Below are 112,598 nucleotides of genomic sequence, written 5' to 3' on the forward strand. Positions count from 1 at the left end.
TCCATCCGGAAAGGTTCGAAACTGTCCAAAGCCTCGATACGGCCATCAAGGGTTACATCGATTATTACAACCACCGCCGCATCAAACTGAAACTGAAAGGGCTGGCCCCCGTGCAATACAGGACCCAGCCCTTAAATCCACCAGCTCAATGAACCGTCCAACTTTACGGGGTCAGTTCAGAAGCCGGGCGTTTCAAGTGTCGAGAAGGCGGATCTTCGATCAGGCGATGGTCTTGCCGAAAGCGACAGCGGTGTCGCCCATACGGTTGGAGAAGCCCCATTCATTGTCGTACCACGACAGCACCGAAACGAAGTTGCCGTCCATCACCTTGGTCTGGTCGAGCGCCATGATCGAGGAGCGCGGATCGTGGTTGAAGTCGATCGACACGTTCGGGTGATGGGTGACGCCGAGGATACCCTTCAGCTTGCCGTTGGAGGCGGCGATGACCGCCTCGTTGATTTCCTGCACTGTGGTCGAACGCTTGGCGATGAACTTGAAGTCGACGACCGAGACATTCGGCGTCGGCACGCGGATCGAGATGCCGTCGAGCTTGCCCTTGAGGTCGGGCAGGACGAGGCCGATCGCCTTGGCGGCGCCGGTCGAGGTCGGGATCTGCGACAGGGCGGCGGCGCGGGCGCGGTAGAGATCCTTGTGCATGGTGTCCAGCGTCGGCTGGTCGCCAGTGTAGGAATGGATCGTCGTCATCATGCCCTTTTCGATGCCGACCGTCTCATGCAGGACGGCCGCAAGCGGCGCCAGGCAGTTGGTGGTACAGGACGCATTCGAGATGACGATATGATCCTTGGTCAGCTTGTCGTGGTTGATGCCGTAGACGACGGTCAAGTCAGCGCCGTCGGCGGGTGCCGAGACCAGCACGCGCTTGGCGCCGGCGGTCAGGTGCGCGGCGGCCTTGTCGCGGGCGGTGAAGATGCCGGTGCATTCGAGCGCGATGTCGACGCCGAGTTCCTTCCACGGCAACTGTGTCGGGTCCTTGATCGCGGTGACCTTGAACTTCTCCTTGCCGACGGTGATCTGGTCGCCGTCGACCGACACTTCATGCGGGAAGCGGCCGTGCACACTGTCGTATCGCAGCAGGTGGGCGTTGGTCTCGACCGGGCCGAGATCGTTGACGGCGACGACATCGATGTCCCTGCGGCCGGACTCATGGATGGCACGCAGGATGTTGCGGCCGATGCGGCCAAATCCGTTGATGGCAACTCTGACAGTCATTTTTCTCTCCCGGGGAGCTGGAGGGCAGACGATTGGTCCGCAGCTTCATAGCGGCGGACGGGCAAAGAATCCAGCCGCAGCGGGCTGCATTTAAATCGATTAGGTTGGGCCAGTCCGGCGAAACCGCTTTTAAAGCCACTTCGCCGGGGATTTTGTTTCGTGCATGTCGTTATCCCGAAACCGCGATACACTTTTGGGCGACATACCCGGGCTCACTTGCCGTGCAGACGGGCTTCCGCTGCCTTGGCGGCTGCATCGGCGGTGATGCCGAAATGCGGATAGAGCTGCTCGATGGTGCCCGAGGCGCCGAAGCCGGTCATGCCGATGAAGATGCCGTCGGAGCCGATGAACTGATCCCAGCCCTGGCGGATGCCGGCTTCGATCGCCATCTTGATCGGCGCGTTGCCAATCGTCTTCTTGCGGTAATCGTCGCTCTGCTTGTCGAACAGTTCGAAGCAAGGCACCGAGACAACGCGGGTTGGGTGACCATGCTTCTCCAGGAGGTCGCGGGCGCCGAGCGCAATCTCGACCTCGGAGCCGGTGGCGAAGATCGTCACCGCCGCCTCACCGCTGGCTGCGGCGAGCTCATAGGCGCCCTGGCTGCTCAAGTTCTTTTCGGTGAACTCGGTGCGAACGGTCGGCAGGTTCTGACGGGTCAGCGCCAGGGTCGACGGCGTTTTTTCGGATTCGAGCGCGATCTGCCAGCATTCGGCGGTTTCCACGGCATCGGCCGGACGGAACACATTGTGGTTGGGAATGGCGCGCAGGGCCGCCATGTGCTCGACCGGCTGGTGGGTCGGGCCGTCTTCGCCCAGACCAATGGAATCATGGGTCATGACGAAGATCGAGCGGATGCCCATCAGCGAGGCAAGCCGCATCGAGGGGCGGGCGTAATCGGAGAAGCACAGGAAGGTGCCGCCATAGGCGATGAGGCCGCCATGCAGCGTCAGGCCGTTGATGGCCGCGGCCATGCCATGCTCGCGGATGCCGTAATGGACATAGCGCTGGCCGTAATCGTCCGGCGTGATGTTCTTGGTCTGGCTGGTCTTGGTGTTGTTGGAGCCGGTCAGATCGGCTGAGCCGCCGATGGTTTCCGGCACCGCGCCGTTGATGACTTCCAGCGCCATTTCCGACGATTTGCGGGTGGCGACCTTCGGCTTGTCAGCCGTAAGCTTTTTCTTGTAGTCGGCGATGACGGCGTCGAAGTTCGCCGGCAGCTTGCCCGCGGTACGGCGCTCGAACTCGGCCTTCAGCTTCGGATCGGCCTTGGCGAGGCGGCCTTCCCAGTCGGTACGCGGCTTGGCGCCGGCCTTGCCGGCGGTGCGCCATGCGTCGAGGATGTCGGCCGGGATTTCGAAGGGCGGCGAGTCCCAGTTGAAGAACTTGCGCGCGCCGGCGATCTCGTCGGCGCCGAGCGGCGAGCCGTGCGCCTTGTTGGTGCCGGCCTTGGTCGGGGCGCCGAAGCCAATGGTCGTCTTGCAGGCGATCATCGTCGGCTTGTCGGAATGGCGGGCGGCTTCGATGGCATAGGCGATCGCTTCCGGATCGGTGCCGTCGATATGGCTGGCATTCCAGCCGGAGGCCTGGAAGCGGGCGACCTGATCGGTGTTGTCGGCGAGCGAGACCGGACCGTCGATCGAGATGTTGTTGTTGTCCCAGAAGACGATCAGCTTGTTGAGCTTGAGATGCCCGGCAAGCGCGATGGCTTCCTGGGAAACGCCTTCCATCAGACAGCCGTCACCGGCCAGCACGTATGTATAGTGGTCGACGAGGTCGTTGCCGAAGGCGGCGTTCATGATGCGCTCGCCCAGCGCGAAGCCGACCGAATTGGCGAGGCCCTGGCCGAGCGGGCCGGTCGTCGTCTCGATGCCGGTGGCATGGCCGTATTCGGGATGGCCCGCCGTTTTCGAACCCAGCTGGCGGAAGTGCTTGATCTGGTCGATGGTCATGTCTTCGTAGCCGGTCAGATGCAGCAACGAGTAGAGCAGCATCGAGCCATGGCCGGCCGACAGGATGAAGCGGTCGCGGTCGGCCCAGTGCGGGGCCTTGGGGTCGTATTTCAGAAAGCGGGTGAACAGCACCGTGGCGATGTCGGCGCAGCCCATGGGCAGGCCGGGATGGCCGGAATTCGCCTTTTCGACGGCGTCCATGGAGAGAAAGCGGATCGCATTGGCCATCCGGTCATGTTGTTCACGCGACGTCATGGTACCTCCAGGGTGGGGGTTTGGGGGCTTGGGAGAGCCCTTGAAAAGGGTGCGCGACACATAGCAGGCGCGGGCTTTTAGTCAACAAATCGGGTGCACATTTGCCGGTCTTGTGATGCCGGAGGCAGGTCTACTTTAGCGTTAGCGGGGGACAGTCGCGAGAGCTTTGTTGACGTTGCCTTCACCCGGTGCCTAATGTTTCCGGGATAACGCGTTCTGAACGCGAACGATTCGGTGATGGGCAGGGCAGGACGAAGGCCATGACCGGGGAAAGCACGCTCAAGGAAGTAATCGCCAGGCTGGGCAGGGCCATCGAAGGGCTGGAAAACGCCGTCGCGGCCAAGCTCGAGCATGAACGGGACTATTCGGAAGCCGAGGCCGAAGTGCAACGGATGAATGCCGATCGCTCCCGGCTGGCGCAGGAGCTCGACAATTCCGAAGCGCGCGCCGAACGGCTGGAAGATGCCAACAAGGAAGTATCGCGACGGCTGGTGACCGCGATGGAAACCATCCGCGCCGTGTTGGACAGATAGGAGCTGGCCCGATGGCACAGGTCACGGTTTCAATCGACGGCAAGCAGTACCGCATGGCCTGCGACGAGGGCCAGGAAGAGCATCTGATCGATCTCGCCGAACGCTTCGACCGTTATGTCTCGCATCTGAAGGATTCTTTTGGCGAGATCGGCGACCAGCGGCTGACCGTCATGGCTGGCATCATGGTCATGGACGAGCTTTCCGAGCTGCAGAAGCGCGTCAAGGGCATGGAGAGCGAAGTGCTGACCTTGCGCAAGACGCGCGACGAGGCGCTGACCAAGGCCGACAAGAGCGACAGCGTGCTGACCAACGCGCTCGGCGCCTTGGCGCAGCGCATGGAAGATCTGGCGACGTCACTGGCGATCAACAAGGCCTGAGGGGCCTCGCCGATCCTGGCGTTTGTCTCATGCCCGATGTCACGCTTAATTTTTCGCCCCGATCCGGGGGCGCGGAAAAATTTTTGCGCGTCGGGTGACTAGCCGTCATCTCCAGCGTTTAATCAGTCACGTAGCGGTGCTACGACTAGGTGCCTGCGCCGGCCGCCGAAAAGAATGCCGGCTGCATTTCACAAGGGGTAGGGATAGGTCATGAGTCTTCGTATCAACGATATCGCGCCGGACTTCACCGCCGAGACCACGCAAGGGACCATCAAATTCCATGACTGGATCGGCGACGGTTGGGCGATCCTGTTCAGCCATCCGAAGAACTTCACGCCGGTCTGCACGACCGAGCTTGGCACGATGGCGGGGCTCGAGGGCGAGTTCAAGAAGCGCAACGTCAAGATCATCGGCATTTCGGTCGACCCGGTCGAAAGCCACGGCAAATGGCAGGACGACATCAAGACCGCGACCGGCCATTCGGTGCATTACCCGCTGATCGGCGACAAGGACCTCAAGGTTGCCAAACTCTATGACATGCTGCCAGGCGGCGCCGGCGAAACCTCGGAAGGCCGCACACCCGCCGACAATGCCACCGTGCGCTCGGTCTACGTCATTGGACCGGACAAGAAGATCAAGCTGGTGCTGACCTACCCGATGACGACGGGGCGCAACTTCGACGAGATCCTGCGCGCGGTCGATTCCATGCAGCTTACCGCCAAGCACCAGGTGGCGACGCCGGCGAACTGGAAGCAGGGCGAGGACGTCATCATCACGGCTGCCGTTTCCAACGAGGATGCGATCAAGCGCTTCGGCGCCTACGAGACCATCCTGCCCTATCTCAGGAAGACCAAGCAGCCTTCCGCCTGAAGCCAGCGCGTCAGAACCGTTTTTGGCTTTTCCGCTTCCGCGAGCCAAGTCATGCTTGACTGGTCCGCGGGAGCGGACAACCATGCTCGCAATGAGTTCCGGTGGAGAAAATCCTTCCTGCCGGTCGTGGGTGAGGGAGCCGGAAGTGGATGTAGCTTTGGCAAGGCCTTCGGTCCGCGGCTTCTATGACAAGCCGACCGGGGCCATCCAGTATGTCGTCGCGGACCCGGCGACGAAGCGATGCGCCATCATCGATCCAATCCTGGATTTCGACGAGAAATCCGGCGCGACCGGCACGAGGAGCGCGGATGCCCTGCTCGATTTCGTCAGAGAAAACGGGCTGGAACTGGAGTGGATCCTCGACACCCACCCGCACGCCGACCATTTCTCGGCGGCGCATTACCTGAAACAGAAGATCGGAGCGCTGACGGCGATCGGCGACAGGGTCGTCGACGTCCAGGCACTTTGGAAGGTCATCTACAACTGGCCGGATTTTTCCGCCGACGGCACGCAGTGGGACAGGCTGTTCGCCGAGGGGGAGACGTTCCGGGTCGGAACCCTTCCGGTCAGGGTGCTGTTCTCACCCGGACATACGCTGGCGTCGATCACCTATGTGGTGGGGGATGCGGCCTTCGTGCATGATACGGTGTTCATGCCCGACAGCGGCACGGCGAGGACGGATTTCCCCGGCGGCAGCGCCGCGCGGCTCTGGCGCTCGATCCAGGACATCCTGGCGTTGCCCAACGAGACGCGCGTCTTCGTCGGCCATGATTATCAGGCCGGTGGCCGCGAGCCCCGGTGGGAAAGCACAGTGGCGATACAGAAATCCACCAACATCCATCTTGTCGCCGCACGCACAGAGGCTGAGTTCGTTGCTTTGCGCGAGGCGCGTGACAAGACATTGCCGATGCCACGGCTGATCCTGCATGCGCTGCAGGTCAACATGAATGGCGGGCGGCTGCCGGAACCGGAAGCCAATGGCCGGCGGTACCTCAAATTCCCGCTGGACGGGCTTTGAGGCAACCATGGCTCCGGCTGCTTGTGTACAAAAAAGCGGCGCCAGTTTCCCGGCGCCGCTTGTATCTCCTGACCGATCCCGGCTTTAAGCCGCCGGCTGTGCCTCGATGGTGCGCAGCGCCTGCATCTGGCGCTTGGCGGCGGCCTTGACGGCATCCTGCACCTTCTCGAAGGCGCGCACCTCGATCTGGCGAACACGCTCGCGGCTGATATCGAACTCGGCCGACAGCTCTTCCAGGGTGAGCGGCTCTTCCGCGAGGCGACGCGCCTCGAAGATGCGCCGCTCGCGATCGTTGAGCACGGCCAGAGCGCCCGACAGCATGCCGCGCCGATTTTCCAGCTCGTCCTGCTCGATCAGCATCTCTTCCTGGCTTTCGTGGTCATCGACCAGCCAGTCCTGCCATTCGCCGGACTCGCCTTCCGTCGCCCGGATCGGCGCGTTGAGCGACGCGTCGCCGGACAGGCGGCGATTCATCGACACCACCTCGGCCTCGGAAACGTTCAGCCGCGTGGCGATTTCGGCGATCTGGTCGGGCTTGAGGTCGCCGTCGTCCAGCGCCTGGATCTTGCCCTTCACCTTGCGGAGATTGAAGAACAGGCGCTTCTGGTTGGCGGTCGTGCCCATCTTGACCAGGCTCCACGAGCGCAGGATGTATTCCTGGATCGAGGCCTTGATCCACCACATGGCGTAGGTGGCGAGGCGGAAGCCCCGCTCGGGTTCGAATTTCTTGACGGCCTGCATCAGGCCGACATTGCCTTCCGAGATCACTTCGCCGATCGGCAGGCCGTAGCCGCGATAGCCCATGGCGATCTTGGCGACGAGCCTCAAGTGACTGGTGACGAGCTTGTGCGCGGCCGTGGTGTCTTCATGCTCGGCATAACGCTTGGCGAGCATGTACTCTTCCTGCGGCTGAAGCATGGGAAAGCGGCGGATTTCTTCCAGGTAGCGGCTGAGGCCGCCTTCGCCGGAAACGATACTGGGTAATGACTGGGCCATGATAGCGCCCCCTCTCTATTGGAGTGATGCCCCCGAAACGCGGCGGGCATGTGACGCGAGCACCAAAAGGCTCGCCCGCGACAACAGATCTTATACAGGAACAAAACCAGAAAAGACAGGCATTTGTTCAACACGAAACAGTGTGTCACGTTGAAGTGAACAATGCCACTCAGGTTTTTTGATGGCAGGTTCAGAGTTTGCGAAAGCCACCGACGAGTTCCTCCACGTCCCTTGGTATCGGCGCCTCGAACCTCATCGTTAGATGGGTAGTGGGATGCCGAAATGCAAGGAGCCAGGCATGCAAGGCTTGCCGGGAAAATGCCTTGACCTGACTTTTCAGGGGCTCCGGCAGTCGATTGGCCTTGGTGCGGAAGGCCTGGCCGTAGTCCGGGTCGCCAATGACGGGATGGCCGATATGGGCCATGTGGACGCGGATCTGGTGGGTGCGGCCGGTCTCCAGCCGGCATTCGACGAGGCTTGCGGTGGCGAATTCCCGCTGGTCCTCGCCGAAACGCTCCTGAACGGCAAAGCGGGTGACGGCGTGGCGTGCGTCGTCGCGGCCTTCCGGCACGACAGCGCGGCGCACCCGGTCGGCGGCGCGGCCAAGCGGCGCATCGACCGTTCCAGTCGGCCTCTGCGGTATGCCCCAGACCAGCGCCAGGTAGGCGCGTTCGAGGTCGCCCGTCAGGCCGTGGTCGGCGAAGGCCTCCGACAGCGCCTTGTGGGCGCGATCGGTCTTGGCGACCACCATGACGCCGCTGGTCTCCTTGTCGAGGCGGTGGACGATGCCCGGCCGGCGCACCCCGCCAATGCCAGACAGGCTGTCGCCGCAATGATGAATCAGCGCATTGACCAGCGTGCCGGTCCAGTTGCCGGCGCCGGGGTGCACGACAAGCCCCGCCGGCTTGTTGACGACGATCAACTCATCGTCTTCGTAGAGCACGTCGAGCGCTATGTCCTCGCCCAGCGGCTGCGCCGGTTCCGGTTCCGGCATGGTGACGGATACACTCTCGCCGGCAGCCATCTTGCGCTTGGTTTCTTCGATGACCTTGTCGCCGATGCGCACAGCGCCCTGTCTGATCAGCATCTGCACGCGGCTGCGCGACATGTCTGGACCAAGACTGGCGGCCAGCCACTGGTCAAGGCGCTGGCCGGCAGCATCCGCGCTCACGACCAGCACCGTCGGCTCGGCCCCTGTGAATCGGTCCTCCATCAATTGGTCCTCTATTAATTCAGGAGCCTCTTCGTTATGAGCGCTCATCGAAAACCGTTCCGGAATATCTGCCATGGCCCGGCCCGATGCCGACGAAGACCAGGAAAAGCCACTCGACCCAGAAATTGCCAAGGTGCGGGGCAAGCTTATCCGCTTCATGGCCATCAATCTGGGCCTGCTTTTGCTGGCCCTTATGGTTGTGATCGCAGCGATTGTCTACAAATCACGCAAGGCAACACCGGATAGCCCGCCGCTGGCCGGTGACATCCAGGTGCCCGCCGGCGAACCGCTCAGCGGCGACATCGTGCTGCCGGTCGGTTCCAGTGTGGTCAGCCAGTCGATATCCGGCAATCGCGTCTCGATCGATGCCGAGCTTTCCGACGGCAGCCGTGCGATCTTCGTATATGATATAGCAGAGCGCCGCTTGATCGGCCGTTTTGCAATCCGCAACAAATAGGCAGGCAACAATGCAGCAAACGAGCTTGCCGCGGACATGACGGAATTCGCCGAACATCGCCGTGTCGCGACCGTGACGCTGGTCGTCGCCGACTATGACGAAGCGATCGCCTGGTATGTCGGGCGGCTGGGCTTCCTGTTGCTCGAGGATGTCGATCTCGGCGGCGGCAAGCGCTGGGTGATCGTCGCGCCGGCAAACGGGCAGGGCGCCAGGCTGCTGCTTGCCGGGGCGTCCGACGAGGCGCAGAGGAAAAGCATCGGCAACCAGACCGGGGGCCGCGTCTTCCTGTTCCTCGAAACCGACGACTTTGCCCGCGACCATGCCGCAATGCTGGACAATGGCGTCGAATTCCGCGAGGCGCCGCGTTTCGAACCCTACGGCATCGTGGCCGTTTTCGCCGATCTCCATGGCAATCTGTGGGACCTGATCCAGCCAAAACGCTAGCTTGCGGGCTGTTTTTCGGTCGGTGCCGCAAAGCCAACGAACCCCAGTTGCTTTTTTCCGGCCGCCAGCCTATATCGCCGGTTCTTGAACGCGCCCATCGTCTAGCGGTCAGGACACCGCCCTCTCACGGCGGGAACAGGGGTTCGATTCCCCTTGGGCGTACCAACGATTTCAAGCACTTAGCAATATCCGGCCAGTTTCGTTGCAGGTTTCGTTGAATCGGACCGGCAGTCTTGCTTCGCTCTGCAGGCTGTGGACCCGCCAGGCGCACTGCTCGACCGGCCCCCAGCCGGAATGCTGAGGGGAAGCGAAAAATATTTTCGTCAACCGCGCGTCAAACGGATTACACGGCCAGTTCATTGATAAATAACGCAAATTTGCTCTTGTGCATTTTTCTGTATGTCGATGTAAGTATATCTATTTTCTCCGACATACAAAATCGGGTGTGTTGAAAGTAAAAACTGTTGTTGTATAGTGACGGCCATCTAATGTTATTGACGGATTGGAGGCATCACCAGTGCACAAGAGGAAGCCGAGCGCATCTACCGCACAGTCTGCGGCCCTTACAGTCGACGAGACGGCGGATTACCTGCGGGTCTGCCGCTCCACGGTTTATAAGCTTTTCAAGGATGGCGACATCGTGCCCGCGAAGGTTCGCGGACGGACCTTGGTGCGTCGTGTCGACGCCGACGCCTTTCTCGACCGCTGCGTGGGCGCCTGATGCGTTCTGGGCGGGAGAAGCATCAGCCCAATCACAGGCGTTCAGCAAACGCTGGCGCTGCTATGAGCGCGCCTCTGATGGCGCAGATGCGTCCGATGACGATTGCCGAGATGCAGCCGGGTCAGATTTACGAGCCGGGGTGGTTCGTTATCACGCTGGAGACGTTGCCGGTCTTCGCGAACGGAACCGCGTCGCAGGCCTTCCAAACAGAACTGTGGCTACCGCCAGCATATCGCGAGAGCACGCCTGATAATCTCAAAATTGCAATTGGGCTGCTGAAAGAGCTCTGCCCGCGGTCAAGGCGCATGATCGACGATATGGCTGCATTAGCTCGAGATCCCAGATCACGGGCCGAAGCCGACAGAATCGGCATCGAGGAGCGAGAGTACTCGGCTGCAGAAGCCGGCGAAATCCTCAAACGCCCAGGCACCGCGCCACGTTAGCGAAAGCTGAAGGCCCGCACCGGACACAGACGACCAATCGACCTTGGGGAATCAAAAACAGAAGCGCCGGCCGCGTGCTGAAACACGCGAGCCGGCGAGAAGGTCGACTAATGGATACTGGTAATATAATACCACAAGTCTGCGCTGGCAAGCCTGAATGGACCGTCGTGCGCGACGGGGCGCGGGCCTCCAGCGATTTAGATCAGCTTGTCAGGGCAGGATATTCGTCGATGCTGCGGCCCGCCGCACCACCCGGCGTAACTTGTTCGCTTTGGGACCGGAGCAAAGGAGCACTGGTTGACCGTGTGAGCGACGGAAAAGTCCCGTCGAAGCTCAAGAGCGGGCAATGGGTCGGCTTCAAGGGCTGGCGCAAGGCCGAAGTCACACCGGCCGACATAAACGAGTGGAGTCGATGGCCAGCGCCTGTCAACTGGTGCGTCGTCACCGGGGTTGTGGCTGCCCTCGACGTCGACATCAAGATCGGGGTCTCGGAGACGTCACCGGAGGCCGATCGCGGTCGAGCTCTGGTTGATGCCGTGAAGGCACTCGCGGCAGAGGCTCTGGACCTTCCAGTCGGGCGTCTTCCTCTGCGATGGCGCGACAACTCGACCAGTTGTATGATCATGCTGAAGCTGTCGGCGCCGCTTGGCAAACGGCGCCTGCACTTGGTCGACGACGTGACCGGCCGAGAACACGCGGTTGAGTTCTTGGCCCAAGGCCAGCAGATCGTCGTTGCCGGCACCCACGCATCCGGTGCGCGCGTTCAGTCATCGCTATCAAATATTGCGCTCGAGGCGTTGCCCGTGCTGGAGAGCGCCAAGCTCGACGCGCTCATCCCGGCCATCGTCGAGACGGCGAAGTCGTTGGGCTTTCATCTCGCATCGTCGAAGACCAGCGGGGGCAAAGACACTAAGCCTCCGTACTCGCCAGCCGCAGCGGTGTTGCGTGCCGTGATGGCGCGGCGAGCCGAATGGGTGCCATCCGTCGTTCCATGCACACCGACCAACGATCGGGAATGGCGCATCACTTCGGCGGATCTCGATCGCGATCTCGATGAAGACCTAGCCATCTTCCCGGATGGCATCCACGACTATGGAGCCGAGCGCACGCACACCCCGACGTCATTCATTTGCGAGTTCGGTTCGATCGACGACGCGAGCGAAATCAGTTTCGGGCGCGCACCCGTCTATGGGCCGGGCGAAGGGCAGTCTTACGCAGTTGTCGGAGAACCTGATTCATCGGTCCGTCGTCCTACTGAAGCCCAAGCGTTGACGTGGCTCTGCCGGACACTGGCCGGCCCGCAATTTCCGGCCTTCGCGGCCGGCGCGACTTGGTCGTCGTCGCTACCGGAAATCGCGCGCGCCGTCGGGCTTTCTTGGCCAGCGCTGGAAGCGACACGGTTTTTTGAATTTGCCGTAGGCGATGAGCCAGCAACGTGGCAGGCCGATAAGCTGGCCGAGAAGGCCGACACATTGGCCGCATTGCAGGCTATCGACCCGAACGCCTTCGATCGTCTCGAATTCGCCAACGAGATGCAATCCGCGCCGGTGGATCTGCAAAAGATCGTCGATGAGCGCAGGGCCGCCGTGGCGGCGTCGCTCCCCGACCCAGCCGCTGCCGCCGATCACGCTGATGAGGCAGAACCTGTTGACATCTTCGCGCAGGACGACCCCGCCGAGCTATCCACGCTACCATCAGATTGCCTGCCCCCGATGCTCCACCGGTGGGTCCGAAGCGAGGCCCGGCGCAAAGGCGCGCCGGAGAGCTTCGCCGCATTGGCGGCGGTTGCCGTTGCGTCGACGGCCGTGGGCGCCTCCTTGCGGATCCAACCCAAGGCGCTCGACACCGATTTTGTCCAGCCGGCGGCTTTGTGGGCTGCAATCGTCGCGGAGCCAGGGCGGGGCAAGTCTCCAGTGATCAGCGCCGCGGAGAAGCCGTTGAGGGATCTCGACGCCGAATGGTACGCGGCGGGCAAGGGCCGACACGATCGTTGGTCGGCCGCTTCGCAGGCTCACAAGAAACGGCCCAAGGAAAATCCAGATCCCGGACCGGAACCCATCATCCGCCGCATTGTCGTGGACGACATAACTCTTGAGCAGCAAGTGCGCCTCCACGCTCAAAATCCACGCGGGCTGATGCGCTCGCCTGACGAGTTGCTTGGCTTCTTCGGATCGCTTGGCCAGTACAAGAAGGGCGCCGAAGGCGATCGGAGCCAGGCGCTGCGCCTGTTCGAAGGGCGCCCCATTGCGGTGGACAGAGTCGGCAGCGGTTCAGTGCGGGCCGATCAGGCTCTGATGGGCGTGATAGCCGGAACGCAGCCGCAGAAGCTGGCGGAGATCGCGCGCAATCTAGGTGCCGACGGCATGCTGCAGCGGTTCCTTTTCGTCGTTGACGACGGGGCGGAGCGGCAGGCCGTCGATGAAGAACCGGACGCGAAAGCAGTCGCCTCATACCGCCGAGCAATCCGCCGATTGGCGGGAGCACAGTTCCTGCAGACTGCCCCCGTGAAGATGGTCCCCGACGCCCAGATTGAGTTTCGCGACGCATTAGCGGCGATCTCTCGCCTTAGGAGCATTCCGGGCGGTTCGGTCGCTTGGCGGGGCCATCTTGATAAGTGGGGGCTTTTCCTCCCGCGCATCGTCCTCACTTTTCATGCGTTGGAATATGGGTTTGCGCTGGAAGACACCGATTTCTGGCCAAGCATCGGCGTCGCTACGGTTCGGCGTGCCGTCAACTTTGCAAGGTTCCTGCTACGCCACGCCCTCCGTCTCTATCAGACGTTCTTTGCTCCTGACCCGGCGGCGACGGAGGCGAGAGCGGTTGCTGGCTATCTGTTGACCCGGCCAGACCTGGAGTTCGTGACGCCGCGAACTATCTCCGACGCGCGCAAGGATTTGCGGACGGATCGCCGAAAGTTGTTGGCGGCGATGGCCGAGCTTGAAGAAGCCGGGTGGTGTCGCGTCGATGAACGTTCAGGTGAGGGGCCGGTGCGATGGCACGTCAATCCAAAGGTCCACATTCGGTTTCAGACTCAGGCAGCGAGAGAAACCCAGGAGCGTTCCCGCAAGAGGCAAGCAATCGCGGAAGCCGGAGAGGCGCGGAAGTGGGTCAATTCAGACAAATTGTCCGAAGGAGGCGACGGTGAAGGTTGAAAGCGCGGCAAACGCGGCTTGCGTACGCGAAGAGATAGTTTGCGTTACGCTCTATTTTTACCAATCCCATCATCTGGCTTTGGGAATGTATCTCACACGCGCACAAGCCGCGTTTGCCGCAGTCCGGCGGGATGGACAATCTGTCGGTAGCGCGAGGGTCGACCGCTTTGGTGCGGCCGGTTTTGCGATACCTCAGCAATACGTAACCGGAAACTTGCCGTGAGCCGCGCCGGGGCGAACACGCCGGGCGGCTGGCGCGGCAGTGCGGCGCAGATCGCGGTCGGCCGCGCGTCAATCATCAAATGGAATCGCACCCGTCATCTTCAACCAAAGTGCGGCGCAGCCCGAAAGCGCGACGGCGAGCCCTGCCAGAATCTCGCGATGGCAAACGGGCGGTGCCCTCGCCACGGCGGGAAGACAGGCAAGGGCAACAATTGGCATAGGCCGGTCTGGCCTGACGGCAACGCACCTGGGGCTGAAGCGAAGCTGAACCGCAAACTGAACGACCTTCAGCGCGCCGCGGCGAAACGCGCAAAGCGTGCCGCGGCCATGTCGCCGGAAGAGCGCGCCGCTCACGAGAAGTGGCAGAAGACACACAAGCCCGGCTCGGCCGCTGCTCGAGCTCGGTCACGTCGAGAGCGTCAGGAGGGAGTTGCTGTCCGCGAGATGATCGAGTCGCGGCCGAAGCCGGTCCCAAATGCAGAGGCGATTGAACTCGACAGGATCATCGCCGATCGGAAAGCAGAGCTAGAACGCTTGCGCGAAGCTGAAAAAGGAGCCTTTGGGTGATGGGCACGGAAAAACAATATGAAACGCCGGAAGCGCTCTTTGAACGGGTATCTCTTCGCCTCCGAACGGTGGGGCTGGAGAGCGCCGTCGAAGCGCTGATCAATGTTTGCGTTGACAAGGGATCGCCGCCGCCCGCCAAGGCAACCGCCGGCGTCGCGCTTTTGCGGGCGAACGGAATGCTGGTTGATAAGGCAGGCAGTGGAAAGAAGGTGAAAGACCCGAGCGAAATGACCGGCGACGAACTGCAGGACGCGATCGATCGGTTGAAGCGCGATGCTCGAGCCGCTTCGGCGCTTCCAACACAAGGCAGCGTACAAGCACCCGAGAAGATTGAGCGCGGGGCGCCTTGCGCTTTCGATTAGGCGGTATCCGGGTCAATCTCTTCCAGGCCCTGTTTGCGCCGGTACGCATTGAAGGATGCGAGGCCTAGCGAAGAGGGCAACTGCATGTGCAGCACCTGGAGTTCTGACGAAAAACGGCGGCCTCCCCCGTTGGGGACTGGCACGCTCCAATTTTCTACAAAGTCCGCCCCCGGCTTGCCAGCATGCTCCGCTTTGAAGTTTCGACACCATGTGTGCCATTCCGCTAACTCGTCCAGAGAGATGACGACCTGCATCAATATCATCGGGACGTCAGCTTCCGGGACCCGATGCGGAGACGACCATCGTGTGGCGCCAAGCTGGTCAAGCGCATATTTATCGTGGGGCACAGCTATTTTCCCTTCGCCTTTCGCTGTTTGTCGAACTGGAAATTTTGGCGTGCCCAAAAAATGCGCTTTGCGAGTACGGCAGGATCCTCGAGCGCTGGCTTCGCACTCTTTTCCGGCTTCGTGGCGATCGGTTTCGCCTGGCGCTTTATGCCTTCCAGGTATTTTTCCAGATCGGCTTCCTCGATCAGCACGGGCCGGCCGGGGAGGTAGGCCAGTTGCCCGGTGAACCGCAGCCGCTTCACCTTCGCTACTGAGCAGCGCAGTCGCTCGGCGACCTCTTCCTGGGTCAGGAGTGTGGAGGCATCAGTCTTCATTGTTCAGCCTTTCGGCGCCCATGACGAGTAAAGTGTGTTGCGTGGCTCGCGGTTTGTCAAGATGTAGTCTAAGTATCAATTTGCCGTTGATTGTATGTTGATTGTATGTTGAGAAATATACATTGATCAACACGAGAATGCGTGAATTATTTTCCTAATTAACCTTGATTATAGTTTCGGGTTGCGCTTTATTGTGTATGGGTTTAGCGACCCACGCACGCGGTTGGGAAGCATCCGACAGGCTTCAACCCGCTGATAGTTTGGTCCAGGGGCCGCGCGGCATGTCCAAGGCATCGCCTAAAACCGCGCGGAACCGTCGTGCGGTTCGCTAACCCCTGGATTCAACCCTTTAGCGAGGTAATGCACCGTGACGAACGTAATCTCCTTCACCACCAAACAGCCGATCATCAGCGACGAAGCATCGTTCGAAATTCTCGAATGGGATGATCCCGTCATGCGCAATTACACCCGTGAGATAGGCCGCGTGACAGTCGACGGCCTCGTACCGATCGCATTGGCCGAACGGATGAGAGCGATGTGCGACGAATGGAATGAGGGTCGGCACGCGGCCGGCTAAAAGCGAGCTTCACGAAATCGCACAATCCGAAGAAAAGGGCGCCAACGCGGCGCCCTTTTTCGTTTGTCCTCGCTACGGGCTTTCAGGTTTTGCCGGCAGTGGCGGCGGCCAAGATCTTCTGCACGGTGGCCTTGCTAAAGCCCACCTGAGCAGCAACCTTTCGGATGCTCATCCCGCCAGCGTTCAGCTTTGCGATCTCGGCTTTGACGTCGGACGTCACCATAGCGGGACGTCCGCCCGTCCTGCCTTCAGCCTTTGCCCTCGCGATGCCTTCCAATTGCCGCTCTTTGCGCAGCGCCGTCTCAAATTCTGCAATGCTGGCGAGGATGCCGAACACTAGCTTTCCCGTTCGCGTGGTTGTATCAAGCGAAGCGTCGTCCAACACCCTGAACCCGACGCCCTTGGCATTCAGCCCTTCGACGATCTCGTGGAGGTGCCCCGCCGATCTCGCCAGCCGGTCTAGCTTGGTCACTACCAGCGTATCTCCCTCGCGGACGTAATCCAGGCACTTCGCCAATTCGGGCCGCTCACGATCTAGACCGGACTGCCTCTCATTGAACACCTTGGTGGCGCCGGCGGCCTTCAGCCGCTCGACCTGGGTGTCATAATCCTGCCCTGTCGAGCTCACCCGCGCATATCCAATCACCTTGCCGTCCACTTCCGTACCCTTTCGTCTTTAACTATCGTGTCCAAACCATTAGTGTACGCGAAGTGTACAGTCAACGGCCCGGTGTCCAGAAAGTGTACGTTAATGTACATGGGACCGACTGTGGCGCATCGATCGCTGCCGATAGCGAGGGTCGACCATCGGGCCGGCCCGCCGGGTGCCACCCCTGGCATCGGTCACTTTGCATTGCCCAGAACGCCGGCGACACCCAGAAGAAATTTGCGATTTCGCCAAACTTTTGGACATCCTGTCAGGCCGTCACAACCGTTCCAAAAAATGCCAGGCGGGCTGGCTATCCTCGCCGAACTCGGGTAAATTAAGCGCCGCCGGAACAACGCGAAAACTCGGGCGCTTCGCATCGCCGCAGGCCAGCCTGCAAAACGTCAACGGATCCATTCACAGCCATCATCGACTTGATGCGAAGCGCCGCTTCGCTCGCTGTGAAATGCCCGAGGATAGTGCGATGCCGGAACCCACGCTGCCAATCCACTCCACCGATGAAAGCATCAGCGCTCGCTTGGAGCGTTCTGCAAAGTACCTGGCCAATGTTGGTGATGCTGATCTCGCGTTGCTGAACTGCCTTTGTGGCGTGCAGGAAATCCTGCTGGCGACATGCGAGAGCGACGATCTGGCGGAGCGCTTTCCAGCCCAAATGCCAAGACTATCTCGACTGATCGCAGACGCCTGCCCGATTATGGCCGCGCGGGGTGTGATGTCGCCAGAGCGCCTGTATTGGGGGATGGGTCGCACCAATGATCTGCTGGCGCCGACTGGGGCCAAGTTGCGGATCGCGCGTATCAACTATGTCGCGATCTTCGTGGCGGAACTCTCGATCGCGCTGCACCGCCAGCAACTGACGCTCACCGGCTTCGATATCTTCGAAGATGTGTTCGCCAGAAGTTTGTCGAATGATCTCGCGGAACCCGCTCCGGCTATTCACTGAAGGAGGCCAAATTGACGTCGATCAAGGCAAGCCCATTTTTTAACTCACCTCAGTTCGCACAGGCCGCGGCGAACCTCTCCAGCCTGTTCGAGCCGCCTTCCGGCGCCGACGCGGCAGGATGGGCCGAAGCCAATTCGCGGAAGGCCGCGGCGTCGCGGTTGGCTGATTTTTACGACTACGCCAAGTCACCCAACTACGATCAGGCGACTGCCGATCGTCTCGGCGTCGGCGCTGGCATCTATCAGCCAAACCAGAGCTACTATTCGGTCAATCTCGGCGATCAGACCACACGTCGGGGCCAGGACGTGACAGCGGCCACGTCTCGCGCGAACAATGCCGACGACAACGCTCGATCCATTCAGACCAACTCAGCGGACAATGCCCGCGCGCTGGAGACGAACCGCGTGAGCGAGCTTGGCAAGTTCTTCCAACCGCTCAGCGAAGGCCAGGTGCGCCCCGAAGTGCCCTCCGACATCGCTGGTAATTTTGGCGTCGCCCATGATCTCCCGGCGGCTCAGGGCCGCGCGAAGGCGCTGTCGGAGACGGAGGTGCAGGGCGATCTTGTGCAAAAAATGCGTGACGCCGGCCTGATCAGCGACGAAATGGTTGTCGACCGCTATGCGGGCGAGAAAGCACCCGTGCAAGCCGTCGTGGACGGCAGGCCGACGTTCATGTCGCCTGGCGCGGCGGTGCGCGCTGGCGCGCAGCCGGTCGAGACGAAGGGCCAGACGATCAACGTCGGCGGCAACAACGACATCGGCACCATCCCGGCCGGGATGCAAGTTATTCGCGATGCTCAGGGCAACGTCGCCGGCATGAAGCCGATTCCGGGTGGGCCGGCGGCGAAAGCTGAAGCGGATGGCGCGGCTCAGGTCGCGGCCAAAGGTCAGACGCGCAACACGTCCGCGAACATCGTCGTCGACGACATTGATCGCGCATTGGCGAAAATCGACGAAAACCCGATGCTGAATACGGGTGTTGGCGCGGCGATCACAGGTGCCGTGCCTGGAACCCCGGCGTTCAACACGAGCGCCTTGATCGACACCGTCAAGGCTAATGCCGGCTTCGACAAACTGCAGGCGATGCGTGAAGCGTCCCCGACAGGCGGCGCCCTTGGTGCTGTTTCCGACGCAGAAAACCACATGCTGCAAGCCGCCATCGGCAACCTGAGCACGTCGCAGGATCGAACGCAGCTGCAGTACAATCTAAAGCGCGTATCGAACATCTATCGCGACATCATCGACGGCCTCGGCAACGGTCAGCGCTACGACCTCAAAACGGGCGCGCTAGTCGGCGGTTCCGCACCCGCTCAAGGATCCGGCCCGTCGGGTGTGGTTGACGGCACCGTCATTCAGAATTCCGCAGGCGACAAGATGGTGCGTCGCGGCGGCAAATGGGAAGCGATGTGATGGCTGACGATCTCCCGCACGGTTTCCGCATCGTTCCACAGCCTGGCAACGTGCCACCGGCAAGCCCCATGGGGCCGTTTCCCGGTATGCTGGAACAGGGCAACATCGATCTGAACGCGCGCCCGATCGTCAAGAACGCCGACGGCTCCTACAGCACCGTGCGATCGATGTCGTTCGGCGACGACGGCGGTCGCGAGATCCTGGTGCCGACGGTATCGCCGGACGGCAAGATCATGAGCGACAGTGCTGCTGCGGACCTGTACGGCAACACCGGGCAGAACCTTGGCAAGTTCGACACGCCGGCCCATGCCAACATGTACGCCGAAGCGCTCCACAAAGCGCAGGATCAGCATTACGGCGCACAGGCGGCGCAGCCTGCCACTGATGATCTGCCGCCAGGCTTCAGCATCGTTTCGCAGCCGCAAGCGGCACAGGGCGTCAACCAACCGGAAGGCGTTCCGACGTACGTCCCGCCCGGCGTGGAAGGCTACGACCCGAAAACGGGCGAGGTTCAGCAGTACGGCAAGGCCGGCTCCGCAGCCATGGGCGCCGCCAACGCGACGACGTTCGGTTTCGGCGACGAACTGGCGTCCTACCTCGCCAGCACGTTTTCGGGCGTTCCGCGCGACCAGGTGCTTTCGCAAATGCGTGGCAATGCCGACAAGGCGCAGTCCGACAACCCGAAATCGTATCTGGCCGGCGAGGTCGGCGGCGGCTTGGCCCAGGCAGCAGCCACCGGCGGCGCGGGCTTCGGTCTGAACGCCGCGCGCACTGGCGGGGCACTCGGCCGTGTGGCTCTCGGTGGCGCTGCCGACGGCGCGATTTACGGCGCCGCCAATGGCGCCGGCAACGCGGACGGCGAATTCATGGATCGGCTGCGCGGTTTGCTGACTGGCGGTACGATCGGCGCGGCCGTCGGCGGCGCGGCGCCCTACGCGACGTCCGCACTCGGCAGCGTAGCTCGCAAGATCGTCAGTCCGTTCGCATCGACGCCCGAACGTGAGGCCGCAGTCGACGTGCTTGCCCGTGAAGGCGTTCCTGTCACGGCCGGCCAGCGCACGGGCAGCAAGGTGCTCCGTTACGCCGAAAGCGAGCTCGGCGGGGCGAAAGCTGCGAACATGGCGGAGCAGCAGGGCGAGGCTTTCACCGACGCGGCCCTGCGCAAAGCCGGCGGCGCTGGTCGCGCGACGCCCGACAACATGGCCGCGTTGCGAGATACGCTCGGCCAGGAATTCGAATCGATCTCGTCGCGAAATACGCTCACGGCGGATCCGAAGCTAGGCAACGATATCGGCACGACGCTCAACCGCTACGACAAGTTGCTTGAGGCGCAGCAGAAGCCGATCATCAACGGACTGGCCGACGACATCGTCCAACGCCTGCAAGCGAACGGCGGCAAGTTGCCAGGCGCCGAATACCAGACGATCCGTTCCGATCTGTCGCGGGCCTCCAGTTCGACGGGCAACCAGACCCTGGCGGCGGCCTTTCGCGGCCTTCGTGACGCGCTCGACGGCGCGATGGACCGGTCGATCAGCCCCGCCGATGCCGCGCGCTGGGCCGAACTCCGCAGCCAGTACGGCAACATGAAGGTGCTGCAGCGCGCGTCCGTCGGGGGCGGTGCGAATTCTGGCCTCGGCCTGATTTCGCCCGCACAGTTGCGCAATGCCGCAGCTTCCGGCAATCGCGAAGGCTTCGCGACCGGGGCCAGCGATTTCGCCGACATGGCGAAAGCCGGCCAGGCTGTGATGACTGAACTGCCGAATTCGGGAACCGCGGCGCGATCGGCCGTTCGTAGCGTCGGAGTGCCGCTATCCGCCGGCGTCGGCGGCATGGTCGCAGGATTGCCCGGCATGATTGCGGGAATGGCCGTGCCGCGCATCGCCGGCAGTACATTAATGTCGCGACCGGTGCAGGCCTATCTCGGCAACCAGGTGGCCGCCGGATCGACTGACCCGGTGACGAACGCCATCTTAGGTGTGATAACGAGGCAAGGCGCCACCCCAGCGTTTACAGGGAACTAAAAAAGCGAAAAGACAACCACGCTTGGCCGGGCCTTCTACTTTCACTGGAACGGATTGTCCCTCAGGAGGCCTGCCTGGATTTGCCAGGAAACCGACGATGAAGCCGCCGATACCCCTTTTCGATTGCTCTTCTGACGAAGATATCCACCGCTCCAAGCCGGATGTTCGCCGGATATTCGTGAACCTCATTGTCCGCCGCGGCGTCCGAAGCCGTCGCCTCAAGCCATCGGGAGCACCCCGTGGCCTCGAGCGTTGATTTTTGCCGTCACGCTCCTTATGCCTAACCGCGGGTCCAATAGCACGCGGTGACCCTCCTACTCACCGCGCCCTAGCGCGAAGGGCCGTGTCGGTTTGCATTTGGCGGGATATCTGGGTGACCCTGTATCTGAAGCAATATTCGGCTGTTCCGAATGCTGGTGATGTCGCAAGCGCATTAATCACATCGCGAATTTCGGGAGAAGACGTCCGGATTGTGGGCGAACCGCCCTGTAATAGGCCAAATCTTGTCGGCCTTGGCTCAATACTACACTGGGCGGACGAAAATTCCATAATATGGGGATCCGGATTTATTTCAGAAAACGTGATACTACCCGTAAACCCTAAATCAATTGCCGCCGTCCGGGGACTCCTGACCTATGATCGCCTGCGACGCCAAGGGTTTCCATGTGCCGCTGTATTCGGGGACCCAGGGGTCTTCATTTCGGATATGTACCCTCGCAGCGAGACTACCTTACCACTTGGCATTGTGCCGCACTATGTTGATGCAGATGAGCCGTTTGTGCAACGAGCTCGTGAGGATGGCGCTGAAATACTGGATGTTCTGTCGCCATTCGACAAATTTATACGCACGCTGAGCGCCTGCGAAAGAATAATAACCTCAAGCCTACACGGGCTTATATTCGCACACGCCTATGGCATACCGGCCGTTTGGGTGAAGCTGTCCGGTCGCGTGGTTGGTGATGGCTTCAAGTTCATGGACTATTATTCTTCCGTTGGCATCAAGGGTTTGGACGTCCCTCTTTTCGGCCCGGATGCTTCTTTATCTGTTTTGGAACGAAACTGCAGTTTGCCGCCTTCATCCATAGACAAAGTTGCCCTTCGCGAGGCTCTCCTGGGGGAGCTGCCGAAATTGCGAATGCCTGGCGGTAGACACCGCATCGCGAACCAGCGTCAGGCTGATCCATTTGAGCACCTACGCGAGGCCGCACGCCCGAGAGTCGCAGAGCGCGTCGCAAAGTCGTTGCTCTTCGATCCCGAGGAATATTTGTCTTTGCACGAAGACCTGCACAATCCGCCTATTGAGCCGTTCCAACACTATGTGTGTTCGGGCCTCTATGAAAAGCGGAGGGTCACCGCAGCGCGCAGCCTGGCCCGGGTGCTTGGGACAGTGCAGGCTGATTACCCTTTGCTCGCCAAGCGCCATATTGCCAAGTTTGAGGCCGACCAACTCGATGTGCGCAAGCACGCTGAGTTTGTGTCTCAAACGGAAGTCGCGGTATACCTTCATTCTCGCTCAAATTACGATGCCTACCCCATCGCCCAGGCGCTCGTTTGCGCCCTACGCGCTGCTGGCGTGACATGTCACTTAGCAAACGAGCACACTGAACTGCCAAGTCGTACGACGGTTTCCATTGTCGTTAGCCCTCACGAATTTTTTGAAGACGACGTTCCGGAAACGTTTCGTCGGCCGGAATTCGTCATGAATTGCGTGATGTTGAATACGGCGCAGGCATTCTCCTCGAGGTTTGTTTCGGATCTGCCCTGGCTCTATATGGCGGCAGGAATACTGGATCTGGTCTTTCAGACTAGCATGCTATGGGAGCGATGCGGGGTACCGGCATCTCATGTGTGGCCGCCGTTGGCGATCGAACAACGCAGCCAGATGATCGACGACTTCGATCCTTCCAATGCCCTCGTCAACTGGATGTCGCCAGACACGCTCAAGCGAGTTGGGGCGATCGAGCCCATCGCGGATCGGCCGCTGGACATCTTGCTGACTGGCTACGAGACACAGCCGCGGACGCAATTTCTCCTGCGCAACGCAAGGTATCTGGCATCGAAGGATTGCTTCTTGGGCTATGAAAATGTGCCGGACGCCCCACTTCCTTACAACGAATCCACCCGCGCGCGCCAAGCCATCTACCTTGGAATTTCGATGCTATCTAAGAGCGTGATCGATATCAGTCGTTACCAAATCGGGTCTTTAAATTGGACGCGAGCGATGGCGCTGGGTTTTTCATGCGAGACGCCCCTGGTCACGACCGCAAGCCTGCAAACTCCTTTCTTTCAACCCGACCTGCACTACTTTGAGGCGCCGGGCAGACACATGGATGGGGTCGTCCGCTGGGTGATTGACTCTAAAGATGGTCTTTCCCGCGCCCAAACCCACGCGGCCGAGGCCCGCAAGGTTCTGGACACTCGGCTGACTTCAGCCCGGGTAGGGCGCCAGATCATCTCGTTTTTGGCCAGACTGTCGTCTTGAGCGGGTCCACGATGCCTGACTTACTGCCCTTTCCTGTAATGAGCGCCACGATTTTCGAGTCCGAAGGCCAAAGGCGGGCCGGCACTTGCGTAACTGTCGTGGTCAGTTCCTACAACTACGATCAATATCTGTTAGAAACGCTCGCGAGCGTAAGCGCCCAGACCCACGATAACCTAGAGCTCATTATTGTCGATGACCACTCAACCGATCGATCGCTCGAGTTGGCAAAATGCTGGATAGCGGACAATCAAGCGCGATTTTGGCGCGCGAAACTGCTGGCTCACGACGAGAACTACGGCCTATTTCAATCGAGAAACACCGGCTTTGAGCACGCCCATGCCGAATACATTTTCGCGTTAGATTGCGATAACATTCTTTATCCTCGAGCCATCGGCAAAATGGTAGCCGGTTGTATAAACGCTGCAGCACAAGTTGCTTACAGCCAGCTAGAATTCTTCGATGAAGTATCTGGGATCGGCTGCGTCGGCGTATGGGATCCGGCGCGCCTGGCGAAAGGAAATTACATCGATGCGATGGCATTGATCAAAAAGTCTGCGTGGCATTCCGTTGGAGGCTATAGCCGCCTGATCAGCCCTGGGTTCGAAGACTATGACCTCTGGTGCAAGTTTGTCAGGCAAGGGTTCTACGGAGTGTTCATTCCAGAAGTGCTCTGCCGGTACCGCATACGCGGGAAATCGATGCTAAGGCGAATGAGCGAGCAGGAATTGGACGAGTCCTACTGCGAGATGATCATGCGCCATCCCTGGTTGAGGATGTGACTAGCCGTGACCAGAACTTTTGACGTAGGCAACTGCCAGACCGGTCGTTTGAATTGCACGCTGTACCGTCTGAATATCACCTCACCAAAAAACAATCCGAGCTGACCACCCATGGCATCGCACAAGCGCAGCTCACTTGATCGGACTGTGGCAATTGCCAAAAGCAATCTCGCCAGAGGTTGGGAACGGCTTTTCCGACGTAGCTCCATCCATTTGATAGAGGCAGGCGACACTTCAGAGATCGGTACCCCTCAAAATGGGCTCGATGCCCCACAAAACGAACCAATTGACCATCGGGGGAACCTAGCCAGAACTGTTGCTGAGTACGACACGACCCCTGAAGAGCGGGATTTTCTTGACTTTGTCGCGGCTCAATTCGATCCAGAAACGTACCTTGAGATCAACTCCGATGTCGCGGCCGCCGGACTGGACCCAGCTAGGCATTGGCTCGATCATGGTCTGAAGGAGGGGCGTCGCATTTCTCCGTTTGTCGACGTGTGTTGCGGAGACGTGGCAACCTCATTCTTCTGCAGGAAGTGGACGCACTATAGGTGGCGCGGGATGGTCGTAGCAGTGCGGACGGCGTCGCCTATTCCGCAAGAAATTGTCAAGCAGATCGTCAATCAAGCGCGATATGACGCGGGCGTTCTGGCTCCCGGCGAAAATGCAATTCCCAACCTCCGCAAATTTTACGCATTCGACTTCGCCTCAAGAGATAGCCTTGACGTCGACGGTCTGCTTGTTTCGATACCCCGACCTCCCGACGTGCTCTTGATCGCAGATCGATTGGGGCCGGACCCAGTTGGAGAATTCGTGGCGAATTTAGTCGACGGTCTTAGCGGGGCCGGCCGCTCAACCCAAGTCATAGCCACCGAACAAATTTCGTCCGAATTAGATGCGATCAACGACCCCCTCCTGTTGGCGCGCCTTCGGAAGGCAAGCATCTTGTGCTGGCTCGACTTCGTTCGAGACGGTCGCGGCGCAAGTTATCTTTGGGACATTTCCCGCGATGCGACGAGCGGAGCAAACCTTGCGCTGCTTGTGAACGGCTTGCGGCCAAAGGCCGTCGTTGTTTTAACCGGTCAGATGGGACTTGATATGCTCAGGAGGTTTGGGCGCGGGCTGTCACAAAACAGTCCGCTCTATCGCGTGCAACTGGGCAGTCCCCACGATCGTTTCGGGGCAACGCGAACAGACGACCGCTCTGGCGAGACGCCTCGTTTTGCGACCTTCGTCACTGACAATGCGCGCGCCGAGGTAATCCTGCGCGACCACTTGCTTGGGCCTTCGTCATGACCACCCCTGACATCACCGCAACCATCGTTTTTCACACGGAAGGTGATTTCGCCACTCCGGCGCTGCAAAGCTTACGCGAAGTGGTGGATGTGGCGCGATCGGCGGGGCTTCTCGTCCAGACGCAGGCGATCCTCGATCGTCCCGACTCTCTAACCAAACAAATCGTCGCCTCCCGCGGGAGCTTTCTCGATCGGGTGCAAGAGGTGTCATTCGGCAATGCGGCGATGTCTCGCAATGCTGGGGCCGTCCTTGCGCGGGGAAGATTTCTCGCCTTCTTTGATGGAGACGACTTATGGGGTGAGCAATGGCTGCGTGAGGCCCACGCGGCTGCTACGGACCCCTCGGCCGCAGCTTTGGCGGTGTGGCATCCAGAGGTCGTCTATTGCTTCAGCAATGGCGATCTCAACCGACAATCGGGGACGAGTACGCCAGGCGCCGGGACTCAGTCTTTTCATTTGATTCACGAGCCGAGCGATGCCCCTGGGTTCAATCGGTCATCCCTTGCGATGAACTATATCTGGACAGCAAATGTATTCGCGCCGCATGAAGTGCATCGGCGTCATCCTTATAAATTTGGCAATGAGGCTGATGGCTTCGGAGTCGAGGACTGGTCCTGGCATATTGAGACAACCTGGGACGGAATCCCTCATCGTGTGGTGCCCGGAACAGTCCATATAGTTCGAATTAAGGACCAAGCCTTGTCCTTGGGGCATCATAACGTGCGCCAGTCAATGTTGCCGATTCTGCCGGCATCCTTTCGATGGTCCGATCGCGGGTAGCGGACATTTGCTGACGTGGATTAGACTGTGGCCAAACGATGCCCTACCGTCGAATGGTTCGCGCTCTCTTAGCACGAAGACATTGACATCAGAGGGCGCCTCCGCTCCGTGATATGGCGCAGACGCACATTCCGAAGGACTACCTACGCTCATGTCGAAAACAGCGTTCAGCCCGGCGTCCTGGCCATTTTCACTGCCGGTCGAAACTCCTGTCGACTCTATTCAAGCAGAAGCGGATCGCCTCGGCGCAGCCTCTCAATACGGTTGGGGTCACACCATCGATTTTGGCCCCTTTCGCAAAGAAGGTTTGCTGGGCGAAGACTATCTGACAATAGCTGGCGCGCTCGATCACTGGGCATTCTGGCCAACACGCCTCGATGGGATGCGTGTGGCGGATATCGGTTGCTTCACTGGCGGTTTGAGCTTGCTGATGGCACACCGTGGCGCCGAGGTCGTGTACGCCTTGGACGAAATTCCTGAACACTTGGCTCAATGTGAATTTCTTGCTTCAACTTTCGACGCAAGGGCCGTGCGGCCGATGTTGGGAACGGTCTACAAAATCCATGAGATGATTCAGCCTTCAAGCCTCGATCTTATTCTTTTCGCCGGCGTTTTGTACCACCTCAGCGATATGCTGGTCGGCCTCCATGCACTTCGCTCGCTTCTCAAACCCGGCGGCTCATTGATCATCCAAAGCAATGCAGTCGAGGACTTCGAACACTCTTATGCCAACTTCGGTCGATTTTTCGCTGGAACGTGGTGGCAGCCAACGGGGCTGTGCATCAAAGACATGTGCGAGCATATGGGCTACGCCGATCCCGAAGTGAAATTTTACGGCACCAATTTGTGCGTAGGCCGCGCTGTACGCTCGACTGATGAAATTCCGTTTAGGCGCGGGCTGAATTGGCCATTCGACGATCTGCGGGACCGTCGACCAAGGACACTTGACTGGAGCATTTTGGCTCCTGCGCCTCGACAACCCCCTGGCAAGGGTTGAACGTGGAGGCGCTAGTTGTCCTGAGTTCGCACCCGGCGGCCGAAGCAGCGGACTAGCCCTAGTCTAGTCTAGGTATGCAAGTTTCGATCAGAGAAGCGACCACAGCCCAATGCTCGGCTCCGCCGTCAGAGCCAGCGAAGAGGGCGTTCTTCCGGTTGAGCGCGATCGGGCGGATCGAACGTTCGACGGTGTTGCTGTCGATCTCGATGCGGCCGTCACCGATGAAGTGCGTGAGCCCTTCCCAGCGTGACAGCGTATAGCGGATCGCCTCGGCGAGCTTCGTCTTCTGGCTGATCAGGCCGAGCTTCTCGCGCAGCCACGGCTCGAGCTCGGCCAGGATCGGTCGGCTCCTTTCCTGGCGCACGGCAAGACGTGCGTCTGCCGGCTGGCCGCGGACGTCGTCCTCGACGCGATAGAGCTCTGCGATGCGCCGGAGCGCCTCGCTCGCGATCGGCGCCGGACCGGCTGCGGCGAGTTCGTAGAAGCGCCGGCGCACGTGCGCCCAGCAGAAGGCGAGCGTTGCGCCGCTCTTGTCGGCGAGCACCCGATAGCCGCCATATCCGCCGACCTGCAGGATTCCGGCAAAGCCCGCCAGATGAGCGATCGGTCGCTCCGCCTTTCGGTCCGGCGCATAGACATAGGCGACGCCCGGCGGGTCGCTTCCGTTCCATGGTCGGTCATCACGAGCGTAGGCCCAGAGTTGCCCGGTCTTGGTCTTGCCGCGGCCGGGATCGAGCACCGGCGCCGTGGTCTCGTCGGCAAAGAGTTTCGGCGAGGCTTTCAGCTTCTCCAGCAGCCGCTCCTGGACTGGACGCAGATGCCAGGCGGCGCGGCCGACCCAGTCGGCGAGCGTGGAACGGTCGAGGTTGATGCCCTGCCGGGCATAGATCTGCGCCTGGCGATAGAGCGGCAGGTGATCGGCATATTTGGAGACCAGAACCTGGGCGACCGTTGCCTCGGTCGGCAGACCGCCCTCGATCAGCCGGCGCCGGAGCCTGCACGACCACGTCCTCGCAAGCACGACAGGCATATTTGGGCCGGCGCACGACGATCACGCGCAGTTGCGCCGGCACGATATCGAGACGTTCGCTGACGTCTTCGCCGATCCGGTGAAGGCCGTTGCGGCAGCAGGGGCAGGCAGGGTCCCCGATGTCGACGACCATCTCGATGCGCGGCAGATGCGCCGGCAGCGCGCCCCGGTTCGCCCGCCGCTTTGCGGTGCGCTCCCTGCGCGCGGCAGGATCGGCACGATCGGCCTCTTCCTCGCCTGCCGCTTCGATCTGCTCGGCCTCCTCGAGGCCAAGGAGCAATTGATCTTCGGGCAGGCTCTCGGCGCGGCGGCCGAAGCGGTGCCGCTGCAATTCCTTGATGATCTGGGTCAGGCGGGCATTCTCGACATCGCGCGCCAGGACCATCGCCTTCAGCACATCTGGATCGTCGGGAAGCTGGTCCGCCGTCATCGCCATGACCGGATGAGACCATATCCGCCGGTGCCAAGCGACAGTGGAATTGAGGCTGATTCACTTGGTCGCGGATCAACCCGCCTGCGCCGGAGCGCGAGTCCGGCGGGCTTCATGGACGCGCCGCCAATCAAGCCCTTCAAGCAGTGCCGACAATTGAGCGGCCGTCAGCCGCATCACGCCATCGTGCACTTTCGGCCAGCGGAACTCGCCATCCTCCAGCCGCTTCGCATAAAGGCAGACGCCGCTGCCGTCCCAAAAGATCAGCTTGATCCGATCCGTTCGTTTCGCACGGAACACATAGACTGCACCACTGAACGGATCGGCGCCCATCGTCTCGCGCACCAACGCAGCCAGCCCCTCCGCGCCCTTGCGGAAGTCCACTGGTTTCGTTGCCACCATGACCTTGACGGCGCCTGTCGGCCCGATCACCACGTCGCCTTCAGCGCTCGGATCACCGCCGCAACCGTCTTGGCGTCGGCGCCGCGACCAACCCGCATGGCGATGCCGTCGATCTCAAGCTCGATCACGCCAGCATCTCGGGCCGTCTTCCGCTTCAGCGGCTGCGCTGGACGCGTCGGCGCGGGTTCCGGAGGCGGCGCCGTCACCACCGCCGGCACGAAGGCCGGAGATTCCTGCTGCACCGAAGCGGCCTGTTTGCGCGCTTCGCGCCGCCAGGCGAACACCTGCTGTGGCCTGAGACCATAACGCCGGGCGACTTCGGAAATGATTGCCTTCGGTTCCAGCGTCTCCGCGACGATCCGCGCCTTGTCATCCAGCGACCAGTGACGCCGGCCGCCAGCACCGTTGATCACCTCGAAACGCCGAGGCTGCCGCTCCGGGTCAAGCGTAAGGTCAAGTCCAGACACAAGCCTATCTCCGATCCCAATACAGGATCGGCAACCTCACAGATCGCGATCACTCCCGAAGGGTGGCCCGGAAACACCGCTTACGACGCAGCAATGCTTGGACCAGGTGTGAGCCAATGAACCACGCCCACCCAAAACAAGGCATCAGTAGGGCATATCTGAATGCGTTTCCTCAGGCTGACTCAACTGCGCCCCTGACGCTTTCCAAAGCGCCAATAGCATGCAACCACTCAGTCCATTGGCTCAAAAAACGGCCCAGTTGAAGCAGCGATCAGCAAGGCGTCGAGTACGCTACCAGCGGTGCCTTATGTCAACCGACCTTCGCCTTCCGAATCACGTAAAGGTCTTGATGTCCCCACCAAAACGCCTGTTGAAACCGGACAAGTTCGGCGCGGTGAAGCGGAGCTACTGCCGATTGGACATAGCGAAGGGTCACTGCGCTGGTGCCATAGTCGTCCGGGCTTAGGTCGCGCTGGTCGCTGTTCGAATTCCAGTAAAAACCACGATCGTCAAACTCCGCCTTGAGGCCGCCACGCTTCATATTCGCCAGAGAGACGGCGCCGTGTGTCGTGAAGATGAGAAGCCCTCCCGGAGCAACTGCAGAAAATAGGCGCTCCACCCACGCCGCAAAAGTCTTGTCGGGCGTGTGGGAAAGGAAGGATAGTGCAAAGACGACATCAAAGGAAGTGGAGACGGACCAACGAGCCGGATCGGCAGACGATACCGATCCTGGTATGCCAAGTTCGCTCGCTAGGAACGCAATGGCTTGCGGATGAATATCGCAGCAAATCCATTCCGTTCTTTGAAGCACCTTTCTGGCGTAGCGCGTCACCCGGCCATATCCCGAAGCGAATTCGAGCACATTCTTTGGTCCGTCTGGGAAGTATTCATGTACGAGACCAGCAAATCGGTTTGCGCAATCTTCGCCGCCCATGAAATAGGCCTCAATGGCCTTCTCGTGGTCAGCCGTGAAAACTGCCCGCACGAGGAAGTCAAAAAGCATGTCGTCCTGGCTGATGCGCGGCGACACCCCCTTGGTCGATGCAATGGATCGCGCCATCGGCTCAGTTGCCTTTAGCAGCCCTGGGATATCAACATTCATCAGCAGCATTACCTCTAGGAAGCATCCCTTATACAGAGCAGATTGCTGTCGGCAACCGCACGACTCCGTGTACTCGCGTCAATCTGCGCTCGGTACTTGCCCAGAAGTTGTCGCCACGTTTCGGCGAAACGGGCTTTTCTCTGCTTTTACCACGACGTCCCCGGAGCGCGCATGCCAGCTACCTCCAGTCCCGCATGACGTGCGGCGAAAGGCAGAAGACGCTCCAGTGCGTGCATGATCGTGCCGTCATAATCGGCCGGTTCCGTTGGCCAGTCGCTCCAGTCCAGCCCAAGCGTCAGCAACGGATGCAACGCCGCCGGGCGCGCCCAGAACATGTTACCAATTGGAAAATCGAAAAAATCATCCAGAGGCGTTGATATTCCAATGCGCCCCGCAAAGCCCTGAGCGATGTCCCGATTTGCACCCCAAGCTAAAAGGTGGGGGTCCTCAGCCATCAGGAGTCCAAGCTCGGAAGTTGCCGCGAAAGCGGCGGCTGCGAGGTCCAACATCGCGTACTCGCCCCCAACGAGATTCTCCCAGAGGAAGTTTCGCCAAGTGTCTCCAAGCGACGCGCCTGCCGCCAGGCTACGCTTTCCATGCACATGCCCAAACACGTCATAGGCACCGTCAACAATCTCGCGCGCGAAGCCCGTGAGGAAGGCTCCGATGTCGCGCCCACGGTTTGGGAAGACTGCGACCGAAACGGAGCCGTGGTACTGCCTGAATGTACGACGCAACTGTTCCGCCTTCTCGTGACTGTCAGTTGAGAGGAATAGGTCAACGAGGGTGCTGTTCCGCAGCAGCCTGGAACAAAGGTTGGCGGCGAGTTCGGGATAGTGGAAGTGCCCGTGCAGGGCGATCCGTTGTGTGGTGGCCGCTCGTGGCACGTTGTCTGGCGAGAACACTGTCCGTGACCACGGCCCACGTTGCCGGCCATTCCTGACCCAATGTGCAAGGGGACTTCTACGCCCTGCGAGGCAGTCTTGCTCATGGGCCTTGGCATATACCTGCGGGTGGAATCCCGCGCAGGGTCGGCGGAACAATGGATTCGCCGTCGTGCCTTCTAGACCGCCCCATAGGGACCACCGCAGAAGTGCCATGCGTTCCAGTTCGAACTCCGGCAGGACGTCGCTGTCCATCGGTAGCAGCATCGCTGGGTCTACTGCTTTGGACGACACCAGAGTTTCAAGGTCCTCCCTGTTCATCGATTCGGCCGCATCAAGTCCAAGCGCATCCAAATAGCCGACATAGCCCTTCATATCGTAGGCTTCCCGACCGACCCGCGCCACGGTGGCTCGCAGTCGGCCGATGTCGGTGCCGCCAGCGGCGAGACGACAGATTTCCTCCGCGGCGGCGTGGGTGTCTAGGTGCGGCACCACGAGATGACGCGTATCCGCGTCGGCAGAAAGAATTTCTGCCGTACCGCAGGCACCTTCAAAGCATATCGTCGGTATTCCGCGCGTCACCGCGTCGATGCCTACATTCGGTTGCGGATCGAGCCGCGAAGACATCAAGAAGGCATCCGCCCGAGCGTAGAAGGGCTCCAGATCCGCCACCGCAGGCGTCATAACGAGGCTATCGCCCAGGTCGGAATGAACCAATTGCTCCGCAAGGTAGGACGAATAGTCTTGATCGTTGACGGGATCGTATCCTTCACCGATCCAGATGAAGCGAAATCTTAGGTCGGGTCTGAGGCGGCGTGCTGCCGCGGCAACAGCAATGAACAGGTCCACTCCTTTCCGGATTTGCACAAAGCCGGCCCCAATGACCACAAAGCGACCTTCGACTTCGTCCAGCGGTCCCCCGAGAGCCTTGCCCTCGGCCGAATAGGAACCATTGGAGATCTCACGCGAGCGCGGCGGATCGTTGCGTCCCTGCGACTTTACATGAACGCCGGCTCTCACCTTCATATCAGAAAAGAATCGAGCGGATGACTCCGCAACTACGCGTGCAGGGAAAACAACATGCGAAGCAAAGTCATAAACTTGACGCATTGAATCGACCGGCCGTACATATGCGGCAAATTCATGTACTAGAGCCACTGTTGGCACACCCATCGCGACAAGGTGAGGGACAATCACACGCGTCTCGACGCTGTTTGCGACAGCGTAGAGCGGGGCGTAGACCTCGGCGATCCTCTCTGCGATCCGACTAGCGTCCGCTGAGTGACAGTACTCGGCGAGGGGGCCGATCGAGACGGCTGCGGCTGCCTCAAAATCTCGTTCCAGTTCGCCTCCGCGCAGGACTAAGGAGACGACGCGATAGCGATCCGAAAGATGTCGGATTAGATTCCACCCAAGGACCGGTGCTCCGGTGCGGGACGCCTCGTGTGACAGCACTAATACGACGGGGGCACCTTCGGTCGCCAACTGCGGATAGATCAAACCATCGGCGAGTGACACAGGCTGGCGACGTTCGTCCCGTCCGTTGTGTTCGTAGTGCCAGAGTGGGGAGATTCCAGCGGCGGCGATGTCGCCATAGCGCTCCAGGTAGTAGTATGGATCAAAGCCAGCCGACGGCCTCCAGCCCATGCGCTCGCCCGCCACAACATAGTGCAGGACGGGGTCCATGCCGGCGGGCAGGAGACGACCATATCCTGCGCCATCGAAGAGTGCACTGCTTCGCAATGAACCGGCGAGGGCCTCTGCCTCCGCCCGATTCATGGGAGGTGTCCCGCCCATTGCAGAGAGTTCCAACCAAGCAACAGCGGGTGGACCAGCGAGGCCGGTCGCCTCATAGAATGGGCGCAAGAAATCTCCGTCAAAGCCGGCGGCGCCGGCCAGCGCCGCGCTGCCGCGATAGAGCGCCCCGTCCAGGCAGCCAGAGGGCGGTAACAAAGTAGCCGCTCCAGGGAGCGGCGCCGCTAAGGCATCGCGTATGGTCGTCACGGCTGCCTCTTTGGACCCAGCATGCGATTGCGCACAAAACGTCGAAGGGGCGACGGCATAAGACGAGCCAGCCTTAGAATCCCAAATCTCTGCAGGATCGCTTCCAATCGATTTCGTAGATTGAAATATCGGTTACGCCATTCAGCTGCCTCCGCCTCAAGTGCCGCGGCCCGCGCCAGCAGATGGGAGGATGCGATCCGACGTCTGAACGCCACTCGGAGGGCATCACGCTGCCCTTGGGCAAGGATGAGTGCCGCCTCCGCGTACTCTGCCCGCTGGGTCTGCAATTGCAAAGCCTCAAGTGCCTCGCAAAGCTGTCGATCCAGCGATCTCTTGGCCTCTCGCGATGCAACGACACCGCGCGGCTCGCCCCGTACCGATTGTCTCTCAAGCGCACTCTCTTTGCTAGGCATCGCCACGACCTCGCTGGCTCGATGAACAAGGAATTCGAGCGCTGTACCCGGCACTACGCGCTTGAGAATCCCACCCAGTCGGGCTTCCTCGATTCGCATTCCGCGTCGGCGCGCCTGGACGCCAAGCAGACCTATTCATAGCCGATTTCCTTGAGATCACTTTCCCATTTCGAAAATATCGAGAGATCGCTTTCTTTGGCGTCACTTTTCCAGCGCGAAAGATCCTTGCGGGGTGATGAAGTCATGTGATCTTTAGCGCTTTGATCATATAAATCAACGACAGAGGTCATTTTCTCAACAACATCATCGGCATCGGGGAGATCGTAAAACGACAGAACACGCCTGCAGAATAGGTCAGGATGTTCCATCATTTCCTCGTATCGTAGAACGATTGATCTTCCGGCAGTACGTAGGGATAGCCAACGCACATACTGCACAAATTGAACTATCCTCTGATATAATACATTGTCTCCGGCCTCTTCACCAAAAGATATGATCCCTCTTTTCTTATTGAACGATTTTACAGAATAATAAATCGAACGCGGATCCCTAATTAAAAATATTAGTTTAACGTCTTGGCGTACTTCGGCAATCTCACGCGCGAGATCTACCCCAATTCCCTTTTCAACTGAATGTACGGCTTCCGTATTATGCTCAACATCGGCAACGTGGTTCAACATAAGCCTGGAGAATGCTATCGGATCGCCGGGCTTGAGCTTATTTAGCTGCCGGCCGAAATCCCAAACTGCCTCGTCCCCATCCTGTGCGAAGTCATAGGTTGCCTCCTGGTAGGTAACAGGGGAAAGATCGGGCGGTAAGCCAACTTTTGATGCTGCGAACAGATATTGACTAGTCCGACTTTCGTAAGGAAAGACCTGCCTGATTAGAAATGCCGGATTCTCGCGAAGCATCCGCATAAAGATTGTTGAGCCAGATCTCCCATAGGAAACGACGATCGTGAGATTCACCAATGCACCCCGTTTTTCTCCCCACCTTTGCTGCCGCCTGACGGAGGACTTAGCCCCATACGCTGACCGCCTGCAAGGTTCTGTGGGATCATTTCGCATTCTCGACAAATTGAGGTGGGTGGAAACTGCTGGCCCAGGCATTGCCTCGTGCGCGACGGCGCTCGGGAACTTCACAGATGGATTGATCGCCGTCGTCTGCCGCAAGTTTTTGTTCGGGCGGCAGAACGCGATGATTTCCAATCTCAAATGCAGCCGAAGCCTTTATGCCGGCCTCGCATTGTGTCGTGGAAAGGTTTCCAGGGAGATTGAAGCCCAGCGCCTAAAGCGATATCCAGTGTGATCGGAGGAATCAAACTGCGGTTACATGCACTTACTGGACTGCGATTTCTTGCAGCCTTTACGATCGTTCTCCATCATTTGCGGGGAAGTTTCGGGATCCCGACGGATATCTCCTTCGCCTGGAGGGCGGACATTGGTGTCACGGTATTTTTTATACTTTCTGGTTTTGTGCTCACCTATTCCTACTCGTCGCTCGGCTCTGGCAGGGTGACTGTGTGGCAGTTTTACGTAGCTAGGTTCGCCCGCATTTGGCCGGCGCATGCCGTGACCCTGCTCGCTGCGATCGCGCTTGGCGTCCCGTTCCAGCTTCAGTCTTTCATTGCCAACGCCGCGCTCGTGCAGGCCTGGATACCGACTGGTCATTACTTCTTCAGCTACAACGCCGTGAGCTGGAGCATCTCGACCGAAATGGGTTTTTATCTGCTTTTCCCGCTGCTCGTGTTGAACATCGCGACAACCTGGCCGTGGAAGTTGGCCGCAGCCCTGGGGATTTCAGTCGCCGTGGTCACCTTGGCCTGTATCATCGATTTGCCTGCCTATTCTGGCAGACAAGACGTTTTCGTCATGCAGGGGCTGGTGATGACCAATCCGCTTGCGCGACTGTTCGAATTCACACTCGGCACGGCTACCGCGGCCGTCTGGCTACGGAATCGAGACCGGCTTAGCTTTTCCTTGGTCACGTGGGCCGGCTTCGAGGCTCTATCGATCTTGTTCTTCATTTGGGGAACACGCGTCATTGGCTCAGAGCTTCAATCCATTTTCCCCACCGGCTTGTCGATGGAGTATTGGATCGGGCAAAGCCTTTCCCCGAACATTCCGATCGCTGTTGCACTGGCCGTTTTGGCGTCAAGCACCGGCCCATTGGCGCGGCTGCTGGGATCACGGCCAATGATTTTTCTTGGCGAGATTTCGTTTGCTATTTATCTCACTCACCAGCTCGTTCTTCGGTTTTTCCTAGGCCATCTGCAGATTTTAGAAGGCTGGTCTCCGTCAGTGGCGACTGCTGGGTATCTGACTGCCGTACTTGTCGCGTCGACCTTGCTGCATTTTCTTGTGGAGCTGCCGGCGCAGAATGCCATTAAAGAGTTAGCTATAAGACTGCGCGGCCACCGCATCCCAAATGCCGGGTCCGCGCTGCCGGCGCAAGGCTCTTCCTCCTGCATAAATGCTCATCCGACCTCAATCCGATTGGACAGCTCTTCTCAAAGCTCAAGCGCTGGGTGAGAAAGGCTGCAAGCCGCACCATCGAAGCCGTTTTGCGTCGCAGGCTAAGCCTTGGCGGCGTCTTTGCGCGTTTTCTTGACCGATGATTTTGCAGCTGCCGCTGTCACAGTCACCGCAGCAGCCCGAGGCATCCGTTTCGGTTTTTCCACCTTGGCTCCTTCTGGCGCCATCGGCTTGCGCCCCAACCCGATTGCCTTCGCCAGCGCCGAACGGGCGGCGGCGTAGTTCGGCGCCACCAGCGATTTGAACTTCTTTCCGTCTTCGAGGCAGATATGTAAATCCGGCGTCACCGATTTCCTGATCGATACGGCGGGTTCCCGATTCACCGCAGGCTCGGCCACAGTTTCTGCCGCGGCGTGTGGGCCACGAGGCCGGCTCGCTGTCGCCTTGGCTGCATCCCGAACTCAAGAAACTCGGCCTGCCGGCCATCTGCCTGGAGACGCAGCACGTGCGCGCCGGCTATCGGCGCGGCGCAACAAGACCGACAAGGCCGATGCGCTCGGCATCGCTCAAATCATGCTGCACCGGCTGGTTCCGATAGGCCTATATCAAGTCGGAAAGCTGCTACCGGACACGGCTTCTGCTAACCCACCGGCGCAATCTAAAGGCCAGTTCCTCGACTTGGAAAACGCCATACTGCGGTTGCGGAAGATCCGCTGTCGTCCGAGTTGATGGACGACAGACTGTCGGCGCGCGCCCCGCTATGGAGGCAGTATTGCCGGCTGCACGATCTGGTCGTGAAAATGGTGGCTCGCAGCGAATTGTGCCGACGCTTCATGGCAATCCCTGAGGTCGGCCCGGTCACAGCACCTTCGTTCATGACGGCCATCGATGATCCGTCACGCTTTCGCCGCTCACGCGACGTCGCGGCCTACTTCGGACTGACCTAGCGGCGCCGGCAACGCGCTTTTGCCGCAGAACTCGCTCACCGGCTCGGCGGGCGAGGCTGGTGACGCAACACGACGACTGGCAGCGGAGGATCCCGACCTAACGGCCGGTCTTGTGCGGCAGAATCTGGCTGATCGCTTCGGCAAGGCTAATACCGAAACCCAGGAAGGCGTTCGTGACTTCGCCGGCGCGAAGTTTCACAAGGACGTCGCGGGCAACAACGTTCGGCAGGAAGTGCTCGACGCCGTCCTGCGCGAGATACCTGGTGGGCAAGCGGCCGCGGCAATGCCGGAGGTGCTGGACGTTCTTCAGGCCACCGGACGCCGCAAGCAGATCGGTAGCGCGACGGAGTTCAATCGGTCGATGAACATGGACCTGGGCGGCGCCGCGTCCCCCGTCGGCTGGCTGTCGGCCTCGCACGCTCTTTGGGCACCTCGCTGGTCAAAGCAGGTGACGTTGCCAAGCGTGCGGCTCTGCGAAGCAATCTATGGGCTCTGGCCGACATGTTCATCGACCCTCAGTCGGTCGAACTTATCCGAAACGCGAACAACCGCGGCGCCAGGATCGGGATCGGCGAGGCTTCGGAGCGCACCGGTGCTGAGGCCGGCGGGGCACTTTCCGCCTTCCGGCCCTAATTTGGTCCGATATACAGGGGAGGAAAGGCCAAAGGCTAGGATATCGAAGCTTGCGCAAAGGCATTTTTTGCGCCACCAGTGTCAAAAACGGGGGGGTGCTAGGTTGGCTACGAGGCGCACGGCATTGCCGCCATCGTCACTGGAAGAGACGCTTTTTCTGATCGTAGAACTTCCCGACGAGCAGTTCGCCCGACTTAAGGAATGCCTTACGTCCGAATTGTCGTTTGCTCTACCGCGTGCCGTCGTGAGCGCCTTGGGTCAAGATTTGGGACTGTCCGAGAGGCAGATCTCATATCTGGCAAATTCGCTCGCCTACCTTTACGTAGCGGCACAAGACTCTCCGCTTGCGCATAATGATGCTGCCAAAGCGCTGGTCAGGGACCTCGACCTCTCGGCATTGCCCCAACCAGAGGCGGCTCTATTTTCCACCCGCTTATTGGAGTTGATTTCAAAGTCATCGGCCCACGACGCATATCGGAAGCGAGAGATGTTGAAGGGCGGTATACTGCCCGCAGCGGTCGATTTGAAAACCCTGGTCGACCTGCGGCCGGATTTCGGAGATGATAAAGAGACGCCGGTGCCGAAGTCATTCGTGATATCGATTCAGCTGAGAATAAGCACAGATTCTCGCATTGACCAAAACCGGGACCTGACCTGCCATCTCACCGAAGACGTTCTCGACGATTTTATCGCCAAGCTGCAGCGCACGAAAAGAAAAATAGACGCACTGAAGGATTTTGCTTCCTCCAGCTCTCTGGCTGTTCGTTAGATGTATCATTTTACAGAAGATTCACCAATCGCTCGATTTGATCGCGGGAACCCTGATGCGACAGAGAGGATGGTTCGGTGTACGGTCCGCAATCAGGATCTCGCGCCAACAGGGGTGCCGAAGGATGCTGACTTTCTTCATCCGATGCTCTCGGCCAGTGGAATCTTACATCGCGGTTTAAGGGATATTCCCTCACTTGGCGTCTGGCGGGAAGCCGCCAGCGCCTACAATTTCGAGCTTCTTACCTACCATCAATTCAAAGCTGGCGCCCCCGAGACAAAAACCGTCCCCCGCCAAGCGGCAATGACCCTGAGTGGCTCGTATTCCCCAAGCAAGTCAGTGCTCACTTATTGGTTTGACGGCCTGCGGCAATTTGCTCCGGCGGGAGAGTTCGCAGAGTCCGAACGGCTTATGAGCTGGTCGGATGAGGCAGAGTTGGCTGCAGAATTCGGCCGAAGGTTGGTGTCACTCTTTGGCTCTTTCGTTCAGCAGAAGCGAGGGGAGCACCCCGGCACATTTGCGCTGGTCCAAGATGGTAGAGTTGATGCTCATTTCCAGGTCGCCGTATGCGAACGGTTTTGGATTGTCCCCGACCAATGTTCTGCATTCCTCAACGCGCTCGCAACCGACTTGCTGGCGAACCTGAGCGGTGGCGTAGAAGTTTCGGGGGAGTGGGGCCGAATGAGCGCGACCGGCACCAGCGTGCGCGTCCGGCTTGAGCCGCTTCGTAAGATCGCTGAACAGAGCTTTGTGCGTGCCGTTAGAACCGAATGACACTTTTCCGGTTCATTCAGTTGTCCGATATCCATCTCTGCATCGAGCCTCGCCGGAGAAATGCTCTAGCGCTATTTAAGAGGCAACCGAGCGGCAGTCTCGATACCGCGCGCCAATGGTGGAATGGAAACTTAGCACTCAAGTTAACGCGTCCCGAAAGCTACGACCCTGACATCGTTGCTGGTGTAGCGCGGTTCGCATGGCGTTACGGTGACATAACCGACTGCATAATTGTATCAGGAGACCTGGCGACCACAGGCAGTCAGCTAGACCTAGCAACGGCGAAGGCGTTCGTCGACGCTACTCCCGTTGACCGCTTTTTTACCCCAGGTGGCTCTGTGACCTTGAAGGCGTCTCATCCCGATATCCATGTGATGGCTGGGAACCACGATCACTACCGTGATGACTACGGAAGCCCCGGAGGGTCAACCACCTTCAGCCTAAATTTTGGAAATCGGATGCCGAACCATGACGGAAAGATTTCACACACAGTTTTGAGCAAAGGGGACGAGAAGCTAGCACTGATCTTCGCTGATTTCACGCTGGACGCAAGCAATGACTGTTCAGCAATTAATGCTGCTGCCTTTTACCTAAGGTATGGTCAAGGACGCGTCTATCCGAACGTCTTAAAATCGTTGCTTCTTAGACATCATGATCTGAGGCAGAAATATAGAAACATCCATATAATATGGGTAATTCATTTTGCCCCTTTTGACTGCACGCTGAAATTGCAATTGAACGATTTCGAGGAGCTAGTTGAGGCGGCTAAATCTGCCGGGGCAAAGCAGATACTGTGCGGGCACACGCATTCCATGAAAAAGCACATAGATGGTCACTTGTCTATTTATTGTGCCGGCCCCGCTGGTGCGATTGGATCGGATGATTCGAGCTACATTCACCTCAATGAACTTGATATAAACGATGGTGTAGGGCGCTTTACGAGACGCAACTTTCTATGGTCGACCGACGCCCACGATTTTGAAGAGCGGGCGGCTGATTAGTCTACTGGCCCTTTCCGGAGAAGCTTGCTAAATTAATGTAGCCGGAACCGCGCAGAACTCGGGCAACTGCACCAGCCGCTTCGGGATCGCCGGAGCCAACGTCAACCGCTTTCCAACCAGCATCTCAAACGTGTCGCGCGGAGCTTGGCTCGCGCGCCGCGGTGCTACCTGGAAGCGACGTTCTGGTGCATCAAAATGCCGTCTCCGACGAAGCCGAAGCTAACCTATTCATACGTAGCATTCCAACAGGAACAGCAGCAGAACCCATTTCCTGGAACTCAATTGCAGGCGGACCTTGCCGAGCTAACGCGGGCCGCCGGCGACACGATCGACGCACTGGCCGACGTGCGGCGGTCTGACGGCAAGCTGCAGAACCAGAGCGTCACGCCGGACAGTCTCGCGCTCGCAACGCTGGCGCTGATCACCGGCGAGGGCGCTACCGGCCCCACGGGGCCGACCGGTCCTGCTGGCGCTGGTGCGACCGGCCCGACGGGCCTGACAGGTGCCACGGGGCCGTCTGGCCTCGCTGGAGCGGTCGGAGCGACGGGCGCTACCGGTCCTGCGGGAGCCAACGGAACGAATGGCAGTAACGGCGCAGTCGGAGCCACCGGACCGACCGGTGTTACCGGATTGACCGGCGCCACGGGACCGACCGGCGCGACAGGGCCGAGCAGCACGGTTGCAACACGAACCGCCATGAAGGCGCTCACGCCATCGGCCGGTGCGTCGGTGTATCTCACGGAGGGCGCACGGGCCGGCGTGTTTTGGGCCGTCAATGCCTCGATCCCGTTCTCCGACCCGTCGGAAGGTGTCTACGTCGCGTCGAACACTTCCGGTTGGTATTGGGAGCGGCGCGTCTACAAGCTCCATCCGGGCATGTTTGGCGGCAATTTTGATGTCACCGTGGACAGCGGCACGGCGATCAACGCGATGTTCACCTTCGCGAAGCTCACCTACAGCGCGGCAGCAGGCGGGTTCCTGTTCGCCGCCAGCACGGACGGGCGTTGGTACAAGTCCACAGTGTCAATCGACGCCACCGGCATTCAACAGCCGGGGTTCAACATCCTGAACTTCCGTGTTGCTGGGTACTGCACGGGCAAGACGCTGCTCGATTGCGCAGGCGGCAACGTGCTGTCTGGCAGCGATATCCACCTGACTGGCGACGCTACGAACACGCCGCAATGCCTGCTCTATCTCGGGCGGGACAAAGTTGCTGGCGTTGTGCGCGCCGCGCCGAGCAACACTTTCCAAAAAGTGACGCTGAACGGCTATGCGTCGAAAGCATCGCTGATCCAATTCGCGTCGGAAGTGTCGGACCTGAGCGGCTTCTATATCGACAACAAGTCGAAGAACGCGAACAGCTATTGCTACGTCAACGCCGGCCATTGGGGCACGATCGATACCTATCTCGGCGGCATGACCTCCGACTATGCTACGCTGCCGGCCGCCACCGACAGTTCGCAGTCGAACATTTTGCACAAGATCGACATGCCGACGCTTATGCGTAACGTCCCGTGGACGCTCGCCGTGACCGGTGTCACGAAGGCAAATCCCGCGGTCGTTTCGGTCAATGCAGCGGGCCTTGTCTCATCTGGTCTTGCGAACGGCGACAAGGTTTTCATTCACGACTTTGCCGGAATGACGGAACTCAATCCGGGCACCACGAATGCAACCGCCGTCTACACCGTCGCCAATATCAACACGGGCGCGGGAACGTTCGAGCTTTCCGGCATCAACTCCACCGCGTACACGACCTTCACATCGGGCAATGTTCGCCCGCAGATGGGGCCGTGCATGTTGCTCAATGGCTGCGCCGCATTCTCGTGGGACAATGGCTACGGCCTTTCCTACGGCAACCCGAGCGTTGTCCTTGACATGAACAACGGCATCGCCATGCGCGATGTTTCGCTCGGCTGGCAGCATGAACCGAAGGGCCGGGCTCCGATCCGGGTAGACCAGCCGGCGACGGCTGTGCAGACTGTGCTTCAAGGCTTGGAACTGGATCTGCTAGGCCAGTTCCAGACGTTCACCACTTGCATCATCGACAGCAACACCGCGCTTGGAAACACCCGGATCGACAATCTGAAATTGAACGTTCGCTATATGACCACGGTGCCGTCGAGCAGCATTGTTGGGAGCCCCGCCAAGTTCGTTCTCAATGCCTTCGACATCAGGGTGCCGCTCACTGCCGCGATGCAGGATTTCACGGCGACTGGCTCGTGGGCTGACGGCTTGGCACAAAAGGGCGTCTTCGTCGCGGGCGACAGTTCGGTGGTCACTGTCTTTGGTACTGACTACGAGTACCGTAACAACAGCATCCCAGCGCAGGCAGTCTATTCAGATGACGGCAGCGCCAATGACGGCCCCTATTACGACCTGAAGCGGAACAGCGCCACCCCTGCGAACGGGGACGGTCTTGGCGTCGTTCGGTATCTCGGAAACAACGCATCAGTGTCGGCAGTGGCCTATGCACAGACCAGGGCGCGTGCCCTTCTGGTGGCAGCGGGCGGCGAAGCGGGCCGGCTTGAGTTCCTGACTATTAGCGGCGGCGTGACGGGGATCTCAGGTTATGCCCAAGGCACCCTCATAAACGCCGCAGGGTCGTTCACCGTGGCGAGCACCCAGGTGGTTGGCCCACGCGCAACCGGGTGGACGGCAGGCACAGGCACGGCGCTTAAGGGCGCATTCGCCGCCTACGCCGGCCAGACCCACACGGGGTCTTATGTACAGGCCACCGTGCAGGCTCTCGACAATGCTGCTAGGGATGCGAGCCAGCGCGTCAAGGCAATCGAAGACGCGCTACGCACGCACGGGCTGATCAATTGATACCGGTCTTGTAGTTTTATGCTGACCAATAGGACGACCAAATGCGCTTCCATATCGTGGCTCTGCCTCACGTCACCGACGCCTTCAGTTCCTGCGCTTTCACTAACAAAATCGCCAGTTTCTGCCGGATGATGAAGGGCCGCGGCCACACGGTCTTTCTCTACGCCGGCGAGCAGAACACAGCGCCGTGCGACGAACACATCGTCTGCATCGACCAGGCCACGCGTGAGGCTAGTTCCGTGGCAGCTTGTGAATTTCCAGTCGGACCGGACCGCCACGATTGCAACTCGTGCAGAAAAGCGCTCGTTCAACGGTGCTGAACAGCGCGTCCTTGCCATATCGGCGAATCAGGGCCGCCGGCTTCACCTCGGCGTGATGGGAGCAATTCTTGCACCACGCCCGTAGCTTGTGCCATTCGCGCAGATCCCCGAGCGCGACGTCGAGACCGGCGTGAATGCTCCCATCGATAATCGTCTGTGGTGGGATTTTCACTTCGCCGGGCGTGATGATTTTCTCCATGACGTGGCGACTGTTGAAGTGGATCAGCAGCATGCCCGGCCGGCGCCGGATCGCTGCCTGCCAAGCCGCTTGGCTGACCATCGCATCCGGCGATCGAGATATCGTTTCGAGGTGGGTCTTTTCCTCGCGGTCCTAAACTTCAATGCGAAAATTGTCCTCGGCCGTATTCGCCATCACGATCGCGCCTTGTGCCAGCCGCGAGAGAATCCGTTGGAAACTGCCGCCCGCGATAGAGCGAGCTCGCGTTCGAGTTCAGCGTTCCTGGCCAGAACATTCAGCAGCGCAACCACGGGATCGCCGCGGGCCGCAGCGATGGCCTGCTGCGCCGCCATTTCCAATTCCGACATAGCTTCGCCACTCGGCGCGTTCTGGCGCGTTCTCATAGCCCTTTCCTGCTCAGATCGTCTTCAGGAATAAGGAACATATTCCTCTGCCGTCAAGGCCGCCCTTGACTTTTTGTTCTTATTTTGTTCACTGTTAGCCAGATGGCGCCCGCATTGAAATGGCCCGCAGTAGGTCCGTTCCGTCCGTGGTCCCGGCATCGAAAATTTGGACACTTCCCTAGGTCGTAGTGACGATTTAAGGTTTGGGGTTCCCCTTTTAGGGCAAATCAGATTCAACGCTGACTTTTGGAGGTCAGCGATGGATTGCGATGCGCTTCGGGATGATCAGTGGGATCGGATCAGAGGGTTGGTTCCCGGAGGAACCAAGGGCAAGCGAGGTCCCAGGACGAATAACCGGCTGTTTTTGGATGCGTTACTGTGGATGGCGCGATCGGGCGGCCGCTGGCGCGAGACGGCGCTCGCAACACAGCCGATCAAACACCCGCTGGAGCTTGTCCAGATCAGCGGGCCAGTAGACACCACTGTTGCTCGGCCATGGCATTGATCCCGCCCTCGGCGCGGCTTTGATAAGGCACCGTTTCTCGGGGCGGCAGGGACCCGCTCCAGAACTCTACACGGAGCGGATTCCCTATTCCCATTCCTGACCACAGCGCGGGCTCAGGCAGCCGCTGCCGCGGGCAATGGAATTGCTGAAAGAATATTGTCTGCCGCGGCGCGAACGCAAGTAAGTCTTCCGAATGATACAACCGCCGAATTGAGCGCCGTCTTCTCCCTACCGGCCGAGCGGTTGCCGGGACAGCAAAACCAACTCGGCTTCGTCGGTCACCCCAGCCATATAGTTCGCGATGACGCGCGATGCGAGCGCGTCCAGCGCTTCAGGCGACTGGCGGTTGACGGTGACCTGTTCGAACACCCGCCCGAGCAATGCCAGTTCCTCAGGCTCCAAAATTCCCGCTTCAGTTGCCTTCCGTCGAATCGGCATGATTCTCCTCGCGAAAATCCTGCAGCGAAGCGTGCCGCAAATCCACCTCGCCGCGCAAGTGCTTCACGCGGCCGATGATCCCCGGCTTCACCCATTGCGTCGCCGGTCGCTTCATGCCCTTGGGCGCCGGCCCGGCGTGCTCCTGGACGCGCTTCCATAGCCGCTCGCGGATTGCCCGGCTGGAGTTGATAAAAGCCGAGCCGACATACTGCCCAGTCTGACGATCGGCCATAAGCGCAAACGCCGGTTTTCCGGGCTCCCGTTCGACGCCGAGCAACTCGTATTCCTCGACCGTATAGCATTTCGCCTTCAGCCAGTTGGTCGACGGGCCGCTGCGATATTTGCTGTCCTTGCGCTTCGAGACCATGCCTTCCATGCCGGCCCGGTCGATCAGGTGGAAGATGGCGCTCGCCTCGCCCGGTAGCGCTTGGCTGAATTGGATACGGATGTCCGGCGGAATCATCTCGGAAAGGATCTCGCGCCGGTCCTCCAGCGGCATGTCGCGCAGATCGTGGCCGTTGACGTGCAGGAGATCGAAGGCGACGAAATAGAGATCATGTTGCCGGCTGGTGATAGCCTTGCGCAGAGCGCCGAAGTCAGACAGCCCGGCATCGTTCAGCACGATGATCTCGCCGTCTATGATGGCGCTTTCCACCTCGAGGTCAGCGGCCGCATTGGCGAGGTCGCGGTATTTGGCGGTCCAGTCGAGGCCGCGGCGGGTGAATAGGCGAACGCCGGTTTCATCCTTGATGATCTGCGATCGATAGCCGTCGAACTTGACCTCGTGAATCCAGCCTTCGCCCTCGGGCGGCTTCTCAACCAAGGTAGGCATCAGCGGCTCGATGAACTTGAGCCGGCCTTCGTTACGCATGCACTGAAACTCCACGCCGCGATTTAAGACGAAATGGCTGCTTTAGTTCCATCGCATTTTAGCGGAATTATATATAAACGTCGTTGATGCAGATCGATGCGGAAGACTGCCGGGCGGCGCTAACCATCATCAGAAGAACGATTGAGGAGCACTGCCCGCCCGGCGTTCTGCCGAGCGAAGAGATGGTGAACGGGCTCTATGGCCCAAGGTTGATGGATGAGGCGGCGGCGCTTGCCGCTGCAATCGTCGCTACGGTCGAGAAACTGACGGACAGGGGAAGCAATGAATAGCAGTGCCCGCGCATGATCACAGACCTGTTCCTCACTGGTGTCGCCGCTTTCTCACTCCTCATTCCGCTCTATTTCATCCTCGAATGACAATCCGCTGCCGGGATCTACCCTCTTAGGTGTATTTGCGCCGATGCTAATATAAGCGCATGATGGAGGCCGCCGGGAGGATCTCCGGCATGGCCCGGCTGCCGTGGTCCCCCAACCCCCCTGCGGCAGCCGGGTCGCCTCTTCAGGCCCGGCCCGCCGCGCGGCTTTTCCCACTGCCGAAAAAGAATTAGCCCTCTAGACTTTTGAGACAGAGTTGCCGCATTATTTGTGCGGGGGAAATCAAATGAGAAAATCGATAGTTCTTGCGGCCGCCGGGGTGTGCCTCTCCGGCTGCTCAACTACGCCTGTAGCTAGCGAAACCGATCTCACGGCAATGAACACAGTGACGCTGTGTCATGTGTTAGCATCCAGCACCGACGACCAATATCGAAGCAAAGTGGTTGCCCTTTTGACGCGGCGGGGCGCAACCGCCGAGAAGTGCACGCGGCTGGTGCAAGCCGACAATGCTGTCGCGACTGGAATAGCTGTTGCGGCAGTGGGAGGCGCAGCCGTGGCCGTTGCTGCTAACAACGGTGGCGGAGGCTACTATGTGCCTCGTCCTCAGGTCTACGGTGTCGCCTGGGACCAGTTCTACGGTCAAGGCTACGTGCTGATCTGGCGATGCCGAGACATGGCGACGGGGCAATTCGTATATGATACCTACTGCGCCGGCATGCCCATGATCGACAGCACTTGGCCAGGTTGGTCGGCATAGGCGCTAAACAATGAAACTCGAACGAGGTCTCCAACTCAAACTGCTGCAAACCCTCTCGGAGGTCTACCCGGACTCAATGCGCAGCTTTCCCGTCATCGAAGGTGCCGACTTGTCCACCTTTACCGCGAATCTCTGGTACCTCACCGAGCATGGTTTAGCTGAAGCAAAATGGAGCCGGATGTTGAACGGTCCGCCGGGGCCGATATCAGCGAGAATCACCGCCGCAGGCTTAGATTTTCTCGCTGACGACGGGGGCCTATCTGCGATTCTCGGAATCGTGACGGTCCGTCTGCACGAAGACACGATAAAAGCGCTTTTGGTTGATCAGGTCGAGAAGTCCAACGCGCCAGCCACGGTCAAAACCAAGCTGGTTGACCAGATCAAGTCGCTTCCGGCGGAAGCGACGAAGGCCTTAACCCTGGAGGCGATCAAGGCCGGATTGGCTAATGTTCCCCAGTTTATCGATTGGCTACAAACCACTCTAGCGAGCTAAGGCATGGTGGACAGGTCACGTCACGACAACCGATCTGATCAGTGGCGAAGGCGAACTGGCGCCAGGCGCTCTCGTGCACGCAGAAGATGGGCGAAAGTCCCGCTGCGCCTGATCGTTGGCACGGTCACTGCGGCCGGCGCATTGGCCGCGCAGATGCTCCTGCAGCACAGCGACCGTTTGCCGGAGCTCAACCTGTCGAACTTGCTCGAGCCGCGGCCGGAACCGATCGCCGGCGTGGCCTCTGTCATCGACGGCGACACGATCGAGATCCACGGCCAGCGGATCCGGTTCAACGGCATCGACGCGCCGGAGAGCCGGCAGTACTGCGACGACGCCAAGGGCTTCGAATACCCATGCGGCCGGCGATCGGCCGAAGCGCTCGACTCTTTCCTGGCGGCCTCGAGGCCGGTGCGGTGCACCTTCGTCGACTGGGACCGCTATCACCGCTTCGTCGGGGACTGCCGGCGCGCAGACGGCGCCAGCGTCGCCGCCTGGATGGTCGAGCATGGCCAGGCGCTCGATTTGGCCTCGCTACAGCCATGGCGCCTACACGGCGCAGCAGGCGAACGCCGAGGCGGCAAAGGTCGGTCTGTGGGTCGGAACGTTTCAGGCGCCTTGGAATGGCGCGCGGAGCACGCCGACGCGCCGTCGCGCCAGCCCCTCGGCATCGTCAGTCGCAAGCTGGTCGCGCAGAGCGGCTATTCCTGCGAACCGCGGCGGACGTGCAAGCAGATCGGTTCGTGCGACGAAGCCCAATGGTATCTGCAGAACTGCCCATGGGGCGGAAAGCTGGACCGGGATGGCGACGGGGTCGCCTGTGAGACGCTTTGTTAGGTTAGGGACGGGCTCACCGAAACTTTACCGCAGGGCAAATCACCGGCGTAAGCAATCATCGTATCAAATCAGAAGTCAAAAAGGGGGAGATCCATGAAAATCCTTGCACTGGTTATACCGTTAGCAACCCTGGTCCTTGCTCGAGCCGAAGCGGCGGAAATCAATGTCGCGCACCTGGACCAGCAGCTTGGCCTCGGCTACGGCTTCAATCCGGTAATTGGAAACTTCCACCCGCCCTGTATAAAAGTCGTCGCCAACCAGGCTGATAAAACAATTGTTTCCGACCCCAAGGCGGTCGTTGACATAAAGAAGATATCCTCTACGACTGAGTTCAAGAAAGCACTAAACGTTCACGTGTATGCATCGGTATTTGGAGCCGCAGGGCAGGCAAGCGCGGAACTCTCCAACATTGTCGCTCACGGTGTAAGTTCAAACGATTCATATTTTTCAATACAGGTTAGAGTTGAAGGTACCAGAGAAGTACTGTCGGGCGACATTGAATTAACCGATTCGGCTATCAAAGCGTTGAAGATATCGCAAGCTTTTTTCAAAAGCGCATGTGGGGATAGTTATGTCGCATCCTTGGTTAGTGGCGGAGAATTTTTGGCAATCGTTCAGCTGCATAACGCCAGCGAAGAAGAAAGCAATAAATTTCTGGGCCAACTGAAGGCGAGCTATGGCACCGCAAAGATTGATGCGGGAACTGAATCAGATTTTCAGACACTTTCTAAAACTAATAGAGTAGACATACATATTGCCCAGACAGGGCATACAACCGACCATCCGTCATCTCTAACGGATCCGGAAGCGTTGCTCCGATATGCTGCCGAATTTGCTGGAAAATTGGTGGGAGAGAAAGACAGCATTCCAAGCGTTTCTTCTGCGATATATGCTAATTATTCTGATTCGTTGAACTTCAAGCTAGCGTTACACGAAGCAAATATATCTAAACTGTCTTCCCAAAGCAATTCCGCTGATATTATGGAAGATCTGATGCAATTGTACGACGCATCGACAGATCGTATTGCGATCGTGGAAAACGCGCTGAATTTCAACGAAAGCTATTTCGATTTCGACCATGATAAGGCTTCAGAGTATCTTTCAAAAATGAAGAAAGTTCGTAGCGATGTTGAGAAGGCCGCAAAATCTTGTGCCACGGCCGCCGCCGATGGAGGCGATTGTGCCGAGCAAGACACCGTTGCCATAGCTGAAGTCCCGGCGGACATTAAACGCGTTCCTGATTGCAATGTGTCTGCATTCGCTTCGATGCACGCCGCCGGTAGCGATAGCGCGTGTACGCAAGTGCAGAGGGTGGATAAAAATTGCTACTGCACGCAGTGCGAGGCATTTCTGAAGTCGAGCTACAAGAGAGCAAGCTCTCAACATCTCCAGTCGGAGTGCATCGGGTTCGCGGCTAATACCCTCGTGACAGCTAGGGTCCATTCTAAATTGTCGATAGCCGGAACGGGAATATGGCCGGAGGTATTTTTCAACGGGGGCAAGGAGGCGACAATAATGAACCAACATTTTAGCGGTTCTAGCGACGTGGACCTGGACACGGGGATCGATCGGGCGCTTAAGACCACGTCGAAAGGAAGCTTTCCGATCGACGTAACCGTTAACGCCTGCATGCAGGATGGCTCTCCTCAGCAGACAACTTGTAAATTTGAAAATATCGACCCTTCTGAAAAATCACTTGTCACTGTGCAGAGCCAGAACTGATTACTTGTCGAACGAGTGTTCAGATATCGGGCGCCAGCCGCCTAATCGTGTCAGCGACGTAGGAAGGCGCCAGATGCGCATAGTGCTTCTCAACCATGCGAGTGTCGCTGTGGCCGAGCGCTTCGGCGACGACGATTAATGGGGCGCCGTTGCGAACCATCGTACTGGCGTAGGTGTGCCTGATCTCGTGCAGCGTAACGTCTGACAGTTTGGCTTGGGCAAGCAACGCCTTCCAGGGGCGATTGTAAGTAGACGGCGCCCAGGCCGCACCATTCTCCTGCCGAAGCAGCGCCTCGGCTCCGGGTCGATCGCGTGCGAGCCTTTCGAATAGTTCGGCGCCGCCAGTAGGAAGCGGGATGTGCCGCGGCTTGCCGCTCTTGCTCTCTGCCACGAAAACCGACTTGTTAGCCGCGTCATAATCCGACACCCGGAGCCGAGCGAGTTCACCGAAACGCGCGCCCGTCACAAGAGCGGCCGACACGAGATCCCGAATGGCGCCGTTGCTGGCGGCGATGAGCGCCTTCTGCTCTGCAGGCGACAGAAACCGGACACGCGCTGCGGTAGTGCCACGGTAGGGCTTCACCAGACGCCAAGCGGTGTCATCGGTCACGAGCCGATTGTTGAAAGCCCAATTGAGAGCAGCCTTCAGGGTAGTGAGGGTCCTGTTTGCGGTGTCGCGCCTCCGCCGGATAATTTCAGGGTCCGATAGGTCGACCGTGACCGTGTTCGCTTTGCTAGCCGATTTCTTTGTCCGCAGCCGCTTCTGCGCCGTCACCATACCGTCCCGCCAGGCGCGGACCTTTTCGATCGTCAAATCGGCGACTTTCGCCGAACCCAGCTTTGGCCGAATATGGAATGCGGCCCTGGTCTTGGCGTCGCCAATCGACTTCATACCCTCCGCGCTGCGCGCTTCAAAATACCGGTCGAGAGCGTTGTTGACCGTCAACGCCGCCGGCGCGTTGCTGCCACCTTTCAGCACCTTCAGCCAGGCTCGAGCCGCCTCTTTGGCTTGCTCATGTGACAAGATGGTTGAGCCGTCGGCCGCTAGGACGTCGTCGGCGCGCCCCAGCTTTGACTGGATGCGAGCACCGTCGCTCGAGCGTGACGCCGCCAGCCATGCGCCGCCGCGGCCATAGCTTCCCCGGCCGCGTCGATACCCCAGCCGGAGGCCAGGATTGATGATCTCCCATTCGGGGGCGTCCGAGTAGGGCAGGGCCGTCCGACTGGTCCGACTTGAAAGAACGCTGCGGCGCTGCGCCATTCTGCCTCCGGGAGTTTTCGTTGCTAATTTCGTTGCAACGAACCCGCTAGAACGCAGATGGTCGCAAACACACAATAGCGCACAATACCATTGTGAATCAAACGTGTAAGAGCGTGCGTCGTTGTGCAGCAAAGTCCAAGTTGACGCCCTCTCACGGCGGGAACAGGGGTTCGATTCCCCTTGGGCGTACCAAACAACGGCGCGGTCGTTGACCTCCAGACAATCCAACAACACCGGACCGATCCGCATGGGCTTTGCATGCCCGAAAGGGCGCGCCATGCCCTGCCAGAGCCTGGACGTCCCATGCCCGAATCCACCCAATTTAAGTCAGGCCGCGTCGCTTGAAAGCACTGCGATCTCTGATACTTGCGGTGCGGGGGTAGCTTTCGCGGCAACGCGGATTTTGGGTCGGGTAGAGTTTGGAATGACCGCTGTGAAGACGATGTGCACCCACTGCCACGGCGGCGGCAAGGTATTCGACTGCTCCAGATGGCGTGCGTCAAAAGGGCATTGCTGCCCGCAAGGGACGCATCGAAGTGGTTGTCCCGGAAAGACCTTGGTGTGCGCGGAGTGTGCCGGCCTTGGGACCATGCCAGAAGCCGAGTTGAGGGCCGTCGCATAGGCCGCCCTGCCGGTAAGTCGACCGCCTTCGCGGCTATCAATGCTGTTTGGTGCGTTGGGACGACAGGCACATTAAGGTTTGGTTTACCAATAGCCTGTCTACTGGGGACAATTCGCTTTCGGCCCGCGACCACGGATGTACTGGCGCAACTGTCGAGGCGGAAAGGAAAGGTCGGCTCAGTGCCGGCCTTTTTGTTTTGGTGCTATGAGCCCGCACTGGCCACGGTCAGGCGCCCAGGCGGTTCGCAACCGGATTTCCCGCAACAACTTTTTGGCAAGGGATATTGCCATTATCGATGTTGGCCCTACCATCGATTCCAGCGATCCGGCACGGATTGCCGGCTGGTCGTGACGCTGAGGGCTTTGCAATGAAAGGTGTTGCCGAACTGATGATTGCGGGTGTGATATCGGCAGGGTTCGTCTTTCCGTCGAATGCCGCAACGCTCAACACCATGGACGATGTCGGAGCCGCGATCCAATCATGCTGGACACCGCCCGCCGACGCCGGGAATTCGATTGTAACCCTGAGCTTCAGTTTCAAGCGCGACGGTACTCTGATCGGCCCGCCTCGACCAACCGCCGTCAAGGTGGCCGGCGACGACAAGGCGCGTAAGTCGTTCGTCGATGCGGCCATCGCTGCCGTTAAGAATTGCACGCCGCTGAGTTTATCGCCGGAGCTGTCGCAAGGAATTGCCGGCAACGTGTTCACGTTGCAATTCGCTTCACCCAAGAAATAGCTTTTCTTGCCGGTTTTACGGATTCGGGGGCGCAGACGCGACCGCAGAAGTTTGCTACCTGGCTTTTCCCGGTTGGCGGATCAATGGCTCAGGCGCCGTACTTCGGCATGCCGTGCCAGCTCCGGTGTCTCAAAGACATAGTCGCTCCAGGCCGATTCCGGAATCTGCCCGGCCAGATAGCACTCGAGCAACAGATTTTGCTCGGGACTGAGCGGCCGCGGGGCACGTTCGTGATCCAGCCCGAGAGAGTGAAAAAGATTTCTTGTCAGTTCCGATACCGTGAAGTGGATCGACATCCGCGTTCTCCTTCTCCCTTTAACGCAGCGGCGCGGGCAAAGGTTTCAAGGCCGGACACCGGTAACGCTTGATTGATCACATGGCTCGACGCATCGAGCATTCTCGCGGGAATGGCCGTCTTCGATGAGCCTGTCGTCTGTCCACTGGACCAGGGTCCGGCTGGAACAGGGTCCGGCTGGAACAGGGACCTGCTCCAAGCGTTGTGGTCGGTATCAGGCAGGAGAAACGCCATGGCCACGTTCAGGGAAATGAGGATACTGGAGATCGTCGAGGACGGCACCCTGACTTCAGACCAGAAGATCGCCGAATTGCGCAAGATCGAATCCGAGGCGCGCGGGCTGCAGCGGGCGGCGTCGGAGAGCCCAATGGGCGACGATGATGGCTGGCAGGACGATCTGCGCCAGGTTCGGCTAGCACTCGACAAACTCGGGGCCAAGGAACCGAGGAAGGGCGCGGCATCGCTGTAGGGGCCCCGTCCGTGGTCCTAGTCGCAGACCATGCGAATTCTTTGGCCGGGCGCGCTCACGTTCCTGCATGTCAATTGTTTTTCGGAGTCTGATGCTGGGGGAGACGGCGGTGATGCCCTCGTCTGCCGCCTGTGCGGCGCAGGCTTCACGACCCTGCGCTCGAAAACCCGTCCGGGAGGCTGTGGCGGCCCCGGAAAGGTGCCGTTGTCCGCTTGAGGCTGGTAGTCGACATTGGGCGGTGGCCGGTCCCAGATCCGCCTGGCGTCGAGCGGCCGCGGGATGATGACCGTGCCGTCATAGCTGCGGGAGCAGCCGCCGCCGAAAAGCAGCACCACGCCCAGCAAGAAAGGCCCTATCCGTCCATACATTAGCAACACCCCTGCGCATGCTTATAGCGCGGCCTTGCTCCGCGCCACAACCGGACGGAATAACGCAGTAGGAACAGGCCGGTTGCGCCGTTAAGGTTAGCGGATCGTTAATGCTTCTGCGGCACATTCCGCCGACGAACCGCGGAGGGAGGTTCGGCCTTGATTTTCGGGGTGGGGACAGCATGGCGGAAGTGGACGAAGCAATCGGCGCGCGCGGCAAGCGCGAGCCCGGCAAGGCAGCCGCGCATGGAGGCGATGGATCATCCGGCGTCGGCATGGATTGCGCAGACGCGCTGCGCCGGCTCGTTGAAGCGGGTTCGGACTGGATCTGGGAAACCGACGCGGAACTTCGCTTTTCCTGGCTTTCACAAGACTACCAGGCGGCGACGGGCATCGATCCGGCTGATGTGCTCGGCCGTTTCCGCTTCGATTTTCTCAACCAGGTCCTGAAGGGCAACCGCAGCACGGCAGCCCATCTGGAGGATTTGCAGGCGCACCGGCCGTTCCGCGACTTCGTCTACGAACTGAAGGGTGGCCGCTCCGATTGCCGCTGGGTGCTGACGTCAGGCTTCCCGCGTTTCGACAGCGAAGGAAACTTTGCCGGCTATCGCGGCATAGGCCGCAACGTCACCGCGCTGGCCAGCGCCTTCGAAGCCATGGAGCCGTCGGCTGGCGGCGAGCCTGTCCAGCATCTTGCCGATCTCGAGCGGACGATGGACGCCATGCATATGGGCGTCGTGCTTCTGGACGCCAGGCTCGACGCACTGATCGTCAACAAGGCCTATCGAAATCTCTCCGGGATTCCGGATGGGGCCGTAACCGTCGGCGCTCCGTTCAGCCTGTTGATGGAACTCAACCGCCGCAATGGTATCTACGGCGACATAGACGAAGCGCAATGGCAGCACTACCTCGCCACTCGCATCGAGGAGATCAGGGCCGGTACAGTCGCACCCCGAGAGTTTGTCCGCGCCGACGGGCGGACCATGATGTTCTCCGTCACGGCCCTGTCGAGCGGCAAGCGCCTGCTGACCTACTATGAGGTCACCGAGGTCAAGCGCCGTGACGCCGAGATCGAGGATGCCAACGCCAAGATCGCCGAGACTTTCGCCAATCTCCGCACCATGGTCGACCAGATGCCGATCGGGGTTCTCGTCGTCGATGCCGACATGCGTGTCGAGGTCATCAACCGCGCCTTTTACGATTTCTGGCAGATCGAAGCTCGGGGCGCCGAGACCGGCTGCAGCTTCCGCGATCTGATGGACGCGAGCCGCGACACCGACCCCAATGGTTCGGACGACGCGACATGGGAGCGGCATGTCGCCGAGCGCGAGGCCGAAATCAGAGCCGGCACAGCAGGATCGCGGCAGTTCCCGCGCAAAGACGGCGGGACGCTGATCGCGTCGATGGCGCCGCTGGCCGGCGGCAAGCGGTTCATTTCCTATGTCGATGTCACCGAAATGAAGGACCGCGAGGCCGAACTTGCCGAAGCGCTGGAAAAGGCGCGATTGGCGGAGGCCGTGATCAACGCCGTCAAGGATCCGATCTTCGTCAAGGACGACAATCTGCGCTTCGTCTTCGTCAACGAGGCCTTCGCGGCGCTGTTCAAGCAGACGCCGCAAGCCATGCTTGGCAAACCGGGAGGCGATTTCCTCGGGCCGGCCGATGTCGCGCTGTTCGAAAGCAGCGAACGTGAGGTATTGGCCGGCGGGCGGCAGTACGAAGTGGAGGAAAGCTTCAAGGCCGACGGCGCCAGCCGTTCGCGAATCGTCAGGAAGAACCGCGTCCGCATGGCAAGCGGCCGCGACTATGTAGCCGGCTTTCTCTTCGACATCTCCGACATGAAGCGGCGCGAGACCGAAGCGCAGGAAGCGCGCAAGCATCTCGCCAACGTGCTGGAATCGCTGCCGGCAGGCGTCATCATCTACGACCGTGACGACAAGTTCGTCTTCGCCAACCACAGACTGCAGAATACGCTGCCGGCGCTGAAGCCCTTCTGGCATCCCGGCCGCACTATCCGCGAAGCGCTGGAGTTCGGTCATTCGGTCGGCTATTTCCGTTCGAGCGGCGATCTCGGGATCGACGGCCTGTACGAAGCCGATTCCGAGCGTTGGCTCGATGGTATGCTGGCGCGTTACCATCTCCCAAATTCCTCCTATGAGCGCCTCGATGCCGATGGACGCTGGTACCAAGTCTATGACATGCGCACCGATGACGGCACGTTTATCGGCGTCCGCGTCGACATCACCGACCTGAAAAGCCGCGAGGCGGCGCTTCGTGACTCGATGCGCCAGATCGATCTCTTCCGGCATGTCATGGACGAGTTGCCGGTGGCCGCCTTCATCAAGGCGCAGGACCTGAGCATCGAGTTCGTCAACAAGGCCTGGTGCGCGCTGACCGGTCTCGCCAAGGACGATGTAATCGGCCGGACCGACCGTCAGCTGTTCAGCGGCGAGGAAGCGGAGAGCTTCAGCCAGGACGACACCGATGTCGTGGCCAGCGGCAATGTGCGCGAGGTCGAGGAGCCCGTCACCCATCGTGACGGAACGGTGCGGCAGTTGATGACGCGCAAGAGCCGCCTGGTGGCCACGGACGGATCGGTGCATCTGGTCGGCTCCAGCACCGACATCACCGACGTCAAGGCACGCGAGCAAGCTCTGGAAGAGAGCATGCGCGAGAACGAGGTGTTCCGCAGCCTGATCGACAATGTCCCGGTGTCGATCTACGCCAAGCGCTCCGATCTCAGGCAGTTCTATGTCAACAAGGGCTGGTGCGACCTCACCGGCTTCAGCAAGCAGGACGCGATCGGCAAGACCGACGTCGAGATATTCGGGCCGGATGGCAAGGCCTTCGTGGCCGGCGATCTCGCCGTGCTGCGTACCGGCGAGACGCAGGAGATCGAGGAGACGGTGCGCCTTCCCGACGGCAGCGTCAGGCATCAGTTCGCCCGCAAGGGCGCAATGATCGCTTCCGACGGTTCGCTTTACCTGATCGGTTCGACCACGGACATTACGGAGCTCAAGCAGCGCGAGGCGGAGCTCGGCGAGGCGCGCCAGCGCGCCGTGCTCGCCGACCGCGCCAAGTCGGAATTCCTCGCCAATATGAGCCATGAGATCCGCACGCCGATGAATGGGGTGCTGGGCATGGCTGAACTCCTGGCCAAATCCAATCTCGACCCGAAGCAGAAGACATTCACCGACATCATCGTCAAATCGGGCAATGCGCTTTTGACCATCATCAACGACATCCTGGATTTCTCCAAGATCGATGCCGGCCAGTTGGTGCTCGACCCGGCACCCTTCAATCTCGCCGAGGCGATCGAGGACGTGGCGACGCTGGTGTCGACACGGGCCAAGGAAAAGGACCTCGAACTCATCGTGCGCATCGAGCCGCGGCTCGAAAGCCTGTTCATCGGCGATGTCGGCCGCATCCGGCAAATCGTCACCAACCTGGTCGGCAATGCGGTGAAGTTCACCGAAGAAGGCCACGTGCTGGTCGATGTGACCGGCGAACCGGTTCCGACGGGAACCAGGCTGACGATATCGGTCACCGATACCGGCATCGGCATCCCCGAGGAAAAACTGAAACTGGTGTTCGAGAAATTCAGCCAGGTCGACACGTCGTCGACAAGGCGCCACGAGGGCACCGGGCTTGGCCTTGCCATCACCTCGCGGCTGGTCGACCTGATGGGTGGCGACATCGGCGTCGAGAGCGCCGAAGGCAAGGGGTCGACTTTCTGGTTCACCGTGACACTGCCTGGGGCCGAGCGGCAGACCGGGCAGCGCATCACGCCGATGGACGTGACGGGCGCACGCGTGCTGATCGTCGACGACAATGCCGTCAACCGGGCCATCCTGACGGAACAGATGACCTCGTGGACGTTCGATTCTTGTGCGGCTGAAAGCGGCGCCGAAGGTCTCAAGGTGCTGATCGCAGCGGCAGCCTATGGCGTGGCGGTCGACTGCGTCGTGCTCGACTACCAGATGCCCGGGATGAGTGGCGCCGAAATGGCGCGCATCGTGCGCAACACCGAGGGCCTCGCGGACACGCCGATCATCATGCTGACCTCGGTCGACCAGTCGTTTGCCAACACCAGCTACCGCGATCTTGGCATCGACGCGCAGCTGATCAAGCCGGCACGCTCCTCGGCGCTCCTGGAAACGCTGGTCGCGACCATCCAGCGCCATCGCCACGCGACCGGCGGCCAGACCGTTCAGCCGCCAGCGGGCGAGGCGATCGAGACTACCCGCCGGTCGCCTCTGACGATAGCCGAGCAGCGTGCGCAGTTGCAGCCGCCAGCGGTTCGTCCCAGGCTGCCTGCCACGGGCGACGGGCACAGGTTGGATATCCTCGTGGCCGAGGACAATGAGGTGAACCAGATGGTCTTCACCCAGATCCTCGGCGAGACCGGCTACGGTTTCGAGATCGTCGGCAATGGGCGCAAGGCGCTCGAGGCCTTCGGCACGCTCAATCCGTGCATGATCCTGATGGATGTCTCGATGCCGGAGATGAGCGGTCTCGAAGCGACGGCCGCGATCCGGCGGCTTGAGCAGGAAACCGGCACGCATGTGCCGATCGTCGGTGTCACCGCGCATGCGCTCAAGGGCGACCGTGAACGCTGCCTGGAGGCGGGCATGGACGACTATCTGCCCAAGCCGATCAGCCCCAGGGCGCTGCTCGAGAAAGTCGAGCGCTGGATCGGTGCTGGACGTCAGGTCCATCGCAACGCGGGATAGCACTCGCGTCGCCCGGATTGCAGGATCCGGCGGGGCAAATCGAGGGAATCAGCAGGGGATTTGCCGCTACCTCTGCGTGCAGTGACTATGGTGCGATCGCGCCATATCAAAGGCGGTGTCCAGCCGGAACAATAGCAAAATCGAATTCCGCCCTTCTCAGTTACGGGCGGGAGTAGCGACCGCCTGCAAGAAACAGTGTCACTCTACCCCAACGGACCTGTTTTTGGCGATGGCCCGGCCATGATACGCTCTGGCCGCGAGCAACGCGCTCCCGTCCGGATTTTCTTCACTTGGGAAAGCCCGGTCGAATCCCGGGCGATTCCAGCCGCCGGACGGCTCAAGCCCCTGATTCAGGCGGTAAACTCGGACCACGCCACGAGCGCCCGACATCAGCGCCTTTCGCGGTGCTGGCGACGCGTTACCGGGCTGACATGAAACTGTCATGCGACTGTAATAATCGAAGGCTATTGGCCTCAGCGGGCGCCGGAGGAAATGGCGCCGAGAGACCATCTTCCGAACAGGAGCAGGCCACATGAGACATTTCATCCGCTCGGCGGCCGTTGCGATTGCAATGGCTGCGGCGTCCACCCTCACCCTTTCCGCAGCAATGGCAGCTGACCTTTCCGGCGCCGGTTCCACCTTCATCTATCCGGTGTTCGCCAAATGGGCCGACACCTACAAGAAGAATACCGGTATCGGCCTCAACTATCAGTCGATCGGTTCCGGCGGCGGCATCAAGCAGGTTATCGCCAAGACCGTAACCTTCGGCGCCACCGACAAGCCGATGTCCGACGCCGATCTGGAAAAGAACGGCCTCGTGCAGTTCCCGATGGTGATGGGCGGCATCGTGCCGATCGTCAACCTCACGGGCATCAAGCCGGGCGAACTCGTCCTCGACGGCAAGACGCTGGCCCAGATCTATCTCGGCGCCATCACCACTTGGGACGACGCCGCGATCAAGGCGCTGAACCCCTCGCTCACCCTGCCGTCGACCGCGATCGCCGTCGTGCATCGTTCGGACGGCTCGGGCACAACCTTCAACTTCACCGACTACCTCGTGAAGCTCTCGCCTGACTGGAAGTCGAAGGTTGGTTCGGATACGGCCGTCGAATGGCCCACCGGCGTCGGCGCCAAGGGCAGCGAAGGCGTTGCCAACACCGTCAAGCAGACCGACGGCGGCATCGGCTACGTCGAGTACGCCTATGCCAAGCAGAACAACCTCTCCTACTCCAAGATGCTGAATGCAGCCGGCAAGGTCGTCGAGCCCTCGCTCGAATCCTTCGGCGCTGCCGCTTCGAATGCCGACTTCAAGGGCGCGAAGAACTTCAACGTCATCATCACCAACGAGCCCGGCGACGCCACCTGGCCGATCGCCGCCTCGACCTGGGTGCTGATCCACAAGGCTCCGGACGATGCCGCCGCCACCGGCGAAGCGCTGAAGTTCTTTGCCTGGGCCTACAAGGACGGCAAGGAAACCGCCAAGGCGCTCGACTACGTGTCGATCCCCGACAGCGTCGTCGACCTGATCAAGGCTTCGTGGAAGGCCGACATCCAGGCCGGCGGCAAGCCGGTCTACGCTGGCGAGTAACATCACCCGAAGGAGCGCCGCTTCGCGCGGCGCTCCTTTTTCTCAACACAAAGAGCCGAGCTTGACATGAGTGCTGTCCAGGAAGCCTTGCCAGCCATCAAGGGCTCGCGCGACGCCACCGTCAGACGTTTCGCACTGACGGACACGATCTTTCATGCGGCGACCCGTGCCGCTGCGATCCTGGTGCTGGTCCTGCTTGGCGGTGTCGCCATCTCGTTGTTTGCCGGCTCCTGGCAAGCGCTCTCGACCTTTGGCTTCTCCTTTCTGACCACCGAGAGCTGGAACCCGGTGACCGAGAAATTCGGTGCGCTTGCGCCGATCTATGGCACCATCATCACATCCGCGGTCGCCATCCTGATCGCCGTGCCGCTCGGCATCGGCATCGCGATCTTTCTCACCGAGCTTTGCCCGCGCCCATTGCGGCGCCCGATAGGCATGGCGGTCGAATTGCTCGCCGGTATCCCGTCGATCATCTACGGTATCTGGGGCCTGTTCGTGCTGGCGCCGTTCCTGCAGACGACTGTGCAACCCTATATAATCTGGCTGTTCCACGGCGTTCCCGGGCTGAACAATCTGTTTGCCGGCCCGCCCTATGGCATCGGCCTGCTCACCTCGGCGATGATCCTCGCCATCATGATCCTGCCTTTCATCACCTCGATCACCAAGGACGTGTTCGACACGGTGCCGTCGGTGCTGAAGGAGTCGGCCTACGGCATCGGTTGCACGACCTGGGAAGTGACACGGCGCGTGGTCATTCCCTATACCCGCATCGGTATCATGGGCGGGGTCATGCTTGCCCTTGGCCGTGCGCTCGGCGAGACGATGGCCGTCACCTTCGTCATCGGCAACGCGCACCGCATCTCGACCTCGCTGTTCGCGCCCGCCACGACGATTTCGGCGACCATCGCCAATGAATTCACCGAGGCCGTTGGCGATCTCTATACGTCTTCGCTGGTGGCGCTCGGCCTGATCCTGTTCGTCATCACCTTCCTCATCCTTGCCATCGCACGCTACATGTTGATGCGCATCGACGCCCGCACGGGAGCCTGACCGATGTCGACAGCCGCATCGCTTCACCAAAGCCGCAAGCGCAGGAATGGCGTGATGATGACGCTGTGCGTCGTCGCCGCCGGCATTGGCCTCGCCTGGCTGGCGCTCATCCTCGGCGCGCTGGTCTACAAGGGTCTGTCCGGCGTATCGCTGGCCGTGTTCACCGAAATGACGCCTCCGCCGGGTGATGCCGGCGGTCTGCTCAATGCCATCTACGGCAGCGTGGTGATGACGATCATCGCCGTGATCGTCGGCACGCCGATCGGTGTGCTCGCCGGCACCTACATGGCCGAGTACGGCCGCTTCTCCAAGCTCACGACCATCGTGCGCTTCATCAACGATATCCTGTTGTCGGCGCCATCGATCATCATCGGCCTGTTCGTCTACGAGTTGATGGTGCGGCCGATGGGACATTTCTCGGCCATCGCCGGCGCCGTTGCGCTCGCCATCCTGGTCATTCCGGTCGTGGTGCGTACCACCGAAGACATGCTCAATCTGGTGCCCAACGCGCTGCGTGAAGCCGGCACCGCGATCGGCGCGCCGCGCTGGGTGGTCATCAAATCGGTCGCTTACCGTGCAGCGCTCTCCGGCATCGTCACCGGCATATTGCTTGCCATCGCCCGCATCTCCGGCGAGACGGCGCCGCTGCTCTTCACCGCGCTCAACAACCAGTTCTGGTCGAGCAATCTCAACGCGCCGATGGCCAGCCTGCCTGTCACCATCTTCCAGTTCGCTCTCAGCCCCTATGAGGAATGGCAGCAACTGGCGTGGACCGGCGCACTCATAATCACCCTGACGGTTCTCGGGCTGAGCATTTTCGCCCGCAGCCTTACCGGACGCAGAGAGGACAGATGAAACCGATGTTGTCCACCGAATTGAACACGCCTGAAGCCGTCGTGGATAAGGCCAAGATCGAGGTCAAGAACCTCAACTTCTACTACGGCCAGTCGAAGGCGCTGAAGGATATCAGCCTGTCGCTGCCCGAGCGCAGCGTCACCGCCTTCATCGGCCCGTCGGGCTGCGGGAAATCGACGCTGCTGCGCGTCTTCAACCGCATCTACGAGCTCTACCCGAAGCAGAGCGCCGAGGGCCAGGTGCTGCTCGACGGCCACAACATCCTCGACCGCTCGCAGGATCTCAACCTCTTGCGCACCAAGATCGGCATGGTGTTCCAGAAGCCGACGCCGTTCCCGATGTCGATCTACGAGAACATCGCTTTCGGCGTCCGGCTCTACGAGAAGATCAGCAAGTCCGAGATGGACGGCCGTGTCGAACAGGCCCTGAAGCGTGCGGCATTGTGGACCGAGGTCAAGGACAAGCTCAACGCCAGCGGCCTCAGCCTGTCTGGCGGCCAGCAGCAGCGTCTTTGCATCGCCCGCACCGTGGCGGTGAAGCCGGAGGTCATCCTGCTCGACGAGCCGGCCTCGGCGCTCGATCCGCTGTCGACCGCCAAGATCGAGGAACTGATCGACGAGCTGCAGGCCGACTACACGATCGTCATCGTCACCCACAACATGCAGCAGGCGGCGCGCGTGTCGCGTCAGACGGCTTTCATGTATCTGGGCGAACTGGTCGAGTTCGACCGCACCGAGAAGATCTTCACGTCGCCTCGCGAGAAGCGCACGCAGGATTATATCACCGGCCGCTTCGGCTGATCTCACGCATACGAGGACCAGGCTCATGGCCGAACATACAGTCGCAGCCTTCGACGAGGATCTCGGACAGATCAGCAGGCTGATCAGCGACATGGGCGATCTCGCCGGCACGATGGTCGGCGGCGCCACCAAGGCGCTGCTGAATTCTGACAACGCGCTGGCACAGCGCGTTGTCTCCGACGACGCCATCATGGATGCGCGCCAGCGTGAACTCGACGACCGCGCCATCACCCTGATCGCCAAGCGCCAGCCGATGGCCGACGATCTGCGTCATGTCGTCGGCTCGATCCGCATGGCGGGCGACCTCGAACGCATCGGCGACCTTGCCAAGAACATCGCCAAGCGCGTCGGCTCCGTCGGCCTCACCGCCACGCCGCGCGACCTGTCGCACTCGATCGACTCCATGGCGCAACTGGTGCTGATCCAGGTGCAGGGCGTGGTCGAGGAATATGCGGCCGGCGACGCTGCCGCCCTTGCCAAGCTCAGGAATGACGACGAACGCATCGACGTCAAATACACCTCGGTGTTCCGTGAACTCCTGACCTACATGATGGAGGATCCGCGCAACATCACGGCTTGCACCCATCTTTTGTTCTGCGCCAAGAATCTCGAACGCATCGGCGACCATGTGACCAACATTGCCGAGAATGCATATTATGTGCTGACCGGCACGCAACTGCCCGCCAACCGTCCGAAGCAGGACGAGACGGCGATGTCGGCGCCGGCGGCTTGACGATAGGATGACCTGCCAATGATCGCGCCACGCATCATGGTGGTGGAGGATGAGGAGCCGCTCGGCGTGCTCCTGCGCTACAATCTGGAATCGGAAGGTTACCAGGTCGAGGTGGTGACGCGCGGCGACGAAGCCGAGATCCGCCTCCAGGAGAACGTGCCCGACCTCCTGGTGCTCGACTGGATGGTGCCGGCTGTTTCCGGCATCGAACTCTGTCGGCGTCTGCGAATGCGGCCCGAGACCGAGAGGCTGCCGATCATCATGCTGACGGCGCGCGGCGAGGAGAGCGACCGCGTGCGCGGCCTCTCGACCGGCGCCGACGACTATCTGGTCAAGCCGTTCTCGACGCCGGAATTCATGGCCCGGGTCAAGGCCCTGCTGCGCCGCGCCAAGCCGGAAGTGCTGTCCAGCGTGCTCAAGGTCGGCGACATCGTGCTCGACCGTGAATCGCACCGGGTCTATCGCAAGAAGAGCGAGATCCGGCTTGGGCCGACCGAATTCCGCCTGCTCGAATTCATGATGCGCCATCCCGGCCGGGTGTTCTCGCGCAGCCAATTGCTCGACAATGTCTGGGGCGAGACGATCTATATCGACGAGCGCACCGTGGACGTGCATGTCGGCCGCCTGCGGAAGGCGGTCAACAATGGCCGCATGCCCGATGTGATACGCACCATCCGTGGCGCAGGCTACGCGATCCGCGAGGATTGAAGCTGCGCCCGGCCAGCGCGACGCAGCGAAACATTCCTCGCCTCGCGGAAATGGCCGTTCGACTCACTGTGCCGTTGCCATCGAGCGTGCTGTCGGGTTTGCGCATCTGGACCGGTATCGAACTTTCCACTGCCCCAGCGTCGGTGTCGCACCGATCGCACGGTATGGTGTCACCGTCATCGAAGTCGTCAATAGCTTGGGACGCTCAGTCAAGCGGTCGAGACGCGCATTCATGGCGTCCGGCCATGCTTTTCCGGGAGTCCAAGGCGTTCGCGCGGGTTCAGGCAACGCTCTTCCCGGCACTTCCTCTCACCTGCACGCCCGGCGCGAAAATCTCCTGGTCGACGAAGGTCAATGCGCGTGGCGCAGCCTTCGCGGATGAGCGGCAGTTCGTTCGGCTCGGTGTCGAAGGAAATCGATTTCGAGTGCTGGCCGCCGGCGGTCTGGGCGATGGCCTCGCGCAAGGCCGGCTCGATCAGGTCGAAGGCTGCGGCGCTGACGCCGACCATGGCGACGGGTGCGGGATCGATCAGCGCGAACAGGCTGCCCAGCCCATAGCCCAGCGCCTCGCCGGCCTTGCGGTAAAGAGATCGGGGGCTAGGGCGGTCTGCGGCGTAAACCTGCCTGAGGACTTATATCACGTGCCCCTTCCGCCGGCGTGACCTATAGCCGGCGCCGCGCGGCAAGACGCGCCTTCATCCGTGCCTTTGCCGATTCAGTGCCATCGTGGAAGGTGTCGAACCACTTGTCCCATGGCACTTCCAGCGTGCCGTAGTTCACCTCAAAGTAGCGATGATGAAGCTGGTGGTGGAAGGTGCCCAGGTCGACGCGCTTGCGCCCGGCCAGCCAGAGCCCTTCGAACCCGGTATGGGTGGTAATGGCGTAAAGGCCATAGAACATCAGGTGGCAGATAAGATGCATCGGGCTGGACGGAACAACGAAATGGACCAGCGCGGTTCCGAAATAGAAAATGTGTTCAACCGGGTGCATCGCAAGGCCCGACCACGGCCCCACATCAATATTGCGGTGATGCAGCGCGTGGATGCGGTAAAGGAGCTTCGTATGGAGCAGCCGGTGAATCCAGTAGAAGTAGAAACTCTCCCAGATCGGGATCAACAGGAAGAGGCCGACGAACCAGACCGGGTGGCCGGACCATGTTAGAGTCGGCGCATAGCCATTGGCCATCGCCCACCAGACCAGCGCCTCGTATGCCGACCAGATCGTTACGCCCGAAGCCAGCGACCAGAATACGTTGTCGGCCAGTTGGCTGTCGAAACTGAAGGCGCGCCCCTTGCGCGGGTAAGGGCGCGGATCAAACTTCTTGTCGGTGCCCTGCAACTGGTGGCGGTGAAAAACAAGATGCAGCCCCTGCGCTACAATTGCCGTCAGGCCGAAGTTTCGTAGCCAGATCACCCCGATCCATAGCCCTGGCTCCTTCGCCTGGGCAAGCGTGGGGCTGGCCAAGGCATAAGCCGCGAAGGCCAGCCCCACGATGACGAGATTGATTGAGACAGGCAGCCAGCTTCCGACATACCAGCGAAAGATCTCTGCGAGGTTCAGCGGCCAGCGCCAGATCGGCGCAATCTCAATGGGCAGGCTGTCGGGGACGTGGTTCCATTCCTTCCGGTCTGACATCGATGTCGCTCTTTTCCGGCCGTGGCTCATGCGCAGGGTATTGCTCGGAAATTGACAACACAAAGAATATCTTTTCAGGTATTGGGGTCATTTTAATTGACGGTAAGATCTCATGAAAACACCGCACCCGACCTGGCTGCTCGCCTTCGAGGCGGCGGCGCGGTATGGCAGTTTCACCGCCGCGGCCACTGAGCTGAACCTGACCGCAGCGGCCGTCAGCCAGCATATCCGCCTGCTGGAAAAGCATGTCGGCGCGCGGCTGTTCGAGCGGCTGCCGCGCGGCGTTGCGCTGACGGATATCGGCCAGGCCTATGCCCAGCCGGTGCGCCAGTCCTTCGCCGAGTTGCAGCGGGCGACGGACGGTCTCTTCGCGCGCCCATCGCGGCGGGTGGTACGGGTGCGCGCCTCGATCACTTGGGCGGCGTTGATCCTTGCGCCCCGGTTGGCCGATTTTCGACAGGCCCATCCAGAGATCGACATCCAACTCTCCACCTTCGTCTGGTCCGATCGTTTTGAAGCCGGCAACAGCGATGTCGACATCCGCTGGGGGCACGGCGACTGGCCCGAGGGTGCGGTTCAACTGCTGGCCCATGAATCCGCGATCGTCGTCTGCCATCCTGCCGACACCGCCTGGTTGGCGGGGCACCGGGACATCCGCGACTTCCCCTTTGCCTGCCTGCACCATGTGATCGGGTTTGAGACCGAGTGGCAGCGCCTGTCGGATCATTTCGGCCTCGCCCTCCCGGCCCCGCCGCAGCGTGCCCGCTACGATTCATCGCTGCTCGCGCTGTGGGCGATGACCACGGGCGGCGGCGCCATGATCGTTCTGGAGAGTTTCGCCAGGCCGTTTCTCGATTCCGGCCAACTGGTCGCGCCCTTGCCGCACCGCGTGCCCATAAGTGGCGCGCATTACATGGTGCAGGCCGACGGGGCGGGGCGCAATGACGCGGTGCAGACCTTCTGCCGCTGGGCTGCGGCGCTCTACCCGGCCTGAACGCCGGTTGTGGGTACTGGCGCACGGCGGACCGCACCGCCGCCCGACGGGGCTTAGAGCCGGATGATTTTAGGTCGAATCGACCTGAAATCTGAATCCGTTTCTAAATCAAAGAGATAGAGCATGATGTCGTCCGAAAGCCGCTTCACACTTTTCGACATCATGCTCTAGCAGGAGGCCCGAAATCTGGCGGGTAGTATGTCATGCCCCGTCGGAGTGATTGGGTTCGATCTTGGTCTCAGGCAACGTTCTTTCCCGCGCCCGCCCTTGCCTGCACGCCAGGCGCGAAAATCTCCTGGTCGACGAAAGTCAGTGCGCGCATGGCGCAGCCTTCGCGGATGAGCGGCAGCTCGTTCGGCTCGGTGTCGAAGGAAATCGATTTCGAGTGCTGGCCGCCGGCGGTCTGGGCGATGGCCTCGCGCAAGGCCGGCTCGATCAGGTCGAAGGCTGCGGCGCTGACGCCGACCATGGCGACGGGTGCGGGATCGATCAGCGCGAACAGGCTGCCCAGCCCATAGCCCAGCGCCTCGCCGGCCTTGCGGTAGGCTTCGCGCTCAGGTCCGTCGTTCTCCCTTGCCGTCGCGGCGAGTGTCCGCATCTGCGCGTCGCTGACATCGGCGGCCGGCTCAGTGTCCTCGCCAAGCTGCCTGGCGTTGCGCCAGATGGCGTAATTGCCGGCATAGGCCTCGACGCAGCCGCGCCGCCCGCAGCGGCAGAGCGCGCCGCCCGGCCGGTGGATCATGTGGCCGAACTCGCCCCCAGATGAATGCGTGCCGGTGAACAGCTCGCCCTTCAGCACCAGACCCATGCCGATGCCGTGCGAGAGCAGGATGGCGATGAAGTCGTCGCGATAGCGTTCGGGGTCGCGCCAGCGCAGCGCCACCGCCATCATGTTGCAGTCGTTCTCCATGGTGGCGGGAATGCCGAATTCGGCTTCGAGTATGTCGGCGAAGGCAATGTCCGTCTGCGGCGTGATCGGCGACCACAGCATGGCACGCGCCTTGGTGTCGGTGATGCCCTGGATCCCCAGCGCGATGCGGGCAACACTGCGGACATCGAGATCGGGGTCCTCGAGACGACGTCGCACTATTGCCGTGCATTCACCGATCAGCGCCTCGCGCGACATGGTCAGCGTGTCCAGCCTGCGCTGCTCCTCGGCGACCACCTGGCCGGCATAGTCGATGACGGCGACGGAGAGGAAATTCAGCGACAGCACCACGGTCATGACAGTCGCGGCCTTGGGGTTGAGGCCAAGGCCAACCTGCGGCCGGCCGCGTTTCAATAAGCCGGCCTCGTTCGGCTTGCCTTCGGTCAGGATACCCTCTGCTATCAGATCAGCTGATATCGCCGATATGGTCGAGTGGCTGAGGCCGGTGGTGGCGGCGATCTCGGTGCGCGAGGGCTGACCACCCCGGCGCACGGCTCCAATCACCATAGCGCGGTTGCGCCGACGCAGATCGTCGTGGCGTATTCCGACCGACATGCCTTCCCACATCCTCCCAGTCGCCGTGGCTCGTAACTGCCCCTCGACACCTCCGGCAACGGGGTCGAATACTGGCAGAAGCGACTGGTGCTGTCATTTATTTATTGCGGAGCTCGAAAAAAAGTTCCTGGCACCTCAAAATCCATCGGAATCGATGTTGACAGTGCTCCGGCGATGGATCAGTGTTTTTTCGAGGCTCGAAAAAATAGGGCCTTTGTGCCGGCCTTCGGGCCAGTTTGGTCGCGCCATACGCGGCGCAGGGAGGATAACATGAAGAGATTCACAGCCGCCATCCTGGCGGGTGTCGCCATGTCGCTGACGCTGGCGTCAGTCGCGCAGGCGAAGGACAAGGTCATCGGCGTTTCGTGGTCCAACTTCCAGGAAGAGCGCTGGAAGACCGACGAGGCCGCCATGAAGAAGGCGATCGAGGCAGCGGGCGACAAGTACATTTCCGCCGATGCGCAGTCCAATCCCGGCAAGCAGCTGACCGATGTCGAGAGCTTGATTTCGCAGGGCGCCAATTCGCTGATCATCCTGGCGCAGGATGCTTCGGCCATCGGCCCGGCGGTGCAGAAGGCGCTCGACGAGGGCATTCCGGTCGTCGGTTATGACCGCCTGATCGAGAACAAGGACGTCTTCTACCTGACCTTCGACAACAAGGAAGTCGGCCGCATGCAGGCCCGCGCCGTGTTCAAGGTGAAGCCTGAAGGCAACTACGTGTTCATCAAGGGCTCGGGCGCCGATCCGAATGCCGACTTCCTGTTCTCGGGCTCGATGGAAGTGCTGAAGGCAGCCATCGACAGCGGCAAAATCAAGAATGTCGGCGAGGCCTATACGGACGGTTGGCTGCCCGCCAACGCCCAGAAGAACATGGAGCAGTTCCTCACCGCCAACGACAACAAAGTCGACGCTGTGGTCGCGGCCAATGACGGCACCGCGGGCGGCGTCGTCGCGGCGCTGACGGCGCAAGGGCTCGCCGGCACCGTGCCGGTCTCTGGCCAGGACGGCGACCACGCCGCGCTCAACCGCATCGCGCTGGGCACCCAGACCGTGTCGGTGTGGAAGGACGCGCGTGAACTCGGCAAGAACGCCGCCGAGATCGCCTCGCAGCTCGCTGACGGCAAGAAGATGACCGACATCGCCGGCGTGAAGGACTTCACGACGCCTGGCGGCAACACCGTCAAGTCGCTGTTCCTGACCCCGGTCGCCATCACCAAGGACAATCTCAACTTGGTCATCGACGCCGGCTGGATCAAGAAGGACGAAGTCTGCGCGGGCGTCGCCGCCGGTAGCGTCGCTGCCTGCAACTGAGTTTGACCGCTTGAAGAAATGAAGGCGCCGCGGCCCCAAAGCCGCGGCGTTTTCTCAAAAAGATTTGTGTTTCCGCATCACGCGGGTAGCTTCTAGGCTGGGTTTCGGCATCCGCGTCAGACGGCCAGCCGGTGGGAGGAAATCATGACCGATACGACGTCCAATCCGCAGGCCGACATAGCGCGCGCCTCGGAGCTCGGCGCGGTCGCCCGGTTCCTGAAAGCGACCGAGATCGACACCCGCATGCTCGGCATGATTGGCGCCCTGCTGCTGATCTGGGTCGCGCTGCATGTGATTTCGAGCCTGCGTCTTGGCGTCAATCCGCTCGATTTCGACAGCCGCACGTTTCTCACGCCGCGCAATCTGTGGAACCTGTCGGTGCAGACATCCGCCGTCGCCATCATGGCCTGCGGCATGGTGCTGGTCATCGTCATGCGCAACATCGACCTGTCCGTCGGTTCCGCCGAGGGCCTGATCGGCATGGTCATGGGCTTTGCACAGGTGCATTTCCTGGTCCGGTTCGTGGGGCTTGAACTGGGCAACCCATGGATCTGGGTCCTGGCACTGGTCATTGGCCTGGCGCTCGGCCTTTTGATCGGCGCCTTCCAGGGCTTCGTCATCGCCTATCTCGAAGTACCGGCCTTCATCGTCACGCTGGGCGGCCTGCTCGTCTGGCGCGGCGCCGCCTGGTGGGTCACGTCAGGCCAGACGGTGGCACCGCTCGACGCCACCTTCCAGCTGATGGGCGGCGGACCGGCCGGATCAATCGGCGCAACCTGGAGCTGGGTCGTGGGCATCGTCGCCTGCCTGGCCGTCGTGTTTGCGCTGTTCAACGGGCGGGTGCAGCGCAAGCGCTTCCGCTTCCCGCTGCGGCCGATCTGGGCCGAGACGCTGCTCGGCGCCGTCACCTGCGCCGTCATCATTGGCGCGGTCTGGCTAGCCAACTCCTACCCGTGGCCGATCGGCATCGTGACCCGGTACGCGGCCGCCAACAACATCACCGTGCCCGAGGGCGGGCTGTTCATCGCCCACGGCATCGCCATACCAGTGCTGATGGCGGTCGCCGTCGGCCTGGTCATGACCTTCATCACCAACCGCACCCGTTTCGGCCGTTATGTCTTTGCCATCGGCGGCAATCCGGAAGCGGCCAATCTCGCCGGCATCAACACGCGCTGGATCACCATGAAGGTGTTCATGATCATGGGCGTGCTGGCCACGATCGCAGCCGCCATTTCGTCGGCCCGGCAGAACTCCTCCACCAATGTGCTTGGAACATTGGACGAGCTGCTCGTCATCGCCGCGGCGGTCATCGGCGGCACGTCGCTTGCGGGCGGTTCGGGAACGATCATCGGCGCCATGCTCGGCGCGCTTTTGATGCAGTCGCTGCAGTCGGGCATGGTGCTGCTCGGCGTCGACTCGCCGCTGCAGAGCATCGTCGTCGGCGCCGTTCTGGTCATCGCCGTCTGGCTCGATACCGTCTATCGCAAGCGGGTTTAGGGATACGATCATGGCTGACAAAACCGCTCCCGCAACTGGCCCCGTGGGCACGCCGCTGGTCGACATGCGCAACGTCTCGATCGCCTTCGGCGGCATCCGCGCGGTCGACGACGCATCGATCGATCTTTTCCCCGGCGAGGTCGTGGCGCTGCTCGGCCACAATGGCGCCGGCAAGTCGACGCTGATCAAGATCCTGTCCGGAGCCTACAAGCGCGATGCCGGCCAGATCTTCGTCAATGGCGAGGAGGCAGCGATCTCCAACCCGCGCGACGCCAAGAAATACGGCATCGAGACGATCTACCAGACGCTGGCGCTGGCCGACAATGTCGATGCCGCCGCCAATCTGTTCCTCGGTCGCGAGCTGATGACCGCCTGGGGCACGCTCGACGACGTCGCCATGGAGGCCGAGGCGCGCAAAGTGATGGGGCGGCTCAATCCCCGCTTCCAGCGCTTCAAGGAGCCGGTGATCAAACTGTCGGGCGGACAGCGGCAGTCGGTGGCGATCGCGCGCGCCATCCTGTTCAACGCCCGTATCCTGATCATGGACGAGCCGACGGCGGCACTCGGCCCCCAGGAAACGGCTCAGGTCGGCGAACTGGTCAGGCAGCTCAAGTCCGACGGCATCGGCATCTTCCTGATCAGCCACGACATCCACGACGTGTTCGAGCTTGCCGACCGGGTCTGCGTAATGAAGAACGGCCAGGTCGTCGGCACGGCACGCACGACGGATGTCACCCAAGACGAGGTGCTGGGCATGATCATCCTGGGCAAATGTCCTCCAGGTGCGATACCGGGGCCGGGTGCGCTGAAGATCGCCGCCTGAGGCCGGCCAGGCTACCGGGGCACGCCCCGTTGCCGTTCACATGATATGCCAGTGATCACGATGGCTTGGCCTGACCATTGTGTTGGTCCGGCGACTTGCCCATAAAGGTCCTGTTTTGCTCATGGACCGCATCATCCGTTGAAGAAGCTTTTTCCAATCGTCGCGTTCATTGCCGTTGCATTGATCAGCATGACCATGGCGGGATTCGCTTATTTCGCGACCCAGGAAGCCGCCCGCATCAAGTTCGAAGGGGCGGCCGATGACGCCCTCAACCGGATCGAGAGCCGCATCGACCTGCATCTGTCACTGCTGCGCTCGACGCAGGCCCTGTTCGACGCGCGCAACGGCGATATTTCCCAGAACGAGTTCAAGGCCTTCTTCAAGGCGCTGGATGTCGATAGCAATTTCGCCGGCCTGCGCGGCATCGGCTTCCTGCGACTCGTCAAGACGGGCGACGAAGCTGCGGTCGAGCGCGACATCCTCCACGATTTCGGCGCCAGTCATCCGGTCTATCCGGACACGACCCAGCCCTGGCGCACGCCGATAGCGCTTTTTGAGCCGCTGGATCCGTCCAACCAGGCAAGCATCGGCTACGACATGTTCAGCGAGCCGGTGCGGCGCGCGGCAATCGAAAAGGCGATGGCCGACGACCAGCAGCATGCAAGCGGGCTGGTGCAGCTCGGCCAGGGCACGGGCGCCGCGCAGACCTTCACCGGCTTCCTGGTCTTCGTGCGGCTCAATGTCGAAACGGCGCCGGAGGTCATCAACGCGTCGCGATCCTCGACCGCCGGCTTTCTCTATGCGGCCTTCCGAGCCCGGGACCTGTTCCAGATCGCGCTCAGCCGTGCGCCGCTGCTGCCGGTCAACACAGAGATCTATGACGGAGCGGTGAACAGCGACAATCTGCTGTTCCGCTCGGAGACGCCACCGGCTTCATCCTTGGGAAACCCTCTGCTGGTCACCCGCAAGATGACCGTGGCGGGGCGCCCTTGGACCGTGCTGTTCAGGCCGACGAGTGCCTTCTCTCAGCCGTCTTCGCGCGCCATCCCCGTGATGCTGGGGCTGTTCGGCCTGCTCCTGGCCGGCACCATCGCGTTGGTGGCGCGTTATCAGGAGCGGGCCTATGACGCGGTGTCGGCCTTGCACGAGACAACGGAAAAGAGCCTGCTCGAGAAGGACCTGATGCTGCAGGAGATGAAGCATCGCATCAAGAATTCGATCACCAGGGTGCTGGCGATCGCGCGGCAGACGGCATCACGGGCAACCGACGTTCATGAGTTCTCCGCTTCCTTCTCGGCCAGGCTGCAGGCGATGGCCGCTTCGCAGGACATGTTGACGCGCTCACGCTGGCAGAAAGCCGATCTTGCCGATCTGTTGCGCATCGAACTCGGCCAGGTGTTCGGCAAGGAGCTGCCGGAGGGGCTGCTGTCAGGCCCGGAGGTGCTGCTTGACGAAACCACGACGCAGGCGCTTGGCCTGACCTTTCATGAACTCGCCACCAATGCGCTGAAATATGGTGAAGCCGGCAATTCCGCCAATTCGCTGAGGAGTGACTGGGCGCTCAAGGTGGACTGGTCGCTGGAAGGGCGCGGGCGGGAGAGGACGTTGACGCTGAACTGGCGGGAGGCCGGAAAGAAGAAAGTCGAGGCGCCGGCCGAGACCGGATTCGGCACCAAGCTGATCGACCTCAACGTCACGCGCGAATTGCGCGGCACGATCAAGCGCGATTTCCAGGCTGACGGCCTGAAGGTGGAAATCAAGATACCGTTGACTGCTTGAAGGACAGGAAGCCGTTCTGAGACGACGCCAAGCATGGCGGCAGGCGAACCGGCGACCTGAACTCTAAAGCAAGGGGAAGCGGAGCCGGTTGCGGTCCCGCTTCCCCCAGATTATCGGATCAGTTGCAGCGGGCCCAGTGGATCGTACCGTCAGCGTGGCGATACTTGCAGCGGCCAGTTTGCACGTTACGGTACAACAAACCAGACCCGGCGCCCACAGCCGCGCCGATCAGCGCACCCTTGCCGCCGCCGACCAGGCCGCCGACACCCGCGCCGATCAAACCGCCGCCGACGACGTCCTGCTCGGTCGTGGTGCAGCCGCTGACAGCAACCACCGCAACCATGGCAATAAGTATTTTCCGCATAGAGTCGCTCCTCACTTGTGTCCACACTTTAGTAAGCTCCAACCGCCATTTAGCACGAAACGACGGCCTTTGCTGCTCCAATTTATTGTTGGCTAAGGGGGTCTTTTTCTGGGCGGATCGTGTTCGATGCCATGACGAGGTTGGAAATCGCCAACGAAGCGTCAAGGCTACCGTCTGGCCGCACCTTCCAGACAATTTGATCGTAGTCGTCCTCCAACGCAGGATCGACCGCGAGGCATTTGGCTACGACATGCTGCGCTTGGCCCTGCACATCGCCCATCGCGAAGGGGCGCTCAGCGGTGCATTCATCAGCAGTCTCAAAAACACTGACGGGCACGTGCAATTCCCGACATTCGGCCATCGTGTTCGAGCAGCCGATCACCAGCAACAACGCGGCTATGTGTTCCATGACAGGTGTCCTCTGGCCGCAATAACGGACCAGATCGTCGAAAAGTTCCTGTCATCCCAACGAGATTACGCGAATAGCTCGGAGAAAGCGCGGCTCCTCACGGTCGGAGGCGAGGCGGCGTTGACCGACCGGCGACTTCAACAGACACGCACTGTTGAGGAGAGCAGGACCTAAGTCAGGTCAGCTGCCAGAGAAGCGCGAGCAACATTATCGCGGCCAAGGCAAGAACGATCCCCTTCATCAAGCGCTTACCTGCTTCCGGGGGCGTTTTTACGAAGGATTCGGATTCCAGAAATTCGCCCATCGAGATACGGGCGGCTTGCTCCAATCTGTTCATGTCGGCGATCGTCAAGACATTCCTCCCGTACCGCGCTGCAAGCCCGCCAACAATGTTCCAAGTCGGGGCAGGTTCCGGCGGTATCTGGGAAAAACAGCATCCGCCCTTATGGTGAACAGCCGGTTAAGTATCGCTGCTTGCCTGGCTGTCACTGCGTCTCGAAATTGCTCTGCGGAACGACAAGGCGGTATTTAAGGTGGCCGTCGCCGATATCGAGGTTCGCGGTTCCGTTCAGAGACGCAGGCACCACCCGCTCCAACGCGACGCTGCCGAATCGCTTCTGACCGCTCCCGTCGTCGTTGGTCCCTATCGTTTCGGTCCACGTCAAAGACAGGGCGACCTCCCCCGTGGCGGCGGCGTTGAGGTCGGCGGTGACCTCGACGAAACCGTCCGGTCGGGACAGGGCGCCGTAGCTGACGGAGTTGACGGCGAGTTCGTGCATCGCCAGGCCAATATGCAGCGCGGCGTTGGGATTGAGGTAGGGATTGGCGCCACGGAAACGAAGGCTGTGCGACGGGTTCGCCCCGTAGCGGCCGAGTTGGCTGGCCACGAGGTCATGAAGGGCCGCCCCTCGCCAGTTGGAGGATGTCACCAGATCCTGGGAGGAGGCCAGCGACTGCAGCCGGCCGCGGAAGCGCATCAGGAAGTCGCCGATGCTGTTTGAATAGCGACCGGTCTGGGTCGCGATGCTCTGGATGATGGCCAGCAGGTTCTTCGAGCGGTGGCTGACTTCGCGCAGCAGTGTCGTCAATGTCTGTTCGCGCCGCTTCTGCTCGGTCGTCTCGACCATGGTGGTGACGACGCCTTGCACATTGCCGTCGTCGCTTCGGTCGGCATCGACCCAGATCTGAAACCAGCGAACGCCATTCTCGACCGGAACACTGATTTCAAGACGCTGAGCATCGCCGGTCGCAACCACATCGCGCTTGGCGGCGTTGATGCGGTCGGCCTGCGCCATCGGCAGGATATCTTTCCCGTCGGTATCATCGGAGACCCAGGGCGCGCGCATGTTGCGAGCCCATACGGTCTTCATCTCGCGATCCTGATAAAGGACGGAAATGCCGGCATTGTGCAGTGCGTGGAGAAGAGCGCGCCCAAGCTGCATGCCGCTTTCTGCGGGATGCATGGCGATGACTTCATCGGTCCGCGCGCCTTCCGTTCTATCTGGAGTCCTGGAGCGCATCGGTCAATCTGTCCACCCAACTCAGGCTGAACGGCTCACTGCCGAATGGGTTCCCTCTAAAGCGGTCCGCCGGACGGTGTCCATTGAAGGACGCCGCCCGGCGGTGGCTGGAAACCGTTTGAGGGGTGCGGCTTCCAGTGTTCGCCTGATAAGCCGCCAGGCTCACGCCCGCCTGAACAGGCCGGCCAGAAGCGAAATGACCAGGAAAGCGAGGAAGATGAAGAACAATATCTGTGCGATACCGGCGGATGTGCCGGCGATGCCGCCGAAACCAAGCGCGCCGGCAATAATCGCCACGACGAGAAATACGAGCGCCCAGTAAAGCATGGTTCATCTCCTTCGAATGACGCGATAAAAACGTGGGTAGATGCGGTTTGTTCCCACCATTCGCCGAAAAAGACGGTGCTTGCAAATCGTTCCGGGCGGCGTGGGGCTGGAAATTCGCCGGTGGCCGATCCGGCTTGTCAAAAAGGCCGCCGGATGCGTCGCATCCGGCGGCCTGATGGCCTTGTCCGGCTTCCGGAGACCGCGATCTATGCGGCAGCCTTGGCCTGCCGATCGAAGAACAGCGCCTGGCTGATCAGCGCCTTCACCATGTCGGGATTGAACGGCTTGGTCACCAGGAAGGCGGGTTCGGGCCGCTCTCCGGTCAGGAGACGCTCGGGAAAGGCGGTGATAAATATGACCGGCACCGATGTCGACGAGAGGATTTCGTTCACCGCCTCGATGCCGGAGCTGCCGTCGGCGAGCTGGATGTCGGCCAGCACCATCCTCGGTCGGGTCTTGCCGAACATAGTCACCGCTTCGGCATGGGTGCGCGCCGTTCCCACGACCCGATGACCGAGGCTCTCGACCATCTCCTCTATGTCCATGGCGATCAGCGGTTCATCCTCGATGATCAGCACGTCGGTCGCCACCTGACGGGAAATCTCGTTGCTTGCCTGGGCGAGCAGCTCAGAGAACTGCTGGTCGCCGACATCGAGGATTTCGGCCGCCTCGTCCTCGCTGAAACCTTCGACGGCAACCAGCAGGAAGGCCTGGCGGGGAAGCGGGGCGATCGCATTGAGATTTGCTGCAGCGCGCTGCTCCCAAGCCGACTGTGTCTGCTCTTGCGGAACGCGGATGGCAACGGAGGTGAAGAGCTTGGCGAAAACCTTGTACAAGGCGATCCGGTCACTCGACGCCTCCGGGAAGATGTCGACATCGGCAATGATCGCCTCAAGCATTGCGGCGACCAGCGCGTCGCCGCTCTCCTGCGATCCCGAGACGGCACGCGAGAAGCGCCGCAGGAACGGCAGATGCGGAGCGATGGTGGCGGACAAGCTCATAATGGACGTCTCCCTCAGATGACGCGGTTGGACGGATTGCAGGCCATGCTGATCGCAAGCCCCGTGAGAACAACGCCGCTTTTCCGAAAAAGTTCCGCCGATATGGAACGAATCGGGCGCAGTGGCGTTTTGAACGTCGGGATGGGCAACCAGACGAGGGTGTCGCTTGCCTTGTGTTGCGTTGAGCGGCTTGAGTTCTGGGAATATAAGGGCGAAATGAAGGATATGACAAAAGATATTCTGGCTGGCGCCGCGGGCGGGCGCCGGAACGGCGTCGGCGACCCTCTGGGGCCGAACTCCGAAATCGGACGCAAACTCAAACAATATTATGACGAGCTGGTCTCCGACAATGTGCCGGATCGCTTCGCCCAGTTGCTCAGCCAACTGGAAAAGGCCGAACCCGCGCAGAAGAAGGACTGAGGCATGGCAGCGGTCTCCCAAGGCTTCAAGACCGATCTGCTTGGGGCAATCCCGAGCTTGCGGGCTTTTGCCGTGTCGCTGACGCAGAATGCGGACAAGGCCGACGACCTCGTTCAGGAAACGCTGGTCAAGGCCTGGGACAAGCATGAGAGCTTTCAGCCCGGCACCAATCTCAAGGCATGGCTTTTCACGATCCTGCGCAACGAGTTCTATTCGCAGATGCGCAAACGCGGCCGCGAGGTGCAGGACAGCGACGGCATCATGACGGCCCGGCTTGCGGTGCATCCGGCCCAGCACGGCCAGCTCGACCTCAAGGATTTTCGCGGCGCTCTTGAGCAGCTGCCGGAGGACCAGCGCGAAGCCATCATCCTGATCGGGGCATCGGGCTTCTCCTATGAGGAGGCCGCCGAAATCTGCGGTTGCGCGGTCGGAACGATCAAGAGCCGCGTCAGCAGGGCCCGCACACGCCTGCAGGAAATCCTGAAAATCTCAGGCGAAGACGAGTATGGTCCCGATGCCATTTCGGCCCAGGTCACGGGGACGGCGGCACATTGAAATGCGGGCCGGATAACGCAATTCGAATGTAGTCGCGCCGGCATCAGGCCGCGGAGCCGCGACCGCAGGCCAGCGCCACGGCTTCGACGAGGTCCTCGCCTGAATAGGGCTTGGTGACCAGCCTCACCCCGGGGAAGGATGCCTTGATCTCGTCCGCATCGGAATAACCGGACGCAAACACGAACGGAACGCCGGTCTCCCGCAGGCCCGCGGCGAATTCGAGTGTTGAGGCGCCACCCAGCATCAAATCGACAATGGCTGCGTCGAAACGCATCGCGATCCTTCGGCCATCAATCTCGGCCAGGTCGCGGGCAACCACCACCTCCTCCGCACCGTGGTCACGGCAGAGTTGCTCGACATCCATGGCTATGAGGAATTCATCCTCCAAGACAAGAATGCGCAATCCGTCAAGTAATTGAGGCACAGGCAATTGCTCCTTGAAACGCCGGGAGTCATGATCGCAATTTGGTGTCTTGTCATTTAAAAAAGACATGCGCCGGCCGATCTCGGCAAGCGTAAAAACGGACCTGCCGACGGAAGGCCTTTGCAAGGGGGGGTGTCTAAATGCCGAGCCAGATCGGGCGCGCTTTTTCAAGCCGGCAATATCCTTGCGAGCAATGCCCGTTGCGGCCCCTGCCGGTATTCAGGGAGTTCGAGAAATCGGAGCTGGCCTTCATCGGCAAGTTCAAGAAGGGAGAACTCGCGGTCGACAAGGGTGCCACGGTCCTCGTGGAAGGAAGCCACAGCGCGCACCTCTACACCGTGCTGTCCGGTTGGGCATTCCGCTATAAGCTGCTGCAGGACGGCCGACGACAGATCCTCAATTACCTCATGCCCGGCGATCTCATCGGCTTGCAAGGCAGCGTCATGGGGGAAATGCAGCATTCCGTGGAGGCCCTGTCGCCAATGCTGCTTTGTGTGTTCGAACGCGACAATCTGCATGAACTCTACCGCAGCCATCCGGGTCTCGCCTACGACATCACCTGGATCGCGTCGCGCGAAGAGCGGATGCTGGACGAGAACCTGCTCAGTGTCGGCCGCCGCAGCGCGATCGAGCGCGCCGCCTATCTCATCGCCTTCATCGCCAGCCGCGCCAAGGTTGTCGGACTGAACGGCAAGCAGTCCATCCAGATACCGATCACGCAGCAACACATCGCCGATACGCTTGGACTGTCTCTGGTTCACACCAACAAGACGATCCGCAAGCTGATGGACCGCCAGCTGATCGTCTGGCGCGACGGCGGTTGCGGGGTCGTCGACAATGAAGGCTTGAAGCAGCTCGCCGGCTGGGAAGGGCTAGGCGAAGGCCGCCGGCCGCTGATCTGACGTAGCGCCTCTTGCCAGAGGCGGATCGGGTGCGCGTGACCGGGTTTTCGGGTAGTTTGTCCCGGCATCGGAACCTTGAGACGCACGGCGCGTTTGAAATCGAGCAATCACAAGGAGTTAAGCAATGGCAACCGCCGCAGGGAAGACCGCCAACGAAGCACGGGCGAATCAGGATCTCGAAGCCGACATCAGGCAGTTGAAGGCCGATATCGACAAGCTCACCAGGCAGCTGGCCAAGACCGGTGAACACGGCTACGGCACAGCGCGCCGAGCGGCGGCCGATGGTGTCGAGCAGTTGCGTGCCCAAGGCGAGGCCGCCTTCGACAGCTTGCGCGGCAACGCCAGGGATATCGAGGCGCAGATGGTGGCAAGCGTACGCGAAAAGCCGGTGACGTCGCTGGCAATCGCCGCTGGCGTCGGCTTCCTGTTCGCGCTGCTCGCGCGTCGCTAGTTCCACCAAGATGGGGCTGCTGGTTTCCCTGCTCTCGGGTTTCGCCTCGGGTGAAACAATGGCTGCAGTGCGGCGCGCGCGCACCGCAGCCATTGTCTATGCGCTTGCCGCGCTGGCGGCATTCTGCGGCCTCGGCTTCCTGGTCGGGGCGGCGTATATCTGGACGTCGATGCGGTATGGATCGCTGGCTGCCGCGGTTGGTTTCGGTGCCGGCTTCCTGGTGATCGCGGGCCTTGTTCTTCTGATCCACCGGCTGATGTCGGGTGCCCGGGTCCGTCGCGAGGCCAGGCGGCGCAAGGCCGACATGAAGGGGATCGGCATTACGGCAGCGCTTGCCGTGCTGCCGACATTGCTCAAGGGAAAAGGTGGGCTCGGAGTTATTCTCGGTCCGGCAGTGGCACTCGCGGCCTATGCCATCTACCGCGAGAACGTGAAGTCCGACACCGACCGTCCGGATGCGGGCGAGGGGTAGCCGCGGCGGCGGCCTGCCGCATATCACTTCGACAGATCCTCGAGCGCCGCGCGCGCAACCTCGGCCGGCAGACCAGACACTGTTTCACCTGCTATCCAAACCAAGTTCCCACGGCTTTGCCTTGATGTCCTTGGCGGCCTGCAGCCGGAACCATCCTTGCGAGGGACCGTTACCCGAGCGTGATTTGCCGATCGCGCCAGCCGACGCGAAACCAAACGAGGACCCGCCATGACCAAGAACATTTCTGAAAACAAGGCGCGTCAGGGGCGATGGGGTTGGCATGGGTTCCAAATCCTGATCGCCGGGCTGCTCCTGGCGCTCATCGCCTGGGGCGTCGCTGAGATTTACGGCGAGTTGATCAAGGCACCGAACAGCGACGAGCAACATGTCCCCACGCCACCCAGCACCGGCCCGGCGCCCTCAGGCTGAAGTAAGCGCTTCCGGGGCTTCACTCCGCATCAGGCAGCCTTTGCCTCGGCGACGCTGGCAGGCACCAGCACATTGAGCGCTCCTGGCTTGATTTCGATCGTCGTCTCACGATCGAGCCTGACCAGTTCGCCGTCCATCACGGCGCGGAACTTCCTGCCGCCGGAAAGGATTTTCACGGTCGCCCGATCGGCCTGATGGATTTCGACATGTTCGTTGTCACGCCACCTGCCGCGCACCACGTTGAACAAAAACTTCACCAGTTCGGCGCGCTGCCGCGCTACCGTGACGTAAATGCCAAGCACGCCGCCGGCTGGGTTGTCGGCATAGGGGAGGTGACCTTCGCCGAACAGGTTGTTGGTCACGCCGAGACCGGATATGCGGGCAGTCATCTCCGCTTCGCCGATGCCAAGCGTAACGTTCATTGCTGGCGGGTTCTTGATCGTCGCCCAAGCCGCCTTGGCCGAAGCACCGATCTTGCCCAGGCGCGACCCGAATTCCATCCCCTGGCGCAGCTGCACCAACTTGGCATGCATGCCGATCGATAACTGATGGACGAACGGCTGGCCGTTGGCCGTGGCCATGTCGACGGCGATGATTTCGCCGTCGGCGAAGGCGTCCAACGCGGCATCGAGCGACTGCGGAATGCCGAGACCCCGCGCAAACAGGTTCATCGTGCCGGCCGGCAATATGGCGAGCGCCTTTTTCTTGCCCATCAGCCTTGCAGCCGCGGCTGAGATGGTGCCATCGCCGCCGCCGGCGAGCACGACATCGACGGAGCGGCGCGACACGGCGTTGTCGAGGGATTCCACGACGTCCTTGCCGGCAACGATGTCGATGCTGAGAGAGTGGCCCGCCGATTCCAGCGTCTGAAGCATCCGGTCGGAAAAGGCCGCGAGATCGGTGGTGCGCAAGGTGCCGCCGTCCCGGTTCAGCACCGCTGCAAATTTCATGCCCCGCTCCGCTCAATCAGAACCTGGCCCGGGCGCGCCCAGCCAGAGGCTGAACGCGGCGGGCTAGGAAAAGGTTCCGGTTGGGCCGCAATCCAAGGCCAGAATCCAAGGCCGGAATCCAGGGTTGCGTCAGCTGGCGGTCGCGCATCCGTTTGGTGGGTCTTGGTCTCGAACGCCGCGGTTTTTTGTCGGAACAACAGCATGATAACGACGTTGTGAACCTGTAGAGACGCCGCGTCTGGTCTCCCGACCGACGGGTCAAGCGGATGCGGTGTGTACGAAATCAGGCACGAGGAGAGATTATCATGATCCGCACCCTTTTAGCGACGACCGCCCTTGCGACAATGGTTGCGACCGGCGCCTTCGCGCAGAGCGCTGCAACCCCAGCCCCCGCGAATCCACCTGCCGCTCAGCAGCCGGCCGCGACTGCTCCGGTACCGCGCGCTGAAGGCAGCATCGTCACCAATATTATCGGTGCATCGGTCTATAATGGCACCGGCGACAATGCCGAGAATATCGGCAAGGTCACTGACGTCGTCTTTGACAAGGACGGCATGGCGAAATCCGTCGTCATCGGCGTCGGCGGCTTCCTTGGCGTCGGAACCAAGAACGTCGCCTTCGACTACGACAAGCTGCAATGGGCCGAGAAGAACGGTGACCGCTGGCTGGTGGCGCAGACAACCAAGGACGAGCTGAAGGCGCATCCGGAGTTCGACAGCAAAGCTTATGCGCCGGCCCCAGCGGCATCGACAACTGCCCAGGCGCCGGTCACGTCGACCGACACAGCCCAGAAGCCCGCGGAGGCGAACGCAGAACCGGTGAAACAGGCTGATGGCAACCTGGCCACAAACATCCTGGGCGAAAACGTCTACAACGGGACAGGCGACGATGCCCAGAAGATCGGCGATGTCAACGACATCGTGCTGAACAAGGAAGGCAAGGCGCAATCGCTGATTATTGGCGTGGGCGGCTTCCTGGGCATGGGCGAGAAGAACGTCGCCTATGATTTCGCGAAGGCGCAGTGGGCACAGAAGAACGGCAACCGCTGGCTGGTGGCGCAGACCACCAAGGAAGAGTTGCAGGCGTTGCCGGACTTCAACCGAAAGGCCTATGATCCGGCGCCGGCGACGACGGCATCGAACGAGCCGGCGGCCACCGCGCCGGCAGCGGCGCCTTCCACCACCACCGCTCCCGCCGCCGCTCCGGCGGACAAGACGGCGGCGGCTCCGGCTGACGCCACGGCACCCGACCAGACCCAGACCGCAGCCATCGACAAGTCGAAGCTGACGGAGATGCCGATTGGCGAGATCAGGGCTGACGATCTGAAGGGCACGACAGTCTATGGCGCCAACGACGCCAAGGTTGGCGAGATCGGCGATGTCGTGCTGACGCCCGACAAGAAAACCGATGCCGTGATCGTCGATGTCGGTGGGTTCCTCGGGATCGGCTCGAAGGAGGTCGCGGTCGGCATGGATAACTTGAAATTCATGACCGACAAGAACGGCAAGAAGTACCTGTATACGACCTTCACCAAGGAACAGCTCGAGAAGCAAGCGGCTTACGACAAGGGCACCTACGCCCAGAAGCGCGACGAGCAGCGTCTGATGGTTCGGTAGGCATGGACACGGGGCGGTAGGGAAATCCCTTACCGCCCCGCTTGCGACCTGGCATATCCAGCTACTCCATTTTCGGTCAGTTCCGAGAGGGCAAGCGACTGGTCGAGATGTTCGGCCCGCCAGGCAAGCAGCCTTTCGGCGAATTCCAGTCGGGTGGACCGGTGCGCCGGACTGCCGGCGAGGTTCTTCAATTCGCTGGGGTCGTCCTCCATGTCGAAAAGCACGGGCGGCAGGTCGCCGCCAAAATGTACGTATTTGAATTTCTGTGTGCGGATGACAGCGAGATTGCACTGGCGCGAGGTCATGCCGAAGTGCCGTTCGGCTTCGCCGTCCGCGATCGAGCGAAAGTCGAACTCCCAGTGCGCGGCGTCGCGCCAGACGGCGGGAGTTCCACCGCTCAGGAAGGGTTTCAGCGAGCACCCGTCAAGATGCGGTTCGGGAGCCACGCCGAGCAGATCGATGAGCGTCGGCAAAATGTCCACCGCTTCGGTGAAGCGATCGACGGTGCTGCCGGCGGCCTTACGATGGCGTGGATCGCGGATGATCAGCGGGATGTGGTAGCTGCCGTCGAAATAGCCGCCCTTGCCCAGCATGAAATGGTCGCCCATCATTTCGGCGTGGTCGGAGGTGAGCACGATGATCGTGTTGTCCCACGCGCCTTCGGCCTTCAGCGCTTGCCATAGGCGGCCGAGCTGCGCGTCGACCTCCGAGATCATACCGTAGTAGATTGCTCGGATGCGGCGGAAATCGTCTTCGCTCCAGTCGTGTACCTTGCCTGTGGCGCTGGGGCGGAATTTTTCGCGTTTTTGCCGGCCGAGATCATAGGCGATGTAGGGGTGGCCCTGAGATTCGGCACGCCAACTTTCCGCGCGGTGAAAAGCGGGGCCGTCCGCCGGGTCGTATTGGGTGTTGTACGGTTCCGGCACGATGAAGGGCGGGTGCGGGCTGATGAAGGAAAGGTGCGCAAACCATGGCGCGGCCTCCTCTTGCTCGCCCAGCCAGCGGATGAACTCGCCGGCGAGGAAAGCCGTCGGCGTCTGGTCCTTCGAGTAGACGGGCGGTGCTTCAGTCACCGCGTCGTCCGCCTCGCCCACGGGACGATGGATGTCAGGACTTCCAGCGCTGGCATCGATGCCCTGCTGCTTCAGCCAGGACAACCACTGCTTCTGATGTTCGGGCAGCAATTGGCGCACCGTGAAGCCGGGCAGCACGCCTTCATAGCTGTGCAACCGTGGATCGGCCGGTGCAAGCTGGCGCGGATCGAGCGACACGTCGGTGTAGCCGAACAAGGTCGGATCGTAGCCGACGCTGCGCGCAGCAAGCGCAACATTGCCGTGGCGGGCATCGAGCGGCGTACCGTTGCGGCAGACGCGGTTGTTCATCTGGTAGAGGCCTGTGTAGAGGCAGGCGCGCGCCGGCGAACACGGAGCCGCGCCACCGTAGTGGCGCTTGAACAGCACGCCTTCGGCGGCCAGCGCATCGGCATTCGGCGTCTTCACCTGGGGATGGCCGGCAGCCGACAGGCAATCGCCGCGCCACTGGTCGCAGGTGATGAGGAGGACATTTGGCCGCCTGCTTTTTCCAGTCACTTGCGCTTACCCCTCCCAGCACGTTCCAATGCGAACATGGAGCCGATTTCGATCAACCGCGCAAGACCAGGGCTGTTAGGTGAATGGTGAACAAATATCTTCTCGTCGTTCACTTTTAATGCACAGTCCATTCTGTGTTTGCCGCCTTTGCCATGGATGAAGGTATCCTCATATTGGCGTGGACAGCGGCGAGGCCGCACAAACACCAAGGGAAGGAGCAAAGACATGCTCGACCAGATCAAGGGCCTGCATCACGTCACGTCGATGGCCAGGGATGCACGGCAGAACAATGATTTCTTCACCCACAAGCTCGGCCTGCGCCGGGTCAAGAAGACGGTCAATTTCGACGCGCCGGACGTCTATCACCTCTATTATGGCGACGAGGCTGGAACGCCGGGTTCGGTGATGACCTATTTTCCGTTTCCCAACATCGGCAAGGGCCGCCCTGGCGTCGGCGAAGTCGGCACCACGGTCTACTCCGTGCCGGAAGGCACGCTCGCCTATTGGGAAAAACGCTTCACCGATGAAGGCGTAACCAATGTCGCCCGCGAGGAAAGTTTTGGCGAGAAGCGGCTCGGATTTGCCGGCCCGGATGGCGACGGCTTTGCCCTCGTCGAGGACAAGGCCGACAGCAGAGCGCCCTGGGTGAAGGGCGGCATTCCCACGGATGAGGCGATCCGCGGCTTTCACTCGGTTTCGCTGAGGCTGAAGGATGGCGGCGCCACCGAGGAGCTGTTGAAGTTCATGGGCTACGAAGAGGTCGACAAGTCAGACAATGTCAGGCGGCTCGCCGTCAAGAACGGCAACGGCGCCGATGTCGTCGACATCGAATCGCTGCCGACCGCCTCCTTCGCCGATCTCGGCGCCGGCTCCGTCCATCATGTCGCCTTCGCCGTCGAGAACCGCGCCAAGCAGCTCGAAGTGCGCAAGGCGCTGATGGACACAGGCTATGGCGTGACGCCGGTGATCGACCGCGATTATTTCTGGGCGATCTATTTCCGCACGCCGGGAGGCGTGCTCTTCGAAGTGGCCACCAACGAGCCGGGCTTTGACCGTGATGAGGACACCGCTCATCTCGGCGAGGCGCTGAAGCTGCCCACGCAGCATCAGCACCTGCGGGCCTATCTCGAACAGCATCTGCAGAAGCTGGAGGGCTGAGGCGATGAGCAAGGACGCATTCATCCATAAGATGCTGCCCGGTTCGCCGGGTGGTCCGCTTCTCTTCGTCTTCCATGGCACGGGCGGTGACGAGAGCCAGCTTGTATCGCTGGGGCGCGATCTCGCGCCCCAGGCCACCATCATCTCGCCGCGCGGCGATGTTTCCGAACAAGGTGCCGCGCGTTTCTTCCGCCGCACCGGCGAGGGCGTCTACGACATGGACGACCTGGCACGGGCGACCGGCAAGATGGCTGAATTCGTCAAGGCCCATGTCGACGCGGCGGCCCCATCGGGCGTGCTGGGTCTCGGCTATTCCAACGGCGCCAACATCCTGGCCTCGGTGGTGTTTGCCGCGCCGGCACTGTTCGATGCCACGGTGTTGATGCATCCGCTGATCCCCTTCGAGCCGGAGGTGAAAGGCAGCCTTGCCGGCCGTCACATTCTTGTAACGGCGGGCAAGCGCGATCCGATCTGTCCGCCGAACCTGACGGCGCGGCTCGAAGCCTATTTGCGTGCCGATGGTGCCGATGTCACAGTGGAGTGGCACGAAGGCGGGCACGAGGTGCGGCCAAACGAAATCGACGCGGCGCGGCGACTTTTTGCCGGCGTTGCCCAAGGAGTCTAGAGATGCCCGATCAACTGCCGGAGATAGAACTTGAAGATCGCGGCTCCAAGGGTCGCTACGTCCTGCGCGGCCCCGGCGGCGCCGAGGCCGAAATGACCTTCACCAAGATCGGCGAACACCAGCTGATCATAGACCACACGGAAGTGCCGGACGCCTTTCGCGGCCAGGGCGCCGGGCTTCGGCTCGTCACCCGCGCGGTCGAGGATGCGCGAGCGGCGGGCAAGAAGATCATCCCGCTCTGCCCGTTCGCCAACGCCCAGTTTCGCCGCCATCCGGAGTGGGCTGACGTGCTGAAGCGATAGGTTGGACGGGCTTTGTCATTTGCCCGGGTAGCACATCCTGCCTAAGTGGGTATGATATATCGCTCCCGCGCCGATGAACGAACCGAATGACCCCCCCATGACCGAATCCGACCTCGTCCCCGTCTTCGACGGCCATAATGATACGCTGCTGAGGCTCTATCAGTCCAAGGATAGCGACGTCGAAAAGCTGTTCATCGAAGGGAAATCGGGCGGCCATATCGACCTGCCGCGCGCCAGGGCCGGCGGATTCGCCGGTGGCATGTTCGCCATCTTCCCGCCGCCGGTCGAGAAGACACGGCGTAGCGCCGTGCCTTCGGCGCCGAGCGACAGCGAGCCGCTGCCGCCCGAGGTTCCGCGCGCCGATGCGCTCAACTCGACGATCGCGATGGCGTCCATCCTGTTCAGGCTGGAACGCGCCGGCGCATTGGCGATCTGCCGCAGTGCCAGCGATGTGCGCAATGCCATGGCGCAAGGCACGATTGCCGCGGTGTTCCACATAGAGGGCGTCGAGGCGATCGATCCCGAACTCTCCATGCTCGATGTGCTGCATGCCGCGGGCCTGCGTTCGCTCGGCATCGTCTGGAGCCGGCCGAATGCGTTCGGCCACGGCGTACCGTTCCGCTTTCCGTCCTCGCCCGACACCGGACCAGGACTGACCGATGCCGGCAAGGCGCTGGTCAAGGCCTGCAATGAACTGAAGATCATGATCGATCTCTCGCATCTCAACGAGAAGGGCTTTCGCGATGTTGCAGCGCTTAGCGACGCGCCGCTGGTCGCCACCCACTCCAACGTGCATGCGATCTGCGGCCATTCGCGCAATCTCACCGACTGGCAACTCGGCGCGATCCGCGAAACCGGCGGCATGGTCGGCTTGAATTTCGCCACCGGCTTCCTGCGCGAGGACGGCCGCATGAATGCCGACACCAGCCTCGACATCATGGTGCGCCATATCGATTCCCTGCTGCAGGCTCTGGGCGAGGACGGCGTCGGTCTCGGCTCGGATTTCGACGGCGCCATGATCCCGGCCGTTATCGGCGACGTCGCCGGCCTGCCGAAACTCATCGATGCGCTGGCGGCACGCGGTTTCGGCCGGGCTTTGATCGAAAAGATCGCCTACCGCAACTGGCTGGCGATGCTGGAAAGAACGATAGGTTAGAGTGGCTTATTCGAAGCCCATGCGCTTCAGCCAATCCTTGCCGACGCCGCGATCCCTGATGATCGGCAGCGGGTTTTCCGCATCGAGCCGCGCGCAGATGCGGTAGACTTCGAGCGTCTCCGCGCTCATCTCGTCGCGCTTGTAGAAGAACATGGCGGCGGCATAACGCGTGCGGCCGGACCATTTCTCGCCCAGCGGTGTGTTGACCAGTTCCCACTGTTCGGCGGCTTCGCCATCTTCCTGCTGCTTGCCGGCTTCCTCGGCCATGGTCAAAAATCCGCCGGCGGGTTGGCGGTGCGGCGGTCGAGCTTTATGAAGGGTCGCGCCATGACCTTGGCCCGTTTCATCAGCTTCTGGTACTGCAGCTCGCGCATGGCGTAGATTTCGACCCAGAGATCTTCCACCATGGTATCACCGTATGGCCGCGCCAGCGAGGCGATGGCGATGTTGCGCTTGGCCATCGGCGACCACATGGCGGCGCTGACTAGGCCGACCTCCTGGCTCTTCTTGTGGTAGACGATGGCGTGCTCGGCCGGGATGTTGCCCTCGATCTCCAGCCCGACCAGCACATGGCGCAGCTTGCGTTTCGCCCTCGCTTCGAGAATGGCGCGCCGGCCGTTGAAATGGCCCTTCTCCGGATCGATCATGAAGCCGAGCCCGATCTCGTCGGGCATGCGCAGGCGGTCGGTGCGGATCGCATGTTCGGCGGTTGTGAAATCAGCGTTGGCGACGATCAGCCCTGCTTCGAGCCGGGCGCGGTTGAGCGCGTTATAGCCGATCGCCCTGACACCGCGCAGTTCACCCGCCGTCATCAGCCGATCCCACAGGCTGAGCGCCTTGTCGGCCAGAACGAACAGCTCGTAACCGAGATCGCCGGTAAAGCCGGTGCGTGAAATGACGATCGTGCCGCCGTCATGCGGGAACTCCGCAAGGTCGAATATTTTCAGCTTCTCGACTCCGGCGAAACCGGCATCGCGCAGCACGGCGAAGGAGGTTGGACCCTGCATGGCGAGCCCGGCGACGGCCTCGGTCTCTTCCTCGACGATGACGTCGAAACCAAGGGCACTGTCCAGCAGCCAGGGCAGATGCCGTTCCTGCGAACACAACCGGAATCGGGTTGGCGAAAGTCGGAACAGCGTGCCGTCGTCCAGCACAAAACCTTCGTCATCACACCACGCGGTGTACTGAACGCGACCGGACCTGAGCTTGGTGACATCGCGCAAGGTGACGCGGTCGAGGAAGGCTTCGGCATCCTGCCCCTCGATCCGGTATTTGGTCATCGGCGAAATGTCGAACAGCGCCGCCTGGCTGCGGATGGCGAAATATTCGAGCTCCTCGTCCCACAGCGAATGCGGCGCGCGGTAGCCGGCCCAATTGTACCAGTCCTGGGTCTTGGCCAGCGCATCGATGCGCGGCTGGAACGGCGTGCCGAGACGCAGCGTGCGGAAGTGGGATTGCGCGAGGGTGCGGGCCGCGTTGTCGAGCTGACTGGTCATGGCAGCGTTCCTTCGCCGTAGGGTGCGGTGTTGGCCAACCGAGACATCCCGTCACCCCTTCATCGCGATGATGCGCCGTGCGGCGTTGAGGCCGGGCGCGCCGGAGACGCCACCGCCAGGATGCGAACCGGCGCCGGCCAGGAAAAGGCCCTCAATCGGCGTGTCGTAGCCCGACCAGCCGGAGACGGGGCGCGAGATCAGCATCTGATCGGCCTGCAATTCGCCATGGTGCCAGTGGCCGCCCGGCATGCGGTAACGCTTCTCGATATCGGCAGGCGTCAGAAGTTCGGCATGGCGCACGGTTTTGGCGATGCCAGGCGCGTAAGCTTCCAACTGAGCCATGATTGCCTCGACGAATTTCGGCTTGCCGGCATCCCAACCCTCTTTCAACTGATAGGGCGCGTATTGCACCACCGCCGACAGCACGCAGGCGCCGTCGGGCGCGAGTGACGGATCGGCGAGGCTGGGCAGTGTGATTTCCATCATCGGCTCGGACGAGAACGCGCCATATTTGGATGGATTGAAGGCACGCTCGACATGGTCGGGGGAGGGCGCGATGACGAGACGCCCCTTATGGTCGGGAGCATCGACCCCGGCAAATTGCGGGGGCCGGTCGAGTGCCAAATGGAGCTTGGCGGCATCACCCTTCATGCGGATATTTCTGACCTTGCGCATGAAGCCGGTGTCGATCCCGCGCGGTCCGACAAGATCGAGGACGGTGGTCGCAGGGTTGATGGCGGAGACGATCGTCCTGGCGCGAAGCTCCTCGCCATTGTCGAGCGCCACGCCGACGGCGCGGCCTTTCTCGACAATGACCCTTGCGACGGGCACCGATGTGCGGATCGTGACGCCAGCCCTTTCGGCAGCAGCGCGGATGGCGTTGGCCACCGCGCCCATGCCGCCTTGCGGCAGCAATTGAGCTCCGGCCGCACCGCCGATCTCGCCGGCCAGCCGATAGTAGAGCCCGAGCAGCGAGGTCGGCGAGCGCGGGCCGAGATGGCTGCCAAGCGTGGCGTCGAAGGCGAGCAGGCCCTTCAGCCTGTCGTCGGTAAGCTGTTCGTCAAGCAGGTCGGCGACGTTCATCAACAGCACGCGCAGGAAGTCGCGCATGTCTTCCTTGCCAAGTTTCTTCAGCGCCAGCGCGGACTGGCCGAGCGATGCGGTCTCCAGCAGCGACATGCCGCCGAGATCGGGCGGCCGGCGCGACAGGAAGGGCTTCAGGATGCCGGCGTAGCGCAGCAGTTGTGCGCGCAACTCCTTCCAGGCGGACTGTTCCGACGAACTGACGCCGGTCAGCACCTCGCCATAGGCGCCATGCAGGACAAGCGGCGGTCCATCTTTCGACAATGCGACTGACGGGATGAAGTCGGCGCGGGCGATTTGCAGCCCGTGCTTTTCCAGCTCCAGCGTCTTTACCACATCGGGATGCAGCCGGTTCAGCACATGCGCGATCGACGAGACGCGAAAACCCGGCGCGAATTCCTCGGTGCGCGCGGCGCCGCCGAGTTCGGCTCCGGCCTCCAGCACCAGCGCCTTGCGGCCGGCCTTCGCCAGCGTGGCGGCAGCGACAAGCCCGTTGTGGCCGCCGCCGACAACAAGCACATCCCATTTTAGGGCATCAAATGACGTCATGTGCCGGGCTCATATGCGAGGTGGATTTTGCGAGGTCGCGCAGAATTTCCGCCGCGGCGTTGCGTCCGGGCGCACCCATCACGCCGCCGCCAGGGTGGGTCGAGGAGCCGCACATATAGAGGCCACTGAGCGGTGAACGATACTGTGCGTAGCCCGGCACCGGGCGGTTGAACAGAAGCTGGTCGAAGGTCAGTTCGCCCTGAAAGATGTTGCCTTCGGTGAGGCCGACCTCGGCCTCGATTTCGCGCGGCGTGCGCACCTCCATATGGACGATGCGGTCGCGGAAGCCCGGCGAATACTCCGCAATCTGCGCGATCACGCTTTCGGCGAAGCCGTCGCGATCGGCGTCCGTCCACTCGCGACCGGCGATCCTGGGCGGCGCGTACTGCACGAAGCAGCTCATGAAATGTTTTCCCGGCGGCGCCATCGTCGGGTCGAGTGTGGTCGGGATGACCATGTCGAGGAAGGGATCGGCGGACCAGCGGCCGGCCTTCCAGTCGTCATAGGCGCGCTCCATGCGCTCGATCGAATCGGTGAAATGCATGTCGCCGCGATAGACTGGCGAATCCTTCGGCAGTGCGGGGAATTCCGGCAGCGAATCGAGCGCTATGTTGACCTTGCCGGAGGAACCGCGAATCTTGAAGTTCTTCACCCGGCGCAGGAAAATGTCGGGCAGTTCCTTCTCCTCGACCAGTTTCAGGAAGGTGCGCTTCACGTCGGCATTGGAGACGACCAGCTTGCCGTAGACCTCCTCGCCGCCGGCCAGCACGACGCCCTTGGCCTTGCCTCCGTGCACCAGCACATGATCGACCTCGGCGCCGGTGCGGATCGTGCCGCCGGACGCCTTGAAGGAGGCTGCCAGTGCCTTGGTGATCGCGCCCATGCCGCCGCGCGCATAGCCCCAGGCGCCGACCGATCCGTCGACCTCGCCCATATAGTGGTGCAGCAGGACGTAAGCGGTGCCTGGCGACATCGGCCCGAGTGCCGTACCGATGATGCCGGACAGCGCGAAGTTCGCCTTGATGACATCGGTCTCGAAATATTCGTCGAGGAATTCCGAGATCGACATGGTCCAGAAGCGCAGCGTCAGCGCCATTTCCTCTGATGACAGGTCGGCGAATTTCTTGCCGAGATAGAGCAGTTCGCCAAGGTCGCGTGGCTTGAGGCTGGTCGGATCTGGCGCGGTGCGCATCAACAGTGGCTGGATGAAGCGGCACTGCCGCGTCACGTCGCGCGAATAGCGGTCATAGGCCTCGGCATCCCGTTTGGAGAAGCGGGCGAATTCGCGCCGGTGCGCGTCGTGGTCGCGGTAGTTGGCGAGATAGTCGCCATCTCGCGTAAACACCGCGCCGCCCTCATAGGAAATGACCTGCAGGCCGAAGCGCGGCAGTTCGAGATCGCGCATGATCTCGGGGCGGAACAGCGAGCAGACATAGGAGCAGTTGGAATAGAGGAAGCCCGGCGTCAGCTCGCGGCTCGTGGCAGCACCGCCGACCCAGTCGTTCTTCTCCACCACCAGTACGTCGAGACCGGCGCGCTGCAGGTAGCAGGCATTGACCAGGCCGTTGTGTCCGCCGCCGATGACGATCGCATCCCAAGCTTTCATTGTGGCCCGGTCTTCCCTGTTTTGCGCAATTCCGGACGGAAAACCGCTCACACTTTTCCTGGAATTGCTTAGGCGACCCGCTCTTCATTTTTGCGTGATCTGTTCCCGAATGCGTGGAATTTGGCATGGCATCAGCCATTCTGTCCAGCCATACTGAATGAATGTTCAACAAATGTTATTGCTTTTTTCCGGACATGGATTACGCTTTGCCGGCGTTCGAAACAGGCATTCGTCGATTGGGGACCGAGGGCTGATGATCGAAACGGCAAATGCCGGGCCGGAGTATGACGACACTGCCATCCGTTTCCTCGAAGCGCTGTGGGGCGATGGCTACCTGTCGCCGGGCGGACCTGAAGAGGTCGACCGGGTGGTCGAGGGGCTTTGGCTCGAGGACAAGACTGTCCTCGATATCGGCTGTGGCGCCGGCGGCATCGCGCTGCATCTGGTCGAACGGCATGGCGCTGCCCACGTCACTGGTTTTGATGTCGAACATCCTGTGATCATGGCGGCCAGACAGCGTGCCGCGGCGCGTGCGCTGGTGGAGAGGGCCAATTTTATCCAGGGGCCGCCGGGGCCGCTGCCTTTCATAGATCGCTCCTTCGATGTCGTCTTCTCCAAGGACGCCCTGCTGCATGTGCCCGACAAGGACGCGTTGTTCGCCGAAATCTTTCGCGTGCTGAAGCCGGGCGGCGTCTTTGCGGCCTCCAACTGGATGATTTCGCATGACGGTGAACCGTCGCCCGAGATGAAGGCCTATGTCGCCGCCGAAGGGCTGTCCTTCGCCATGGCATCGCCGGCGCGCTATGCGCAAGCAATGCGCAAGGCGGGCTTTGCCGATGTCACCGTCAGGGATCGCAATCCCTGGTACCGCGAGGTCGCGCGCGGGGAACTCGAAAGGTTGAAAGGACCGCTCTATCCGGCCGTTGCCGCCGCGGTCGGCGCGACCTATGTCGACAAGAACATCCGAACCTGGGAAGCCATGCAGAAGGTGCTTGACAGCGGCGAGCACCGTCCCACTCATCTTCGCGGGTGGAAGCCGGATGCAGAGGGATAGCCGGCGATGCTGGAGGCCATCACACCCATGAAGACGGCAGACGCCAGGGACGCGCTCCTTGAACCGGCGCGGAAAGCCGAATCCGAAAAGCGCGGGCGCAAGGCGTCGAAGGAAGTCAGGCAGCTTCAGCTCATCGAGGCGACGATCGATTCGCTTGCCAAGCGCGGCTATTCGGAAACGACGATGGCCGACGTCGCCGACGGTGCCGGCCTGTCGCGCGGCATTGTCAATTTCCATTTCGAGAGCAAGGAAAAACTGCTCGTCGCGACACTGCAGTATATGTACGACGAGTATTCCGCGCACTGGCGCAATGCCTTGCAAAAGGCAGGAGATGATCCCGCCCGCCAGCTCCAGGCTTTGGTCGCGGCCGATTTCGACCGGTCGATCTGCAACAAGCGCAAGCTTGCCGCCTGGTGCGCCTTCTGGGGCGAGGCCAAGTCGCGGCCGACCTATCAGGCACTGAGCAGCGCTCGCGATGCCATGTATCAGAATATTTTCATCGACCTCTGCATGGTCCTCAAGCAAAGCGGCGGCTACGCCTACGAGCCCCAGGTCATGGCGTTGGCGCTCAGCGCCATGCTGGAAGGACTGTGGCTGCGCCTGATGATGGGCACTGAGGACACCACGCGCGAGACCGCCTTGCAGGCGGCCAATGAATTCCTGTCGGCCGCATTCCCAAGGCACTATCCGCTGAAGGCCGTCGGCCCGACGAAATCATAAGAAAAGACCAAACCATAAGAAAACCACAGAGGATGGGACAGCAATGAAGACACTGACAAGACGCCTGACACTGACGCTCGCGCTGACTGGTGCACTGGCGGCTTCCGCCGCACTGGCGATCGCCGCCGACAAGGACCTGATCGTGTTCGACTGGTCCGGTTATGAGGCTCCGGGCTTCCACCCGAGATATGTCGAGAAGAACGGCGATTCGCCGACCTTCGCCTTCTTCGGCGATGAGGATGAGGCGTTCGAGAAGGTCCGTTCCGGCTTCAAGGCCGATCTCGGCCATCCCTGCTCGCAGAGCGTGACGAAGTGGCGCGAGGCTGGCCTGCTGCAGCCGCTCGACACCTCGAAGATCGCGGGCTGGAAGGACCTCAATCCGGGCATTATGGCGATGAAAAATCTCGCCACGACCGATGACGGCAAAGCCTGGTTCATGCCTTGGGACTGGGGCAACACGCAGCTTACCTACAATTCCTCCAAGATCGACGAGAAGGACGTGCAGTCGCTGAAAGCGTTCGCCGATCCTAAGTTCAAGGGACGAGTCTCGATCGGCGACAATGTCGACGATGCCTATGCGCTGGCGAGCCTCGCCATCGGCCTGAAGGACTGGACCAAGATGACCGACGATCAGTTCAAGCAGGCGTCCGACTTCCTGCGCCAGGTGCACAAGAACGTGCGCTCGTACTGGACCGACACCACCGACGTCGTCCAGCTTCTGAGCGGCGGCGAGGTCGACCTCGCCTGGGCCTGGAACGATGCGACCGTGCAGTCGGTCGCGGCCGGCGTGCCGATCAAGTCAAAGAAGGATACGGCGGAAGGCATCTCGACCTGGGTCTGCGGCTATGTGCTGTTCAAGGACGCGCCCGGCAACATCGACAAGGCCTATGATTATCTCAACGCAGTCAACGATCCGGAGATCGCCAAGGTCCTGGTCAAGGACTGGGGCTACGGCCAGGCCAACGCCAAGGGCATGGCCGGCGTCGATCAGGCCGTCCTGAAGGAAAAAGGCTATGACGACGTGCAGAAATTCGTCGACAAGACGCTGTTCCAGCAGCCGCTACCGTCCGATCTCAAGCTCAAGATGATCGCCGAGTTCGAGAAGATCAAAGCCGGCTATTGAGCCTCTGCCTGCCGAGCCCGTCCGCGCGCCGGCAGCGGCGGCGGATGGGCTCGCCAAAGCGCTTGAATTTGCCTAACCTCGCTCTCGATACCTTTTGCGACGGGGGAGTTTTCGCGCCATGAATTCAGTGCTTCGCCGCCTTGTCATCGCCGCCGCATGTATGGTTGGTGCCGGGGCGGTTTACGCGCTCGCCGAAGGCGGCAGCGACCTCGTCGTGTTCGACTGGTCGGGCTATGAGGATCCGCTGCTGCACCCGGCGTACTCGACCAAATACGGCGCCGAGCCGACCTTCGCCTTCTTCGGCGACGAGGATGAAGCCTTCGAGAAGATGCGGGCGGGCTTCAAGGCCGATGTAGCGCACCCCTGCTCGCAAAGCGTGGTGAAGTGGCGCGAGGCCGGCATGCTGCAGCCGCTCGACACATCCAGGATCGCCGGCTGGAAGGACCTCAATCCCGATATCATGGCGATGAAGGATCTTGCCGTCACCGCCGACGGCAAGGCTTGGTTCATGCCATTCGACTGGGGCAACACGTCGCTGCTCTACCGCACCGACAAGGTGACGGCCGAACAGGCACAATCGCTCAAGATTTTCGCCGATCCGCGGTTCAAGAACCGCGTCACCATCGGCGACAATGTCGACGACGCCTATGCCCTGGCGAGCCTGGTCATCGGTCTCAAGGACTGGACCAAGATGACCGACGACCAGTTCAAGCAAGCGTCCGTTTTCCTGCGCAACGTGCACAAGAATATCCGTTTCTACTGGACCGACGACACCGACCTCAACCAGGCCTTTATCGGGAACGAGGTCGATCTCGTCTGGGGCTGGAACGAGACCTTCGTGACGCTGAAGGGACAGGGCCTGCCGATCGCCATGAATCGCGAGACCAAGGAAGGGATTTCGACCTGGGTATGCGGCTATGTACTGATGAAGGATGCGCCCGATAAGCTCGATGAAGCCTATGACTTCCTCAGCGCCGTCAACGCGCCTGGCGTGTCAGACTATATGGTCAAGACCTTCGGCTACGGTCACGGCAACGGCGCCGGGATGGCTAATATCGACCACAAGGTGCTGGCCGACCGTGGCTTCGACAATCTCGACAAGTTCCTCGACAAGACACTGTTCCAGCAGCCGGTGCCGCCCGAGCTGAAGAAGCGGATGGTCGATGAGTTCGAGAAGATCAAGGCCGGCTATTGAGCGACAAGACCGAAAGGACCGGCGTCGTCATCGTCGGGGCCGGCTTCACCGGCCTCTCGGCCGCGATTGAATTGAAGCGCGCCGGCGTCGATTTCGTGCTGGTGGAAGCCCGCGATCGTGTCGGCGGCCGCGTCGAGGCGGTGCGAAACGGACTTGGCGAGCGCATCGACAGCGGCGGCCAGTTCCTGTGCGAGGACATGCCGCAGCTGATGGAACTGGCCCGGACCCGGGGCAAGACCTTTGTCGAGACTTATGTCGAGGGCGATTTCATCACCCACCCGCCAATGTCGGTCGGCCAGGCCGGGCGCACCTATCATGCCTCGATGGCAATCCGCGAACGCATGAACAGGATCGAGCCCAACGATCCTGCCATTGCAGGATTGACCGTTGCCGACTGGCTGGAGAGGCAAGATGACACGGCTAATGCCAAGGCGGCCTTCCGGTCGATGATCGAGGGCCTGTGGTGCCTGGCGCTGGAGAAGGTGCCACTCTGGTACCTGATCGACAATGATCGCCGTATCACCAACGAGGTGCCGGAGCTGCAATATTCCCTGCGCGAGACGATGCAGTCGTTGGCCGATGATCTGGCTAGGGATTTCGGCGGCCGGGTGAGGCTCGGTGAACCGGTCACCGGCATCGAATACGGACTGCCGGGAGTGCGTGTTGTCTCGAGCAATGGCGTGGTCGAAGCGCGCGAAATTCTGGTCGCCGTGCCGCCGGCGACTGCCGCGAAGCTCGATTTTAAGCCCGCCTTGCCAGCAGCCCTGGAAGCGGCGCTCGGTGCCTGGGAAAGCGGCGCGGTGATCAAGATCCTGGTGCGCTATCCCAGGCCATTCTGGCGCGGGCGGGATTTGAGCGGGATGGTGATGTGGCGCGATCTGCCGGGGCTGTTTGCCTGCGACGCCAGCAAGGATTCCGATCATGCCGCGCTTGTCGTCTTCGTCGGCGGACCGTTGGCTCTGCGCTGGCACGAACTCGGCGACGGGGACCTGCGGGCGCACGTGACGACGAGACTTGTAGAGGCGCTCGGCCCCGATGCCGCCGATATTCTCGATTTCAGCCACCGCGACTGGACGCATGACCGCTGGAGCGGCGGTGCCTATAGCGACCTGATCGTCGATGTGACGGCGAGGGATGCCGAGCGAACCATTCTTGCCGGTGCGCCGCCGGTGCATTTCGCTTCGTCGGAATTGTCGCCGTCATTCCCGGGCTATGTCGAAGGCGCGATCGTGGCCGGGCGCATCGCGGCGCACAGGATCATCGCCGATGTTCAGTCGGCCATCGCGACCAGGGCTTCGGGATCGTAGGCGAGGCGGATGGAGGTGCCGACCGGGATGTCATCGGCGCCGAAATCGTTGGTCTCGGTCACCGAGAGCGGCTTTTCCAGGCCGGGGATCTCGACGATCAGATGGGTGATCTCGCCGAAATAGTGGCGCTCGACCACCTTGCCGGCGACCTCGAATTTAGCTGTCGCATTGTCCCATAGCACGCGCAGCCGCTCCGGCCTGATGCCCAGCGTCGCGCCGCCGCCATTGCGCACGAAAGCCTTCGGCTTGTCGGTCTTGATGCGGCCGAATCCGAGCGTGTCGACGACCAGCGAGGCACCGTTCTCCTCGACGATCTCAGCCTTGACGAAGTTCATGCCGCCAAGGAAGTCGGCGACCTGGCGGTCGACCGGACGCTGGTAGATTTCCTTTGGGGAGGCGACCTGCGCGATCCTGCCGCCGAACATCACGGCGATGCGGTCGGACATGGCGAGCGCCTCATACTGGTCGTGGGTGACCAATACGAAAGTGATGCCGACGGCCTGCTGCAGGCGGCGCAGCTCGACCTGCATTTGCTCGCGCAGCTTCTTGTCGAGCGCCGACAGCGGCTCGTCGAGCAGCAGCACTTTTGGCCGCATCACCAGCGCACGGGCAAGCGCCACACGCTGGCGCTGGCCGCCGGAAAGCTCTGTGGCAAGCCGCTTGCCGAGGCCGGTGAGCGAAACCTGCGCCAGCGCCTCCTCAACCCGGCGCTTCTCCTCGCCGCCTTGTAATTTCAGCCGCTTCAGTCCGTAGGCAACGTTCTGCTCGACATTGAGGTGCGGGAAGATCGCATAGCTCTGGAACACCATATTGGTCGGCCGGCGATTGGGCGGGATGCCTTCCATGGGCTGGCCGCCGACCGCGATCGAACCGCTGGTCGGGTTGTCGAAGCCGGCGATCATGCGCAAAAGCGTGGTCTTGCCGCAGCCGGACGGGCCGAGCAGCGAGAAAAACTCGCCTTCCCTGATGGTCAGGGTGGCATCGTCAAGCGCCTTGAATGCCCCATAGCTGCGGGTGACGTTGCGGATCTCGATCATCGGTCTTTCGGATTGGATCCTGTCCGCGTGAGGGCGTTCGATCTGCGGCTGCTCAGGCATAGAGGCCTCCCTCGTTCTGGGTGCGTCTGGCCGCGCGGCGACGCAGGATTTCGGCAATTGTCATCAGCAGGAATGAGGCAACCAGCAGCAGCGTGCCCAGCGCCAGCACGCCGGGCAGTTTCGAGGCGAAGCGCAACTGGCCCCAGATGTAGATCGGCAGCGTCGCCTCGGTGCCGGTGAGGAAGAAGGCGATGATGAACTCATCCAGCGAGATGGTGAAGCAGACGAGCAGGCTGGAAATGATCGCCGGCGCCACCATCGGCAGCGTCACGCGCCGGAAGGTGCCGAAGGCGCTCTCGCCGAGGTCGGCGGAGGCTTCTTCCAGGCTGCGGTCGAAACCCTCGAACCCCGAAGTCAGCACCGTCATCGAATAGGGAATGCAGATCAGGACGTGGCCGAGCACGACGGTGAACAGCGAGAGGCTCAAGCCGAGCTGCAGCATCACCAGCAGCATGGAGATGGCAACGATGACCTCGGGCAGCACAAGCGGCGCCATGATCAGGCCGTTTATGGTACGGCGACCGGGATAGCGGTAGCGGGTGATCGAGCGGGCGGCGAGAATGCCGAGCACGGTGGCGAGCAAGGAAGCCGACACGCCGACGATCAGGCTGTTCCATGCGGCGTCGAGCAGCGCCGGTGTGCGCGGCAGGTCCTCGTACCATTGCAAGGTGAAGCCGGTCAGCGGGAATTTCGGGGTCGCTGCCGTGTTGACCGAGAAGATCGGCAGGAAGATGACGGGCAGGTAGAGGAAGACGATGTAGAGGAACGCGTAGGCAGACAGCCAGCCGCCTGGCAGGAAGCGCCGCGCCCTCATCGCGCCATCCTTTGCAGGGTGCGGATGATCAGCACCGTGGCGCCGGCTATCAGGGAGACGATCAGCATGGTGGTGACGGACAGGGCGGCACCCAGCGGCCAGTTGGCCGCCTTGCCGAACTGTGCCTGGATGGCGTTGGCGATCATGACGCCGTCCTTGCCGCCGACAAGTTTTGGCGTGACATAGTCGCCGACCGTCGGGATCATGACGATCAGCGCAGCAGAGATGACGCCCGGTGCCGACAGAGGCAAGGTCACGCGCAGGAACGAGCGCAAGGGGCCGTCGCCAAGATCGGTGGCCGCTTCGACCAGCGTGCGGTCGACCTTCTCCAGGGACACGAAGATCGGCAGAATGGCGAAGGCCGCCCAGGCATGAGTAAGCGTGATGATGACGGCGCTCGAATTGTAGAGCAGGGCGGTCGACGGTTCGTCGATGATGCCAAGGCCCATCAGGCCGGAATTCAAGACGCCATTATAGCCCAGGATGACCTTCCACGACATCACGCGCAAGAGATAGCTGGTCCAGAACGGGATGGTGATGAGGAACAGCCACAGGCTCTTGTGGCGGCCGCCATGGAAGGAAATGAAATAGGCGATCGGGTATGCGAGGAGGACGGTAAACAGGCTGACCGTCAGCGAGATGTAGAGCGAGCGCCACAAGAGATCACGGTAGATCGGCTCGGTCAGCGCAATGCGGTAGTTTTCCAGCGTGAAGGTGCGGTCGATGGTCAGGTAGTGCTGCGTCCAGAAGGAGTGGGCGATGACCACCAGTATCGGCAGGACCAGCAGGATGAGCGCGTAGAGGAAGGTCGGGCTGATCAGGGCAAAGCCCTGTACTGGCTCGGATTGCAGAAGGGCATTTCGTCTGGCCCGCGTCATGCGCAACGGGGGCGACCCTTCCGCAGCCACCGTCATTGGAGGGCTCCGGGTGTGATTTCGGTCGCTAGCCTGGACTGTCCCGCCATACGGCATCCCATTGGGCTGGCGCCGGCTATTGTTCCCCTTGCCGGCTTTCTTTCATCATGCGCGCATCCGCGGATTGAAATCAAGCGCTAATTCTGCAATATTGATTGAACGGACATTCAAAATGGTGTGGGCAGGGCGGCGATTTCCGCTATAGCGAACCAGATTGATGGCCGGAAAAATTCGATGGGATGATGTGGAGGCGACGATGGCGGCCGTGAGAGACCTGAAGGCGAGCGAAGTGGCGGGCGCTGGAGGTGATGATGCGGTCGAACTGGCCAAGCGTCATCTCATCCAGCCTTGGCCTTATGCCGGTTCCGTCGGCACCGAGGCACGCGCGCTGATTGGCGAAGGCGACGGCATCTACATCACCGACAGCACCGGCAAGCGGCTGATCGACGGGCCTGCCGGCATGTGGTGCGTCAATGTCGGCCATCGTCGAGAGGAGCTCGCCAGGGTGATGTACGACCAGGCGATGGCGCTGTCCTACAACACGCCCTGGTACACGATGAACGCGCCATCGGCGGAACTTGCCAAACGCATCGCCGGCCATGCCCCGGGCGACCTCAGTCATGTGTTCTACACTACGGGTGGCTCGTCAGCGGTTGAGACGGCGCTGCGCTTCATGCAGTTCTACAACAATGTGCGCGGCCGTCCGGAAAAGAAGCTGATCCTGAGCCGAGGCGGCGCCTATCACGGCTCGACCTATCTGTCGGCCTCGCTCAACGGCCGCCCGCGCGACCGCGACTGGATGGATGGCGCCGACGAACTGGTGGTCAAGCTGGCCTCGCCCGATCCCTTCCGCCGGCCCAAGGGCATGAGCCTTGCCGACTTCACCGATTTCCTCGTCGACCAGTTCCGCGACACGGTCGCGCGCGTCGGCGCCGACAGAATAGGCGCTTTCGTCGGCGAGCCGGTGCAGGCCTCCGGCGGCGTCGTCGTGCCGCCCGACGGCTACCTCAAGCGTATCCGCGAGATCTGCCGCGAAAACGACATCCTCTTTATCTCCGACGAGGTGGTGACGGGCTTCGGCCGGCTTGGCCATGTCTTCGCCTCGGGCGATGTCTTCGGCATCGATCCCGACATGATCACCTTCGCCAAAGGCGTCACCTCAGGCTATTTCCCTCTCGGCGGCGTTATCATCTCGGAGCTGCTGCTGGAAAACCTGCGTCGTTCCAACCATCCCGACGCGCTGTTCGGCCACGGCCTGACCTACACCAGCCATCCCGTCGGCTGCGCGGTGGCCTTGAAGAATCTCGACCTGCTGGAGGAGGGCGTGCTTGCCCACACTCAGGCCGTGGCGCCCTATTTCCAGGCCCAATTGAAGACGCTGGAAGAGCTGCCGCTGGTCGGCGAAGTGCGCGGCGTGGGGCTGATGGGCTGCGTGGAATGCGTCGCCGACCGCGAAAGCAAGGATCCGCTGCAGCTCGACAAGGATGTCGGCAAACGCATCGACGCCCACTGCCACGAACTCGGCCTGCTGGTGCGGCCGCTGATCAACATGTGCGTGATGTCGCCACCGCTCATCATCACCCGCGAGCAGATCGACGACATGGTGGGCATCCTGCGCGAAGGCATTTCGCGGACAATGGACGATCTCAGGAAAGAGGGTGTGTGGCGGGGGTGAGTTTCTTCCTTCTTCCCGTTTTACGGGGAGAAGGTGCCCGGAGGGCGGATGAGGGCGGCGCCGACATCGGCAATTGGCCTCCATGCCGGCGAACTCCCGCGTGAAGCGATAACCTTACAAGCTCGGCGCTGTCACTCACCTGCCTGCCGGCATCCTCTCCCCGTATAGAGACGGGGAGAGGGGCGCTGTCATTGGCGGCTTCGCCAATTACCAGCGTTCTTACCCTCGCGACCGCAGCGCGTCGTTCAAATTCCACATGTCCTTTTCCTCCGGCGCGGTCTCCAGGCCGAGTACCGGAATCTGCTTGCGCAGATGGTCGTGGTGGGTGCGCACGCCATATTCGAGGTCGGAGAGGTAAAAGCCCTCGAAGGCCTCGGACAGCATGGATTCGTTCGACCAGACCGAGAGCTGCACATCTTCCGACATGGTGTCGCGATCGATGCGGAAGGAGAGGTAACGGGCGGCGGCCTGCTCGCGGCTTTCGTCGCGATAGCGGTAGATCGCGCCACGCAGCAGCGTTTCACCCGTCGACAGCGGAAACTCCTGATAGAACTGCACCGATTCCGGCATCACCGAGAGAACCGCGTTGGGGAAGATGCCGTAATAGACCCAGGCCTTCCTGAGATGGTCCGGCAGATGTGTCGGCTCCGGCGCGATCTTGACGTAGTTCTTGACGCTCCAGCGTCGGCCGGCATGCGGATTGTAGGTGGCGAAGGAGCGCGATACGCCATTGATGAAAGGCTCGTCGAAATAGGTGGCGCCGTAGAGATCCTGCAGGGCCGGATGCGCCATGGCGACGTGATAACCTTCGTTGTCGACGTCGCGCACCGACTTCCAGTTGACCGGTGTCTTCTGGGTCCAGATACCCCAGGAGGGCACCATGTCGGCGGCCTTGTAATGCGCAAATTCGGGTTCGATCGGCTTCAACAGCTCGGCGACGGAGGGCTGTGGCCCGCCATTGCGGAAGCGGATGAAGATGAAGCCCATCCAGACTTCGAGATCGAGCGGCATCAGGCCGAACTCGGTCTTGTCGAGGTCGGGGAAGGAGCGCGGACGAGCGGCGCCGCGCAGCGTGCCGTCGAGATTGTACACCCAGCCGTGAAACGGGCAGACCAGCGCGTTCTTGCAATTGCCCTGGCTGTCGGCCACGACGCGGCTGCCGCGGTGGCGACACATGTTGTTGAAGCCGCGCACGACGCCGTCCTTGCCGCGCACGATCAGAGCGCGCTCGCCAATGACATCCATGGTGAGGTAGTCGCCGGCATTCGGTATGTCACAGACATGCCCGGCGATCTGCCAATGATTGCGGAAGACATGCTCCTTTTCCAGCTCGAGAAGGGCGGTGGAATGGTAACTCCAGCCCGGTAATCCCCGCCGGTCCCAATCGTTCGGGATTGCCACGTCACGGAGGTGCGGGTTCATAAAACGTCTCTTCTTTTTATTGAATATGCATTCAATATAATCATATTTTGCATTGAAATGCAATGGCTTGTGGAAATACGCAGATTCCACAGCGAAAATGTCAGCCCCGGTTCCAACGGAATCTTGCTCCGCTGCGGGCTCTGAAAACGCCGGAAAATCCGGGTGTTAGTCAGAGTTCCATGACCTCCACCCGTCGCCGGTTCACGCTGCAAATCGCACCGTTCGGACAAGGTCTCTCGCCGGCAAGAAAAAAGCGCCGTTCGCGTCGGCTGCCGACGGATGCACGCAGGGTAACCCGCCGGCGCGGATCAAAATAGCCAATGAGTGATTTTGCCCGGTTTTGCCCGTATTGATGTTTCAATCCGGTTACATTGCCGGGCTCTCGTCACCTTAGCGCCGTTACAAAGCGCGATTAAATTCGTTTTATCGCAAAAAGAAAATCAACGAAGGGGATGATGATGCATGCGAAAGTCCAGATCACCAGCGGCAACCGCTTTCAGGCTCCAGAGCGCGCTGACCGCCGCCCGAAGCTGGCGCTTCGCCAGCGTGCCAGCGACCACCCGATGGCAATGTTCATGGCGCTGGCTGCTTGCGCCTTCGCCGGCATGGCGTTCACGCCGACGGTCGGCCCAGCCTTCGCTTCGTTGAATCCGCCCGCCAACATCGTCGAGGGTGCGCCGACCACGACCACGACCGCCCGCCTGCCGATGCCCACGATCGATTTCGCCTGCAAGGGGCAGGCCTGGGGTGCCGAGAGTGTGGATTGCCTGCGCGCCATTGCCGAGCAGTCCGGAACGCACAAGGCCCGCGCGATCCGCATGATCGCCAACGCCGCGCCGCTGACCGGCACGCCGAACATCTTCTGATTTCTGTCTTCGGGTTTCTGCCTGGCCATGCTCCCGAAAACCGGTTCCCGTGGGGATCATGCCCTGGCCCCCCCGAGCGCTTCCTCCAGCACTCCCTTCGGCTCCCGCCGCGACGTCGGCCGGGGGCCTCTTTCTTAGGCTTCCAACGCGGCCTGCTCGGCAATGGTCGAAAGCACGCTGCGCACGTCCAGCGTGCTGAACGGTTTTTCGAGGATCTGTGGTCGCTGCTGCGCCGGCAAGGCTTCGATTTCCGCCTTCGCGCCGATGAGGTCGCCGGTGACCAGCACGAAGCGCCGCGCCAGGTCGGGCCGCTCTGTGAGCAGTTCGCGGTAGATCGAAATGCCACTGATACCGGGCATGCGCAGATCCGAAAAGACGATGTCCGGCGGCATGTGGCCACTCAGGGTGGCGGCGCCCGATTCCCAGACCGGCGCGATCCGAGACTTGATGCCCATCAATTCGAGAATGTCGGACAAGGAACCAGCGACATCGGGCTCGTCATCGATGATCAGGGCATGGCGCAGGCCGCTCGATCGTGGCTGGCTTTCGCCAGCGGCGGCGGTGCCTGCCGAGATGGCGGGCAACTGGACGACGAAACGCGCGCCCCTCGGCTGCACTTCCTCGAACCAGACAGCGCCATTGTGCCGCTCGATGATGGATTTCGAAATCGACAGGCCGATACCGGTGCCAACACCGACCGGCTTGGTGGTGAAATAGGATTCGAAAATGCGCGAACGGATCGCCTCGGGGATGCCGGGCCCGTTGTCCTCGACCGAGAAGCCGGGATTGCCCCGGTCGCCGCGGAATGTCCGCACCTTGATCAGGCGGTCGCTTGCGACGCCGGCCAGGGCATGCTGACTATTGATGAGAAAATTGGCCACCACCTGCGTCACGTGATCGGCATCGGCCATTGCCAGCAGGGGACCGGGCGCGAAATCGGTATCGATGATGATGCCGCTCGAGCGCGCGCCGTAGGCGGTCACCTCGAGAGCAGCGCGGATCACCTGGTTGAGATCGGTCTCGGCCTGCGCCGCCGGATGGAGGCGGACCATCGACAGGAAGCTCTTGACGATGCGCCCGCAGCGCTCGGCGGCGGCGCGCACCTTTTCGGCACGCACCTTGGTCTGCGGATCGGTGGCGAATTCATGCAGCAGCGTCGATTGCGCGACCACCACGGCCAGCGGATTGTTGAGCTCGTGCGAAACGCCCGCGAGCAGCGAGCCCATCGCAGCCATCTTCTCGTTCTGGTGCAGCTTCTCGCGCTGCCGGTTGATCTCCTCCTCGGCGCGCAGCCTCTCGCGCAAGTCGCGGATGGAGCCGAAGATCAGCCGGCGGTCGGCGACCCGCATTTCGGTTGCCGTCAGTTCGATCGGGAACACCTCGCCGGCGGCATTCTGCGTCACCGTCTCGAGCCGCTGGCCGACCATCGGCGCGCCGCGGCCGGACATGTAGTCGGCGCCGGAGGCATAGCCCTTGCGGTAGTATTCGGGAACGACGGTATCGAGCAGGTCCTTGCCGAGGATCTCGCTGCGCTGGAAGCCGAACATCTTTTCCGCGGCCGGATTGAATTCGATGATCGATCCGGCTTCGTCGATGACGATGATGGCATCGAGCGAGGCCTGCAGCATGGTGCGGCGGATCACCTCGCTGGCATGGGCGTCGGAGGGGGAGTGTTCGATGGCATCGCCGATGGCGAGCGCGATGATGTGCAGCGTCGCCTCTTCCTCGTCGGTCCATTCACGCTCCTCGACGCAATCATTGACGGCGAGCGTGCCCCAGAGATGGCCGTGCGCGAAAACCGACACCGACAGGAACGACTTGATGTTCTGCTTTTCGAAATCAGCCCTCAGGAACCCTTCGAGATCGCGCGTGTGGCCGGCGAAGATCTTGCCCTGCCGCTCATCCTCGGCCAGCCGCTCCAGGAGCGGATCCGAATTGACGATCGACTGCATGATGACGGTCGGTGACGCCAGTTCGCCGCCGAAATCGGGGTCGATCCAGTAGGCGGCGACCGACTGGGCGAAACCTTGGCCGGGAAGCTCACGCAGGCGGAAAAGGATGCCGCGCTGGCACTCCATGGCGTGGCACAGCGTTTCCAGTATGCCGTCCATTTCGCGCTGCCAGTCGCCGGCCTCGCGCAGCCGGCGCACGACACGCACGGCCGCCATCGCCGCGCCCTGCCTGAAACCCTGCATATCCGTGTTTGCCGTCTCGCCCGTCATTGTCAGCCGTCATTCCAGAGTCACGCCCATTCGATCGGCTGGCAACGGCTGCGGAGCGGAAATCCTGGGCCTGATGCTCAGTTGCCGTCGCCGGTCGGCAGCGAGAAAATATAGCCTTCGCCGCGCACCGTGCGCAGGAATTTCGGATTGGCCGGGTCAGTCTCGATCTTCTTGCGCAGGCGCATGATGCGGATGTCGACAGCGCGCGATGATTCCGGATCCTCGGTGAAGCCGATCGCCTCGGAGATCGCTGCCCTGGTCAGCAGCCGGTTGGCGCGGGTCAGGAAAACTTCCAGCACGTCGAATTCGCTCTTTGCCATGTCGATCACCGTGCCGTTGGCGCCGGTGACCAACCTGCCGTCGAGATCGGCCTGGAAAGGGCCGAAAGCGACGGAGCGCCGGTCGGTCCTGGCTTTCCTGTCCTGCGGCTCCGTCGGCTGCGGGACACGGCGCAGCACGCTGCGCACCCTGGCCAGCACTTCGCGCAGTTCATACGGCTTGACGATATAGTCGTCGGCACCGAGTTCCAGCCCGACGATGCGGTCGAGCGCGGTGCCGGCGGCGGTCGCGTAGATGATGCCGATCGGCATTTTCGAGCGCAGCCAGCGGCCGAGCGACAGGCCGTCCTCGCCCGGCATGGCGATGTCGAGGATTGCCAGATGGAAGGGCTGTGTCTCGATCAGGCTGCGCGCGGCGGCCGCGGTTTCCGCGGTCGCAACATCATAGCCGGCGGCGCCGAGATATTCGGCGACCGCGTCCCTCAGGTCGGGCTCGTCCTCGACGATGACAATTCTTGCCCGCACGATGGCCTCGCTCCCACTTTCAGTGGAAAGTAGATTGGGTATAAACATCATGTCCAGCACTCATATCCGGTTGCCAGGAACGGTTGGAAAACATGGCCGCACGAGCCGTCATCGCGCTTGTTTCCGTCGCCGACGTCGTCGCAACCGAGCTTGCCGACCATCTTGAGCGGCGCGGCCATGACGTGCGCCAGGCGCGGCAGCCCTGGGAGGCGGAATCGCTGCTGGCCGGCAGAGGCATCGATGTCGTCGTCGTCGGGGACAGCCTCAGCCAGGCGGAAGGGCGGGATCTGCTCATGCGTTTTGGCGGCCAAGGTGGGGGCGGCCAAGGCGGGAGCGGCGAGCATGGACCGGATTTCATCCTGATATGCCGGCCGGCCGATCTCCTCGACAAGGTGCTGGCGCTCGAGCTCGGCGCCGCCGATGTCGTCGAGAGTCCGCTCAATGTCAGAGAACTCGCCGCGCGCGTCGGCGGCCTGCTTTCGCGGCGCGGCAGAGGCACCCAGGAACTGATCGTATTGGAGAACGCCACCGTCGATCTGAGATCGGCGATCGTCATGCATCGCTCCGGTACGCAGGAGCAGCTCTCGCCCGGTCAGGTGGCGCTGCTCAGGCTGTTCCTGGCGTGCCCGCGCAAGGTGCTGACGCGTGACGACATTATCGCGGCGGCGCCGGCCGAGAATGCCGACGCCTTCGATCGCTCGATCGACTCGCGCATCGTGCGGCTGCGCCGCAAGCTCGACACTGAGGCCATCACCACCATACGCGGCGCCGGCTACAGGTTCGATCCGCCGCGGCAGTTCGCCGACTGACGGCTGTCTTTTCCAGCTGGTTCCCCGGATCAGCATCGGACTTTCCATTTCCGCGCCGATGCCCGCGAGGTTCATCGCACCACCAGCAATGACGGACCCGAGCCCATGTCGCTGCCGAACTCGCTTGCGTGAGCGCGTTCCTTGAGGAGCACGCTGGCGAGTGCGGCAAAGCCGAGCAGGCCCTGCGCGTAGAGCAGTGCGGAAAGCACGGAAGCTGCGAATGTTGCCTTCATGGTCGGAATTCCCCAAAAAATGAATGTTCGCGGGTCGCTTCAGGAAACTCCCGAAGTGCCCGCGCCGCCCACGGAGCCCCCCGTCGCGGCGCGGGCCTTCGGTCCTCTCGGCAGCAAGTTGCCGGAGGGGCCGCGCAATGCCAGCTGCTGAAGGCCAACCCGCCAGAGGGCCTTCAACCGGGCGATGCGCAGGCTGGAAACGATCCAGACCGTGGCGCAAAACAGGGCGACGTGCAGGGTCGAAATCTCGCTCGAACTCATCGCTGCCAGCTTCGTCACCGGCCTGCCGGCAATGGTGCCGGCGCCGCCGGTGGCCGCTGCCGCGATGCTGATCCTGAAGAGCCAGGACCGCGTGTTCGTTTTCGTTCCCATGGTCGTTGCCGTCTGCTTTCGTTGCGTCAACTTTTGGCTCCGGTTCGTATCCGGATCATGCCGCCAAAAGCCGCGCTTTGTTGCAGTTTGGTTTCGAAATTGACCATAACTCTTTCATATGCGGACAATTCGAACTTTCGTTTCGGGATAGATACCTATGTACGTTATCCCTGCCCACATGTTCCAGGACGCGGGCGCAACCGGCCGCGCTGTTTGGCTTGTTAACCAGTGGAAACAAATTCGAAATCCAAACGAGCATTTCACGAAATCTCTCCGAAACATGTGGCTGGGGATAAGCCGCTCATCGAATTGGAGCCGGCCGGACCGGCAGAGAGAGGGGACATCATGCACACCACCATTTCCGCGAAGCTCATCAACATCACCGCCGCCGCGCTCATGGGCATCGCACTTCTATTCGGCGCCAACGCCGCCCATGCCGCCAACACCATCGTGGCGCGCGTTTCGCTGTCGCAGCAGATCATGGAAGTCTCCGTCGACGGCCGGCCGGCTTTCGCCTGGAAGGTTTCCACCGGCGACAGGGCGCATGTGACGCCGACCGGCTCGTTCAAGCCGACGCGCATGCATGAGATGTGGTATTCGAAGAAGTACGACAACGCGCCGATGCCGCATTCGGTCTTTTTCAGCGGCGGCTATGCGGTTCACGCCACCTATGCAATCAAGCGCCTCGGCCAGCCTGCCTCGCATGGCTGCGTGCGGCTGCACCCGGATAATGCCGCCGATTTCTACCAGCTCGTCCAGACCTTCGGCCCGGCCAACACCAGCATCGTCATCGTCAAGTAGTTGGCAGGTTGCCGCATTCGGCCATATGCCGGAGTTGCTGGAGCAACCGCAAAAAGAGAGGCCGGAAAAATTCCGGCCTCTCTTTTTGTCTCTTACGCCTTGCGTGCCTCAGCTCGGCAGCGCCGGCATCAGTTTCGGATCCGGCTTTTCCGCCAGATGCGGGAGATCCTTGCTGGCGATGAAGGTGTAGAACATGGGCACGACGAACAGCGTGAACATGGTGCCGACCAGGATGCCGGTGAAGATGACCAGGCCCATCGAATAGCGGGCCGCGGCACCGGCACCGCTTGAAACGATCAGCGGCACCACGCCCAGCGCCATCGCGGCCGTCGTCATCAGGATCGGCCGCAGGCGCACCTTGGCCGAGGCGATGATGGCATCACGCCGCCGCATGCCATGCAGTTCTCGCTGCTGGTTGGCGAATTCGACCAGCAGAATGCCGTGCTTGGTGATCAAGCCGATCAGCGTGATCAGGCCGACCTGGGTATAGATGTTGAGCGTGCCGAGGCCCAGGTTGAGCGGCACGATCGCGCCGAAGATCGACAATGGCACCGCCATCATGATGATCAGCGGATCGCGGAAGCTTTCAAACTGCGCAGCCAGCACTAGGTAGATGACGATGACGGCCGCGCCGAAGGCGATCAGGATCGTGTTGCCCTGTTCCTTCTCCTGCCGGGACTGGCCGGAATAGTCGATGAAGAAGGTGTCGGGCAGGCTCTCCTTGGCAATGTCCTCGAGGACTTTCAAACCATCGCCCGTGGTGACGCCGGGTAGCGGCAGCGCCGAGATCGTCGATGAATTCAACTGGTTGAACTGCTCGATTGCCGCCGGCGAGGCATTGTTCGAAATCTTCACCACGGCCGACAGAGGCACCATCTCGCCCGTCACACTGCGCACGAAGTATTCGCCGAGCTTTTCGGGGTTGTCGCGGAATTCCTGCGGCACTTGCGGGATGATATCATAGCTGTTGGAGTCGCGGTCGAACTGCGCCACTTCGGCGCCGCCGACCAGCAGCGTCAGCGTCCGCCCGATATCGGCGATCGGCAGGTTGAGCGCGGCGGCGCGGTCGCGGTCGATGGTCACCGTCACCTGCGGCGCGTCATAGGCCATCGAATTCTGCACGACGATGAAGCGGCCCGAGGCCTGCGCCTTGTTCTTGATTTTCTCGGCTTCCTCGTACACCTGAGCGGAATCGCCGGTCGAGCGTACCACCATGGCAATCGGCAAGCCGCCGCCGGAGCCCGGTAACGTCGGCGGCGCGAAGACAAACGCCTGGACACCTGCCACCTTGGCGATACGTGCCGTAATGTCGGCCTGCAGCTGCTTCGAATTGCGCTTGCGCTCCGCCCAATCCTTGAAGGCAAAACCGACGAAGGCGCTGTTGGTCGTGCCGCCGAACGCGACGGCCGAGAACTGCGCCCGGGTTTCGGGAATATCCTTCACCAGGCCCAGGATCTGGTTGACGTAGGTCTCGGTGTAATCGGAGGTCGCATAGCGCGGCGCCGTCACCAGCGAGAGCAGGAAGCCCTGGTCTTCTTCCGGCGCCAGTTCCGTCGAGGTCTTGGTGAACATGAAGCCGGTCACGCCGACAAGC

General features: G+C 61.3%; 108 protein-coding genes, 1 tRNA gene and 5 pseudogenes (1 of these 114 running past the window's edge). 69 read left to right on the forward strand and 45 right to left on the reverse strand.

All coding sequences use genetic code 11. The features are described from left to right. Positions 1-152, forward strand: a 152-nt coding sequence (locus tag C7I87_RS27975; RefSeq protein ID WP_149907267.1) for an IS3 family transposase, incomplete at its 5' end; no start/stop codon positions are given. Between the two features lie 67 nt (positions 153-219). On the opposite strand, the gene gap is transcribed toward C7I87_RS27975, so the two are convergent. Both gap and tkt read right to left on the reverse strand, forming a co-directional pair. After that, positions 220-1,230, reverse strand: a complete 1,011-nt coding sequence (gap, locus tag C7I87_RS27980; RefSeq protein WP_149907268.1) for a type I glyceraldehyde-3-phosphate dehydrogenase — start codon at positions 1,228-1,230, stop codon at positions 220-222. A 212-nt stretch (positions 1,231-1,442) separates the two neighbouring features. Then, positions 1,443-3,434, reverse strand: a complete 1,992-nt coding sequence (tkt, locus tag C7I87_RS27985) for a transketolase (protein WP_149907269.1) — start codon at positions 3,432-3,434, stop codon at positions 1,443-1,445. Between the two features lie 260 nt (positions 3,435-3,694). Between tkt and C7I87_RS27990 the strand changes: the two genes are divergently transcribed. The 4 genes from C7I87_RS27990 to C7I87_RS28005 all read left to right on the forward strand — a co-directional run bounded on the left by C7I87_RS27990 (position 3,695) and on the right by C7I87_RS28005 (position 6,232). Beyond that, entirely contained in the window at positions 3,695-3,967 is a 273-nt protein-coding gene (locus C7I87_RS27990) for a DUF4164 domain-containing protein (protein ID WP_149907270.1), read from the forward strand. Positions 3,968-3,978: 11 nt separating this feature from the next. Next, positions 3,979-4,344 carry a cell division protein ZapA gene (locus tag C7I87_RS27995; protein ID WP_140754571.1) on the forward strand — a complete coding sequence of 122 codons (366 nt, stop codon included), beginning with the start codon at positions 3,979-3,981 and terminating at the stop codon, positions 4,342-4,344. A 210-nt stretch (positions 4,345-4,554) separates the two neighbouring features. Continuing rightward, positions 4,555-5,214, forward strand: coding sequence for a peroxiredoxin (locus C7I87_RS28000; RefSeq protein WP_140509714.1), 660 nt, complete (start codon positions 4,555-4,557; stop codon positions 5,212-5,214). A 145-nt stretch (positions 5,215-5,359) separates the two neighbouring features. Next, positions 5,360-6,232, forward strand: a complete 873-nt coding sequence (locus tag C7I87_RS28005; RefSeq protein WP_149907271.1) for an MBL fold metallo-hydrolase — start codon at positions 5,360-5,362, stop codon at positions 6,230-6,232. A gap of 84 nt (positions 6,233-6,316) precedes the next feature. On the opposite strand, the gene rpoH is transcribed toward C7I87_RS28005, so the two are convergent. Both rpoH and C7I87_RS28015 read right to left on the reverse strand, forming a co-directional pair. Then, positions 6,317-7,228 (reverse strand): RNA polymerase sigma factor RpoH, encoded by a 912-nt coding sequence (gene rpoH / locus C7I87_RS28010; protein WP_015315375.1) that lies wholly within the window; start codon positions 7,226-7,228, stop codon positions 6,317-6,319. Positions 7,229-7,418: 190 nt separating this feature from the next. After that, positions 7,419-8,489 carry an RluA family pseudouridine synthase gene (locus C7I87_RS28015; RefSeq protein WP_149907272.1) on the reverse strand — a complete coding sequence of 357 codons (1,071 nt, stop codon included), beginning with the start codon at positions 8,487-8,489 and terminating at the stop codon, positions 7,419-7,421. A gap of 25 nt (positions 8,490-8,514) precedes the next feature. Between C7I87_RS28015 and C7I87_RS28020 the strand changes: the two genes are divergently transcribed. From C7I87_RS28020 to C7I87_RS28055, 8 genes are all read left to right on the forward strand, one after another. After that, on the forward strand, positions 8,515-8,898 hold the full coding sequence (locus C7I87_RS28020) for a fimbrial protein (protein ID WP_149907273.1): 384 nt from the start codon (positions 8,515-8,517) through the stop codon (positions 8,896-8,898). A 36-nt stretch (positions 8,899-8,934) separates the two neighbouring features. Continuing rightward, positions 8,935-9,342: a VOC family protein gene (locus C7I87_RS28025; protein ID WP_149907274.1), complete on the forward strand. Its 408-nt coding sequence runs from the start codon at positions 8,935-8,937 to the stop codon at positions 9,340-9,342. 90 nt (positions 9,343-9,432) lie between these two features. Continuing rightward, positions 9,433-9,507: transfer RNA gene (locus tag C7I87_RS28030), tRNA-Glu, on the forward strand. Between the two features lie 352 nt (positions 9,508-9,859). Then, complete coding sequence (locus C7I87_RS36845; RefSeq protein ID WP_188394024.1) at positions 9,860-10,063, forward strand: helix-turn-helix domain-containing protein; 204 nt, start codon at positions 9,860-9,862, stop codon at positions 10,061-10,063. Positions 10,064-10,140: 77 nt separating this feature from the next. Next, positions 10,141-10,506: a hypothetical protein gene (locus C7I87_RS28040; protein ID WP_149907275.1), complete on the forward strand. Its 366-nt coding sequence runs from the start codon at positions 10,141-10,143 to the stop codon at positions 10,504-10,506. A gap of 230 nt (positions 10,507-10,736) precedes the next feature. Then, positions 10,737-13,658: a DUF3987 domain-containing protein gene (locus C7I87_RS28045; RefSeq protein ID WP_188394025.1), complete on the forward strand. Its 2,922-nt coding sequence runs from the start codon at positions 10,737-10,739 to the stop codon at positions 13,656-13,658. A gap of 219 nt (positions 13,659-13,877) precedes the next feature. Beyond that, positions 13,878-14,447: a hypothetical protein gene (locus C7I87_RS28050; protein ID WP_149907277.1), complete on the forward strand. Its 570-nt coding sequence runs from the start codon at positions 13,878-13,880 to the stop codon at positions 14,445-14,447. After that, positions 14,447-14,809 carry a hypothetical protein gene (locus C7I87_RS28055; protein ID WP_149907278.1) on the forward strand — a complete coding sequence of 121 codons (363 nt, stop codon included), beginning with the start codon at positions 14,447-14,449 and terminating at the stop codon, positions 14,807-14,809. The genes C7I87_RS28050 and C7I87_RS28055 overlap by 1 nt, the downstream gene beginning before the upstream one ends. Here C7I87_RS28055 and C7I87_RS28060 read toward each other — a convergent pair. Further along, positions 14,806-15,063, reverse strand: coding sequence for a hypothetical protein (locus C7I87_RS28060; RefSeq protein ID WP_149907279.1), 258 nt, complete (start codon positions 15,061-15,063; stop codon positions 14,806-14,808). The two genes, C7I87_RS28055 and C7I87_RS28060, sit on opposite strands and share 4 nt — an antisense overlap. A 95-nt stretch (positions 15,064-15,158) precedes the next feature. Then, positions 15,159-15,470 (reverse strand): helix-turn-helix domain-containing protein, encoded by a 312-nt coding sequence (locus tag C7I87_RS28065; protein ID WP_149907280.1) that lies wholly within the window; start codon positions 15,468-15,470, stop codon positions 15,159-15,161. 367 nt (positions 15,471-15,837) lie between these two features. On the opposite strand from C7I87_RS28065, the gene C7I87_RS28070 reads away from it, so the two are divergent. After that, on the forward strand, positions 15,838-16,047 hold the full coding sequence (locus tag C7I87_RS28070) for a hypothetical protein (protein WP_140708003.1): 210 nt from the start codon (positions 15,838-15,840) through the stop codon (positions 16,045-16,047). An 82-nt stretch (positions 16,048-16,129) separates the two neighbouring features. Here C7I87_RS28070 and C7I87_RS28075 read toward each other — a convergent pair whose 3' ends face one another. Continuing rightward, on the reverse strand, positions 16,130-16,705 hold the full coding sequence (locus tag C7I87_RS28075; RefSeq protein ID WP_149907281.1) for a recombinase family protein: 576 nt from the start codon (positions 16,703-16,705) through the stop codon (positions 16,130-16,132). Positions 16,706-16,952: 247 nt separating this feature from the next. Here C7I87_RS28075 and C7I87_RS28080 point away from each other — a divergent pair, with 247 nt between their 5' ends. The 8 genes from C7I87_RS28080 to C7I87_RS28115 all read left to right on the forward strand — a co-directional run bounded on the left by C7I87_RS28080 (position 16,953) and on the right by C7I87_RS28115 (position 27,420). Then, the gene (locus C7I87_RS28080; RefSeq protein ID WP_149907282.1) at positions 16,953-17,657 is read left to right on the forward strand and encodes a hypothetical protein; all 705 of its coding nucleotides are present in this window, start codon (positions 16,953-16,955) and stop codon (positions 17,655-17,657) included. Positions 17,658-17,668: 11 nt separating this feature from the next. Next, positions 17,669-19,066: a hypothetical protein gene (locus C7I87_RS28085; RefSeq protein WP_149907283.1), complete on the forward strand. Its 1,398-nt coding sequence runs from the start codon at positions 17,669-17,671 to the stop codon at positions 19,064-19,066. An 86-nt stretch (positions 19,067-19,152) separates the two neighbouring features. Further along, entirely contained in the window at positions 19,153-21,087 is a 1,935-nt protein-coding gene (locus tag C7I87_RS35395) for a hypothetical protein (RefSeq protein WP_188394026.1), read from the forward strand. Between the two features lie 373 nt (positions 21,088-21,460). Further along, entirely contained in the window at positions 21,461-23,569 is a 2,109-nt protein-coding gene (locus C7I87_RS28095; RefSeq protein ID WP_188394027.1) for a polysaccharide pyruvyl transferase family protein, read from the forward strand. A gap of 11 nt (positions 23,570-23,580) precedes the next feature. After that, a complete protein-coding gene (locus C7I87_RS28100; RefSeq protein ID WP_149907285.1) occupies positions 23,581-24,348 on the forward strand; it encodes a glycosyltransferase family 2 protein in 768 nt (255 codons plus the stop codon). 111 nt (positions 24,349-24,459) lie between these two features. Then, on the forward strand, positions 24,460-25,644 hold the full coding sequence (locus C7I87_RS28105; RefSeq protein ID WP_149907286.1) for a hypothetical protein: 1,185 nt from the start codon (positions 24,460-24,462) through the stop codon (positions 25,642-25,644). After that, complete coding sequence (locus C7I87_RS28110) at positions 25,641-26,423, forward strand: glycosyltransferase family A protein (RefSeq protein WP_149907287.1); 783 nt, start codon at positions 25,641-25,643, stop codon at positions 26,421-26,423. The genes C7I87_RS28105 and C7I87_RS28110 overlap by 4 nt, the downstream gene beginning before the upstream one ends. A 151-nt stretch (positions 26,424-26,574) precedes the next feature. After that, complete coding sequence (locus tag C7I87_RS28115) at positions 26,575-27,420, forward strand: class I SAM-dependent methyltransferase (RefSeq protein ID WP_149907288.1); 846 nt, start codon at positions 26,575-26,577, stop codon at positions 27,418-27,420. Positions 27,421-27,496: 76 nt separating this feature from the next. Here C7I87_RS28115 and C7I87_RS28120 read toward each other — a convergent pair. The 5 genes and pseudogenes from C7I87_RS28120 to C7I87_RS28140 form a co-directional block, all read right to left on the reverse strand. Further along, positions 27,497-28,886: pseudogene (locus C7I87_RS28120) on the reverse strand (IS66 family transposase); the annotation flags it as partial. A 69-nt stretch (positions 28,887-28,955) separates the two neighbouring features. Next, on the reverse strand, positions 28,956-29,312 hold the full coding sequence (gene tnpB / locus C7I87_RS28125) for an IS66 family insertion sequence element accessory protein TnpB (protein WP_149907289.1): 357 nt from the start codon (positions 29,310-29,312) through the stop codon (positions 28,956-28,958). Beyond that, complete coding sequence (locus tag C7I87_RS28130; RefSeq protein ID WP_149907290.1) at positions 29,309-29,749, reverse strand: IS66-like element accessory protein TnpA; 441 nt, start codon at positions 29,747-29,749, stop codon at positions 29,309-29,311. The genes tnpB and C7I87_RS28130 overlap by 4 nt, the downstream gene beginning before the upstream one ends. A 310-nt stretch (positions 29,750-30,059) precedes the next feature. Further along, positions 30,060-30,851, reverse strand: a complete 792-nt coding sequence (locus tag C7I87_RS28135) for a class I SAM-dependent methyltransferase (protein WP_188394028.1) — start codon at positions 30,849-30,851, stop codon at positions 30,060-30,062. 146 nt (positions 30,852-30,997) lie between these two features. Then, positions 30,998-33,514 (reverse strand): rhamnan synthesis F family protein, encoded by a 2,517-nt coding sequence (locus tag C7I87_RS28140; protein WP_188394029.1) that lies wholly within the window; start codon positions 33,512-33,514, stop codon positions 30,998-31,000. A gap of 461 nt (positions 33,515-33,975) precedes the next feature. On the opposite strand from C7I87_RS28140, the gene C7I87_RS28145 reads away from it, so the two are divergent. Beyond that, positions 33,976-34,293 carry a hypothetical protein gene (locus tag C7I87_RS28145; protein ID WP_149907293.1) on the forward strand — a complete coding sequence of 106 codons (318 nt, stop codon included), beginning with the start codon at positions 33,976-33,978 and terminating at the stop codon, positions 34,291-34,293. Here the strand turns inward: C7I87_RS28145 and C7I87_RS28150 are convergent. Further along, positions 34,284-35,120 carry a sulfotransferase gene (locus C7I87_RS28150; RefSeq protein WP_188394030.1) on the reverse strand — a complete coding sequence of 279 codons (837 nt, stop codon included), beginning with the start codon at positions 35,118-35,120 and terminating at the stop codon, positions 34,284-34,286. The genes C7I87_RS28145 and C7I87_RS28150 overlap by 10 nt on opposite strands. Positions 35,121-35,456: 336 nt before the next feature. Here C7I87_RS28150 and C7I87_RS28155 point away from each other — a divergent pair, with 336 nt between their 5' ends. Continuing rightward, positions 35,457-36,683, forward strand: a complete 1,227-nt coding sequence (locus tag C7I87_RS28155) for an acyltransferase family protein (RefSeq protein WP_188394031.1) — start codon at positions 35,457-35,459, stop codon at positions 36,681-36,683. 44 nt (positions 36,684-36,727) lie between these two features. Here C7I87_RS28155 and C7I87_RS28160 read toward each other — a convergent pair. After that, positions 36,728-37,039, reverse strand: a pseudogene (locus tag C7I87_RS28160) (MucR family transcriptional regulator); the annotation flags it as partial. On the opposite strand from C7I87_RS28160, the pseudogene C7I87_RS28165 reads away from it, so the two are divergent. From C7I87_RS28165 to C7I87_RS36545, 5 genes and pseudogenes are all read left to right on the forward strand, one after another. Further along, positions 37,027-37,570, forward strand: a pseudogene (locus tag C7I87_RS28165) (transposase); the annotation flags it as partial. The pseudogenes C7I87_RS28160 and C7I87_RS28165 overlap by 13 nt on opposite strands. A gap of 22 nt (positions 37,571-37,592) precedes the next feature. Further along, positions 37,593-38,975, forward strand: coding sequence for a hypothetical protein (locus C7I87_RS28170; protein WP_149907297.1), 1,383 nt, complete (start codon positions 37,593-37,595; stop codon positions 38,973-38,975). Beyond that, a complete protein-coding gene (locus C7I87_RS28175) occupies positions 38,976-39,749 on the forward strand; it encodes a hypothetical protein (protein ID WP_149907298.1) in 774 nt (257 codons plus the stop codon). Next, the gene (locus tag C7I87_RS28180) at positions 39,746-40,750 is read left to right on the forward strand and encodes a metallophosphoesterase family protein (RefSeq protein WP_149907299.1); all 1,005 of its coding nucleotides are present in this window, start codon (positions 39,746-39,748) and stop codon (positions 40,748-40,750) included. Before C7I87_RS28175 ends, C7I87_RS28180 begins: the two co-directional genes overlap by 4 nt. Positions 40,751-40,945: 195 nt before the next feature. After that, positions 40,946-43,576: a collagen-like protein gene (locus C7I87_RS36545; protein ID WP_149907300.1), complete on the forward strand. Its 2,631-nt coding sequence runs from the start codon at positions 40,946-40,948 to the stop codon at positions 43,574-43,576. Positions 43,577-43,807: 231 nt separating this feature from the next. On the opposite strand, the gene C7I87_RS28190 is transcribed toward C7I87_RS36545, so the two are convergent. Together C7I87_RS28190 and C7I87_RS28195 are read right to left on the reverse strand one after the other, a co-directional pair. Further along, positions 43,808-44,176: a hypothetical protein gene (locus C7I87_RS28190; RefSeq protein ID WP_246696435.1), complete on the reverse strand. Its 369-nt coding sequence runs from the start codon at positions 44,174-44,176 to the stop codon at positions 43,808-43,810. 92 nt (positions 44,177-44,268) lie between these two features. Then, positions 44,269-44,478, reverse strand: coding sequence for a hypothetical protein (locus tag C7I87_RS28195; RefSeq protein WP_149907301.1), 210 nt, complete (start codon positions 44,476-44,478; stop codon positions 44,269-44,271). Between the two features lie 259 nt (positions 44,479-44,737). Here C7I87_RS28195 and C7I87_RS28200 point away from each other — a divergent pair. Next, a pseudogene (locus C7I87_RS28200) lies at positions 44,738-44,890 on the forward strand (transposase); the annotation flags it as partial. 321 nt (positions 44,891-45,211) lie between these two features. On the opposite strand, the gene C7I87_RS28205 reads toward C7I87_RS28200, so the two are convergent. Both C7I87_RS28205 and C7I87_RS28210 read right to left on the reverse strand, forming a co-directional pair. Further along, the gene (locus tag C7I87_RS28205) at positions 45,212-45,364 is read right to left on the reverse strand and encodes a hypothetical protein (protein WP_306440522.1); all 153 of its coding nucleotides are present in this window, start codon (positions 45,362-45,364) and stop codon (positions 45,212-45,214) included. 31 nt (positions 45,365-45,395) lie between these two features. After that, a complete protein-coding gene (locus C7I87_RS28210; protein WP_149907303.1) occupies positions 45,396-46,292 on the reverse strand; it encodes an ATP-dependent DNA ligase in 897 nt (298 codons plus the stop codon). Positions 46,293-46,378: 86 nt separating this feature from the next. Between C7I87_RS28210 and C7I87_RS28215 the strand changes: the two genes are divergently transcribed. The 5 genes from C7I87_RS28215 (at position 46,379) to C7I87_RS28235 (ending at position 50,433) form a co-directional block, all read left to right on the forward strand. Beyond that, complete coding sequence (locus C7I87_RS28215) at positions 46,379-46,582, forward strand: hypothetical protein (protein ID WP_188394033.1); 204 nt, start codon at positions 46,379-46,381, stop codon at positions 46,580-46,582. A 331-nt stretch (positions 46,583-46,913) separates the two neighbouring features. Then, on the forward strand, positions 46,914-47,384 hold the full coding sequence (locus C7I87_RS28220; RefSeq protein ID WP_149907305.1) for a hypothetical protein: 471 nt from the start codon (positions 46,914-46,916) through the stop codon (positions 47,382-47,384). A gap of 10 nt (positions 47,385-47,394) precedes the next feature. After that, positions 47,395-47,877, forward strand: coding sequence for a hypothetical protein (locus C7I87_RS28225; RefSeq protein ID WP_149907306.1), 483 nt, complete (start codon positions 47,395-47,397; stop codon positions 47,875-47,877). A gap of 141 nt (positions 47,878-48,018) precedes the next feature. Continuing rightward, on the forward strand, positions 48,019-48,711 hold the full coding sequence (locus C7I87_RS28230; RefSeq protein ID WP_188394034.1) for an excalibur calcium-binding domain-containing protein: 693 nt from the start codon (positions 48,019-48,021) through the stop codon (positions 48,709-48,711). A gap of 93 nt (positions 48,712-48,804) precedes the next feature. Continuing rightward, positions 48,805-50,433 carry a hypothetical protein gene (locus tag C7I87_RS28235; RefSeq protein WP_149907307.1) on the forward strand — a complete coding sequence of 543 codons (1,629 nt, stop codon included), beginning with the start codon at positions 48,805-48,807 and terminating at the stop codon, positions 50,431-50,433. 19 nt (positions 50,434-50,452) lie between these two features. On the opposite strand, the gene C7I87_RS28240 is transcribed toward C7I87_RS28235, so the two are convergent. After that, on the reverse strand, positions 50,453-51,694 hold the full coding sequence (locus C7I87_RS28240; RefSeq protein WP_149907308.1) for a tyrosine-type recombinase/integrase: 1,242 nt from the start codon (positions 51,692-51,694) through the stop codon (positions 50,453-50,455). Positions 51,695-52,683: 989 nt separating this feature from the next. On the opposite strand from C7I87_RS28240, the gene C7I87_RS28245 reads away from it, so the two are divergent. Continuing rightward, positions 52,684-53,052, forward strand: coding sequence for a hypothetical protein (locus C7I87_RS28245; RefSeq protein WP_149907309.1), 369 nt, complete (start codon positions 52,684-52,686; stop codon positions 53,050-53,052). Between the two features lie 80 nt (positions 53,053-53,132). Here C7I87_RS28245 and C7I87_RS28250 read toward each other — a convergent pair whose 3' ends face one another. Beyond that, the gene (locus tag C7I87_RS28250) at positions 53,133-53,348 is read right to left on the reverse strand and encodes a hypothetical protein (protein WP_149907310.1); all 216 of its coding nucleotides are present in this window, start codon (positions 53,346-53,348) and stop codon (positions 53,133-53,135) included. 231 nt (positions 53,349-53,579) lie between these two features. Between C7I87_RS28250 and C7I87_RS28255 the strand changes: the two genes are divergently transcribed. The 8 genes from C7I87_RS28255 to phoB all read left to right on the forward strand — a co-directional run bounded on the left by C7I87_RS28255 (position 53,580) and on the right by phoB (position 64,651). Then, positions 53,580-53,816, forward strand: coding sequence for a hypothetical protein (locus tag C7I87_RS28255; protein WP_149907311.1), 237 nt, complete (start codon positions 53,580-53,582; stop codon positions 53,814-53,816). A 550-nt stretch (positions 53,817-54,366) separates the two neighbouring features. Beyond that, positions 54,367-58,917: a PAS domain-containing protein gene (locus C7I87_RS28265; RefSeq protein WP_188394035.1), complete on the forward strand. Its 4,551-nt coding sequence runs from the start codon at positions 54,367-54,369 to the stop codon at positions 58,915-58,917. A gap of 532 nt (positions 58,918-59,449) precedes the next feature. Continuing rightward, on the forward strand, positions 59,450-60,505 hold the full coding sequence (pstS, locus tag C7I87_RS28270) for a phosphate ABC transporter substrate-binding protein PstS (protein WP_149907314.1): 1,056 nt from the start codon (positions 59,450-59,452) through the stop codon (positions 60,503-60,505). Between the two features lie 66 nt (positions 60,506-60,571). Then, complete coding sequence (pstC, locus tag C7I87_RS28275) at positions 60,572-61,555, forward strand: phosphate ABC transporter permease subunit PstC (protein WP_149907315.1); 984 nt, start codon at positions 60,572-60,574, stop codon at positions 61,553-61,555. A 3-nt stretch (positions 61,556-61,558) separates the two neighbouring features. After that, positions 61,559-62,410, forward strand: a complete 852-nt coding sequence (gene pstA, locus C7I87_RS28280) for a phosphate ABC transporter permease PstA (RefSeq protein WP_149907316.1) — start codon at positions 61,559-61,561, stop codon at positions 62,408-62,410. Further along, complete coding sequence (gene pstB, locus C7I87_RS28285; RefSeq protein WP_149907317.1) at positions 62,407-63,210, forward strand: phosphate ABC transporter ATP-binding protein PstB; 804 nt, start codon at positions 62,407-62,409, stop codon at positions 63,208-63,210. Before pstA ends, pstB begins: the two co-directional genes overlap by 4 nt. 25 nt (positions 63,211-63,235) lie before the next feature. After that, a complete protein-coding gene (phoU, locus tag C7I87_RS28290) occupies positions 63,236-63,943 on the forward strand; it encodes a phosphate signaling complex protein PhoU (RefSeq protein WP_127277552.1) in 708 nt (235 codons plus the stop codon). A gap of 18 nt (positions 63,944-63,961) precedes the next feature. Then, on the forward strand, positions 63,962-64,651 hold the full coding sequence (gene phoB / locus C7I87_RS28295; protein WP_010911896.1) for a phosphate regulon transcriptional regulator PhoB: 690 nt from the start codon (positions 63,962-63,964) through the stop codon (positions 64,649-64,651). Between the two features lie 280 nt (positions 64,652-64,931). Here the strand turns inward: phoB and C7I87_RS36155 are convergent. Continuing rightward, positions 64,932-65,244 (reverse strand): annotated as a pseudogene (locus C7I87_RS36155) (sugar kinase); the annotation flags it as partial. A gap of 70 nt (positions 65,245-65,314) precedes the next feature. Then, on the reverse strand, positions 65,315-66,286 hold the full coding sequence (locus C7I87_RS28305; RefSeq protein WP_149907318.1) for a sterol desaturase family protein: 972 nt from the start codon (positions 66,284-66,286) through the stop codon (positions 65,315-65,317). Positions 66,287-66,398: 112 nt separating this feature from the next. On the opposite strand from C7I87_RS28305, the gene C7I87_RS28310 reads away from it, so the two are divergent. Next, positions 66,399-67,280, forward strand: a complete 882-nt coding sequence (locus tag C7I87_RS28310; RefSeq protein ID WP_149907319.1) for a LysR family transcriptional regulator — start codon at positions 66,399-66,401, stop codon at positions 67,278-67,280. A 238-nt stretch (positions 67,281-67,518) separates the two neighbouring features. Here C7I87_RS28310 and C7I87_RS28315 read toward each other — a convergent pair whose 3' ends face one another. Beyond that, entirely contained in the window at positions 67,519-68,763 is a 1,245-nt protein-coding gene (locus C7I87_RS28315; protein ID WP_149907320.1) for an ROK family transcriptional regulator, read from the reverse strand. A gap of 270 nt (positions 68,764-69,033) precedes the next feature. Between C7I87_RS28315 and xylF the strand changes: the two genes are divergently transcribed. From xylF to C7I87_RS28335, 4 genes are all read left to right on the forward strand, one after another. Then, entirely contained in the window at positions 69,034-70,074 is a 1,041-nt protein-coding gene (gene xylF, locus C7I87_RS28320) for a D-xylose ABC transporter substrate-binding protein (RefSeq protein WP_149907321.1), read from the forward strand. A gap of 144 nt (positions 70,075-70,218) precedes the next feature. Further along, the gene (locus C7I87_RS28325) at positions 70,219-71,571 is read left to right on the forward strand and encodes a sugar ABC transporter permease (RefSeq protein ID WP_149907322.1); all 1,353 of its coding nucleotides are present in this window, start codon (positions 70,219-70,221) and stop codon (positions 71,569-71,571) included. A gap of 10 nt (positions 71,572-71,581) precedes the next feature. Further along, positions 71,582-72,394, forward strand: a complete 813-nt coding sequence (locus C7I87_RS28330; protein ID WP_149907323.1) for an ATP-binding cassette domain-containing protein — start codon at positions 71,582-71,584, stop codon at positions 72,392-72,394. Positions 72,395-72,532: 138 nt separating this feature from the next. Then, the gene (locus C7I87_RS28335) at positions 72,533-74,173 is read left to right on the forward strand and encodes a CHASE domain-containing protein (protein WP_149907324.1); all 1,641 of its coding nucleotides are present in this window, start codon (positions 72,533-72,535) and stop codon (positions 74,171-74,173) included. A 118-nt stretch (positions 74,174-74,291) separates the two neighbouring features. On the opposite strand, the gene C7I87_RS28340 is transcribed toward C7I87_RS28335, so the two are convergent. The 6 genes from C7I87_RS28340 to C7I87_RS28360 form a co-directional block, all read right to left on the reverse strand. Further along, entirely contained in the window at positions 74,292-74,537 is a 246-nt protein-coding gene (locus tag C7I87_RS28340; RefSeq protein ID WP_149907325.1) for a YMGG-like glycine zipper-containing protein, read from the reverse strand. An 82-nt stretch (positions 74,538-74,619) separates the two neighbouring features. Then, positions 74,620-74,946: a hypothetical protein gene (locus tag C7I87_RS28345; RefSeq protein WP_149907326.1), complete on the reverse strand. Its 327-nt coding sequence runs from the start codon at positions 74,944-74,946 to the stop codon at positions 74,620-74,622. 175 nt (positions 74,947-75,121) lie between these two features. Next, positions 75,122-75,298, reverse strand: coding sequence for a hypothetical protein (locus C7I87_RS35405; protein ID WP_188394037.1), 177 nt, complete (start codon positions 75,296-75,298; stop codon positions 75,122-75,124). Positions 75,299-75,431: 133 nt separating this feature from the next. Continuing rightward, the gene (locus C7I87_RS28350; RefSeq protein WP_149907327.1) at positions 75,432-76,466 is read right to left on the reverse strand and encodes a sensor histidine kinase; all 1,035 of its coding nucleotides are present in this window, start codon (positions 76,464-76,466) and stop codon (positions 75,432-75,434) included. A gap of 162 nt (positions 76,467-76,628) precedes the next feature. Next, positions 76,629-76,793, reverse strand: coding sequence for a DUF1328 domain-containing protein (locus C7I87_RS28355; protein ID WP_010911886.1), 165 nt, complete (start codon positions 76,791-76,793; stop codon positions 76,629-76,631). Positions 76,794-76,999: 206 nt separating this feature from the next. Then, positions 77,000-77,794, reverse strand: coding sequence for a response regulator (locus tag C7I87_RS28360; RefSeq protein WP_149907328.1), 795 nt, complete (start codon positions 77,792-77,794; stop codon positions 77,000-77,002). 216 nt (positions 77,795-78,010) lie between these two features. Here C7I87_RS28360 and C7I87_RS28365 point away from each other — a divergent pair, with 216 nt between their 5' ends. Both C7I87_RS28365 and C7I87_RS28370 read left to right on the forward strand, forming a co-directional pair. Continuing rightward, positions 78,011-78,214, forward strand: coding sequence for a NepR family anti-sigma factor (locus C7I87_RS28365; protein WP_149907389.1), 204 nt, complete (start codon positions 78,011-78,013; stop codon positions 78,212-78,214). Between the two features lie 3 nt (positions 78,215-78,217). Further along, positions 78,218-78,769: an RNA polymerase sigma factor gene (locus C7I87_RS28370; RefSeq protein ID WP_010911883.1), complete on the forward strand. Its 552-nt coding sequence runs from the start codon at positions 78,218-78,220 to the stop codon at positions 78,767-78,769. Positions 78,770-78,812: 43 nt separating this feature from the next. Here the strand turns inward: C7I87_RS28370 and C7I87_RS28375 are convergent, their stop codons facing one another. Next, complete coding sequence (locus tag C7I87_RS28375; RefSeq protein ID WP_149907390.1) at positions 78,813-79,262, reverse strand: response regulator; 450 nt, start codon at positions 79,260-79,262, stop codon at positions 78,813-78,815. A gap of 71 nt (positions 79,263-79,333) precedes the next feature. Between C7I87_RS28375 and C7I87_RS28380 the strand changes: the two genes are divergently transcribed. From C7I87_RS28380 to C7I87_RS28395, 4 genes are all read left to right on the forward strand, one after another. Further along, on the forward strand, positions 79,334-80,095 hold the full coding sequence (locus C7I87_RS28380) for a Crp/Fnr family transcriptional regulator (protein WP_149907329.1): 762 nt from the start codon (positions 79,334-79,336) through the stop codon (positions 80,093-80,095). Between the two features lie 124 nt (positions 80,096-80,219). After that, entirely contained in the window at positions 80,220-80,546 is a 327-nt protein-coding gene (locus C7I87_RS28385; RefSeq protein ID WP_149907330.1) for an ElaB/YgaM/YqjD family protein, read from the forward strand. A 10-nt stretch (positions 80,547-80,556) separates the two neighbouring features. After that, positions 80,557-81,018, forward strand: coding sequence for a hypothetical protein (locus tag C7I87_RS28390; RefSeq protein WP_149907331.1), 462 nt, complete (start codon positions 80,557-80,559; stop codon positions 81,016-81,018). A 228-nt stretch (positions 81,019-81,246) separates the two neighbouring features. After that, positions 81,247-81,447: a hypothetical protein gene (locus C7I87_RS28395; RefSeq protein WP_149907332.1), complete on the forward strand. Its 201-nt coding sequence runs from the start codon at positions 81,247-81,249 to the stop codon at positions 81,445-81,447. Between the two features lie 29 nt (positions 81,448-81,476). Here the strand turns inward: C7I87_RS28395 and C7I87_RS28400 are convergent, their stop codons facing one another. Further along, positions 81,477-82,397 carry a diacylglycerol/lipid kinase family protein gene (locus C7I87_RS28400; protein WP_149907333.1) on the reverse strand — a complete coding sequence of 307 codons (921 nt, stop codon included), beginning with the start codon at positions 82,395-82,397 and terminating at the stop codon, positions 81,477-81,479. 305 nt (positions 82,398-82,702) lie between these two features. Here C7I87_RS28400 and C7I87_RS28405 point away from each other — a divergent pair, with 305 nt between their 5' ends. Further along, a complete protein-coding gene (locus C7I87_RS28405) occupies positions 82,703-84,013 on the forward strand; it encodes a PRC-barrel domain-containing protein (RefSeq protein ID WP_149907334.1) in 1,311 nt (436 codons plus the stop codon). A gap of 29 nt (positions 84,014-84,042) precedes the next feature. On the opposite strand, the gene C7I87_RS28410 is transcribed toward C7I87_RS28405, so the two are convergent. Continuing rightward, positions 84,043-85,602: an alkaline phosphatase family protein gene (locus tag C7I87_RS28410; protein ID WP_149907335.1), complete on the reverse strand. Its 1,560-nt coding sequence runs from the start codon at positions 85,600-85,602 to the stop codon at positions 84,043-84,045. A gap of 225 nt (positions 85,603-85,827) precedes the next feature. On the opposite strand from C7I87_RS28410, the gene C7I87_RS28415 reads away from it, so the two are divergent. The 4 genes from C7I87_RS28415 (at position 85,828) to C7I87_RS28430 (ending at position 88,843) form a co-directional block, all read left to right on the forward strand. Next, on the forward strand, positions 85,828-86,760 hold the full coding sequence (locus C7I87_RS28415; RefSeq protein ID WP_149907336.1) for a VOC family protein: 933 nt from the start codon (positions 85,828-85,830) through the stop codon (positions 86,758-86,760). Between the two features lie 4 nt (positions 86,761-86,764). Continuing rightward, positions 86,765-87,385, forward strand: a complete 621-nt coding sequence (locus tag C7I87_RS28420; protein WP_149907337.1) for an alpha/beta hydrolase — start codon at positions 86,765-86,767, stop codon at positions 87,383-87,385. Between the two features lie 2 nt (positions 87,386-87,387). Further along, the gene (locus C7I87_RS28425) at positions 87,388-87,687 is read left to right on the forward strand and encodes a GNAT family N-acetyltransferase (RefSeq protein WP_149907338.1); all 300 of its coding nucleotides are present in this window, start codon (positions 87,388-87,390) and stop codon (positions 87,685-87,687) included. A gap of 97 nt (positions 87,688-87,784) precedes the next feature. Then, positions 87,785-88,843, forward strand: coding sequence for a dipeptidase (locus C7I87_RS28430; protein ID WP_149907339.1), 1,059 nt, complete (start codon positions 87,785-87,787; stop codon positions 88,841-88,843). 6 nt (positions 88,844-88,849) lie between these two features. On the opposite strand, the gene C7I87_RS28435 is transcribed toward C7I87_RS28430, so the two are convergent. The 4 genes from C7I87_RS28435 to C7I87_RS28450 are packed head-to-tail and all read right to left on the reverse strand — an operon-like array spanning position 88,850 to position 93,577. Beyond that, on the reverse strand, positions 88,850-89,110 hold the full coding sequence (locus C7I87_RS28435) for a hypothetical protein (RefSeq protein ID WP_149907340.1): 261 nt from the start codon (positions 89,108-89,110) through the stop codon (positions 88,850-88,852). 2 nt (positions 89,111-89,112) lie between these two features. After that, a complete protein-coding gene (locus C7I87_RS28440) occupies positions 89,113-90,339 on the reverse strand; it encodes an aminomethyl transferase family protein (RefSeq protein WP_149907341.1) in 1,227 nt (408 codons plus the stop codon). 51 nt (positions 90,340-90,390) lie between these two features. Then, a complete protein-coding gene (locus C7I87_RS28445) occupies positions 90,391-91,971 on the reverse strand; it encodes a phytoene desaturase family protein (protein ID WP_149907342.1) in 1,581 nt (526 codons plus the stop codon). Then, on the reverse strand, positions 91,958-93,577 hold the full coding sequence (locus C7I87_RS28450; protein WP_149907343.1) for a phytoene desaturase family protein: 1,620 nt from the start codon (positions 93,575-93,577) through the stop codon (positions 91,958-91,960). The genes C7I87_RS28445 and C7I87_RS28450 overlap by 14 nt, the downstream gene beginning before the upstream one ends. 253 nt (positions 93,578-93,830) lie before the next feature. On the opposite strand from C7I87_RS28450, the gene C7I87_RS28455 reads away from it, so the two are divergent. The 5 genes from C7I87_RS28455 (at position 93,831) to C7I87_RS28475 (ending at position 98,976) form a co-directional block, all read left to right on the forward strand. Continuing rightward, positions 93,831-94,631, forward strand: coding sequence for a methyltransferase domain-containing protein (locus C7I87_RS28455; RefSeq protein ID WP_149907344.1), 801 nt, complete (start codon positions 93,831-93,833; stop codon positions 94,629-94,631). Positions 94,632-94,637: 6 nt separating this feature from the next. Then, complete coding sequence (gene betI / locus C7I87_RS28460) at positions 94,638-95,351, forward strand: transcriptional regulator BetI (RefSeq protein WP_149907345.1); 714 nt, start codon at positions 94,638-94,640, stop codon at positions 95,349-95,351. Positions 95,352-95,394: 43 nt separating this feature from the next. Beyond that, a complete protein-coding gene (locus C7I87_RS28465; RefSeq protein WP_149907346.1) occupies positions 95,395-96,474 on the forward strand; it encodes an ABC transporter substrate-binding protein in 1,080 nt (359 codons plus the stop codon). A 118-nt stretch (positions 96,475-96,592) separates the two neighbouring features. After that, positions 96,593-97,669: an extracellular solute-binding protein gene (locus tag C7I87_RS28470; protein WP_149907347.1), complete on the forward strand. Its 1,077-nt coding sequence runs from the start codon at positions 96,593-96,595 to the stop codon at positions 97,667-97,669. Next, on the forward strand, positions 97,666-98,976 hold the full coding sequence (locus tag C7I87_RS28475) for a flavin monoamine oxidase family protein (RefSeq protein ID WP_149907348.1): 1,311 nt from the start codon (positions 97,666-97,668) through the stop codon (positions 98,974-98,976). Before C7I87_RS28470 ends, C7I87_RS28475 begins: the two co-directional genes overlap by 4 nt. Here the strand turns inward: C7I87_RS28475 and C7I87_RS28480 are convergent. The 3 genes from C7I87_RS28480 to C7I87_RS28490 are packed head-to-tail and all read right to left on the reverse strand — an operon-like array spanning position 98,940 to position 101,801. Continuing rightward, positions 98,940-100,013 (reverse strand): ABC transporter ATP-binding protein, encoded by a 1,074-nt coding sequence (locus C7I87_RS28480; RefSeq protein ID WP_149907391.1) that lies wholly within the window; start codon positions 100,011-100,013, stop codon positions 98,940-98,942. The genes C7I87_RS28475 and C7I87_RS28480 overlap by 37 nt on opposite strands. A gap of 52 nt (positions 100,014-100,065) precedes the next feature. Continuing rightward, a complete protein-coding gene (locus C7I87_RS28485) occupies positions 100,066-100,887 on the reverse strand; it encodes an ABC transporter permease (RefSeq protein WP_149907349.1) in 822 nt (273 codons plus the stop codon). Continuing rightward, a complete protein-coding gene (locus C7I87_RS28490) occupies positions 100,884-101,801 on the reverse strand; it encodes an ABC transporter permease (protein ID WP_149907350.1) in 918 nt (305 codons plus the stop codon). The genes C7I87_RS28485 and C7I87_RS28490 overlap by 4 nt, the downstream gene beginning before the upstream one ends. 256 nt (positions 101,802-102,057) lie before the next feature. Between C7I87_RS28490 and C7I87_RS28495 the strand changes: the two genes are divergently transcribed. Further along, positions 102,058-103,476, forward strand: coding sequence for an aminotransferase (locus tag C7I87_RS28495; protein ID WP_149907351.1), 1,419 nt, complete (start codon positions 102,058-102,060; stop codon positions 103,474-103,476). Positions 103,477-103,695: 219 nt separating this feature from the next. Here the strand turns inward: C7I87_RS28495 and C7I87_RS28500 are convergent, their stop codons facing one another. Further along, positions 103,696-104,898, reverse strand: coding sequence for an aromatic ring-hydroxylating oxygenase subunit alpha (locus C7I87_RS28500; RefSeq protein WP_149907352.1), 1,203 nt, complete (start codon positions 104,896-104,898; stop codon positions 103,696-103,698). Between the two features lie 458 nt (positions 104,899-105,356). On the opposite strand from C7I87_RS28500, the gene C7I87_RS28505 reads away from it, so the two are divergent. Next, on the forward strand, positions 105,357-105,764 hold the full coding sequence (locus tag C7I87_RS28505; protein ID WP_149907353.1) for a hypothetical protein: 408 nt from the start codon (positions 105,357-105,359) through the stop codon (positions 105,762-105,764). A 134-nt stretch (positions 105,765-105,898) separates the two neighbouring features. Here the strand turns inward: C7I87_RS28505 and C7I87_RS28510 are convergent, their stop codons facing one another. Continuing rightward, a complete protein-coding gene (locus C7I87_RS28510) occupies positions 105,899-107,986 on the reverse strand; it encodes a PAS domain S-box protein (protein ID WP_188394038.1) in 2,088 nt (695 codons plus the stop codon). A gap of 77 nt (positions 107,987-108,063) precedes the next feature. Further along, the gene (locus C7I87_RS28515; protein ID WP_188394040.1) at positions 108,064-108,837 is read right to left on the reverse strand and encodes a response regulator; all 774 of its coding nucleotides are present in this window, start codon (positions 108,835-108,837) and stop codon (positions 108,064-108,066) included. Positions 108,838-108,881: 44 nt separating this feature from the next. On the opposite strand from C7I87_RS28515, the gene C7I87_RS28520 reads away from it, so the two are divergent. Beyond that, complete coding sequence (locus C7I87_RS28520) at positions 108,882-109,598, forward strand: winged helix-turn-helix domain-containing protein (protein ID WP_149907355.1); 717 nt, start codon at positions 108,882-108,884, stop codon at positions 109,596-109,598. Positions 109,599-109,669: 71 nt separating this feature from the next. On the opposite strand, the gene C7I87_RS28525 is transcribed toward C7I87_RS28520, so the two are convergent. Next, positions 109,670-109,831 carry a hypothetical protein gene (locus tag C7I87_RS28525; protein WP_149907356.1) on the reverse strand — a complete coding sequence of 54 codons (162 nt, stop codon included), beginning with the start codon at positions 109,829-109,831 and terminating at the stop codon, positions 109,670-109,672. Between the two features lie 39 nt (positions 109,832-109,870). Next, complete coding sequence (locus C7I87_RS28530) at positions 109,871-110,203, reverse strand: hypothetical protein (protein ID WP_149907357.1); 333 nt, start codon at positions 110,201-110,203, stop codon at positions 109,871-109,873. 345 nt (positions 110,204-110,548) lie between these two features. On the opposite strand from C7I87_RS28530, the gene C7I87_RS28535 reads away from it, so the two are divergent. Continuing rightward, positions 110,549-111,004, forward strand: a complete 456-nt coding sequence (locus C7I87_RS28535) for a L,D-transpeptidase (protein ID WP_149907358.1) — start codon at positions 110,549-110,551, stop codon at positions 111,002-111,004. Positions 111,005-111,112: 108 nt separating this feature from the next. Here the strand turns inward: C7I87_RS28535 and C7I87_RS28540 are convergent, their stop codons facing one another. Beyond that, positions 111,113-112,598, reverse strand: the final stretch of a protein-coding gene (locus C7I87_RS28540; protein ID WP_149907359.1) for an efflux RND transporter permease subunit. 1,598 nt of this gene lie beyond the right edge of the window; 1,486 of the gene's 3,084 nt are visible here — the last part of the coding sequence; its start codon lies beyond the right edge, outside the window; its stop codon occupies positions 111,113-111,115.

It is taken from the genome of Mesorhizobium sp. SARCC-RB16n (assembly GCF_008520305.1).
In the GTDB taxonomy this organism is placed as follows: Bacteria; Pseudomonadota; Alphaproteobacteria; order Rhizobiales; family Rhizobiaceae; genus Mesorhizobium.

Excerpts from the sequence above, each read along its gene's own strand:
- gap (WP_149907268.1), bottom strand. The coding sequence starts at position 1,230 with ATGACTGTCAGAGTTGCCATCAACGGATTTGGCCGCATCGGCCGCAAC.
- tkt (WP_149907269.1), bottom strand. The coding sequence starts at position 3,434 with ATGACGTCGCGTGAACAACATGACCGGATGGCCAATGCGATCCGCTTT.
- C7I87_RS27990 (WP_149907270.1), top strand. The coding sequence starts at position 3,695 with ATGACCGGGGAAAGCACGCTCAAGGAAGTAATCGCCAGGCTGGGCAGG.
- C7I87_RS27995 (WP_140754571.1), top strand. The coding sequence starts at position 3,979 with ATGGCACAGGTCACGGTTTCAATCGACGGCAAGCAGTACCGCATGGCC.
- C7I87_RS28000 (WP_140509714.1), top strand. The coding sequence starts at position 4,555 with ATGAGTCTTCGTATCAACGATATCGCGCCGGACTTCACCGCCGAGACC.
- rpoH (WP_015315375.1), bottom strand. The coding sequence starts at position 7,228 with ATGGCCCAGTCATTACCCAGTATCGTTTCCGGCGAAGGCGGCCTCAGC.
- C7I87_RS28015 (WP_149907272.1), bottom strand. The coding sequence starts at position 8,489 with ATGAGCGCTCATAACGAAGAGGCTCCTGAATTAATAGAGGACCAATTG.
- C7I87_RS28020 (WP_149907273.1), top strand. The coding sequence starts at position 8,515 with ATGGCCCGGCCCGATGCCGACGAAGACCAGGAAAAGCCACTCGACCCA.
- C7I87_RS28025 (WP_149907274.1), top strand. The coding sequence starts at position 8,935 with ATGACGGAATTCGCCGAACATCGCCGTGTCGCGACCGTGACGCTGGTC.
- C7I87_RS28040 (WP_149907275.1), top strand. The coding sequence starts at position 10,141 with ATGGCGCAGATGCGTCCGATGACGATTGCCGAGATGCAGCCGGGTCAG.
- C7I87_RS28045 (WP_188394025.1), top strand. The coding sequence starts at position 10,737 with ATGCTGCGGCCCGCCGCACCACCCGGCGTAACTTGTTCGCTTTGGGAC.
- C7I87_RS28055 (WP_149907278.1), top strand. The coding sequence starts at position 14,447 with ATGGGCACGGAAAAACAATATGAAACGCCGGAAGCGCTCTTTGAACGG.
- C7I87_RS28060 (WP_149907279.1), bottom strand. The coding sequence starts at position 15,063 with ATGCAGGTCGTCATCTCTCTGGACGAGTTAGCGGAATGGCACACATGG.
- C7I87_RS28065 (WP_149907280.1), bottom strand. The coding sequence starts at position 15,470 with ATGAAGACTGATGCCTCCACACTCCTGACCCAGGAAGAGGTCGCCGAG.
- C7I87_RS35395 (WP_188394026.1), top strand. The coding sequence starts at position 19,153 with ATGCTGGAACAGGGCAACATCGATCTGAACGCGCGCCCGATCGTCAAG.
- C7I87_RS28100 (WP_149907285.1), top strand. The coding sequence starts at position 23,581 with ATGCCTGACTTACTGCCCTTTCCTGTAATGAGCGCCACGATTTTCGAG.
- C7I87_RS28105 (WP_149907286.1), top strand. The coding sequence starts at position 24,460 with ATGGCATCGCACAAGCGCAGCTCACTTGATCGGACTGTGGCAATTGCC.
- C7I87_RS28110 (WP_149907287.1), top strand. The coding sequence starts at position 25,641 with ATGACCACCCCTGACATCACCGCAACCATCGTTTTTCACACGGAAGGT.
- C7I87_RS28115 (WP_149907288.1), top strand. The coding sequence starts at position 26,575 with ATGTCGAAAACAGCGTTCAGCCCGGCGTCCTGGCCATTTTCACTGCCG.
- C7I87_RS28135 (WP_188394028.1), bottom strand. The coding sequence starts at position 30,851 with ATGAATGTTGATATCCCAGGGCTGCTAAAGGCAACTGAGCCGATGGCG.
- C7I87_RS28140 (WP_188394029.1), bottom strand. The coding sequence starts at position 33,514 with ATGAATCGGGCGGAGGCAGAGGCCCTCGCCGGTTCATTGCGAAGCAGT.
- C7I87_RS28175 (WP_149907298.1), top strand. The coding sequence starts at position 38,976 with ATGTATCATTTTACAGAAGATTCACCAATCGCTCGATTTGATCGCGGG.
- C7I87_RS28180 (WP_149907299.1), top strand. The coding sequence starts at position 39,746 with ATGACACTTTTCCGGTTCATTCAGTTGTCCGATATCCATCTCTGCATC.
- C7I87_RS36545 (WP_149907300.1), top strand. The coding sequence starts at position 40,946 with ATGCCGTCTCCGACGAAGCCGAAGCTAACCTATTCATACGTAGCATTC.
- C7I87_RS28190 (WP_246696435.1), bottom strand. The coding sequence starts at position 44,176 with ATGGTCAGCCAAGCGGCTTGGCAGGCAGCGATCCGGCGCCGGCCGGGC.
- C7I87_RS28195 (WP_149907301.1), bottom strand. The coding sequence starts at position 44,478 with ATGAGAACGCGCCAGAACGCGCCGAGTGGCGAAGCTATGTCGGAATTG.
- C7I87_RS28210 (WP_149907303.1), bottom strand. The coding sequence starts at position 46,292 with ATGCGTAACGAAGGCCGGCTCAAGTTCATCGAGCCGCTGATGCCTACC.
- C7I87_RS28215 (WP_188394033.1), top strand. The coding sequence starts at position 46,379 with ATGCAGATCGATGCGGAAGACTGCCGGGCGGCGCTAACCATCATCAGA.
- C7I87_RS28220 (WP_149907305.1), top strand. The coding sequence starts at position 46,914 with ATGAGAAAATCGATAGTTCTTGCGGCCGCCGGGGTGTGCCTCTCCGGC.
- C7I87_RS28225 (WP_149907306.1), top strand. The coding sequence starts at position 47,395 with ATGAAACTCGAACGAGGTCTCCAACTCAAACTGCTGCAAACCCTCTCG.
- C7I87_RS28235 (WP_149907307.1), top strand. The coding sequence starts at position 48,805 with ATGAAAATCCTTGCACTGGTTATACCGTTAGCAACCCTGGTCCTTGCT.
- C7I87_RS28240 (WP_149907308.1), bottom strand. The coding sequence starts at position 51,694 with ATGGCGCAGCGCCGCAGCGTTCTTTCAAGTCGGACCAGTCGGACGGCC.
- C7I87_RS28245 (WP_149907309.1), top strand. The coding sequence starts at position 52,684 with ATGAAAGGTGTTGCCGAACTGATGATTGCGGGTGTGATATCGGCAGGG.
- C7I87_RS28250 (WP_149907310.1), bottom strand. The coding sequence starts at position 53,348 with ATGTCGATCCACTTCACGGTATCGGAACTGACAAGAAATCTTTTTCAC.
- C7I87_RS28255 (WP_149907311.1), top strand. The coding sequence starts at position 53,580 with ATGGCCACGTTCAGGGAAATGAGGATACTGGAGATCGTCGAGGACGGC.
- C7I87_RS28265 (WP_188394035.1), top strand. The coding sequence starts at position 54,367 with ATGGCGGAAGTGGACGAAGCAATCGGCGCGCGCGGCAAGCGCGAGCCC.
- pstS (WP_149907314.1), top strand. The coding sequence starts at position 59,450 with ATGAGACATTTCATCCGCTCGGCGGCCGTTGCGATTGCAATGGCTGCG.
- pstC (WP_149907315.1), top strand. The coding sequence starts at position 60,572 with ATGAGTGCTGTCCAGGAAGCCTTGCCAGCCATCAAGGGCTCGCGCGAC.
- pstA (WP_149907316.1), top strand. The coding sequence starts at position 61,559 with ATGTCGACAGCCGCATCGCTTCACCAAAGCCGCAAGCGCAGGAATGGC.
- pstB (WP_149907317.1), top strand. The coding sequence starts at position 62,407 with ATGAAACCGATGTTGTCCACCGAATTGAACACGCCTGAAGCCGTCGTG.
- phoU (WP_127277552.1), top strand. The coding sequence starts at position 63,236 with ATGGCCGAACATACAGTCGCAGCCTTCGACGAGGATCTCGGACAGATC.
- phoB (WP_010911896.1), top strand. The coding sequence starts at position 63,962 with ATGATCGCGCCACGCATCATGGTGGTGGAGGATGAGGAGCCGCTCGGC.
- C7I87_RS28305 (WP_149907318.1), bottom strand. The coding sequence starts at position 66,286 with ATGTCAGACCGGAAGGAATGGAACCACGTCCCCGACAGCCTGCCCATT.
- C7I87_RS28310 (WP_149907319.1), top strand. The coding sequence starts at position 66,399 with ATGAAAACACCGCACCCGACCTGGCTGCTCGCCTTCGAGGCGGCGGCG.
- C7I87_RS28315 (WP_149907320.1), bottom strand. The coding sequence starts at position 68,763 with ATGTCGGTCGGAATACGCCACGACGATCTGCGTCGGCGCAACCGCGCT.
- xylF (WP_149907321.1), top strand. The coding sequence starts at position 69,034 with ATGAAGAGATTCACAGCCGCCATCCTGGCGGGTGTCGCCATGTCGCTG.
- C7I87_RS28325 (WP_149907322.1), top strand. The coding sequence starts at position 70,219 with ATGACCGATACGACGTCCAATCCGCAGGCCGACATAGCGCGCGCCTCG.
- C7I87_RS28330 (WP_149907323.1), top strand. The coding sequence starts at position 71,582 with ATGGCTGACAAAACCGCTCCCGCAACTGGCCCCGTGGGCACGCCGCTG.
- C7I87_RS28340 (WP_149907325.1), bottom strand. The coding sequence starts at position 74,537 with ATGCGGAAAATACTTATTGCCATGGTTGCGGTGGTTGCTGTCAGCGGC.
- C7I87_RS28345 (WP_149907326.1), bottom strand. The coding sequence starts at position 74,946 with ATGGAACACATAGCCGCGTTGTTGCTGGTGATCGGCTGCTCGAACACG.
- C7I87_RS28350 (WP_149907327.1), bottom strand. The coding sequence starts at position 76,466 with ATGCGCTCCAGGACTCCAGATAGAACGGAAGGCGCGCGGACCGATGAA.
- C7I87_RS28355 (WP_010911886.1), bottom strand. The coding sequence starts at position 76,793 with ATGCTTTACTGGGCGCTCGTATTTCTCGTCGTGGCGATTATTGCCGGC.
- C7I87_RS28360 (WP_149907328.1), bottom strand. The coding sequence starts at position 77,794 with ATGAGCTTGTCCGCCACCATCGCTCCGCATCTGCCGTTCCTGCGGCGC.
- C7I87_RS28365 (WP_149907389.1), top strand. The coding sequence starts at position 78,011 with ATGAAGGATATGACAAAAGATATTCTGGCTGGCGCCGCGGGCGGGCGC.
- C7I87_RS28370 (WP_010911883.1), top strand. The coding sequence starts at position 78,218 with ATGGCAGCGGTCTCCCAAGGCTTCAAGACCGATCTGCTTGGGGCAATC.
- C7I87_RS28375 (WP_149907390.1), bottom strand. The coding sequence starts at position 79,262 with ATGTCTTTTTTAAATGACAAGACACCAAATTGCGATCATGACTCCCGG.
- C7I87_RS28380 (WP_149907329.1), top strand. The coding sequence starts at position 79,334 with ATGCCGAGCCAGATCGGGCGCGCTTTTTCAAGCCGGCAATATCCTTGC.
- C7I87_RS28385 (WP_149907330.1), top strand. The coding sequence starts at position 80,220 with ATGGCAACCGCCGCAGGGAAGACCGCCAACGAAGCACGGGCGAATCAG.
- C7I87_RS28390 (WP_149907331.1), top strand. The coding sequence starts at position 80,557 with ATGGGGCTGCTGGTTTCCCTGCTCTCGGGTTTCGCCTCGGGTGAAACA.
- C7I87_RS28395 (WP_149907332.1), top strand. The coding sequence starts at position 81,247 with ATGACCAAGAACATTTCTGAAAACAAGGCGCGTCAGGGGCGATGGGGT.
- C7I87_RS28400 (WP_149907333.1), bottom strand. The coding sequence starts at position 82,397 with ATGAAATTTGCAGCGGTGCTGAACCGGGACGGCGGCACCTTGCGCACC.
- C7I87_RS28405 (WP_149907334.1), top strand. The coding sequence starts at position 82,703 with ATGATCCGCACCCTTTTAGCGACGACCGCCCTTGCGACAATGGTTGCG.
- C7I87_RS28415 (WP_149907336.1), top strand. The coding sequence starts at position 85,828 with ATGCTCGACCAGATCAAGGGCCTGCATCACGTCACGTCGATGGCCAGG.
- C7I87_RS28420 (WP_149907337.1), top strand. The coding sequence starts at position 86,765 with ATGAGCAAGGACGCATTCATCCATAAGATGCTGCCCGGTTCGCCGGGT.
- C7I87_RS28425 (WP_149907338.1), top strand. The coding sequence starts at position 87,388 with ATGCCCGATCAACTGCCGGAGATAGAACTTGAAGATCGCGGCTCCAAG.
- C7I87_RS28430 (WP_149907339.1), top strand. The coding sequence starts at position 87,785 with ATGACCGAATCCGACCTCGTCCCCGTCTTCGACGGCCATAATGATACG.
- C7I87_RS28435 (WP_149907340.1), bottom strand. The coding sequence starts at position 89,110 with ATGGCCGAGGAAGCCGGCAAGCAGCAGGAAGATGGCGAAGCCGCCGAA.
- C7I87_RS28440 (WP_149907341.1), bottom strand. The coding sequence starts at position 90,339 with ATGACCAGTCAGCTCGACAACGCGGCCCGCACCCTCGCGCAATCCCAC.
- C7I87_RS28445 (WP_149907342.1), bottom strand. The coding sequence starts at position 91,971 with ATGACGTCATTTGATGCCCTAAAATGGGATGTGCTTGTTGTCGGCGGC.
- C7I87_RS28450 (WP_149907343.1), bottom strand. The coding sequence starts at position 93,577 with ATGAAAGCTTGGGATGCGATCGTCATCGGCGGCGGACACAACGGCCTG.
- C7I87_RS28455 (WP_149907344.1), top strand. The coding sequence starts at position 93,831 with ATGATCGAAACGGCAAATGCCGGGCCGGAGTATGACGACACTGCCATC.
- betI (WP_149907345.1), top strand. The coding sequence starts at position 94,638 with ATGCTGGAGGCCATCACACCCATGAAGACGGCAGACGCCAGGGACGCG.
- C7I87_RS28465 (WP_149907346.1), top strand. The coding sequence starts at position 95,395 with ATGAAGACACTGACAAGACGCCTGACACTGACGCTCGCGCTGACTGGT.
- C7I87_RS28470 (WP_149907347.1), top strand. The coding sequence starts at position 96,593 with ATGAATTCAGTGCTTCGCCGCCTTGTCATCGCCGCCGCATGTATGGTT.
- C7I87_RS28480 (WP_149907391.1), bottom strand. The coding sequence starts at position 100,013 with ATGATCGAGATCCGCAACGTCACCCGCAGCTATGGGGCATTCAAGGCG.
- C7I87_RS28485 (WP_149907349.1), bottom strand. The coding sequence starts at position 100,887 with ATGAGGGCGCGGCGCTTCCTGCCAGGCGGCTGGCTGTCTGCCTACGCG.
- C7I87_RS28490 (WP_149907350.1), bottom strand. The coding sequence starts at position 101,801 with ATGACGGTGGCTGCGGAAGGGTCGCCCCCGTTGCGCATGACGCGGGCC.
- C7I87_RS28495 (WP_149907351.1), top strand. The coding sequence starts at position 102,058 with ATGGCGGCCGTGAGAGACCTGAAGGCGAGCGAAGTGGCGGGCGCTGGA.
- C7I87_RS28500 (WP_149907352.1), bottom strand. The coding sequence starts at position 104,898 with ATGAACCCGCACCTCCGTGACGTGGCAATCCCGAACGATTGGGACCGG.
- C7I87_RS28505 (WP_149907353.1), top strand. The coding sequence starts at position 105,357 with ATGCATGCGAAAGTCCAGATCACCAGCGGCAACCGCTTTCAGGCTCCA.
- C7I87_RS28510 (WP_188394038.1), bottom strand. The coding sequence starts at position 107,986 with ATGACGGGCGAGACGGCAAACACGGATATGCAGGGTTTCAGGCAGGGC.
- C7I87_RS28515 (WP_188394040.1), bottom strand. The coding sequence starts at position 108,837 with ATGTTTATACCCAATCTACTTTCCACTGAAAGTGGGAGCGAGGCCATC.
- C7I87_RS28520 (WP_149907355.1), top strand. The coding sequence starts at position 108,882 with ATGGCCGCACGAGCCGTCATCGCGCTTGTTTCCGTCGCCGACGTCGTC.
- C7I87_RS28525 (WP_149907356.1), bottom strand. The coding sequence starts at position 109,831 with ATGAAGGCAACATTCGCAGCTTCCGTGCTTTCCGCACTGCTCTACGCG.
- C7I87_RS28530 (WP_149907357.1), bottom strand. The coding sequence starts at position 110,203 with ATGGGAACGAAAACGAACACGCGGTCCTGGCTCTTCAGGATCAGCATC.
- C7I87_RS28535 (WP_149907358.1), top strand. The coding sequence starts at position 110,549 with ATGCACACCACCATTTCCGCGAAGCTCATCAACATCACCGCCGCCGCG.